Origin of the sequence: Nocardia sp. CA-129566, assembly GCF_050956075.1 — a bacterium.
GTDB lineage: Bacteria > Actinomycetota > Actinomycetes > Mycobacteriales > Mycobacteriaceae > Nocardia.
This window is the reverse complement of record NZ_CP192085.1, coordinates 6,486,622-6,600,892: the sequence shown is the minus strand read 5'-3', so window position 1 is coordinate 6,600,892 and position 114,271 is coordinate 6,486,622. Positions and strand designations below refer to the sequence as shown.

106 protein-coding genes, 1 tRNA gene, 3 rRNA genes and 1 pseudogene (2 of these 111 running past the window's edge) are annotated in these 114,271 nt (G+C 65.5%); 71 read left to right on the top strand and 40 right to left on the bottom strand.

Annotation, left to right across the window (positions count from 1 at the left end; translation table 11 throughout):
• Positions 1–197: the 3' portion of a putative quinol monooxygenase gene (locus ACQP0C_RS29005; RefSeq protein ID WP_433724998.1), read on the top strand. It extends 91 nt beyond the left edge of the window; the window shows 197 of its 288 coding nt (coding positions 92–288); its start codon lies off the left edge, out of view; it ends in the stop codon at positions 195–197.
• 74 nt (positions 198–271) lie between these two features.
• Here the strand turns inward: ACQP0C_RS29005 and ACQP0C_RS29000 are convergent, their stop codons facing one another.
• On the bottom strand, positions 272–925 hold the full coding sequence (locus tag ACQP0C_RS29000; protein ID WP_433724996.1) for a Uma2 family endonuclease: 654 nt from the start codon (positions 923–925) through the stop codon (positions 272–274).
• A 186-nt stretch (positions 926–1,111) separates the two neighbouring features.
• Here ACQP0C_RS29000 and hisD point away from each other — a divergent pair, with 186 nt between their 5' ends.
• The 8 genes from hisD to ACQP0C_RS28960 all read left to right on the top strand — a co-directional run bounded on the left by hisD (position 1,112) and on the right by ACQP0C_RS28960 (position 11,199).
• Positions 1,112–2,449: a histidinol dehydrogenase gene (hisD, locus tag ACQP0C_RS28995; RefSeq protein WP_433724994.1), complete on the top strand. Its 1,338-nt coding sequence runs from the start codon at positions 1,112–1,114 to the stop codon at positions 2,447–2,449.
• Entirely contained in the window at positions 2,446–3,579 is a 1,134-nt protein-coding gene (locus tag ACQP0C_RS28990) for a histidinol-phosphate transaminase (RefSeq protein ID WP_433724992.1), read from the top strand. Before hisD ends, ACQP0C_RS28990 begins: the two co-directional genes overlap by 4 nt.
• A gap of 23 nt (positions 3,580–3,602) precedes the next feature.
• Positions 3,603–4,217 (top strand): imidazoleglycerol-phosphate dehydratase HisB, encoded by a 615-nt coding sequence (gene hisB / locus ACQP0C_RS28985; RefSeq protein WP_433724990.1) that lies wholly within the window; start codon positions 3,603–3,605, stop codon positions 4,215–4,217.
• On the top strand, positions 4,214–4,849 hold the full coding sequence (gene hisH / locus ACQP0C_RS28980) for an imidazole glycerol phosphate synthase subunit HisH (protein ID WP_433679431.1): 636 nt from the start codon (positions 4,214–4,216) through the stop codon (positions 4,847–4,849). Before hisB ends, hisH begins: the two co-directional genes overlap by 4 nt.
• Before the next feature lie 438 nt (positions 4,850–5,287).
• Positions 5,288–6,804: ribosomal RNA gene (locus tag ACQP0C_RS28975) — 16S ribosomal RNA — on the top strand.
• 324 nt (positions 6,805–7,128) lie between these two features.
• Positions 7,129–10,259: ribosomal RNA gene (locus ACQP0C_RS28970) — 23S ribosomal RNA — on the top strand.
• A 131-nt stretch (positions 10,260–10,390) separates the two neighbouring features.
• A 5S ribosomal RNA gene (gene rrf / locus ACQP0C_RS28965) occupies positions 10,391–10,507 on the top strand.
• Together the 16S, 23S and 5S rRNA genes form the textbook arrangement of a ribosomal RNA operon.
• Before the next feature lie 164 nt (positions 10,508–10,671).
• Positions 10,672–11,199 (top strand): hypothetical protein, encoded by a 528-nt coding sequence (locus tag ACQP0C_RS28960; protein WP_433724988.1) that lies wholly within the window; start codon positions 10,672–10,674, stop codon positions 11,197–11,199.
• Here the strand turns inward: ACQP0C_RS28960 and ACQP0C_RS28955 are convergent.
• Positions 11,196–11,726 (bottom strand): nuclear transport factor 2 family protein, encoded by a 531-nt coding sequence (locus ACQP0C_RS28955; protein ID WP_433724986.1) that lies wholly within the window; start codon positions 11,724–11,726, stop codon positions 11,196–11,198. The two genes, ACQP0C_RS28960 and ACQP0C_RS28955, sit on opposite strands and share 4 nt — an antisense overlap.
• Positions 11,727–11,825: 99 nt before the next feature.
• Here ACQP0C_RS28955 and ACQP0C_RS28950 point away from each other — a divergent pair, with 99 nt between their 5' ends.
• From ACQP0C_RS28950 to hisI, 6 genes are all read left to right on the top strand, one after another.
• Positions 11,826–12,278 carry a MarR family winged helix-turn-helix transcriptional regulator gene (locus tag ACQP0C_RS28950; protein ID WP_433724984.1) on the top strand — a complete coding sequence of 151 codons (453 nt, stop codon included), beginning with the start codon at positions 11,826–11,828 and terminating at the stop codon, positions 12,276–12,278.
• Positions 12,279–12,340: 62 nt separating this feature from the next.
• Complete coding sequence (gene priA, locus ACQP0C_RS28945) at positions 12,341–13,072, top strand: bifunctional 1-(5-phosphoribosyl)-5-((5-phosphoribosylamino)methylideneamino)imidazole-4-carboxamide isomerase/phosphoribosylanthranilate isomerase PriA (protein WP_433724982.1); 732 nt, start codon at positions 12,341–12,343, stop codon at positions 13,070–13,072.
• 8 nt (positions 13,073–13,080) lie between these two features.
• Positions 13,081–13,896, top strand: coding sequence for an inositol monophosphatase family protein (locus ACQP0C_RS28940; RefSeq protein ID WP_433724980.1), 816 nt, complete (start codon positions 13,081–13,083; stop codon positions 13,894–13,896).
• A 44-nt stretch (positions 13,897–13,940) separates the two neighbouring features.
• Positions 13,941–14,714 carry an imidazole glycerol phosphate synthase subunit HisF gene (hisF, locus tag ACQP0C_RS28935; RefSeq protein WP_433679425.1) on the top strand — a complete coding sequence of 258 codons (774 nt, stop codon included), beginning with the start codon at positions 13,941–13,943 and terminating at the stop codon, positions 14,712–14,714.
• A 104-nt stretch (positions 14,715–14,818) separates the two neighbouring features.
• Positions 14,819–14,980 carry a hypothetical protein gene (locus tag ACQP0C_RS28930; protein ID WP_433724978.1) on the top strand — a complete coding sequence of 54 codons (162 nt, stop codon included), beginning with the start codon at positions 14,819–14,821 and terminating at the stop codon, positions 14,978–14,980.
• 798 nt (positions 14,981–15,778) lie between these two features.
• Complete coding sequence (hisI, locus tag ACQP0C_RS28925; protein WP_433724976.1) at positions 15,779–16,141, top strand: phosphoribosyl-AMP cyclohydrolase; 363 nt, start codon at positions 15,779–15,781, stop codon at positions 16,139–16,141.
• Between the two features lie 144 nt (positions 16,142–16,285).
• On the opposite strand, the gene ACQP0C_RS28920 is transcribed toward hisI, so the two are convergent.
• The 3 genes from ACQP0C_RS28920 to ACQP0C_RS28910 form a co-directional block, all read right to left on the bottom strand.
• Positions 16,286–16,735 carry a MarR family winged helix-turn-helix transcriptional regulator gene (locus tag ACQP0C_RS28920; protein WP_433724974.1) on the bottom strand — a complete coding sequence of 150 codons (450 nt, stop codon included), beginning with the start codon at positions 16,733–16,735 and terminating at the stop codon, positions 16,286–16,288.
• A 226-nt stretch (positions 16,736–16,961) separates the two neighbouring features.
• A complete protein-coding gene (locus ACQP0C_RS28915) occupies positions 16,962–17,552 on the bottom strand; it encodes a permease (protein WP_433724972.1) in 591 nt (196 codons plus the stop codon).
• 87 nt (positions 17,553–17,639) lie between these two features.
• Positions 17,640–18,104 (bottom strand): peroxiredoxin, encoded by a 465-nt coding sequence (locus ACQP0C_RS28910; protein WP_433724970.1) that lies wholly within the window; start codon positions 18,102–18,104, stop codon positions 17,640–17,642.
• Positions 18,105–18,400: 296 nt separating this feature from the next.
• Here ACQP0C_RS28910 and ACQP0C_RS28905 point away from each other — a divergent pair, with 296 nt between their 5' ends.
• From ACQP0C_RS28905 to ACQP0C_RS28855, 11 genes are all read left to right on the top strand, one after another.
• Positions 18,401–19,957 carry an anthranilate synthase component I gene (locus ACQP0C_RS28905; protein ID WP_433724968.1) on the top strand — a complete coding sequence of 519 codons (1,557 nt, stop codon included), beginning with the start codon at positions 18,401–18,403 and terminating at the stop codon, positions 19,955–19,957.
• Entirely contained in the window at positions 19,954–20,706 is a 753-nt protein-coding gene (locus tag ACQP0C_RS28900) for a TIGR02234 family membrane protein (RefSeq protein WP_433724966.1), read from the top strand. The genes ACQP0C_RS28905 and ACQP0C_RS28900 overlap by 4 nt, the downstream gene beginning before the upstream one ends.
• A gap of 129 nt (positions 20,707–20,835) precedes the next feature.
• The gene (gene trpC, locus ACQP0C_RS28895; RefSeq protein WP_433679419.1) at positions 20,836–21,654 is read left to right on the top strand and encodes an indole-3-glycerol phosphate synthase TrpC; all 819 of its coding nucleotides are present in this window, start codon (positions 20,836–20,838) and stop codon (positions 21,652–21,654) included.
• Entirely contained in the window at positions 21,651–22,925 is a 1,275-nt protein-coding gene (trpB, locus tag ACQP0C_RS28890) for a tryptophan synthase subunit beta (RefSeq protein ID WP_433724964.1), read from the top strand. The genes trpC and trpB overlap by 4 nt, the downstream gene beginning before the upstream one ends.
• Entirely contained in the window at positions 22,922–23,722 is an 801-nt protein-coding gene (gene trpA / locus ACQP0C_RS28885; protein WP_433724963.1) for a tryptophan synthase subunit alpha, read from the top strand. The genes trpB and trpA overlap by 4 nt, the downstream gene beginning before the upstream one ends.
• Positions 23,723–23,826: 104 nt before the next feature.
• Positions 23,827–25,077, top strand: a complete 1,251-nt coding sequence (lgt, locus tag ACQP0C_RS28880) for a prolipoprotein diacylglyceryl transferase (protein ID WP_433734684.1) — start codon at positions 23,827–23,829, stop codon at positions 25,075–25,077.
• Positions 25,078–25,222: 145 nt separating this feature from the next.
• Positions 25,223–25,741 (top strand): TM2 domain-containing protein, encoded by a 519-nt coding sequence (locus ACQP0C_RS28875; RefSeq protein WP_433724961.1) that lies wholly within the window; start codon positions 25,223–25,225, stop codon positions 25,739–25,741.
• 202 nt (positions 25,742–25,943) lie between these two features.
• A complete protein-coding gene (locus ACQP0C_RS28870) occupies positions 25,944–26,699 on the top strand; it encodes an amino acid ABC transporter substrate-binding protein (protein WP_433724959.1) in 756 nt (251 codons plus the stop codon).
• A 6-nt stretch (positions 26,700–26,705) separates the two neighbouring features.
• A complete protein-coding gene (locus ACQP0C_RS28865) occupies positions 26,706–27,374 on the top strand; it encodes an amino acid ABC transporter permease (RefSeq protein WP_433724957.1) in 669 nt (222 codons plus the stop codon).
• Between the two features lie 105 nt (positions 27,375–27,479).
• Positions 27,480–28,898, top strand: coding sequence for a pyruvate kinase (gene pyk, locus ACQP0C_RS28860; RefSeq protein WP_433724955.1), 1,419 nt, complete (start codon positions 27,480–27,482; stop codon positions 28,896–28,898).
• A gap of 2 nt (positions 28,899–28,900) precedes the next feature.
• Positions 28,901–29,809: an acyl-CoA thioesterase gene (locus tag ACQP0C_RS28855; protein WP_433724954.1), complete on the top strand. Its 909-nt coding sequence runs from the start codon at positions 28,901–28,903 to the stop codon at positions 29,807–29,809.
• 445 nt (positions 29,810–30,254) lie between these two features.
• Here the strand turns inward: ACQP0C_RS28855 and glpX are convergent, their stop codons facing one another.
• The 4 genes from glpX to zwf form a co-directional block, all read right to left on the bottom strand.
• Positions 30,255–31,232, bottom strand: coding sequence for a class II fructose-bisphosphatase (gene glpX / locus ACQP0C_RS28850; protein ID WP_433724952.1), 978 nt, complete (start codon positions 31,230–31,232; stop codon positions 30,255–30,257).
• Between the two features lie 213 nt (positions 31,233–31,445).
• Complete coding sequence (gene eda / locus ACQP0C_RS28845; protein ID WP_433724950.1) at positions 31,446–32,084, bottom strand: bifunctional 4-hydroxy-2-oxoglutarate aldolase/2-dehydro-3-deoxy-phosphogluconate aldolase; 639 nt, start codon at positions 32,082–32,084, stop codon at positions 31,446–31,448.
• A gap of 212 nt (positions 32,085–32,296) precedes the next feature.
• Positions 32,297–34,114: a phosphogluconate dehydratase gene (gene edd / locus ACQP0C_RS28840; RefSeq protein WP_433724948.1), complete on the bottom strand. Its 1,818-nt coding sequence runs from the start codon at positions 34,112–34,114 to the stop codon at positions 32,297–32,299.
• On the bottom strand, positions 34,111–35,601 hold the full coding sequence (zwf, locus tag ACQP0C_RS28835; protein ID WP_433724946.1) for a glucose-6-phosphate dehydrogenase: 1,491 nt from the start codon (positions 35,599–35,601) through the stop codon (positions 34,111–34,113). The genes edd and zwf overlap by 4 nt, the downstream gene beginning before the upstream one ends.
• A 193-nt stretch (positions 35,602–35,794) precedes the next feature.
• Between zwf and ACQP0C_RS28830 the strand changes: the two genes are divergently transcribed.
• The 5 genes from ACQP0C_RS28830 (at position 35,795) to ACQP0C_RS28810 (ending at position 41,454) form a co-directional block, all read left to right on the top strand.
• Positions 35,795–36,958 carry an ROK family protein gene (locus tag ACQP0C_RS28830; RefSeq protein WP_433724945.1) on the top strand — a complete coding sequence of 388 codons (1,164 nt, stop codon included), beginning with the start codon at positions 35,795–35,797 and terminating at the stop codon, positions 36,956–36,958.
• A gap of 93 nt (positions 36,959–37,051) precedes the next feature.
• The gene (locus tag ACQP0C_RS28825) at positions 37,052–37,633 is read left to right on the top strand and encodes a GNAT family N-acetyltransferase (RefSeq protein ID WP_433724943.1); all 582 of its coding nucleotides are present in this window, start codon (positions 37,052–37,054) and stop codon (positions 37,631–37,633) included.
• Positions 37,634–37,869: 236 nt separating this feature from the next.
• Positions 37,870–39,048: a cytochrome P450 gene (locus ACQP0C_RS28820; protein ID WP_433724941.1), complete on the top strand. Its 1,179-nt coding sequence runs from the start codon at positions 37,870–37,872 to the stop codon at positions 39,046–39,048.
• A gap of 1,043 nt (positions 39,049–40,091) precedes the next feature.
• Positions 40,092–40,694: a hypothetical protein gene (locus ACQP0C_RS28815; RefSeq protein ID WP_433724939.1), complete on the top strand. Its 603-nt coding sequence runs from the start codon at positions 40,092–40,094 to the stop codon at positions 40,692–40,694.
• 151 nt (positions 40,695–40,845) lie between these two features.
• Positions 40,846–41,454 carry a hypothetical protein gene (locus ACQP0C_RS28810; protein WP_433724937.1) on the top strand — a complete coding sequence of 203 codons (609 nt, stop codon included), beginning with the start codon at positions 40,846–40,848 and terminating at the stop codon, positions 41,452–41,454.
• 34 nt (positions 41,455–41,488) lie between these two features.
• Here the strand turns inward: ACQP0C_RS28810 and ACQP0C_RS28805 are convergent, their stop codons facing one another.
• The 4 genes from ACQP0C_RS28805 to ACQP0C_RS28790 form a co-directional block, all read right to left on the bottom strand.
• Positions 41,489–41,914 (bottom strand): hypothetical protein, encoded by a 426-nt coding sequence (locus ACQP0C_RS28805; protein WP_433724935.1) that lies wholly within the window; start codon positions 41,912–41,914, stop codon positions 41,489–41,491.
• 118 nt (positions 41,915–42,032) lie between these two features.
• Positions 42,033–42,653 carry a low molecular weight phosphatase family protein gene (locus tag ACQP0C_RS28800; RefSeq protein ID WP_433724933.1) on the bottom strand — a complete coding sequence of 207 codons (621 nt, stop codon included), beginning with the start codon at positions 42,651–42,653 and terminating at the stop codon, positions 42,033–42,035.
• Positions 42,654–42,907: 254 nt separating this feature from the next.
• Positions 42,908–43,420 (bottom strand): monooxygenase family protein, encoded by a 513-nt coding sequence (locus ACQP0C_RS28795; protein ID WP_433724931.1) that lies wholly within the window; start codon positions 43,418–43,420, stop codon positions 42,908–42,910.
• Between the two features lie 153 nt (positions 43,421–43,573).
• Positions 43,574–43,660: transfer RNA gene (locus ACQP0C_RS28790), tRNA-Leu, on the bottom strand.
• Between the two features lie 220 nt (positions 43,661–43,880).
• Here ACQP0C_RS28790 and ACQP0C_RS28785 point away from each other — a divergent pair.
• From ACQP0C_RS28785 to ACQP0C_RS28750, 8 genes and pseudogenes are all read left to right on the top strand, one after another.
• On the top strand, positions 43,881–44,498 hold the full coding sequence (locus ACQP0C_RS28785; protein WP_354957663.1) for an ANTAR domain-containing response regulator: 618 nt from the start codon (positions 43,881–43,883) through the stop codon (positions 44,496–44,498).
• A 231-nt stretch (positions 44,499–44,729) separates the two neighbouring features.
• Positions 44,730–45,944, top strand: a complete 1,215-nt coding sequence (locus ACQP0C_RS28780) for a branched-chain amino acid ABC transporter substrate-binding protein (RefSeq protein ID WP_433724929.1) — start codon at positions 44,730–44,732, stop codon at positions 45,942–45,944.
• Positions 45,945–46,036: 92 nt separating this feature from the next.
• Positions 46,037–47,074 (top strand): branched-chain amino acid ABC transporter permease, encoded by a 1,038-nt coding sequence (locus ACQP0C_RS28775; RefSeq protein ID WP_433679406.1) that lies wholly within the window; start codon positions 46,037–46,039, stop codon positions 47,072–47,074.
• Entirely contained in the window at positions 47,071–48,510 is a 1,440-nt protein-coding gene (locus tag ACQP0C_RS28770) for a branched-chain amino acid ABC transporter permease (protein ID WP_433724927.1), read from the top strand. The genes ACQP0C_RS28775 and ACQP0C_RS28770 overlap by 4 nt, the downstream gene beginning before the upstream one ends.
• A pseudogene (locus ACQP0C_RS28765) lies at positions 48,507–49,463 on the top strand (ABC transporter ATP-binding protein); the annotation flags it as partial. The gene ACQP0C_RS28770 and the pseudogene ACQP0C_RS28765, both read left to right, overlap by 4 nt.
• A 129-nt stretch (positions 49,464–49,592) precedes the next feature.
• Positions 49,593–50,288 carry an ABC transporter ATP-binding protein gene (locus tag ACQP0C_RS28760; protein WP_364391948.1) on the top strand — a complete coding sequence of 232 codons (696 nt, stop codon included), beginning with the start codon at positions 49,593–49,595 and terminating at the stop codon, positions 50,286–50,288.
• A gap of 54 nt (positions 50,289–50,342) precedes the next feature.
• Positions 50,343–52,019 (top strand): DUF885 domain-containing protein, encoded by a 1,677-nt coding sequence (locus ACQP0C_RS28755; protein WP_433724925.1) that lies wholly within the window; start codon positions 50,343–50,345, stop codon positions 52,017–52,019.
• Positions 52,020–52,102: 83 nt separating this feature from the next.
• Positions 52,103–53,116 carry a neutral zinc metallopeptidase gene (locus tag ACQP0C_RS28750; RefSeq protein ID WP_433724923.1) on the top strand — a complete coding sequence of 338 codons (1,014 nt, stop codon included), beginning with the start codon at positions 52,103–52,105 and terminating at the stop codon, positions 53,114–53,116.
• Between the two features lie 24 nt (positions 53,117–53,140).
• On the opposite strand, the gene ACQP0C_RS28745 is transcribed toward ACQP0C_RS28750, so the two are convergent.
• The gene (locus ACQP0C_RS28745) at positions 53,141–53,566 is read right to left on the bottom strand and encodes a nuclear transport factor 2 family protein (RefSeq protein WP_433724921.1); all 426 of its coding nucleotides are present in this window, start codon (positions 53,564–53,566) and stop codon (positions 53,141–53,143) included.
• 121 nt (positions 53,567–53,687) lie between these two features.
• Between ACQP0C_RS28745 and polA the strand changes: the two genes are divergently transcribed.
• Positions 53,688–56,435, top strand: a complete 2,748-nt coding sequence (gene polA, locus ACQP0C_RS28740) for a DNA polymerase I (protein ID WP_433724919.1) — start codon at positions 53,688–53,690, stop codon at positions 56,433–56,435.
• A 60-nt stretch (positions 56,436–56,495) separates the two neighbouring features.
• On the opposite strand, the gene ACQP0C_RS28735 is transcribed toward polA, so the two are convergent.
• On the bottom strand, positions 56,496–56,807 hold the full coding sequence (locus ACQP0C_RS28735; RefSeq protein WP_433724917.1) for a DUF6191 domain-containing protein: 312 nt from the start codon (positions 56,805–56,807) through the stop codon (positions 56,496–56,498).
• 371 nt (positions 56,808–57,178) lie between these two features.
• On the opposite strand from ACQP0C_RS28735, the gene ACQP0C_RS28730 reads away from it, so the two are divergent.
• Positions 57,179–57,613: a 2-keto-3-deoxygluconate kinase gene (locus tag ACQP0C_RS28730; protein ID WP_433724916.1), complete on the top strand. Its 435-nt coding sequence runs from the start codon at positions 57,179–57,181 to the stop codon at positions 57,611–57,613.
• Positions 57,614–57,701: 88 nt separating this feature from the next.
• On the opposite strand, the gene trxA is transcribed toward ACQP0C_RS28730, so the two are convergent.
• A complete protein-coding gene (gene trxA / locus ACQP0C_RS28725; RefSeq protein WP_433724914.1) occupies positions 57,702–58,070 on the bottom strand; it encodes a thioredoxin in 369 nt (122 codons plus the stop codon).
• A gap of 49 nt (positions 58,071–58,119) precedes the next feature.
• Positions 58,120–58,641: a 2'-5' RNA ligase family protein gene (locus tag ACQP0C_RS28720; RefSeq protein ID WP_433724912.1), complete on the bottom strand. Its 522-nt coding sequence runs from the start codon at positions 58,639–58,641 to the stop codon at positions 58,120–58,122.
• Between the two features lie 103 nt (positions 58,642–58,744).
• Here ACQP0C_RS28720 and ACQP0C_RS28715 point away from each other — a divergent pair, with 103 nt between their 5' ends.
• From ACQP0C_RS28715 to ACQP0C_RS28700, 4 genes are all read left to right on the top strand, one after another.
• Positions 58,745–59,836: an isocitrate/isopropylmalate dehydrogenase family protein gene (locus ACQP0C_RS28715; RefSeq protein WP_433724910.1), complete on the top strand. Its 1,092-nt coding sequence runs from the start codon at positions 58,745–58,747 to the stop codon at positions 59,834–59,836.
• A 698-nt stretch (positions 59,837–60,534) separates the two neighbouring features.
• Positions 60,535–61,398 (top strand): ABC transporter substrate-binding protein, encoded by an 864-nt coding sequence (locus tag ACQP0C_RS28710; protein WP_433734683.1) that lies wholly within the window; start codon positions 60,535–60,537, stop codon positions 61,396–61,398.
• A gap of 3 nt (positions 61,399–61,401) precedes the next feature.
• Positions 61,402–62,364 (top strand): amino acid ABC transporter permease, encoded by a 963-nt coding sequence (locus tag ACQP0C_RS28705; protein WP_433724908.1) that lies wholly within the window; start codon positions 61,402–61,404, stop codon positions 62,362–62,364.
• Between the two features lie 32 nt (positions 62,365–62,396).
• A complete protein-coding gene (locus ACQP0C_RS28700; RefSeq protein WP_433734682.1) occupies positions 62,397–63,149 on the top strand; it encodes an amino acid ABC transporter ATP-binding protein in 753 nt (250 codons plus the stop codon).
• Between the two features lies 1 nt (position 63,150).
• On the opposite strand, the gene ACQP0C_RS28695 is transcribed toward ACQP0C_RS28700, so the two are convergent.
• The gene (locus ACQP0C_RS28695) at positions 63,151–64,056 is read right to left on the bottom strand and encodes a LysR family transcriptional regulator (RefSeq protein WP_433724906.1); all 906 of its coding nucleotides are present in this window, start codon (positions 64,054–64,056) and stop codon (positions 63,151–63,153) included.
• Between the two features lie 71 nt (positions 64,057–64,127).
• On the opposite strand from ACQP0C_RS28695, the gene ACQP0C_RS28690 reads away from it, so the two are divergent.
• The 3 genes from ACQP0C_RS28690 (at position 64,128) to ACQP0C_RS28680 (ending at position 66,720) form a co-directional block, all read left to right on the top strand.
• A complete protein-coding gene (locus ACQP0C_RS28690; RefSeq protein ID WP_433724904.1) occupies positions 64,128–65,501 on the top strand; it encodes an FAD-binding oxidoreductase in 1,374 nt (457 codons plus the stop codon).
• 156 nt (positions 65,502–65,657) lie between these two features.
• Complete coding sequence (locus tag ACQP0C_RS28685) at positions 65,658–66,542, top strand: SPFH domain-containing protein (protein WP_433724902.1); 885 nt, start codon at positions 65,658–65,660, stop codon at positions 66,540–66,542.
• Positions 66,543–66,549: 7 nt separating this feature from the next.
• Positions 66,550–66,720 (top strand): toxin-antitoxin system HicB family antitoxin, encoded by a 171-nt coding sequence (locus ACQP0C_RS28680; protein WP_433193287.1) that lies wholly within the window; start codon positions 66,550–66,552, stop codon positions 66,718–66,720.
• An 85-nt stretch (positions 66,721–66,805) separates the two neighbouring features.
• On the opposite strand, the gene ACQP0C_RS28675 is transcribed toward ACQP0C_RS28680, so the two are convergent.
• Positions 66,806–67,702 carry an SDR family NAD(P)-dependent oxidoreductase gene (locus ACQP0C_RS28675; RefSeq protein WP_433724900.1) on the bottom strand — a complete coding sequence of 299 codons (897 nt, stop codon included), beginning with the start codon at positions 67,700–67,702 and terminating at the stop codon, positions 66,806–66,808.
• A 43-nt stretch (positions 67,703–67,745) separates the two neighbouring features.
• Between ACQP0C_RS28675 and ACQP0C_RS28670 the strand changes: the two genes are divergently transcribed.
• A complete protein-coding gene (locus tag ACQP0C_RS28670; RefSeq protein WP_433724898.1) occupies positions 67,746–68,333 on the top strand; it encodes a TetR/AcrR family transcriptional regulator in 588 nt (195 codons plus the stop codon).
• Positions 68,334–68,579: 246 nt separating this feature from the next.
• Here the strand turns inward: ACQP0C_RS28670 and ACQP0C_RS28665 are convergent, their stop codons facing one another.
• Positions 68,580–69,329, bottom strand: coding sequence for a class I SAM-dependent methyltransferase (locus tag ACQP0C_RS28665; RefSeq protein WP_433724896.1), 750 nt, complete (start codon positions 69,327–69,329; stop codon positions 68,580–68,582).
• Between the two features lie 291 nt (positions 69,330–69,620).
• Between ACQP0C_RS28665 and ACQP0C_RS28660 the strand changes: the two genes are divergently transcribed.
• Complete coding sequence (locus tag ACQP0C_RS28660) at positions 69,621–70,208, top strand: hypothetical protein (RefSeq protein WP_433724894.1); 588 nt, start codon at positions 69,621–69,623, stop codon at positions 70,206–70,208.
• Between the two features lie 3 nt (positions 70,209–70,211).
• Here the strand turns inward: ACQP0C_RS28660 and ACQP0C_RS28655 are convergent, their stop codons facing one another.
• Complete coding sequence (locus tag ACQP0C_RS28655) at positions 70,212–71,066, bottom strand: class I SAM-dependent methyltransferase (RefSeq protein WP_433724892.1); 855 nt, start codon at positions 71,064–71,066, stop codon at positions 70,212–70,214.
• Between the two features lie 289 nt (positions 71,067–71,355).
• On the opposite strand from ACQP0C_RS28655, the gene rpsA reads away from it, so the two are divergent.
• From rpsA to ACQP0C_RS28635, 4 genes are all read left to right on the top strand, one after another.
• Positions 71,356–72,825: a 30S ribosomal protein S1 gene (gene rpsA, locus ACQP0C_RS28650; RefSeq protein ID WP_354957690.1), complete on the top strand. Its 1,470-nt coding sequence runs from the start codon at positions 71,356–71,358 to the stop codon at positions 72,823–72,825.
• A gap of 180 nt (positions 72,826–73,005) precedes the next feature.
• A complete protein-coding gene (locus ACQP0C_RS28645; RefSeq protein WP_433724890.1) occupies positions 73,006–74,454 on the top strand; it encodes an SPFH domain-containing protein in 1,449 nt (482 codons plus the stop codon).
• Between the two features lie 254 nt (positions 74,455–74,708).
• Positions 74,709–76,253, top strand: coding sequence for a phospholipase C (locus ACQP0C_RS28640; RefSeq protein WP_433724888.1), 1,545 nt, complete (start codon positions 74,709–74,711; stop codon positions 76,251–76,253).
• 21 nt (positions 76,254–76,274) lie between these two features.
• The gene (locus tag ACQP0C_RS28635; RefSeq protein WP_433724886.1) at positions 76,275–76,907 is read left to right on the top strand and encodes a TetR/AcrR family transcriptional regulator; all 633 of its coding nucleotides are present in this window, start codon (positions 76,275–76,277) and stop codon (positions 76,905–76,907) included.
• Here ACQP0C_RS28635 and ACQP0C_RS28630 read toward each other — a convergent pair.
• Together ACQP0C_RS28630 and ACQP0C_RS28625 are read right to left on the bottom strand one after the other, a co-directional pair.
• A complete protein-coding gene (locus tag ACQP0C_RS28630) occupies positions 76,904–79,144 on the bottom strand; it encodes an MMPL family transporter (RefSeq protein WP_433724884.1) in 2,241 nt (746 codons plus the stop codon). The genes ACQP0C_RS28635 and ACQP0C_RS28630 overlap by 4 nt on opposite strands.
• A gap of 181 nt (positions 79,145–79,325) precedes the next feature.
• Entirely contained in the window at positions 79,326–79,484 is a 159-nt protein-coding gene (locus ACQP0C_RS28625) for a hypothetical protein (protein ID WP_420771441.1), read from the bottom strand.
• A 351-nt stretch (positions 79,485–79,835) separates the two neighbouring features.
• On the opposite strand from ACQP0C_RS28625, the gene coaE reads away from it, so the two are divergent.
• Positions 79,836–81,047, top strand: coding sequence for a dephospho-CoA kinase (gene coaE, locus ACQP0C_RS28620; RefSeq protein WP_433724881.1), 1,212 nt, complete (start codon positions 79,836–79,838; stop codon positions 81,045–81,047).
• Between the two features lie 24 nt (positions 81,048–81,071).
• Here the strand turns inward: coaE and ACQP0C_RS28615 are convergent, their stop codons facing one another.
• From ACQP0C_RS28615 to ACQP0C_RS28595, 5 genes are all read right to left on the bottom strand, one after another.
• Positions 81,072–81,536, bottom strand: coding sequence for an SRPBCC family protein (locus ACQP0C_RS28615; RefSeq protein WP_433724879.1), 465 nt, complete (start codon positions 81,534–81,536; stop codon positions 81,072–81,074).
• Entirely contained in the window at positions 81,533–82,081 is a 549-nt protein-coding gene (locus ACQP0C_RS28610; protein WP_433724878.1) for a pyridoxamine 5'-phosphate oxidase family protein, read from the bottom strand. The genes ACQP0C_RS28615 and ACQP0C_RS28610 overlap by 4 nt, the downstream gene beginning before the upstream one ends.
• Complete coding sequence (locus ACQP0C_RS28605; RefSeq protein WP_433724876.1) at positions 82,078–82,443, bottom strand: ArsR/SmtB family transcription factor; 366 nt, start codon at positions 82,441–82,443, stop codon at positions 82,078–82,080. Before ACQP0C_RS28605 ends, ACQP0C_RS28610 begins: the two co-directional genes overlap by 4 nt.
• Before the next feature lie 113 nt (positions 82,444–82,556).
• The gene (locus ACQP0C_RS28600; RefSeq protein ID WP_433724875.1) at positions 82,557–83,081 is read right to left on the bottom strand and encodes a DUF402 domain-containing protein; all 525 of its coding nucleotides are present in this window, start codon (positions 83,079–83,081) and stop codon (positions 82,557–82,559) included.
• A gap of 67 nt (positions 83,082–83,148) precedes the next feature.
• Positions 83,149–83,787, bottom strand: coding sequence for a hypothetical protein (locus tag ACQP0C_RS28595; RefSeq protein ID WP_433724874.1), 639 nt, complete (start codon positions 83,785–83,787; stop codon positions 83,149–83,151).
• 345 nt (positions 83,788–84,132) lie between these two features.
• On the opposite strand from ACQP0C_RS28595, the gene uvrB reads away from it, so the two are divergent.
• On the top strand, positions 84,133–86,316 hold the full coding sequence (gene uvrB, locus ACQP0C_RS28590; RefSeq protein ID WP_433724872.1) for an excinuclease ABC subunit UvrB: 2,184 nt from the start codon (positions 84,133–84,135) through the stop codon (positions 86,314–86,316).
• Between the two features lie 38 nt (positions 86,317–86,354).
• Here the strand turns inward: uvrB and ACQP0C_RS28585 are convergent, their stop codons facing one another.
• Positions 86,355–86,840, bottom strand: a complete 486-nt coding sequence (locus ACQP0C_RS28585; protein WP_433724870.1) for a VOC family protein — start codon at positions 86,838–86,840, stop codon at positions 86,355–86,357.
• Positions 86,841–86,893: 53 nt separating this feature from the next.
• Here ACQP0C_RS28585 and ACQP0C_RS28580 point away from each other — a divergent pair, with 53 nt between their 5' ends.
• The 3 genes from ACQP0C_RS28580 (at position 86,894) to ACQP0C_RS28570 (ending at position 89,193) form a co-directional block, all read left to right on the top strand.
• Complete coding sequence (locus tag ACQP0C_RS28580) at positions 86,894–87,775, top strand: AraC family transcriptional regulator (RefSeq protein WP_433724868.1); 882 nt, start codon at positions 86,894–86,896, stop codon at positions 87,773–87,775.
• A 78-nt stretch (positions 87,776–87,853) separates the two neighbouring features.
• Positions 87,854–88,270 (top strand): DoxX family protein, encoded by a 417-nt coding sequence (locus ACQP0C_RS28575; protein WP_433724866.1) that lies wholly within the window; start codon positions 87,854–87,856, stop codon positions 88,268–88,270.
• Positions 88,271–88,740: 470 nt separating this feature from the next.
• A complete protein-coding gene (locus tag ACQP0C_RS28570; RefSeq protein ID WP_433724865.1) occupies positions 88,741–89,193 on the top strand; it encodes a universal stress protein in 453 nt (150 codons plus the stop codon).
• A 74-nt stretch (positions 89,194–89,267) separates the two neighbouring features.
• Here ACQP0C_RS28570 and ACQP0C_RS28565 read toward each other — a convergent pair whose 3' ends face one another.
• The 3 genes from ACQP0C_RS28565 to ACQP0C_RS28555 all read right to left on the bottom strand — a co-directional run bounded on the left by ACQP0C_RS28565 (position 89,268) and on the right by ACQP0C_RS28555 (position 93,356).
• A complete protein-coding gene (locus tag ACQP0C_RS28565; protein WP_433724863.1) occupies positions 89,268–91,571 on the bottom strand; it encodes a HelD family protein in 2,304 nt (767 codons plus the stop codon).
• Between the two features lie 84 nt (positions 91,572–91,655).
• Positions 91,656–92,003, bottom strand: a complete 348-nt coding sequence (locus tag ACQP0C_RS28560; protein WP_433724861.1) for an antibiotic biosynthesis monooxygenase family protein — start codon at positions 92,001–92,003, stop codon at positions 91,656–91,658.
• A gap of 9 nt (positions 92,004–92,012) precedes the next feature.
• The gene (locus ACQP0C_RS28555; RefSeq protein WP_433724860.1) at positions 92,013–93,356 is read right to left on the bottom strand and encodes a diguanylate cyclase domain-containing protein; all 1,344 of its coding nucleotides are present in this window, start codon (positions 93,354–93,356) and stop codon (positions 92,013–92,015) included.
• 259 nt (positions 93,357–93,615) lie between these two features.
• Between ACQP0C_RS28555 and ACQP0C_RS28550 the strand changes: the two genes are divergently transcribed.
• Complete coding sequence (locus ACQP0C_RS28550) at positions 93,616–94,023, top strand: hypothetical protein (protein ID WP_433724858.1); 408 nt, start codon at positions 93,616–93,618, stop codon at positions 94,021–94,023.
• 14 nt (positions 94,024–94,037) lie between these two features.
• On the opposite strand, the gene ACQP0C_RS28545 is transcribed toward ACQP0C_RS28550, so the two are convergent.
• Entirely contained in the window at positions 94,038–95,777 is a 1,740-nt protein-coding gene (locus tag ACQP0C_RS28545; protein WP_433724857.1) for a GAF domain-containing sensor histidine kinase, read from the bottom strand.
• 136 nt (positions 95,778–95,913) lie between these two features.
• On the opposite strand from ACQP0C_RS28545, the gene ACQP0C_RS28540 reads away from it, so the two are divergent.
• Positions 95,914–96,696: a sigma 54 modulation/S30EA ribosomal C-terminal domain-containing protein gene (locus ACQP0C_RS28540; RefSeq protein WP_433724855.1), complete on the top strand. Its 783-nt coding sequence runs from the start codon at positions 95,914–95,916 to the stop codon at positions 96,694–96,696.
• Here the strand turns inward: ACQP0C_RS28540 and ACQP0C_RS28535 are convergent.
• Positions 96,693–97,325, bottom strand: a complete 633-nt coding sequence (locus ACQP0C_RS28535) for a response regulator (protein WP_433724854.1) — start codon at positions 97,323–97,325, stop codon at positions 96,693–96,695. The genes ACQP0C_RS28540 and ACQP0C_RS28535 overlap by 4 nt on opposite strands.
• A 619-nt stretch (positions 97,326–97,944) precedes the next feature.
• Between ACQP0C_RS28535 and ACQP0C_RS28530 the strand changes: the two genes are divergently transcribed.
• The 4 genes from ACQP0C_RS28530 (at position 97,945) to ACQP0C_RS28515 (ending at position 104,388) form a co-directional block, all read left to right on the top strand.
• Positions 97,945–98,127, top strand: a complete 183-nt coding sequence (locus ACQP0C_RS28530; RefSeq protein ID WP_433724852.1) for a hypothetical protein — start codon at positions 97,945–97,947, stop codon at positions 98,125–98,127.
• Positions 98,124–100,220 carry an amylo-alpha-1,6-glucosidase gene (locus ACQP0C_RS28525; RefSeq protein ID WP_433724851.1) on the top strand — a complete coding sequence of 699 codons (2,097 nt, stop codon included), beginning with the start codon at positions 98,124–98,126 and terminating at the stop codon, positions 100,218–100,220. Before ACQP0C_RS28530 ends, ACQP0C_RS28525 begins: the two co-directional genes overlap by 4 nt.
• A gap of 116 nt (positions 100,221–100,336) precedes the next feature.
• Positions 100,337–103,372, top strand: coding sequence for an excinuclease ABC subunit UvrA (gene uvrA, locus ACQP0C_RS28520; protein WP_433724849.1), 3,036 nt, complete (start codon positions 100,337–100,339; stop codon positions 103,370–103,372).
• Between the two features lie 416 nt (positions 103,373–103,788).
• Positions 103,789–104,388 carry a dihydrofolate reductase family protein gene (locus ACQP0C_RS28515; RefSeq protein ID WP_433724847.1) on the top strand — a complete coding sequence of 200 codons (600 nt, stop codon included), beginning with the start codon at positions 103,789–103,791 and terminating at the stop codon, positions 104,386–104,388.
• Positions 104,389–104,404: 16 nt separating this feature from the next.
• Here ACQP0C_RS28515 and ACQP0C_RS28510 read toward each other — a convergent pair whose 3' ends face one another.
• The 4 genes from ACQP0C_RS28510 to ACQP0C_RS28495 form a co-directional block, all read right to left on the bottom strand.
• Complete coding sequence (locus tag ACQP0C_RS28510; protein WP_433724846.1) at positions 104,405–105,112, bottom strand: alpha/beta fold hydrolase; 708 nt, start codon at positions 105,110–105,112, stop codon at positions 104,405–104,407.
• A gap of 148 nt (positions 105,113–105,260) precedes the next feature.
• A complete protein-coding gene (locus tag ACQP0C_RS28505) occupies positions 105,261–106,808 on the bottom strand; it encodes an FAD-dependent monooxygenase (protein ID WP_433724844.1) in 1,548 nt (515 codons plus the stop codon).
• A 46-nt stretch (positions 106,809–106,854) separates the two neighbouring features.
• Positions 106,855–107,475: a TetR/AcrR family transcriptional regulator gene (locus ACQP0C_RS28500; protein ID WP_433724842.1), complete on the bottom strand. Its 621-nt coding sequence runs from the start codon at positions 107,473–107,475 to the stop codon at positions 106,855–106,857.
• 67 nt (positions 107,476–107,542) lie between these two features.
• Positions 107,543–107,896, bottom strand: coding sequence for a DUF1844 domain-containing protein (locus ACQP0C_RS28495; RefSeq protein WP_433724840.1), 354 nt, complete (start codon positions 107,894–107,896; stop codon positions 107,543–107,545).
• A 341-nt stretch (positions 107,897–108,237) separates the two neighbouring features.
• Here ACQP0C_RS28495 and infC point away from each other — a divergent pair, with 341 nt between their 5' ends.
• The 4 genes from infC to ACQP0C_RS28475 all read left to right on the top strand — a co-directional run bounded on the left by infC (position 108,238) and on the right by ACQP0C_RS28475 (position 110,524).
• A complete protein-coding gene (gene infC, locus ACQP0C_RS28490) occupies positions 108,238–108,924 on the top strand; it encodes a translation initiation factor IF-3 (RefSeq protein ID WP_433734681.1) in 687 nt (228 codons plus the stop codon).
• Between the two features lie 59 nt (positions 108,925–108,983).
• On the top strand, positions 108,984–109,178 hold the full coding sequence (gene rpmI, locus ACQP0C_RS28485) for a 50S ribosomal protein L35 (RefSeq protein WP_328411703.1): 195 nt from the start codon (positions 108,984–108,986) through the stop codon (positions 109,176–109,178).
• 129 nt (positions 109,179–109,307) lie between these two features.
• Entirely contained in the window at positions 109,308–109,688 is a 381-nt protein-coding gene (rplT, locus tag ACQP0C_RS28480) for a 50S ribosomal protein L20 (protein WP_354960377.1), read from the top strand.
• Positions 109,689–109,726: 38 nt separating this feature from the next.
• Positions 109,727–110,524, top strand: coding sequence for a TrmH family RNA methyltransferase (locus ACQP0C_RS28475; protein ID WP_433724838.1), 798 nt, complete (start codon positions 109,727–109,729; stop codon positions 110,522–110,524).
• Between the two features lie 65 nt (positions 110,525–110,589).
• Here ACQP0C_RS28475 and ACQP0C_RS28470 read toward each other — a convergent pair whose 3' ends face one another.
• Positions 110,590–110,835, bottom strand: a complete 246-nt coding sequence (locus ACQP0C_RS28470; protein WP_433724836.1) for a hypothetical protein — start codon at positions 110,833–110,835, stop codon at positions 110,590–110,592.
• An 82-nt stretch (positions 110,836–110,917) separates the two neighbouring features.
• A complete protein-coding gene (locus ACQP0C_RS28465) occupies positions 110,918–111,499 on the bottom strand; it encodes a TetR/AcrR family transcriptional regulator (protein WP_433724834.1) in 582 nt (193 codons plus the stop codon).
• Positions 111,500–111,604: 105 nt separating this feature from the next.
• On the opposite strand from ACQP0C_RS28465, the gene ACQP0C_RS28460 reads away from it, so the two are divergent.
• Both ACQP0C_RS28460 and ACQP0C_RS28455 read left to right on the top strand, forming a co-directional pair.
• The gene (locus ACQP0C_RS28460; protein ID WP_433724833.1) at positions 111,605–113,029 is read left to right on the top strand and encodes an MFS transporter; all 1,425 of its coding nucleotides are present in this window, start codon (positions 111,605–111,607) and stop codon (positions 113,027–113,029) included.
• Positions 113,030–113,867: 838 nt separating this feature from the next.
• Positions 113,868–114,271, top strand: the 5' portion of a protein-coding gene (locus ACQP0C_RS28455) for a hypothetical protein (protein ID WP_433724831.1). 1 nt of this gene lie beyond the right edge of the window; the window shows 404 of its 405 coding nt (coding positions 1–404); its start codon is at positions 113,868–113,870; only part of the stop codon is in view: it crosses the right edge, with 2 bases visible at positions 114,270–114,271.

Here is a 114,271-nt window from a genome sequence, read left to right as displayed (position 1 = left end):
TCGCCGAACCCGGGTGTCTCGCCTACCAGCCCTACACCGACCCCAACGATCCGTCGCGCATGGTCCTGGTCGAGGAGTGGACCGGCCCGGAGGCTCTCGACGAACACTTCGCGACCCCACACTTCTTCCACGTCCGCGACGTGCTCGCCCAAATCCTCGCCGAGCCCATGGTGATCAAACGCCTCGTCGCCGCCTGACCGGCCCGCCTGCCCCGAACACTCGGGGCAGGCAACGGTCTACCCGAACTCCGCAGCCGCACCTGACACGGTGATCAATATTCGAGTTCGCTCCAGGGGATCTGAATCGGGAAGGGGAAGTCGATCTCGATGTCGTCGGTGTTGTCAGGGGTCCATTCACCTGCAAGCAGGTAGTTGGCCGAACGTAGCGGGTGAACTCCGTCCGGCAGCTCGCCAGGCCTGGTCTCGAGGGCGTAGGCGCGCACGATGGCAATCGCACTTGCTTCGCGAGCCAGGTGCACTTCCCAGTACCAGGGAATTCCGGCGCTCGCGTAGCGCCCCTTCTTTGCCTCGATATCGGTCTGGGTGTTGGACGGGGACAGGACTTCGCCGACGAGCAGCACATCGCCGCTGCGGACATCCTGATACGGCGATTCGAGGCAGCGGTGCACGAGGAAGTCGGGAGTCAAGAAGTCGGATTTTCCAGTGCGGCCCAGAAAGACATTGGTTTCCAAACCGACGCGCCAGCAGCGCTCTGAGTGACTGGACATGTCTTTACGCCCGCAGCGCTCGAGTGCGGCGAACAGGCGTGCCGTGAACACCTGGTGTTCGGAAGGCCCACGCCGAACCCACACCACCCGTCCATCCCATAGCTCGATCTGCTCGGCGATCTCCTCGGGAAGTCGCTCCAACTCCTCCCAGGTCATGTATTCGGGGAGGTCGGGCCGCTGAACGTGCGGAATGGACATGCCGCCATAGTAGTCAGGCTCGCCGTACGGCAGCGAGGATTCCGAAACCGGCGTCGTGACGACCGCAGCGGATAACCGGTGGCATGCGACCGATAGGCTGGTAGCTGGAGCGGAGCGGAGGAAACCGACCGCTCGGCGTCGGGGGACCGGCGTCCAAGGATCAGGACAGACAGGATCGCAGACCTCATGACATCCCGCATCGAGCTCGCCCGCGTTGATCTACGCGGCCGTACTCCCTCCGCTGCCGAGCTGCGCACCGCGCTGCCGCGCGGGGGAGTCGACGTGGACTCGGTGCTGCATCAGGTGCGCCCGGTGGTGGAGGCGATCCGGGATCGTGGGGTCGCGGCGGCGCTCGAGTTCGGTGAGAAGTTCGACGGGGTGATTCCGCCGAGCGTGCGGGTGCCCGCGGCCGAGCTGGACGCCGCGTTGGAGAACTTGGATCCGGCCGTGCGCACCGCGCTGGAGGTCGCGATCGAGCGGACCCGCAAGGTGCACGCCGATCAGCGGCGTACCGACACCACCACCGAGGTGGTGCCCGGCGGTACCGTCACCGAGCGCTGGGTGCCGGTCGAGCGGGTCGGTCTCTATGTGCCGGGCGGCAATGCCGTCTACCCGTCGAGCGTCGTGATGAATGTGGTGCCCGCGCAGGCGGCGGGCGTCGACTCGCTGGTGGTGGCCTCGCCGCCGCAGGCGCAGTTCGGCGGGCTACCGCATCCGACAATCCTGGCGGCCGCGAAGCTGCTCGGCGTCGAGGAGGTGTGGGCCGTCGGCGGTGCGCAGGCGGTCGCGCTGCTCTCCTACGGCGGCACCGATACCGATGGCACCCAGCTCGAGCCGGTCGACCTGATCACCGGTCCCGGCAATATCTATGTGACCGCCGCCAAGCGCCTGTGCCGCGGCCTGGTCGGTATCGACGCCGAGGCGGGCCCCACCGAAATCGCCATCCTGGCCGATGCCGCCGCCGATCCGGTGCACGTTGCCGCCGATCTGATCAGCCAGGCCGAACACGATGTGCTCGCGGCCAGCGTGCTGGTCACCGACAGCGTCGACCTGGCCGATGCGGTCGATGCCGCGCTCACCACCCAGATGACCGTGGTCAAACACGCACACCGGGTACGAGAGGCATTGTCCGGCAAACAGTCCGGCATCGTCCTCGTCGACGATATCGACCAGGGCCTGCGCGTCGTCAACGCCTACGCCGCCGAACACCTGGAGATCCAGACCGCCGACGCCCCGGCCGTCGCGGCCCGAGTGCGCAGTGCCGGAGCGATTTTCGTCGGCGCGTACGCCCCGGTCAGCCTGGGCGACTACTGCGCGGGCTCCAATCACGTACTGCCGACCGCGGGTTGCGCGCGGCACTCGTCGGGGCTGAGCGTGCAGACCTTCCTGCGCGGCATCCACGTCGTCGAGTACACCGAGGCCGCACTGAAAGATGTCGCCGGACACGTGGTCGCCCTGGCCAATGCCGAGGACCTGCCCGCACACGGTCAGGCCGTGCAGGCGCGATTCGAGGCACTGGCATGACCCCCGAGATCACCGTGCCCGGTGCCGACGTCAGCCTGGACCAGTTACCGCTGCGCGACAACCTGCGCGGCAAAAAGCCTTATGGCGCACCACAATTGACGGTTCCGGTGCAGCTGAACACCAATGAGAACCCGCACCCGCCCAGCAAGGCCCTCATCGACGACGTCGCCGAATCCATCCGCGCCGCCGCCACCGATCTGCACCGCTACCCGGACCGCGACGCCGTCGCCCTGCGCACCGATCTGGCCGAATATCTGACCCGCCAGACCGGCGTCGCGGTGAGCACGGCCAATGTGTGGGCGGCCAATGGCTCCAACGAGATCCTGCAGCAACTGCTGCAGGCCTTCGGCGGACCCGGCCGCAGCGCCTTGGGTTTCGTCCCGTCCTACTCGATGCATCCGATCATCTCCGAGGGCATCGATACCGAATGGGTCGAGGCCGAGCGCAATGCCGACTTCTCCCTCGATATCGACTACGCGCTCACCGCCATCGCCGAGCGCCGTCCCGACGTGGTCTTCGTGACCAGCCCCAACAACCCGACCGGACACAGCATTCCGCAGGCCGATCTGGCCCGGATCCTGGCCGCCGCGCCGGGCATCGTGGTGGTCGACGAGGCCTACGGCGAGTTCTCCGCCGAGCCGAGCGCGATCGCCCTGATCGATCGGCATCCGACGAAACTCGTGGTCACCCGGACCATGAGCAAGGCATTCGCCTTCGCGGGCGGGCGCCTCGGCTACCTGGTCGCCGCCCCGGCGGTGATCGACGCCATGCTGCTGGTGCGGCTGCCGTACCACCTGTCGGTGGTCACCCAGGCCGCCGCCCGCGCGGCCCTGCGGCACGCCGACGAAACCCTGGCCAGCGTCGCGGAATTGGCATCGCAGCGCGACCGCGTCGCGGAAGCGTTGCGCGCCATGGGTTTCGACGTGATCCCCAGCGATGCGAACTTCCTGCTCTTCGGCCGCTTCGCCGACGCACCCCGCGCCTGGCAGCACTATCTGGACCGCGGCGTGCTGATCCGCGATGTCGGCCTTCCCGGATATCTGCGCGCCACCATCGGCCTTGCCGCCGAGAACGACGAATTCCTGCGCGTCAGCGGCACACTCGCCGATACCGACCTCACCATTCGATGAATCCGCCTGTGGAGGAACCAGCAATGAATCGCACCGCGCGGGTGGAGCGCGTCACCAAGGAATCCAATATCGTCGTCGAACTGGACCTGGACGGCACCGGAAAGACCGATATCGCCACCGGCGTGCCGTTCTACGACCACATGCTGACCGCGCTCGGCGCGCACGCCAGCTTCGATCTGACGGTGCGCGCCGAGGGTGATATCGAGATCGAGGCGCACCACACCGTCGAGGACACCGCCATTGTGTTCGGCCAGGCGCTGGGCCAGGCGCTGGGCGATAAGTCCGGCATTCGCCGCTTTGGTGACGCGTTCATTCCGATGGACGAGACCATGGCGCACGCCGCCGTGGACGTCTCCGGCCGCCCGTACTGCGTGCACACCGGCGAACCCGACCACCTGCTGCACACGGTGATTCCGGGTTCCGGACCGGGTGCGCCGTATTCCACCGTCCTCAACCGCCACGTCTTCGAATCGATCGCACTCAACGCCCGCATCGCCCTGCACGTGCGTGTTCTCTACGGCCGTGACCAGCACCACATCACCGAGGCCGAATTCAAGGCGGTGGCACGGGCTTTGCGCGCCGCCGTCGAACTGGACCCGCGGGTGAGCGGTGTGCCTTCGACGAAGGGGACGCTGTGAGCACCAAATCTGTCGCGCTGCTCGACTACGGTTCGGGCAACCTGCACTCGGCGCAGCGCGCGCTGATCCGTGCGGGTGCGAGTGTCGAGGTGACCGCCGATGCCGGTATCGCGCTCGCCGCCGATGGACTGGTCGTCCCCGGCGTCGGCGCATTCGCCGCGTGCATGGCGGGACTGCGTGCGGTAAAGGGTGATCGCATCATCGGCCAGCGGCTGGCCGGAGCTCGGCCGGTGCTCGGTATCTGCGTCGGTATGCAGATCCTGTTCGAGCGCGGCGTCGAGTTCGGTGTCGAAACCGATGGGTGCGCGGAATGGCCCGGTGTGGTGGAGCGTCTTTCTGCTCCGGTGCTGCCGCACATGGGATGGAACACGGTGTCGGCCCCGTCGGACAGTGTCTTGTTCGCGGGGATGGACAGGGATACGCGTTTCTATTTCGTGCACTCCTATGCCGCGCAGACTTGGGACCTGCCGCCGAGCGAGCACTTCGCCGCGCCGAAGCTCACTTGGGCAGAACACGGTGTCCCATTCCTGGCGGCCGTCGAGAACGGACCGCTGTCGGCGACGCAGTTTCATCCCGAAAAGTCCGGTGATGCGGGCGCACAGCTGCTCCGCAATTGGATCAACTCGCTGTAAACACCCGCTGGCCAGGCGATTTGACATCGTGCACGCCGGTAAGTAACTTTATTCGAGTCAGAGCGACACGGACACCGACCCGGAGCCGAAAGGCCTGGGAAACGAGGTAGGACGAGGAGCGCCTGACGATCACACTGGTTCGGACGAACCCTGATTTTGTGTCGGGGATAGACTGGGCTAAGCTTTAGCAAGTTGCCTTACAGAAGCACCGGATTTACTCCGGAGTGAAAGTATGTGCGTGTGTTCTTTGAGAACTCAATAGTGTGTCGATGAATGTCAGTGCCAAATATTATTTTGGTTCCGGCTCCTCATACCCCCGTGTGGTGGGGCTGGACATTTAAGTCAGCAAATACTTTTGCTGGCGTTTGATTTTGCCATGGTTTTCGGACTCTGGTTAATTCTTCTGATTCGCCCCTTTCGGGGTTGTTTCAAGAGTCTTCAACGGAGAGTTTGATCCTGGCTCAGGACGAACGCTGGCGGCGTGCTTAACACATGCAAGTCGAGCGGTAAGGCCCTTCGGGGTACACGAGCGGCGAACGGGTGAGTAACACGTGGGTGATCTGCCCTGTACTTCGGGATAAGCCTGGGAAACTGGGTCTAATACCGGATATGACCATGGGATGCATGTCTTGTGGTGGAAAGATTTATCGGTGCAGGATGGGCCCGCGGCCTATCAGCTTGTTGGTGGGGTAATGGCCTACCAAGGCGACGACGGGTAGCCGACCTGAGAGGGTGACCGGCCACACTGGGACTGAGACACGGCCCAGACTCCTACGGGAGGCAGCAGTGGGGAATATTGCACAATGGGCGGAAGCCTGATGCAGCGACGCCGCGTGAGGGATGACGGCCTTCGGGTTGTAAACCTCTTTCGACAGGGACGAAGCGTGAGTGACGGTACCTGTAGAAGAAGCACCGGCCAACTACGTGCCAGCAGCCGCGGTAATACGTAGGGTGCGAGCGTTGTCCGGAATTACTGGGCGTAAAGAGCTTGTAGGCGGTTCGTCGCGTCGATCGTGAAAACCTACCGCTCAACGGTGGGCTTGCGGTCGATACGGGCGGACTAGAGTACTTCAGGGGAGACTGGAATTCCTGGTGTAGCGGTGAAATGCGCAGATATCAGGAGGAACACCGGTGGCGAAGGCGGGTCTCTGGGAAGTAACTGACGCTGAGAAGCGAAAGCGTGGGTAGCGAACAGGATTAGATACCCTGGTAGTCCACGCCGTAAACGGTGGGTACTAGGTGTGGGTTTCCTTCCACGGGATCCGTGCCGTAGCTAACGCATTAAGTACCCCGCCTGGGGAGTACGGCCGCAAGGCTAAAACTCAAAGGAATTGACGGGGGCCCGCACAAGCGGCGGAGCATGTGGATTAATTCGATGCAACGCGAAGAACCTTACCTGGGTTTGACATACACCGGAAACCTGCAGAGATGTAGGCCCCCTTGTGGTCGGTGTACAGGTGGTGCATGGCTGTCGTCAGCTCGTGTCGTGAGATGTTGGGTTAAGTCCCGCAACGAGCGCAACCCTTATCTTATGTTGCCAGCGCGTTATGGCGGGGACTCGTGAGAGACTGCCGGGGTCAACTCGGAGGAAGGTGGGGACGACGTCAAGTCATCATGCCCCTTATGTCCAGGGCTTCACACATGCTACAATGGCCGGTACAGAGGGCTGCGATACCGTGAGGTGGAGCGAATCCCTTAAAGCCGGTCTCAGTTCGGATCGGGGTCTGCAACTCGACCCCGTGAAGTTGGAGTCGCTAGTAATCGCAGATCAGCAACGCTGCGGTGAATACGTTCCCGGGCCTTGTACACACCGCCCGTCACGTCATGAAAGTCGGTAACACCCGAAGCCGGTGGCCTAACCCTTGTGGAGGGAGCCGTCGAAGGTGGGATTGGCGATTGGGACGAAGTCGTAACAAGGTAGCCGTACCGGAAGGTGCGGCTGGATCACCTCCTTTCTAAGGAGCACTTCTACATGGTCGGCTCGAAGAGTCGAGAACGACTGTGTCAGAGACCGTTTCGGGCTCGTCTGTAGTCCGGCGGAAGCTCATGGGTGGAACGCTGACAAGCTTCATCGCATCGAGTTTTCGGCTGTGTCCGGAAGCTGTGGTGGATATATCGACACACTGTTGGGTCCTGAAAGAACAGGCGTTCTTTCCAGGCAAGATAACGATCCGCTCGGATCTCTTTGATACCTCGGGGTTTTCACTCTGGTGGTCGGGAATTCGGTTCGATGTGGGTGTGTTGTTTGAGAACTGCACAGTGGACGCGAGCATCTTTGTTAGTAAGTGTTTAAGAGCGTACGGTGGATGCCTTGGCACCAGGAGCCGATGAAGGACGTAGGAGGCTGCGATAAGCCTCGGGGAGCTGTCAACCGAGCTGAGATCCGAGGATTTCCGAATGGGGAAACCCAGCACGAGTGATGTCGTGTTACCCGCATCTGAATATATAGGGTGTGTGGAGGGAACGTGGGGAAGTGAAACATCTCAGTACCCACAGGAAGAGAAAACAATTGTGATTCCGTGAGTAGTGGCGAGCGAAAGCGGATGAGGCTAAACCAGTTAGATGTGATAGACGGCAGTCGTTGTCTGGCTGGGGTAGTGGGGCTCACTTTCTTGATTCTGCCGAGTCGAGCAACAGTCAGAAAAGTTCGTGTTAGTCGAAGTGGTCTGGAACGGCCCGCCGTAGACGGTGATAGCCCGGTAGGTGAAAACATGTGCTCTGTTGTAGTGGGTGCCCGAGTAGCAGCGGGCCCGTGAAATCTGCTGTGAATCTGCCGGGACCACCCGGTAAGCCTGAATACTCCCTGGTGACCGATAGCGGACTAGTACCGTGAGGGAAAGGTGAAAAGTACCCCGGGAGGGGAGTGAAATAGTACCTGAAACCGTGCGCTTACAATCCGTCAGGGCCTACGCACAACTTGTTGTGGTGGGTGATGGCGTGCCTTTTGAAGAATGAGCCTGCGAGTTAGTGGCATGTGGCGAGGTTAACCCGTGTGGGGTAGCCGTAGCGAAAGCGAGTCCGAATAGGGCGTTGTAGTCGCGTGTTCTAGACCCGAAGCGGAGTGATCTACCCATGGCCAGGGTGAAGCGACGGTAAGACGTCGTGGAGGCCCGAACCCACTTAGGTTGAAAACTGAGGGGATGAGCTGTGGGTAGGGGTGAAAGGCCAATCAAACTCCGTGATAGCTGGTTCTCCCCGAAATGCATTTAGGTGCAGCGTCACGTGTTTCACGCCGGAGGTAGAGCTACTGGATGGTCTAGGGGGCCTACAAGCTTACCGAAATCAGCCAAACTCCGAATGCCGGTGTGTGAGAGCGTGGCAGTGAGACTGCGGGGGATAAGCTTCGTAGTCGAGAGGGAAACAGCCCAGATCGCCGGCTAAGGCCCCTAAGCGTGTACTAAGTGGAAAAGGATGTGGAGTCGCGAAGACAACCAGGAGGTTGGCTTAGAAGCAGCCATCCTTGAAAGAGTGCGTAATAGCTCACTGGTCAAGTGATTCTGCGCCGACAATGTAGCGGGGCTCAAGTACACCGCCGAAGCCGCGGCATTCACACAATACATCCGCCGTTTCCTACGGGTTTCGGTGCAGTGGTGTGGATGGGTAGGGGAGCGTCCTACAGCCTTGGAAGCAGCGGCGTGAGCCAGTTGTGGAGGCTGTGGGAGTGAGAATGCAGGCATGAGTAGCGAAAGACGAGTGAGAAACTCGTCCGCCGAATGACCAAGGGTTCCTGGGCCAGGTTAATCCGCCCAGGGTGAGTCGGGACCTAAGGCGAGGCCGACAGGCGTAGTCGATGGACAACGGGTTGATATTCCCGTACCCGTGTATCCGCGCCCAATGGCGAATCATCTGTGCTAACCATCCAAAACCCAAAAGACTTCCTTCGGGAAGCTGGAGGGGGCTGCATGGGATCCTGGGTGTAGTAGTCAAGCGATGGGGTGACGCAGGAAGGTAGCTGGGCCAGTCAGTGGTTGTACTGGTGTAAGCCTGTAGGGCGTTGTGTAGGCAAATCCGCACAGCATGTGCCTGAGAGGTGATGCGTAGCCGATTGAGGTGAATTCAGTGATCCTATGCTGCCGAGAAAAGCCTCTAGTGAGTTGGTACACGGCCCGTACCCCAAACCGACACAGGTGGTCAGGTAGAGAATACTGAGGCGATCGAGAGAACTGTGGTTAAGGAACTCGGCAAAATGCCCCCGTAACTTCGGGAGAAGGGGGACCCGGTCTGGTGATGAGATTTACTCTCGGAGCTGGGTTGGGTCGCAGAGACCAGAGAGAAGCGACTGTTTACTAAAAACACAGGTCCGTGCGAAGTCGTAAGACGATGTATACGGACTGACGCCTGCCCGGTGCCGGAAGGTTAAGAGGACCGGTTAGCGTTTCGGCGCGAAGCTGAGAATTTAAGCCCCGGTAAACGGCGGTGGTAACTATAACCATCCTAAGGTAGCGAAATTCCTTGTCGGGTAAGTTCCGACCTGCACGAATGGCGTAACGACTTCTCTGCTGTCTCAACCACAGACTCGGCGAAATTGCATTACGAGTAAAGATGCTCGTTACGCGCGGCAGGACGAAAAGACCCCGGGACCTTCACTATAGCTTGGTATTGGTGTTCGGTACGGTTTGTGTAGGATAGGTGGGAGACTGTGAAGCATGCACGCCAGTGTGTGTGGAGTCGTCGTTGAAATACCACTCTGGTCGTATTGGACTTCTAACCTCGGACCATGATCTGGTTCAGGGACAGTGCCTGGTGGGTAGTTTAACTGGGGCGGTTGCCTCCTAAAATGTAACGGAGGCGCCCAAAGGTTCCCTCAGCCTGGTTGGCAATCAGGTGTCGAGTGCAAGTGCACAAGGGAGCTTGACTGTGAGAGTGACAGCTCGAGCAGGGACGAAAGTCGGGACTAGTGATCCGGCACCGGCAAGTGGAAGCGGTGTCGCTCAACGGATAAAAGGTACCCCGGGGATAACAGGCTGATCTTCCCCAAGAGTCCATATCGACGGGATGGTTTGGCACCTCGATGTCGGCTCGTCGCATCCTGGGGCTGGAGTAGGTCCCAAGGGTTGGGCTGTTCGCCCATTAAAGCGGCACGCGAGCTGGGTTTAGAACGTCGTGAGACAGTTCGGTCTCTATCCGCCGCGCGCGTCAGAAACTTGAGGAAGGCTGTCCCTAGTACGAGAGGACCGGGACGGACGAACCTCTGGTGTGCCAGTTGTCCTGCCAAGGGCACTGCTGGTTAGCTACGTTCGGAAGGGATAACCGCTGAAAGCATCTAAGCGGGAAGCCTGTTCCAAGATGAGGTTTCTCACCACCTTTGAGTGGTTAAGGCCCCCCACAGACCATGGGGTTGATAGGCCAGAACTGGAAGCCCGGTAACGGGTGTAGGTGACTGGTACTAATCGGCCGAGGACTTACCAACAAAGAAGCTACGCGTCCACTGTGCGGTATCTGAAACAACACACAGATACAGGTAGACAGGAAACACTACCGACCCCCCGACAGGGGGGTTGTGGGGGTTTTCTGGGCTGTCTGTGGATAGTTTCATAGAGTTACGGCGGCTATAGCGGTGGGGAAACGCCCGGTCCCATTCCGAACCCGGAAGCTAAGGCCACCAGCGCCGATGGTACTGCACTCGACAGGGTGTGGGAGAGTAGGACACCGCCGGAACATCCTTGCGAAAGGCCCCCAACACAGTTGGGGGCCTTTCTGCGTTGTCGCGCAGGTAGTGGTGATTCTCCGGGTGGACCCCGACTTCGGATTCCTGGATATGGGGGTTGCTTCCGGATCCGCAGCGCCGAGGCCCGGGCCTACGGTCGTGGGAGGAGGTCACCATGAGGTCCGTCACGGTTACGCTGACCGTCATCGGGGTCTACGCCGCGGTCGCGAGTTTCGCCTTCGCGGCCTCTCTCACCGAGACGATCATGCTGTACCCCAATATCTTTCGCGATGTGCCCGATTCGCTGGCACAGACCCAGCAGTTCATGAGCGAGGTCGCGGTCGGCGATGTCATGCGCCCGCTCGGCGGCGTGCTGACGGTGTGCGCGCTGATCGCGTGTGTGGTGGCGCTCCGGTACCGCCTCGCGCGGGGATGGGTCGTCGCATCGATGATTTCGCTCATCAGCGGGCAGTTCCTGCTGTCGATCCTCTATCTGTGGCCGCGCGCGACGATCCTGTTCGACGAGCGTTCCCGGCACAGTCTCGCCGAAATCGAGAGCGCGGCAACCGAATTCCAGGTGGGCGAGTGGGTCAGGATAGCAGTGGCCCTGGCGACCGCGGTATTCGCGGTCGCCGCCACGCTGAGTTGTTATCGCACACGGATTCTCGCCAAGGCCGACGAGCGGTTCGAAGAACCGGCCTAGGGTTGGATGCCTGTGGACCACACCGGCGTCGTCTCCACTCGGGACAGTCGCCAGCCATCGGCGGTACGGACGGCATCGAAGCGGTAGACCTCGCCGAGGGTGAATTGCGGCTCCGGCGCGATCCGCGGTTCGGCGGTCGCGGCGGGGCTGAAGGTGGCGATGAGATTCGCCCGCACCTCGGCGGTGCCGCTACCCAGATTGACGATCACATTGCTGATGAAGTGCTGAACGCGCTTGTCATCGGAGTGATTCCGGCTGGCCTGCGCGATCAGCGCGTCGACGCCATCGGCCCGGCCGCCGGGGGTTTTGGCGGTCGCGTCGGCGGTGTAGATCGCACGGAAGTCGTCGAACCGTCCTTCGTCCAAGACGCGGCCCAAGCGGTCGACCAATGCGGTGATCTCAGTGCGGTCCACCAGCTCTCGGAGTTGGCGCTGGGTCGTGTCGTCCTTGGCGGTGGCGCTCGCGCAGGCGGCGACGAGGGCCAGCGGCAGGGCGGCGAGGGGGAGGAGACGGCGGATCTTGTTCATCGGTCGAACCTTTCGCATTAAATATTGGTCACTCCAACGTTGGTGGAGCCAACGTAACAGATTGTGGGTGTCACCAACAAGTGTTGCTACATTTGACGCATGGAGATCGCGCACGAGGACACCCCCGGCAGGCTGCGCGCGCTGCCCACCCGACTGGTGAACCAGGTGGCCATCCTGGCCAACCGGGCGACCGAGCGCGCCTTCGACGCGACCGGATCACGCCGCTATCACTACGCCCTGCTCACCACGCTCGACGAATTCGGCCCCGCCAGCCAGGCAGATCTGGGCCGACGCACCCGCATCGATCGCAGCGATATCGTCGCGGCGCTGAATGATCTGGCCGAGCGAGGTCTCATCGAACGCAGTCCGGACCCGGGCGACCGCCGCCGCAATATCGTCACCATTACCAAGGCCGGCACCCGCCACCTGGCCGAACTGGACCACCGCATAGAAGGCGCCCAAGACGAGTTGCTGGCCGCCCTCTCGGCAGCCGAGCGCCGCGAACTCGTCCGGCTGCTCACCCGCATCCTCGATGATCACGCCCGCGACTGACCGCACCGGTATTTCCGCAGGCCGGGGGTAGGGCACGCGGAGCGAGCAACTAAACTGCATCCGTGAGTCTTGTGCTGCTACCTGCTGTCGATGTCGCCAATGGAGAGGCCGTGCGCCTGGTTCAGGGGGAGGCGGGCAGCGAAACCAACTACGGCTCCCCGCGCGACGCGGCGCTCGCCTGGCAGGAGGCCGGTGCGGAGTGGGTGCATCTGGTCGATCTCGACGCGGCATTCGGGCGCGGCTCCAACCGGGAACTGCTGGCCGATGTCGTCGGTGAACTCGACGTGCGGGTGGAGCTGTCCGGTGGCATTCGCGATGACGAATCCCTGGAGGCCGCGCTGGCCACCGGCTGTTCCCGGGTCAACCTCGGCACCGCCGCGCTGGAGGATCCGCAGTGGTGCGCCCGCGCCATCGCCAAGCACGGCGAGCGCATCGCCGTCGGCCTCGACGTGCGGATCATCGACGGTGAACACCGGCTGCGCGGTCGCGGCTGGGTCAGCGACGGCGGCGATCTGTGGGAGGTGCTCGAGCGCCTCGAACGCGACGGCTGCTCGCGCTATGTGGTCACCGATGTGACCAAGGACGGCACCCTCACCGGCCCCAACCTGGACCTGCTGCGCGAAGTGTGCGCCGCGACCGATGCGCCGGTCATCGCCTCCGGCGGCGTCTCCACCATCGAGGATCTGATCGCCATCGCCGAACTGGTTCCCGAGGGTGTCGAGGGTTCGATCGTCGGCAAGGCGCTGTACGCGGGTCGCTTCACGCTGCCCGAGGCGCTGGCCGCGGTGCGCTGATCGCTTCGATGACCGCCAACCGCCTCGACACCGAACTACCGGCGCTGCTCGACGTCGCGAGCGATATTCTCGACGCGGCCAGCCCTCGTTTCGTCGAGGGGGTCGGCGCGCCGAGTGCGGTGGCCAAGGGCCGCAACGACTTCGCGACCGAACTCGATCTCGAGCTGGAACGCACCATCTCCGCCCAACTCGAACAGCGCACCGGAATCGAGGTGCACGGTGAGGAATTCGGCGGACCGCAGCTCACCTCCGGCACCGCGTGGGTGCTCGACCCGATCGACGGCACCTTCAATTACTCATCGGGACATCCCCTCTCGGGCATGCTGCTCGCGCTGGTGCACGACGGGGAGCCGCTGCTCGGGCTGACCTGGCTGCCCTTGCTCGGCCAGCGTTATGCGGCGGCCGCCACCGGTCCGGTACTGCTCAACGGCGAACCGCTGCCGCGGCTGCCGCACAGCAAGCTGGGCGAGGCGATGATCGGGTTCGGCGCGTTCAATGTGGATTCCGCGGGGCGCATTCCCGGCCGATTCCGTTTCGACCTGCTCGGTCCGCTGAGCCGGTTGTCCTCGCGGGTGCGCATGCACGGTTCCACCGGTATCGACCTCGCGTTCACCGCATCCGGTGTGCTCGGCGGCGCGATCGTCTTCGGGCACCATCCGTGGGACAACGCGGCGGGTGTGGCGCTGGTGCGCGCGGCGGGTGGTGTGGTGACCGATCTGGCGGGTGCGCCGTGGACCATTACCTCGGGGTCGGTGCTGGCCGCCGCGCCCGGGGTGCACGAGGAATTGCTGGAAATGATTTGCACGGTCGCCGACGATGCGTGAGGCTGCGCGACGGGACACGGCAAGCTTCGAGGAAGGATGAGCCGATGACATTGGCGGTGCGCGTAATTCCGTGCCTGGATGTCGATGCGGGCCGGGTGGTCAAGGGCGTCAACTTCGAAAACCTGCGCGATGCGGGCGATCCCGTCGAACTCGCCGCCGCCTACGACTTGCAGGGCGCCGACGAGCTGACCTTTCTCGACGTCACCGCCTCCACCGGTGACCGCGGCACCATGATCGATGTCGTGACCCGAACGGCCGAGCAGATTTTCATCCCGCTCACCGTCGGCGGCGGTGTGCGCACGGTAGACGATGTGGACCGGCTGCTGCGTGCGGGTGCGGACAAGGTGTCGGTGAACACCGCGGCCATCGCACGTCCCGAGGTATTGCGTGAAATGTCCGAGCGCTTCGGTTCCCAGTGCATCGTGCTGTCGGTGGACGCGCGCACCGTTCCCGAGGGCCAGCCCGACACTCCCTCCGGCTGGGAGGTCACCACGCACGGCGGCAAGCGCGGCACCGGCATCGACGCCGTCGAATGGGCGGTGCGCGGAGCCGAACTCGGCGTCGGCGAGATCCTGCTCAACTCGATGGATGCGGATGGCACGAAGGCCGGTTTCGATCTGCCGATGATCAAGGCCGTGCGCGAGGCGGTATCGGTACCGGTGATCGCCAGCGGTGGAGCGGGTGCGATCGAACACTTCGCGCCCGCCGTGCACGCCGGAGCGGATGCGGTCCTGGCCGCCAGCGTCTTCCACTTCGGCGACCTGACCATCCCCCAGGTCAAGGCCGCCATGCGCGCTGAACATATCGTGGTGCGTTAACATTTCGGCCGCCACGCCGGGGCGGTGATTGCTATCTGCTCGATACTTCCCCAGGCTTGGCGACCATGTCCGCCATGTGTCCCTCATGCTCTTGGCCCTCGCCGATGCTGGTGTCGACGCATGGCTCGGTTCGCTATCTGCGCTGTGTCTGCGGCAAGTGGCTGGTCGCCCACCGTGGCGGGGTGAACCTGGTGACCGGTCGGACCACCTGCACCAAAAAGGCTGCGGCCGAACATCTCGAATTGATTCCGCTGCCCGAGGAATGATCGCTGGAGCCAGCTGTGATCTTCGTGCATCTTCAGCGGTTGAGTCAGCTGCGACAGGACGAGCTGGTCGAGCCGGTGCGGAACCTGCTTCGGCGCAACCTCATTCGTACTTTTCTCGGTCAGGCGGCGACTGGCCTCGGCCCTTAGGCAGGCCGTCGTGCATCGAATCCAGTTTGCACAGTGCATCTTTGGCGGATTCGGCGCTGATCGTGGTAGGCATCGTGCCCACCAAGCGGGTGCACGCCTCGATTTCGTCGGCCTTGCGGTCTCGGCGCGGTGGTCCAGGTCCGGTGGGCAGCGGGGCTGTCTGTTGGGAGTGGTCACGGTCGTGAAGAACAGTTCGCGAAGGGCCGCATCAGTAGCCTGCATGTTCGTGACCGGGCCCGGCGTGCGCCGGAGCTTGGGCCAGGGGCGGCAACCCGGTTGGCCGGAACGACGGCAGGGCCAACCAGGTGCCGTGTGGGGTGTCCCAGCGATGCGCTGACGATAGCGGGCGAAGTGCGGGCAGCCAATAGGTTTGCTCGCTCCTGCGGGGGGCAGATTGCGGCGCCCCCAGAACCTACGAGCGGTAGGCATCCCGACAGCAACGCCGCGGTAGTGTCCGAGGGGCACCTGCAATGGGTACGAATCTGCGACGACATAGGTAACTTCTGAAATGTCGGGTTGCCACCTACTGCCGTAAGAATTGAATTCGGCGTAATTCGCCTACGTCGGTACGAACAATTGCTTCGAGCGCGACAAATTGCCGATTCGCTGGGCGCGTGCGGAACAGCGGCCGCGGCCCTGTATAACGGTGACATGACTCTCGACCCCACCATCGCCGCCCGGCTCGAGCGCAATGACGCCGGACTCGTCGCCGTGGTCGCGCAGGAGCGCGGGACCGGCGATGTGCTGATGGTTGCCTGGATGGACGACGAGGCGCTGGCCCGCACGCTGGAAACCCGTAAGGCGACCTACTATTCGCGATCTCGCCAGCAGTACTGGGTCAAGGGCGAGACCTCCGGCCACACCCAGTACGTGCACGAGGTCCGCCTCGACTGCGACGGCGACACCATTCTGTTGGTCGTCGACCAGGAGGGCGCGGCCTGCCACACCGGCACCCACACCTGCTTCGATTCCGATCTGCTGCTCGCCGACAACCTGCTGGTCGCCGACGACTGAGCTCGAGTTTCCGAGCCCCAGCAGACCGAGCGGGGACGCGCCAGTGATGAACTCGCGCACCGCGATTCGGTCGGCACCACCACGTTCATCGCGGTCGTATTTTCGTGCCCGGGGCGCGCATAGTGCCCGAATCTGGTGTGGCTCCTAGGGATTCGGTTGATCGGGCTCCTCGACCGTCGTCGACCGTCCGCCGGACTCGTTCAGGGTGTCGATGAGCTGGGTGGCGAGTAGCTCGCTCAGATCGGCGAGTTGCGCTGTTTGTCCGGCCTCGAGACCGTCGAATACCAACTGGCGCACCGCATCCAGATAACCGGGTGCCGCTTCGACGACCTTCGAGTAGCCGTCGTCGGTGAGTACCGCGTGCACACCGCGGCGTCCGGTGGTTGCTGACCGTTGCGCCCAGCCCATTCGCTCCAGCTTCGACACCACATGGGACAGTCGCGATAGCGATGCATTTGCCTTGTGGGCAAGCTCACTCATCTGCAGTCGGTGGCCCGGCTCTTCCGATAACAGTGTGAGCACCCAGTATTCGAAATGCGTGACCCCGGATTCGCGCTGCAGCTGGGTATCCAAAGCGCCTGGTAGACGTGTCATCAGCGCAACGATCGCGCGCCAAGCTCGTTGTTCGTCCGGGTCGAGCCACTTCGTCACTGGGTGCCTTCTTTCGAGCCAAGTGACGTGTTCTTGTTAGTGAGCCTAGCGATTAATGAAAAGCATATTCACAGCCACTCGCTTAAATGAGTTTGCCACGACTTCGCTCGACCGTCATGAACTTGGTGTGCGACGTGAGGTCACTCACAAAGACCGATTGGCGGGTCGGCTAAGTGTCCTGAGTAACTGTCGGCGTTTGCGGGGCCGCGGCGGGCGGCGATGGTTCGGGCGGCACCGACTGCTTGCCGGGGTGCTTGCGCCGCCACCGACGCCCGTAGATCAGGGATACCGAGGCGAGGAAAATGACCGCCGCCGCGATCGCGCCGACCAGCGACGCGCCGCGGAAGGCGGGGGCGTCGACATCGAGGATCCGCTGACCGGCGTGAGCGGCGTTGTTGTTGCCGAGCACGATCGATAGGGTCATCAGATTCGGAATCGCGAGGATCACCGCGAGCAATGCGGCGGCGCCCGCGATGAACTTCCCGGCCCGGCGCTTCCAGATCATCGCGGCGAACAGCATCAGGAACAATGGGAGCGCGGTGCAGAGCAAGCCGTAGACCAGGCCCCAGCCGATGCCCTTGCTGAAACTGCCGTTCACCAGCTCGGCGATGCGCTGCGCCCACCAGCGCGGAATGAACGCCGCCAGAATGAAGTAGGCGACGACCACAACGGCGATGACCACCACTGCGGCGATGATCCGAGTGCGCCACGTGGCCAGCGTGGATTTCTGACCGTCCGGCCGAACCTCGCTCGAAGTCATGAATTCAGCGTATGCCCGGCAACCAGGAGATCGATGGCGATGGACCTGGTGTTTTTCGCGGCGGCAGCCGCGAACAGTGCTTACCGGCTACTGCAGCGCGCGCTCACGCAGGAACTTCAGTGCCTCGTCCGCGTGCACATTGGCGCGTAGTTCGCCGGTGATCACCGTGGCGATCTTGCGATCCCGGTCGATCACGAACGTCTGCCGCTTGACCGGAGCGAGTTTGCCCAGCAATCCGCGCTTCACGCCGAAGGCCGCGGCGACCTTGCCGTCGGCGTCGGAGAGCAGGGGATATCCGAGGTTCTGCTTGGCGGCGAATCCGGCCTGGGTGTCGACACCGTCGGTGCTGATGCCGACACACGACGCGCCGAGGGCGGCGAATTCGGCGGACAGATCACGGAAGTGGCAGGCCTCCGCCGTGCAGACCGGCGTATTCGCGGCGGGGTAGAAGAACAGCACGAGCGGGCCGTTCGCGAGCAGGGCGTCGAGCGAACGCGAGGTGCCGGATTGATCGGGAAGCTCGAACTCGGGGGCGAGCTGACCTGTCTTCATACTGGGGACAGTACCGGGCGTGAGGTCGGTTTGCCGCCCCAGCGTCAGGTCCCCGTCAAGCCGGTGGCCGGGATGACGGGGACGTTTTCCACTAGCCGCCGATCAGCGCGGCGACCTCCGGATTCTTGCGAGGGGTACATCGTGTCTCCTCTCGGAATGGAAACCGTGTGAGATCGAACGCGGCGAGTGTGGTGACGCCGGTCACCAGCCCCTACAGCGCGTGTGAACCGGACAGTCGGTAAGGAGGGGTGGGACGCGCCGACAAGAGTGTCGGACCCGCCTGGGATGATGGACCCATGCCTGGCGCGTCCACTCCCACCACCACGACCCGCGAACAGTTCCACCTCCTGGCCGCGGAGCACCGAGTGGTTCCGGTGACCCGAAAGGTGCTGGCGGACTCGGAAACTCCGCTGTCGGCCTACCGAAAGCTGGCCGCAGACCGGGCCGGCACCTTCCTGTTCGAGTCCGCGGAGACCGGGCGGTCCTGGTCGCGCTGGTCGTTCATCGGCGCCGGCAGCCCGTCCGCGCTCACCGTCGTGGACGGCGAAGCGGCCTGGCTCGGCAACACCCCGGTGGACGCACCCTCCGGTGGCGATCCGCTGGTCGCGCTGCGCGAAACCCTGCAGTTGCTGCGGACCGAGCGGCTGCCCGGCCTGCCCCCGCTGACCGGCGGCATGGTCGGCTACCTCGGCTACGACGCGGTGCGCCGAATGGAGCGGCTGCCCGCCCTCGCCGTCGACGATCTGCGGCTGCCGGAGATGGTGCTGCTGCTGGCCACCGATCTCGCGGCCTTCGACCATCACGAGGGCGCGATCACGCTCATCGCCAACGCGGTCAACTGGAATGGCACCGCCGAACGCGTCGACCAGGCCTATGACGACGCGGTGGCCCGGCTGGACCGGATGACCGCGGCGCTGGCCGCCCCCTCGGAGTCCACCGTATCGGTCTTCGATCAGCCCGACCCGGAGTACATCCGCCGCCGCACCACCGATGAGTTCGGTGCCGGGGTGCGCCGCCTGGTCAAGGAGATCGAGGCGGGCGAGGCATTTCAGGTGGTGCTCTCCCAGCGCTTCGAAATGGACTACGACGGCGCACCCGTTGACCTCTACCGGATGCTGCGCGCGTCCAACCCGAGTCCGTACATGTACCTGATCCACATCCCGGACAGCGACGGCGGCACCGCCTTCTCCATCGTCGGCTCCAGCCCGGAATCGCTGGTTACCGTGAAAGAGGGGGTGGCAACGACACATCCGATCGCGGGAACCAGGTGGCGCGGTGCCACCGAGGAGGACGATCTGCTGCTGGAGAAGGGGCTGCTGGCCGACGAGAAGGAGAACGCCGAGCATTTGATGCTCGTCGATCTCGGCCGCAACGATCTGGGGCGGGTCTGCCAGCCGGGCACGGTGCGGGTCACCGAATACCGGCATATCGAGCGCTACAGCCATGTCATGCATCTGGTCTCGACGGTCTCGGGCCGCCTCGCGCCGGGCAAGATCGCGCTGGACGCGGTGCGTGCCTGCTTCCCCGCGGGCACACTGTCGGGCGCGCCGAAGGTGCGCGCGATGGAGCTCATCGAGGAACTCGAGCCCACCCGCCGCGGCGTCTACGGCGGCGTCGTCGGCTACCTCGACTTCGCGGGTGACGCGGATACCGCGATCGCCATTCGCACCGCACTGCTGAAGGACGGCACGGCCTTCGTCCAGGCGGGTGCGGGCATCGTCGCGGATTCGGATCCGGACTATGAGGATGTCGAATCCCGCAATAAGGCGATGGCAGTGCTGCGCGCGGTGGCGGCCGCGAAAACCGTGCGGGCCTACGGCGCGCCGACCTCCGCGGACGGCGGCGCGCAATGACCGGCTCGGAATCCGGCGATATCGATTCGGCGGCACCGGCGGGTGTCGAACCCCCGAAGCGCAAGTATCCGGTCGGTGCGATCGTCCTGCTCGCCATCGCGGCGGCGGCGCTGTGGGGCTCGTCCCGGATGACCTGGGTAACCGTCTCGTCCACCGATGGCCTCACCGAACCGCGCACCGACAAACTCAACGGCGGGGTCTGGTTCGGCGCGCTCACGCCACTGGCCCTGGTGCTGCTCGCCGCCATCGCTGCGGTGCTGGCCACCCGCGGCTGGCTGCGGCGCATGGTCGGCGTACTCATCGGTTTGGCGGCGGCGGTGACCGCCGTGCCCGCCTTCGCCCTCTTGACCAGATCCGGTGCGACCGCGGCGCGTGCGGCCACCCTGGCGGAGCTACCGGGCCGCGCGACCGTCACCGAGGTGGTCACCCACCAGTTCCCGGCCGTGCTTTCGCTGGTGGGAGCGCTGGCCGCCTTTACGGCCGGAGTCCTGCTGGCCCGCATGCCGCAGGACACCGCCCGCTTATCGGGCAAGTACGACAATCCGGTGTTCCGCCGCGCCGCGGCCACCGAGCAGGTGACGCGCCAGCGCACCGATGACGCGGACGCGACACCCGGCCAGCTCTCCGAGCGAGTGCTCTGGGACGCATTGGACGCGGGCACCGACCCGACCGAGGAAGCGCCCGGGCCCACCGCGGCCGTCGACACGCCCGATCATGATCAGGGCAAATCCGGGAGTGGGGGTGCCTGAGCAGATGACTACAAGCCCCGGCGCAGTTGCGCCACAAGCAGCCAATTATTCTTTGTCAGCATCGGTGAGACAGCGCCTGGGGGGATTCTCAGGCAGCAAGTCCGTCTCCCCAGAAAGGATTCGAGCCAGATGACGGTACTCGACTCGATTCTCGACGGGGTCCGCGCGGATGTGGCCGCTCGGGAAGCCCTCTTGGACTTCCAGGCGATCAAGGCGGCCGCGTCCGCAGCGCCCGCGCCGCTGGACGCCCGCGCCGCGCTCCTCGAAGACGGCATCGGCGTTATCGCCGAAGTCAAGCGGGCCAGCCCGTCCAAGGGGGAACTCGCGGACATCCCGGACCCGGCGAGTCTGGCCAAGGCTTATGAGGACGGTGGCGCGCGCATCATCAGCGTGCTGACCGAGGGCCGTCGCTTCCATGGATCGCTCGACGACCTGGACGCAGTCCGCGCCTGCGTGAGCATCCCGATCCTGCGCAAGGATTTCGTCGTCGGTCCCTACCAGATCCACGAGGCCCGCGCGCACGGCGCCGACGTCATCCTGCTCATCGTGGCCGCCCTGGAACAGGACGTGCTCAGCTCGCTGATCGATCGCACCGAATCGCTCGGTATGACCGCCCTGGTCGAGGTGCACACCGAGGAAGAGGCGGATCGCGCGCTCGAGGCGGGTGCCTCCGTGATCGGCGTGAACGCGCGCAATCTCAAGACCCTCGAGGTCGACCGCGACGTGTTCGCGCGCATCGCGCCCGGCCTGCCCACCGAGGTCATCCGCATCGCCGAATCCGGCATTCGCGGCACCGCTGATCTGCTGGCCTACGCCGGTGCGGGCGCCGATGCCGTACTCGTCGGCGAGGGCCTGGTCACCAGTGGTGACCCACGCGCCGCGGTCTCCGAACTGGTGACCGCGGGCACCCACCCGTCCTGCCCGAAGCCCGCGCGGCGGGGCCGGTGACGGAAGTGACGGCACTCCCCAAGGCCTCGGACGGTGTCCACGAGCGCAGCGGCCATGAGCCGGACGCGGGCGGCCACTTCGGCGTCTACGGCGGCAGGCATGTTCCCGAGGCGCTGATGGCGGTGATCGAGGAGGTCACCGCAGAATACGAGAAGTGCCGCCTCGATCCTGCCTTCCTCGATGAGCTGGACCGGCTGCAGCGCGACTACACCGGCCGCCCGTCGCCGATCTTCGAATGCCGACGCCTCGCCGAGCACGCCGGTGGCGCGCGCATCATCCTCAAGCGCGAGGACCTGAACCACACCGGTTCGCACAAGATCAACAACGTGCTCGGTCAGGCACTGCTGGCCAAACGCATGGGCAAGACCCGGGTGATCGCGGAGACCGGCGCCGGTCAGCATGGCGTCGCCACCGCGACCGCGTGCGCACTGCTCGGTCTCGACTGTGTGATCTACATGGGCGCGGTCGACACCGCCCGCCAGGCTTTGAACGTGGCCCGTATGCGGCTGCTCGGCGCCGAGGTGATCTCGGTGACCACCGGTTCGCAGACCCTCAAGGACGCGATCAACGAGGCGTTGCGCGACTGGGTCACCAATGCCGAGGTCACCTACTACTGCTTCGGCACCGCGGCCGGTCCGCACCCGTTCCCGCTGATGGTGCGCGACCTTCAGCGCGTCGTCGGCCTGGAGGCCCGCGCCCAGGTGCAGGCACTCACCGGTCGGCTGCCCGACGCGGTCACCGCCTGCGTCGGCGGCGGCTCCAATGCCATCGGCATCTTCCACCCCTTCCTCGATGATGCGAGCGTGCGGCTGATCGGCTACGAGGCGGCCGGTGACGGCGTCGAAACCGGAAGGCACGCGGCCACTTTCACCGGTGGCACGCCCGGTGCGTTCCAGGGCGCCTACTCGTACCTGCTGCAGGACGAGGACGGCCAGACCATCGAATCGCATTCGATCTCGGCCGGTCTGGACTATCCGGGCGTCGGGCCCGAACACGCCTACCTCAAGGACATCGGCCGCGCCGAATACCACCCGATCACCGATACCGAGGCGATGGACGCGCTGCTGCTGCTGAGCCGCGCCGAGGGCATCATCCCCGCGATCGAATCCGCGCACGCGGTGGCCGGTGCAATGAAGCTCGGCAGGGAATTGGGCAAGGGCGCGATCATCCTGGTGAACCTGTCCGGGCGCGGCGATAAGGATATGGACACGGCGGCACGATGGTTCGGGCTGTTCGATGACCACGCCGCCGATAAGGAGACCCAGCAGTGAGTCCGCAGTCCCGCCTCGCCGATACCTTCGCCGCCGCTCGCGCGGAGGGCCGGGCCGCGCTGATCGGCTACCTGCCCGCGGGCTATCCGGATCTGGCCGGTTCGATCGAGGTGTGCCGCGCCATGGTCGAATCCGGTTGCGACATTATCGAAGTCGGCGTCGCCTACTCCGATCCGGTCATGGACGGGCCGACCATTCAGGCGGCCGCCGAGCAGGCGCTGCGCGGGGGCGTCCGGGTGCGCGATGTGTTCTCGGTGGTCGAGGCGATCACCGGAGCGGGCGGCCAGGCCGTCGTGATGAGCTACTGGAACCCGGTGCTGCAATACGGAATCGACCGTTTCGCGCGGGATCTGTCCGCCGCGGGCGGGTCGGGCATCATCACCCCGAACCTGATTCCGGAGGAGGCCGACGACTGGTTCGTCGCCTCGGCCGCACACGATCTGGACCGCATATTCCTGGTCGCACCGTCCTCCACCGAGGAGCGTCTGGTCAAGACCATCGAGGCCAGCCGCGGCTTCGTCTACGCGGCCTCGACCATGGGCGTCACCGGCGCCCGCGATGTGGTTTCCTCCGCGGCCCCCGCACTGTGCGCGCGCATTCGCGCCCACTCCGATATTCCGATCGGCGTCGGGCTCGGCGTGCGCTCGGGTGCGCAGGCGGCCGAAATCGCTTCCTACGCAGACGGTGTCATCGTGGGCTCGGCACTGGTGACCGCCGCGGCGCATGGACTCGACGCGGTCCGCACGCTGACGGCCGAACTGGCCGAGGGCGTCCGCTCCGCGACTGTCGCCTCGTAGCCGGATCCGCCCGCCGAGCGGGCGAACCGACCGCGAATCTCGCTGGGCGGCTGTGCTCCGCTACGGTTGGGGCCGTGACCTTACGAGTCCTCGCAGACAGCGTCCTGAGCAACGGTGCCGTCACCGCTGATGTGTTGGCCTACATCCCCAGCCCGTCCCAGGGCGTCTGGCATATCGGCGCATTCCCGCTACGCGCCTATGCCCTGTGCATCATCATCGGCATCATCGTCGCCATCTGGTGGGGTGAGCGGCGCTGGCAGCAGCGCGGCGGACAGCAGGGCGCGATCCTGGATGTGGCGATGTTCGCGGTGCCGTTCGGCCTGGTCGGCGGGCGGCTCTATCACGTGGCCACCGACTGGCAGAAGTACTTCGGCGCCGACGGCCATCCGATCGACGCGCTGAAGATCTATCAGGGCGGCCTCGGCATCTGGGGCGCGGTCTTCCTCGGCGGTGTCGGTGCCTGGATCGGCTGCCGGGTCTACCGAATCCCGTTGCCCGCGTTGGGCGATGCGATCGCGCCGCCGATTCTGCTGGCCCAGGCCATCGGCCGCCTCGGCAATTACTTCAACCAGGAGCTCTACGGCCGCAAGACCGATCTGCCCTGGGGCCTGGAGATCTACCTGCGCTTCGATGATCAGGGCAAGCTCGACATGATGAACGGCGTCTCCACCGGCGTCGTCGATAAGGTCGTGCAGCCGACATTCCTGTACGAGATGATCTGGAACCTGCTGATCGTGGTGCTGCTGGTGCAGATCGATAAGCGCTACCGCATCGGCCACGGCCGCCTGTTCGCGCTCTACGTCGCCGGGTACTGCCTCGGCCGCTTCGTCGTGGAGCTGCTGCGCGACGACGAGGCGACCAAGATCGCGGGGATCCGGATCAACTCGTTCACCTCCGCGATCGTATTCCTCGCCGCTGTCGCCTATTTCGTCTTCGCGACGAAGGGCAGGGAGACCGCGGATCAGTTGCAACCGTCGACGGTCTCGCGCCCGTGGCCATGGCAGATCGGCGCGCTGCGCGCGGCGGGCGCGGAATCCGAGGCCGCGTCGAAGGCCGCCGCGGCGGCGGATGCCGTGGCGCCGAAGCACGCTGCGGCGACGAAGGACGAGTTATCGGGCGCGACAGCCGAATCGGAGCCGAGTGCGGCCGAGTCCGAGAAGGACGAGTCCGAAAAGGGTGCCGACGGATCCGGGAAATCCGAGGTGGCCGAAGCGAATACCGCGGCCGACGAACCGGATCTGACAAAATCCGTGAACTCCGGCAACGAACCGGATACCACCGACGATGACTCAAAGGAGTCCGAGACCTCGGACACCGAGCAGGGCAAGGTCGCAACCTCGAAAAAGGACGACTGACCCCATAACCATTTGGGTAACTCGTTGGGGGAGTAGACATGCGACCGCGTGTCCGCAACGATACCCCCGGGTGCCCAATTGCCCGGTTAGAACGCGGGGAGGCGGGTGAGCACCCGCCGAAATGCACGAATGATGGAGGACATTAGTGACCGACCCCTACCAGAACCAGCCAGGCTTCGGCGGCCCGCAGTACGGTCCGCCCGGGACGGGGCCGGACCTGAACAAGCAGCCCGAGGCGCCGGGCCAGCCGCAGTACCCGTCGGATCCGTACAACCAGCAGCCGCAGTACGGCCAGCAGCCGCCCCAGTACGGCCAGCAGCCGCAGTACGGTCAGCCCGACCCCTACGGCCAGCAGCCGGGCGGCTACCCGCCCGCGCCCTACCCGGGCGGCTACAACCCGAACGATCCGGAAGCGCCCTACGGTCGCGACCCGTTCGGTGTCCCGTTCTCGGATAAGCAGAAGCTGACCGCGGGCCTGCTGCAGATCTTCCTCGGCGGCTTCGGTATCGGCCGTTTCTACACCGGCCACACCGGCATCGCCATCGCGCAGATCGCGGTCACCTGGCTGACCTGTGGCTTCGGCGGTATCTGGCCGCTGATCGACGGCATCATGATGCTGACCGGCAAGGTGCCGGACAGCCTCGGACGGCCACTGCGCGACTGATCGCCGCGGACAGCTGACCGACGGGCCCCGTCGCATCGGATCACGATGCGACGGGGCCCGTCGAATTTCGGGACGCGGTAGCCGGATTCGGCGCACGATGATCGCAATACTGTCGATCGGCAGCCACCTGGCGTAGCCTGAGCCGGGTTTTGTGTCGTGTGTGGATGCGGTATCGGTCCGCACACCGAAGAGAGGGACTTCTGTGCGCCGCAAGCTGTTCGCCGCCGCTGTGCTAGCCATCATCGCCGCCACCGGGCTCACCGCCTGCGGCAGCAGCAGCGATCCGAACGTGCTGAAGGTCGGTACCGAAGGCACCTACTCGCCGTTCAGCTACCAGGGCTCGGACGGCAAGCTCACCGGCTACGACATCGAGGTGATCCAGGCGGTCGGCGACAAGATCGGCAAGAAGATCGAGTTCGTGCAGACGCCGTGGGACGCGATCTTCGCCGGCCTCGAGTCCAAGCGCTTCGATCTGGTCGCCAACCAGGTCTCGATCACCGACGAGCGCAAGGCCAAGTACGCCCTTTCGCAGTCCTACACCACCTCCGAGGGCGTGATCCTCACCCGTGCGGACAGCACCGGCATCAACGCGCTCACCGACCTCAGCGGCAAGACCACCGCCCAGTCGGCGACCAGCAACTGGGCCAAGGTCGCCCAGGGCGCGGGCGCCAAGGTCGAGGCGGTGGAAGGGTTCGTGCAGGCCGTGCAGTTGCTGAAGACCGGCCGAGTGGACGCTACCGTCAACGACAGCCTCGTCGCTCTCGACTACATCAAGAAGAACGGCGACACCAGCGTCAAGATCGCCGCAAAGGCCGGTGAGGTGAGCCATCAGGCCTTCGCCGCCCGCAAGGACGACGCGCTGATCGGCCAGGTGAATACCGCGCTGGATCAATTGCGCGCCGACGGCACCCTGACCAAGATCGCCGAGAAGTACTTCGGCACCGACGTCAGCAAATAGCCGTCCGTGGATCCCGCGACCAGGGAACTGATCTGGCACAACCTGTGGCCGATGCTGCAGGCCACGATCAATAAGACCATTCCGCTGACCGCGATCAGCTTCGTCATCGGTCTGGTCATCGCATTGTTCGTGGCCTTGGCACGGATGTCACCGCTGTGGTTCGTCTCGGCGCCAGCACGGTTCTACATCTCGATCATTCGCGGCACGCCGCTGCTGGTGCAGTTGTTCATCGTGTTCTATGCGCTGCCGCAGTTCGATATCGTCATCGATCCGTTTCCGGCGGCGGTGATCGCGTTCAGTCTGAATGTCGGTGGCTACGCGGCCGAGGTCGTGCGCGCCGCCATTCTCAGCGTCGCGCAGGGCCAGTGGGAAGCTGCCAAGGCACTCGGTATGTCGTATGCGCAGGAGTTGCGGCTGATCATCCTGCCGCAGGCCGCGCGGATCGCGGTGCCGCCGCTTTCAAATACGCTCATTTCACTAGTGAAGGACACCTCGCTGGCCTCGACCATCCTGGTGACCGAACTGCTGCGTACCGCACAGCTGGCGGCGGCCCCGACCTTCGACTTCTTCGCCCTGTACGGCATCGCGGCGCTCTACTACTGGGTGATCTGCCTCGTGCTCGGCTTCGGGCAGACCCGCCTGGAAACCCGGCTTTCCCGCCATGTCGCACGCTGACCGGACCCGTTTGTAGTTTCCGCTAATGCTTCGTACATATTTTTCACCTACCTTTCACCGAGGCCACAGCAGGCTCCGGGTACCGCACGGGACTAGGCTCTACCCGTGATGCGACGGACGAAGATTGTGTGCACTCTCGGCCCAGCGACCGCTACCGAGGAACGTATTCGGGAACTCGTCGAGAGCGGCATGGATGTGGCGCGGCTGAATTTCAGCCATGGCGAACACTCCGACCATGCCGAGAACTACAAGAAGGTGCGGCAGGCCTCGGACCATATCGGCCGGGCGGTCGGCATTCTCGCCGACCTGCAGGGACCGAAGATCCGGCTGGGTCGCTTCATCGAGGGCAAGACCGTATGGGCCAACGGTGAAGAGGTCCGCATAACTGTCGACGAGATCGATGGCACCCACGATCGCGTCTCCACTACCTACAAGGAGCTGGCCAAGGACGCCAAGCCGGGCGACCGCCTGCTCATCGACGACGGCAAGGTCGGTGTCACGGTCATCCGCGTCGAGGGCAACGACGTCGTCTGCCGGGTTACCGAGGGCGGTCCGGTCAGCAACAACAAGGGCGTCTCGCTGCCCGGCATGGACGTCTCCGTGCCCGCGCTGTCCGAGAAGGACATCGAGGACCTCGAATTCGCGCTCAAGCTCGGCGTCGACTTCATCGCGCTGTCCTTCGTGCGCTCGCCCTCCGATGTCGAGCTGGTGCACGACGTGATGGACCGCGTCGGGCGCCGCGTCCCGGTGATCGGCAAGTTGGAGAAGCCCGAGGCCATCGACAACCTCGAGGCCATCGTGCTCGCCTTCGACGCGGTCATGGTTGCCCGCGGTGACCTCGGTGTCGAGCTGCCGCTCGAGCAGGTGCCGCTCGTGCAGAAGCGCGCCATCCAAATGGCTCGCGAGAACGCCAAGCCGGTCATCGTCGCCACCCAGATGCTGGAGTCGATGATCGAGAACTCCCGCCCGACCCGCGCCGAGGCCTCCGATGTGGCGAATGCGGTGCTCGACGGTGCGGATGCGGTGATGCTCTCCGGTGAGACTTCGGTCGGCGCGTACCCGATCGAGACGGTGCGCACCATGGCCCGGATCGTGCACGCCGTGGAAACCGAATCCACCCGGGTACCACCGCTGACCCATGTGCCGCGCACCAAGCGCGGTGTCATCTCCTACGCCGCCCGCGATATCGGTGAGCGGCTCAATGCCAAGGCGCTGGTCGCCTTCACCCAGTCCGGCGATACGGTTCGCCGCCTGGCCCGATTGCACACCCCGCTGCCATTGCTGGCGTTTACCCCCCTTCCCGAGGTACGCAGCCAGCTGTCGCTCACCTGGGGCACCGAAACCTTCATCGTCCCGACGGTGGACAGCACCGATGCGATGATCCACCAGGTGGATGTAGCACTGCTGTCCATGGAGCGATACCAAAAAGGTGATCTGGTGGTAATCGTGGCGGGCTCCCCGCCCGGTACTGTCGGGTCCACCAATCTGATCCATGTGCACCGTATCGGTGAGGAGGACCATTAGCCGTGACCACTTCGCTAGGCGGCGCTGTCGGCCTCGGGGCCGCAGCGGAGGTTTCCGACCTCGACGTGCTGCTCGGACTGCTCGATCTGGAACAGGTCGACGAAGATGTCTTCGTCGGCCAGCATCCGGAGAAGGTCTGGAGCCGCACGTTCGGCGGTCAGCTGGTTTCGCAGGCGATCATGGCGGCGGGGCGGACGGTCGACGGCGACCGTCCGCTGCATGCCGTCAACGCACATTTCGTGCGTGGTGGCGATGTGAAGAAGCCGATCGAATACCGGGTCGATCGCCACCGCGATGGGCGCTCTCTGGCCAACCGCACGGTCACCGCAACCCAGGACGATCAGGAACTGTTCGTCATGCTGGCTGCGTTCCAGGATTGGGGCAAGGGGCTCGAGCACGCCCACGCCCAGCCGGAGGTGCCGGATCCGGAGACGCTGCCGCGCGTCGAGGAGAGCTTCGAAGGCTTGGAGGACAAGCTGGAGATGTTCGTCAAGGCGCCGCATCCGATCGATATGCGCTACACCAACGACCCGGCCTGGATCCTGAAGGGCACGGGGGAGCGGCTCAACCACAACCGCGTATGGATGCGCACCGACGGCAGGCTGCCCGATGATCCGCTGATTCACGTTGCGGCGCTCGGCTATTCGTCCGACACCACGGTGCTGGATTCGATTATCACCACCCACGGCCTGTCCTGGGGCCTGGACCGCATCGTGGCCGCGACGATCAACCATTCGATCTGGTTCCACCGCCCGTTCCGCTTCGACGACTGGGCGCTCTACGCCACCGAATCCCCGGTGGCCGCCGGTTCACGTGGCCTGGCGACCGGCCGATTCTTCTCGCGCAGCGGCGAATTGCTCGCCACCACCGTGCAGGAAGGCATCATCCGCCACTTCCCGTCCCGCGGATGAGCCTGGTGCCCATGTGTATCGCGGGGATTGACAACTGATTTCGCGGACACATGGGTAACCCCATGTATCGCCCATCGAACCAGCTTGCGATTGGTGTCGTTGTCAAGAACGAACGGAGCCGAGAGTTGTCGGCCCCATTGGTTCTCTGAACTGCGGATACGTCGAATGCCTTCCCAATTCGACATATGCGACTGACCAACAGCGTTGGTGTACGTGAGTGTCGTCGGCTGACGTCGATCATTAGATGGCGGGATTGATGACAACCAACGACGGTCAGCCAGCAAGCGCAGGGGCACGGGACAACCGTGCCCGGCCACCCGGTCGCTACACGCACGGCCCCGTCCACCTCGCGCGTTCGGGGTGGATGCGCCGCTGGTCGTTCCGGAATCACGGGAACCGGAACGGAAGCCGAATCGGGTGCTGGCGTCGCGCACGTTGATCCAGGTCAGTGGAGTTGGTATCGGGAGTCGATGATGCGGACAGTTCCGGATTTCGAGCGCATGACAATGGACTCGGTGGCGGCGGTGCCGTGGGTGTAGCGCACTCCGCGGAGGAGGTCGCCGTCGGTGACGCCCGTAGCCGCGAAGAACACGTTATCGCCTGCGACCAGGTCCTCTGTGGTGAGGATGCGGTCGAGGTCGTGTCCGGCGTCGAGGGCTTTGCGGCGTTCGGTGTCGCTGGTCGGGGCCAGGCGTGCTTGGATGGTGCCGCCCATGCAGCGGATCGCGGCTGCGGTGATGATGCCCTCGGGTGTGCCGCCGGTGCCGATCATCATGTCGGTGCCGGATCCCGGTCGACAAGCGGCAATCGCACCGGCGACGTCGCCGTCGGTGATGAGGCGAATCCTGGCGCCGGCTGCACGCACCTGGGAGATGAGGGTCTGGTGGCGTGGCCGGTCGAGAATGCAGATCGTCAGATCCGAGACCTTCGCGCCGCGCACCGCGGCCAACCGTCGAATGTTCTCGGCGACCGGTGCGGTGATGTCGACGACGTCTGCGGCGTCGGGCCCGACCACGAGCTTGTCCATGTAGAAGACGGCGGAGGGGTCGAACATGGCTTCGCGTTCGGCGACGGCGAGAACCGAGAGGGCATTGGGCATTCCTTTTGCCATCAGGGTGGTGCCCTCGACAGGGTCGACCGCGACATCGCACGCGGGGCCCGTCCCATCTCCGACGAACTCGCCGTTGAACAGCATTGGGGCCTTGTCTTTCTCACCTTCCCCGATCACGACGACGCCTCGCATCGAGACGGTGGAGACGAGTTGGCGCATCGCGTCGACCGCGGCTCCGTCGCCGCGTTCTTTGTCTCCGTGTCCGACCCAGCGGGCAGCGGCGAGGGCGCCAGCCTCGGTTACTCGGACCAATTCCATGGCGAGATTTCGGTCTGGGAGTAGTCCGGCGACAGCGGAGTCGGCGAGGGTCATGCTGGTTCCTTCGTGAGGGCGGGTACGAATATGCGCGATGGGTGGGGTGCCGTTTTTCGCCCGGCGTGGCAAACCGAAGTCGGGGAGGTTCGCCGGTTCCTCAGGATCGGGTGATCTGCGTTTTGATTCCTTCGCTGCGGCGAACCAGGTCGCGGGCCTTGTCGATGTCGGTGAGGGGTACGCGGGCTGTGACCAGCGCCTTGTATACACACCTCAGTGGTGTGTGCCGGTGTCGGTGCCGTTTTGCAGAGTGGCTGCGCGGGCGGCCAGGTTTCGGATTTCATGCCAATTGCCGGAGGCCAGTGCGGAGGGGGGTGTGAGCCAGGATCCGCCGACGCAGGCCACGTTCGGCAGCGCGAGATAGTCGGGTGCGGTGTCGGGGGTGATGCCGCCGGTGGGACAGAAACGGATGCCGGGGAGTGGGCCGTGTATGGAGCGTAGGGCGGATGGGCCGCCTGCGGATGTGGCGGGGAAGAATTTCATGTGGGTGAAGCCTCTGTCGAGGACAGCCATCGCCTCGGACACGGTGGCGACCCCGGGGAGACAGGCCAGCCCGCTGTCGGCCATAGCGTCCAAGAGACCGGGAGTGGTGCCGGGGCTGACCAGGAAGCGGGCACCGGCTGCCGTTGCGGTTTCGATCTGGTGTGGCGTGAGTATCGTCCCGGCGCCGACGGTCATATCGGGAACTTCCGCGGCGATGCGTTCGATCGCGGGAAGCGCCGCCGGAGAACGTAGTGTGACTTCGATGATGCCGATCCCGCCGGCCACCAGCGCGCGGGCCACCGGAACGGCGATGTCGGGGTCGTCGAGTACGACGACGGGAACAACGGGTGCGATCTCGAGCGGATTCATCGAACCTCCTGGTCTGGATTATGGCGAGCCGGGCTGCGGCGGCGGTCAGCGCGGGAGCGTCGGCGATGGTGAGGTCGGTCGCACCGTCATCGAGGTACCCGCGCACCGCTCGGATGGCGACGAAGCGGCGGCGGAAGACGGAGCCGTCATTTGCGGTGCTGCGGAATGGCTGTGCTCCCTGGTCCGGGGCAGGCAGGGGCGGGTTGTGGTCATCATGCTGCTCCGAAGACGGTGGCTCCCCGGTCGGCGGGGCCGACCGCGCTGCGGAAGACAGCGAACAGCTCGCGACCGGCACCGTGGGATTCGGCCGATGCGGCAGCCGTCGGCCGGGCAGCGAATTCGGCCGGGTCGGCGAGGACGTCCAGTCGGCCGTTGTCGGCGTCGAGGTCGATGATGTCGCCGTCGGCGATGCGGGCGAGGGGTCCTCCTGCTGCTGCCTCGGGGGTGAGATGCATTGCGGTGGGAACCTTTCCGGAGGCGCCGGACATGCGCCCGTCGGTGACGAGTGCGACGGCGAAGCCGCGGTCTTGCAGCACGCCCAGTGCCGGGGTCAGCTTGTGCAGTTCGGGCATGCCGTTCGCCCGAGGTCCCTGGAATCGCATGACTGCTACCAGGTCGCGGTGGAGTTCGCCGGCTCGGAAGGCCGCGAGGAATGCCTCTTGATCGTCGAAAACTCGTGCGGGAGCGCGTACTACACGGTGTTCGGGGCGGACCGAGGACACCTTTATCACGGCGTGGCCGAGCGATCCGGTGAGCATCCGCAGGCCGCCGTCGGGGGCGAACGGGTCGGTCGCCGACCGCAGCACGGTCCTGTCGCTGCTCTCGGACGGCCCTGTGCGCCAGGCGAGTTCGCCGTCACCGAGCATCGGCACGTCGCGGTAGTGCTCACCCAGGCCTGGACCGGCCACGGTGTCGACGTCGTCGTGGAGCAACCCGGCGTCCAGTAGTTCGCCGATCAGGTAGGACGTGCCGCCCGCGGCGTGGAAGGCGTTGATGTCCGCGGCGCCGTTGGGATAGATCCTGGTCAGCGTGGGCACCACTGCCGACAGATCGGCGAAATCGTCCCAGCGCAAGTCGATTCCGGCTGCGGCCGCGATCGCCACCAGGTGCATGGTGTGGTTGGTGGAGCCGCCGGTGGCAAGCAGCGCCACCACAGCGTTGACGATCGCACGCTCGGAGACGATTGCGCCGATCGGCGTCGCTCCGCCGCGCAGTGTGGTGAGTTCGACGATGCGCTGGCCGGCTGCGGCGGTCAGCGCCTGGCGCAGCGGTGTGCCCGGTGCGACGAAGCTGGCGCCGGGTAGGTGCAGACCCATCACCTCCATCAATAATTGATTGGAGTTGGCGGTGCCATAGAAGGTGCAGGTTCCCGGGCTGTGGTAGCTGGCAGCTTCCGCGGCCAGCAGCTCGGTCTGGCCCGCCCTGCCCTCGGCGTGCAGCTGCCGGACCCGGCTCTTGTCGGTGTTCGGCAGGCCGGAGGGCATTGGCCCGGCCGGCACCAGGATCACCGGCAGGTGGCCGAAGGCCAGCGCGCCGATCACCAGGCCGGGCACGATCTTGTCGCATACCCCGAGCAGCAGGGCGCCGTCGAACATGTCGTGTGCCAGCGCCACAGCGGTCGACATTGCGATCACGTCCCGGCTGAACAATGACAGCTCCATCCCGGCCCGGCCCTGTGTGATCCCGTCGCACATCGCTGGGACACCCCCGGCGAATTGAGCCACGCCCCCGGCGCCAGCGACCGCGGTGCGCAGTAGGTCGGGGTAGTCGTGGAAGGGCTGGTGCGCGGAGAGCAGATCGTTGTAGGACGACACGATCGCGATATCGGGGTGGGCTGAGCCGCGCAGCGCCAGTTTGTCCGCCGGGTTGCAGGCGGCGAAGCCGTGCGCGAAATTGCTGCACGCCAACGACATCCGGGTCGGGCCGGCGGAGGCTGCGCGCCGGATGCGATCGAGGTAGGCGCGGCGGGTGGCCGCGCTGCGGGCGGTGATGCGGGCGGTAACTTCGCGGACGACGGGGTGCGGGGTCACTGCTGGTTCTCCTCGTGCCAGGTGCGGCCGTCGCGTTCGATGAGCGCGGTCGCCGCGGCCGGTCCGCCGGTGCCGGCGGCGTAGCGGCGCGGCGGCTGGTCGGACTCGGCCCAGGCCGCCAGGATCGGTTCGACCCAGGTCCACGCCGCTTCGATCTCGTCACGGCGCATGAACAGGGTGGGGTTGCCGCGCATCACATCGCCCAGCAACCGTTCGTAGGCATCGGGCAACCGGTCGGCGAAGGCTTGGGCGAAGCTGAGGCTCAGCGGTACCTCCCGCAGCCGCAGCCCGCCCGGACCGGGCACCTTGGTGACCAGTCGCAGATGTACTCCCTCGTCGGGCTGCAGCCGCAGCACCAAACGGTTGGCGACGAGTTCGACATCATCGACCTCGGGGAACACCGAATGTGGCACGCCGCGCAACTGCACCACGATCTCGGCGGCGTGCCGGTCCAGCCGCTTGCCGGTGCGCAGGTAGAACGGCACCCCGGCCCAGCGCCAGTTCTGCACCTCGACCTTCAGCGCTGCGAAGGTCTCGGTGTCGCTGTGGCGTCCGTCGAGCTCATCGGTGTACCCGGGCACCGGGCAGTTGCCAACCAACCCGGCGGTGTACTGGCCGCGGACGGTGGCGCACGCCACCTCCGGGCCGCGCAGCGGCCGAAGCGCCTGCAGCACTTTGAGTTTTTCATCGCGCACCGCCTCCGGCTGTACCTGGGCGGGCGGTTCCATCGCGACCAGGCACAGCAGTTGCAGCAGGTGGTTCTGCACCATGTCCCGCAGCGCGCCGGCCCCGTCGTAGTAGCCGATCCGCCCGCCGACACCGAGGCTCTCGCTGACGGTGATCTGCACATGGTCGATCGAGCCGGAATGCCACAGCGGCTCGAACAGGGCATTGGCGAACCGGAGCACCAGCAGGTTCTGCACCGTCTCTTTGCCCAGATAGTGGTCGATGCGGAAGATCTGCTCCTCGGCGAACACCGTGCCCACCTCGTCGTTGATCCGCCGGGCAGAGGCCAGGTCGTGGCCGATCGGCTTCTCCAGCACCACTCGGGACCGCGCGGTGACCAGCCCGCTGCGGTGCAGACCGGAACTGATCGGCCCGAACAGGCTCGGTGCACACGCCAGATAGAACACCCGGGTTCGGCCCGGATCCGGCAACGCGACAGCCAGGTCGCGCCAGGCGTCGGCTTCCTCCACGTCGAGACCGACGTCGAGGGTGACGTGATGAAGGCGGCGCACGAACGACTCGACGGCACCGGCCGTGCGGGTACCGGCGGGCAGGAACTGGCCCAGGTCACCGGAGATCTTCACGCGGTATCCCACATCGTCCAGCCCGGCCCGGGAGACCGCGATGATGCGGGTGTCCTCGGTCAGCTGACCGTCGAGGTCGCGGAGGTAGAGCGCGGGCAGCAGCTTGCGCACGGCCAGGTCGCCGGTGCCGCCGAACACGACGATGTCACACGGTGGGATGCGAGCAGGGACCGTCAACACGAACTCCTTGGGTCGAGCGTTGTGAGCCAACGAACAGCACGCTAGAGACCCTTAGGGCTTATTGCAAGCAAACTTTAGTCTTTAAAAGACCTAACTTGCCCATAAGTCAACCTGAACAGGACGGATACTGTGCTTGTCGGAATACGATTGGTGCCGACCGGGGCGAGGAGGAACGCTGGTGGGTCGACCGATGGCAACGCCCGGGACCACGGCCGGGGACGTGCTCGGCCTCATCCGCGGTCACAAAGCGGTGACGCGAGCCGATATCCGCCGCGTGACCGGACTGTCCCGCACCGCAGTCACGCTGCGCGTGGAGCAGCTACTCGAACACGGACTGGTCGCGGAACGAGCAGAGGGCGGATCGACCGGTGGTCGCCCCCCGACCCGCCTGGCGTTCAACCCTGAATCGGGCACGGTGCTGGCCGCCTCCATCGGCGCCAGCCGAGCCCAGGTCGCGGCCTGCGATCTGGTCGGAACAGTGCTGACCGAATCGGAGTTCGCGGTGCCGTCGACCGGCGACGCCCAGGCAGTGTTCGGTATGGCGGCCGAGCACCTGCGACGGCTGATGGCAAAGCTGCCGCCGGAGCAATCCGTATACGGGTTGGGTGTGAGTGTGCCGAGCGCAGTCGATATCGCCACCGGGCACAGCCTGGCCGCCGGAACTGGGGTCGGCGAGGTCGCAGTCGCGGAGTTCTTTGTGGAGCAGTTCGCGGTCCCGGTGCGAGTCGACAGCGACGTCAACGTGCTGGCACTGGCCGAGCACAGGCGCCACCCCGAGGTCGACGACCTGCTGGTGCTCAAGACGTCCACCGGTATCGGAGCGGGCATCATCGCCGGTGGACGGCTGCAGCGGGGCGCCTGGGGCGCGGCAGGCGATATCGGGCACATCAAGCTCGGCGGCGGCGACGATCGGCCCTGCCGCTGCGGCGACCGCGGCTGCTTGGAGACCGAGGCGGCCGGGTGGGCGCTGCTGGGCCGGTTCACCGATCTCGGCCGACCGCTGTCCGGCCTGCCAGAACTGGCGGAGCTGGCACGGGGCGGTGACCCGGACGCGGTGCGGCTGGTGCGCGAGGCCGGTCGGCGCATCGGTGAGGTGCTGGCCGCCGCGGTCAACCTGCTCAACCCCGCCGTCGTCGTCGTGCGCGGCGATCTCTCGCACGCTTTCGAACCGATGGTGGCCGGCCTGCGGGAACGCATCTACCAGTACTCCTCGGCGCTGTCCACCAGCAACCTGCGCATCGAGCCCGGCGCCGACGACGCCCCCACCGGCATCCAGGCCTGCGCCGCCATGATCCTCGACCGCATCCTGGCCACGGACGCGATCAACGCACTGCTCGACGATGTGCGTCACTGACCGGCATCGGCACCCGTCGACCCGGGCCAGCGGATGGGAGTGGTAATGGCGACACCGGGCCGATATCCTGTGCATATTGTGGGGAGGCCGACCATGGATGCTCTGCAAGTACCGCATCTGAGAGCCACCGCAGACTTGGAACTCCGCCCGTGGTCGTTGTCTGCGGCAGACCTCGAGCTTGTCAGGGAAGCCTCTGCCGACGACCTGATTCCTATAACCACGATGCCGGCGACCTTCGCGCGCGAGGCCGCAACGCGGTTTGTCGAACGCCAGTGGCAACGAGCGACCGATCGAACCGGATACCCGATGGTGATCGCCCGGCAACGGGACAACAAACCACTGGGAAGTATCGACCTGTGGTTGAAGGACATCGACGAAGGCCGCGCATCGCTCGGCTACTGGGTGGTCCGCTCTGCCCGCGGCCATGGCGTCGCCGCGCATGCTCTGGCGGCAATGGCTACCTGGGCGCTGGAAGAGCTGCATATCCCACGGCTCCAGCTCTATGTGGAACCTTGGAACCGCGCTTCGATCCGCACTGCGGAAAGAGCCGGTTTCGAATGCGAAGGGCTCCTCAGATCGTGGCAGAAGGTCGGCAATCGACGCCGCGACATGTTCATGTACGCGCGCCTGGCAACGGGAACCCTCGCCGAGGCGGATCAGGTTTGCACCGGTTAGACCTCAATGACCGGTTGCCGGCGGTCGCGGGTGACCGTGAACCGATATCACTGCTGGCACAGTGTTCGATAGGCCCCGGCGGTGCCGGGGTTGGTCGACCCTCACGGCCTCGCTTGTAAAATTAGTTAAAATCAGTCGAGACTATGCTTGATCTGCGTTTGTACGCACAGCCAGTGGATAAATCCGCTCGAAAACATCTGATGAATCGCTCACCCTCTCTATGAGAGGACCGTCCGATGGGTTTTGCAGAGATGCGCCGATTCCGGCGTGATCCGTTGGGTTTCCTCGAGAATCTGCGCCGGACCAGCCCGGTAGAGGTGTTCGGGCTGCCGTGGGGCGGGTGGTGTGTCGGCGATACGGGTCTGGCGCTGACGGTGTTGAGTGACCGCGCTTTCAATGCGGGGAAGTCCGGGTTCTTCGGTTCTATGCTGCCTTCGCGGTCTGCTCAGGTCGATTTCGGCCGCGCGGTGCGCGCGATTCTGCGGACGTATACCCCCGAGTATCGCGAGTCCCTGGCGGCGGCGGTCATCGAAATGCCCTCCGTCACCCGCTGGCCCGCAGCGGGGGTCGAGCTGGTGTATCGGTGCACCGCGGACGTGTTGCTGCACCCCGATGGTTCTCCCGAGTTGCGGCAGTTACTGGAGCGAAATGCACGCGTGGGCGCGCTTCGCCCGGCCCGAATGGCGCAGCGGGCGCGGGCGCAGCTGTTGCGCGCCAAGCTGTCCACCGTGCTGAACGCGCAGATCCGGGACCGGCGCAGCGCCACCGGCCGCACTGCCGAAGCCGAACCACGGGATCTGCTCGATGCTGTGATCGGTGCCTGTCCCGACGGCGTCGCCGATACAACGGTGGCGCAGTTGTATGTGCTGATGTTCCGGTCCATTGTGGGACCGCTGGGCTACTCGCTCGCGTGGTCGGTGCTGCTGGGCAGTCTCCACTCTCCCGGCTCACCATGGCCTTGGCCCGTCGACTGGGTGGTCCGTGAGGCCCTGCGGCACCGGCCGGTCTCCTGGATGGTCAGCCGTCCCGTCCCCTATCCCGCCGAGTTCGGGGGGATCGCCTTCCAGACCGGCGACCTGCTGTCCGTCAGCCCCTATCTGCTCCATCACGACAACGAACACTGGACCAGGCCAGAGGCATTCCAACCCGACCGCTGGATTCGACCGAGCGAACACGGCCCATTTGTGCCCTTCAGTTCCGGCCCCTTCACCTGCGCCGGCGCCGCGGTCGCCCACGATCTGGTCACCGATGCAGCCACCACCCTCATCGAGAACACCTCTCTGCGCGTCATCGGCGGCGGTGATACCCGCCCGATCGTGACCAATGCCGCGACCCCCAGGCCGTTCACCCTGCGGCGCACCCCCACAAGCCCTGTCCGCGCCCGACCGAGCCCCAGGAAGGAGGTGACATCATGATCAAGGCATTGCGGTTCATCATCACCAACAAGCCGACCCGTACCTGGGACCCCGCTCAATACGGATGATTCTGCTACCGGCTGGATGGCTCGACCAACGCCAACCAGCCCTCGGTCATCGGGTGGCGCCCCCGATGACATCGCGTTTCCACCGGGGTCTTTGGAGTGGATGAAGCGTCCCGAGATCCCCAACCTGTACGGCGGGGATTCGGGGAACACCATCGTGGTGGGACAAGATCGTCGACTACGTCGAGGGCGAGGTGTGGCCCAACGCCAAAACCGACATCGCGTATCGAGCGGTTTTCAGCTGCTCGCAGCCGTGAAGGCTGAGCTGGGTACCTGGTCGCCGATGGCCTCGGCGCGGGCGCCATGCCGAGCACCTCCCCGCACGGCCCGAGGAATTCGGTCAGCCCACGATCGGCACGCAGGTCGTCCAAGTCGAGGATCCGCTCGGCCTCGGTGACAGCGAGCCGCAGGCAGGCCAGCGCGTCGGCACCGCGTGCCGTCGGAGTCACGGCAATGGCCAGGCAATATTTCGTCGCGTAATCGATCACCGCGCAGATCCGCCAGATGCCGCCACCGCTGGTTTCGAATTCGCTGAAATCGGTTTGCCGGACTCGATCGCGTTGTGTCGGTGGATCGTGGAACACCTTGCGCCGCAGCATCGCCCACGACTTAACGGTCCGCCCGATAGCCCTGCGGCAGCAACAGTCCCCGCCGCCGCAGAGCTCCTTGCACCGTCGAAGTCGAGACCTCGTGACCGTCGGCGCGCATCAACGCCGCGATCTTGCGATGCACCCACGCAGGCCATTCCTCGGCGTATTTCGCCGCGATCGGTTCGAACCGGTCGACCTTCGGCGCGGGCCATGGACCGCAGTTTTGCCATCGCGTGGGCGTCGACCCCTTGCGGTTGGCCTTGTCGTAGGTTCGTGCCCTGGGCAGGAATGGACGACTGGGCCCTTCAAGTCGAAATGCTTGAAACACCCCATGTGGTTCGCGCGATGAGACGATTATGTTGCCGGGGCGGCTGTGGAAGAAGCTGACATGATCGACGGAATGGGCGTTGCCACTTACGTGGCCGCTGCGTTGGGGGCGACAGGCGGACGGGCCGTGGACCGATCGCTGGATCAAGGGTTGACCGCTCTCACCGGCACGGTCACACGCAGGCTAGGACGGCGCGCACTCGACGACCTCGACCGGAATCCGCACAGCATGGCCGCACGCCGCCAGCTCGCCGATCAGATCGAACGCACGGCATCCGCCGACGCGGAATTCGCCCGCGAACTCGCGGCCTTGCAAGCCACGCTCGACAGACTGAACGGCGCAACCGTGATCAACACCGCGACTCACGGTAGCCGAATCGTCACCGGCAGCAAAGGCATCACGGCCGGGGGCAGCATTCACAACACCACATACGACGTAGCATCGGATGAAGATCTGTCCCGAGCTCCGATCTGGACCAAGACACTGTTGTGGATCGGCTTGGTGTTCGTCGGTATCGGCTTCGCCGGCGGTCTGATCGGCGTGTCCCAAGGCGGGTCGGTGTCAGAGCAGTTCAACTTGCTGCCGTTCTTCCTCATCGGCGGTGTCCTCATGACCTTCGCCGAGCTCGGCGCGAGAACGTCGACACCTAGACGCCGCCGGTAGGCCGGAAGCGTCCGGAGTCTGCCTGCGCCGCTGCGGGCCGAGCAGAGCATCGCGCGACGAGTGAGATCCGCAGTGGGAAAGTTCGAAACGCCGCATGCGGTTCGTTCGATGAGATGATTGTGTTGCTGGGGCGGCTTGGGAGGAGGCTGACATGATCGACGGAATGGTCGTTGCGGCATATGTGGCTGCGGCGCTGGGGGCAGCCGGTGGACGGCTCGTGGACCGGTCACTGGATCAAGGACTGACCGCCCTCACCGGCGCAGTCACACGCAGACTGGGACGACGCGCGCTCGACGACCTCGACCGAAATCCGAACAGCATGGCAGCACGCCGTCAACTTGCCGACGCTATCGAACGCGCGGCATCCACCGACGCGGAATTCGCCCGCGAAATCGCCCAACTCCGAGACAGACTCGACCGGAATAACGGCCCGACCATCATCAACACCGCCACCCACGGCAGCCGAATCGTCACCGGCGGAGATGGCCTGACTGCTGGTGACGACGTCTATAACACCACCTACGATTCCCCGGCTCCGGGCGATCTGTCACGGGCACCTCTCTGGAGCAGAGTCCTGATCTGGATCGGCACGACAATCGGAGTGATCGGCTGGGCGATCGCCGCGATCGCGATTGCCCAGCACACGCCAGGGCACATGAACGATGCCACAAACGGATTCGTGGTCTTCATGATCGGAATCGGCATCGCGCTGGTGGGGCAATACGGCGCCAGCACGTCGAGGCCTCGACGGCGGCGGTGACGCTGAGGGTTCGAGCGGACGGTGCTGCGTGCCGTTAAGGCCCGGGTAGGCGGAAACGTTCGCGCTCGGTTTCGAAGTCGAAGCTGTCGCGGCGCTGCACCCGGATGGTGCGCGGGATCTCCAGATCCGTTGGGCAGCTTGCGGTTTCCAGCATCAGTCGCTTTTCCAGCGCGGCCAGGCTCGGTGCGGTCAGATCGCGCGGGGCACCGACCAGGCTCAATGCGATCTCATAGGTGCGCCTGGCACCGGGCTCCTGGCCGGGATGGTCTACCCGCCACTGGGTTTCGAGCAGGATGTGCTCGGGCGCGTCGGGCTCGACGGGGAGGGTGAAGCGCCATGCGAAGACATCGCGGTCCTGGAGGTGGTCGTCCACCACCTCGCGTACCGAGTCGACGACGCGATCGAGGGTTTCCGGTGTGACATAAACATGGAGCGAGGCATCCGAAATCCGTTTCGGCATGTCTGATTCCTGTCGTGTGTCGAACCATCAACGGCGGAAACTATCCGTGAAAGCGGGCGCGTGCGCGCAGGGGGAGTCTAATCCCTCTGGGTATCAGTTGGACACTGCGCCCTGCGTGTCACCTGATCCGCTGGGCGGCAAGGAAGGCTGCCAGCGGTGCGGGCGCCGACCCGGGTTGCACGACGAGGCCGCCGCGCTCGTCTTCGACCGGCCTGGCCTGTTCGTGCGGCGCCAACGCCAGCAGCAGCGGCACCAGCGCCTCGGCGATCTGGTCACCCACTTGGCAGAACGCGGCTTCGGACAGGCCGACCGGATCGGCGATGTTCTCCCGGCCGACCAGCGCGAGATCGTGGCGGGCCTGGTGCATATCCGCGATCGTCTGCGCCCCGGTCACCTTGGCGATGCGATGGGCCTCCAGCAGCGTGAAGGTCCGTGACCCCGCGCCGAAGCCCATCCCCGCCGCCTGATCCCGGATCTGTTCGGTCATGGCGAGTACCAGGTCCGCGCGGTCGATCAGCTCCGGCTTGAGCTTGCGCGCCCGGAAATTGTCGGCGTTGGCCCCCAGTCCCTCGATGGCGCGCGCTGCGAGCGGTTCCACCGGAAATCCCACCAGCGCACGGGTTCCCGCGCTCTCGGCGGTGAGCCCGGGCAGATCGTATTCGACCGCTACGGCGCGGGTGAGCCGCTCGGCGATCACCGAACGACAGACATTGCCGTTGCAGACGAACAGGACGTGCATGCCGATACGGTAAGCCGCTCCAGCGCCGACCAGAAGGCCGTCGACATCGAATCACACCCCGACGAGCACATATTCATCTGCTGGTCAATTGCCGTACACGAATTACGCCCCGGTATTCAGAGAGACGCTCGATACGCGTTGCCGGTAGTCGGCCGATCGGTAATCGAGGTCTGGGCGTCCTGCTGAAGTTACCCCGGCACAACCGATTTCAACCATCACGGTATCGCCACGTTTGGGAACCGATTCGACCCGACTCAGTCGGACTCCTCGGAGTAGTAAGTGGATTCGGCGACCACCGGCGCCACCTTGGCGTCTTCATTGTTCACCCGCCCCCGGGTCGAGAACATCCGGCCGCGCGAGGCCACGACGGGCGCGAATCGCGGCAGTCCCGAGGTCACCGTCATATCGTCGTACATCGCGTCGATGCCGCCGCGCATGAAGTAGGCCTCGTGCCAGAACCCGGTCCCGCCCGAGTCGCGCAGGAACTTCTGCCACCAATCCCGGTGCGGCGCAGAACGCGTCCAGCGTTCCAGCGAATCCAGGTCGCGCCAATACTGCCGCGCCCCCCAATGCGGCGGGAACAGCGACCAGATCACGTCCTCGTGCGATAACAGCCCGTCCGGGCGATCCTCGTGGGACCGATAGAGTTTCGGGCCGAGGCCGAGCAATCGCAGCATCCCGCGCGGCTTGCGCACCCTCATCCCGAGATAGATGACGACCAGATCCGGATACCCGGACAGGTCGACGGTGGTCCTGTTCACCCGCATGTCGCAACCTCCGCAACCAGGGTGCCTACCGGCAACCCTCTGCAGGAACAACGACCGAGGCGAACGTTCAGTTCGACGACCACCGGGTAGCGACCCTGACCGCCGCCAAACAGAACGGTCCATGCTCATAAGAAGCATGGACCGTTCGCGGGTTGGTGCCGATTGTGGGACTCGAACCCACACGTCCTTTCGGACAACGGTTTTTGAGACCGTCGCGTCTGCCAGTTCCGCCAAATCGGCGCACGATGGGAAGCATAGCGGGTGACTGTCGAAAATCACGAATGGGCTGGCTCGAGAGTGATCGTCGCCCCGTTTGCGCAGGGTATATGGGTTGTATGCGGAACTGAAAGGTAGTCTTTACAGCACTCGATAGCGACGGTGGGTCGATGGACCGGTACATGGACCACGGCCACCTTTTCGCGTGTCGGGGACACGGCATCGGAACCAGAGGGGTCTACCTATGAGCAACACAGCAGGGGGCGCCGGCACGAAGCGGGACGCCGGGGCGAAGCGGGTCGTCGTCGCGGAGGACGAGGCGCTCATCCGTATGGATCTGGTGGAGATGCTGACCGAAGAGGGCTATCAGGTTGTCGGTGAGGCGGGCGACGGCCAGCAGGCGGTCGATCTGGCGGTGGAGCACCGGCCGGATCTGGTCATCATGGATGTGAAGATGCCGCGCCGCGACGGTATCGACGCGGCGGCCGAGATCGCGTCGAAACGTGTTGCGCCGGTGGTGATTCTGACCGCGTTCAGTCAGCGCGACCTGGTCGAGCGGGCGCGCGACGCCGGTGCGATGGCCTATCTGGTGAAACCGTTCACGAAGTCGGATCTGGTGCCCGCCATCGAACTGGCGGCCAGTCGCTTCCACGAGATCACCGCGCTGGAGAGCGAGGTCGCCAATCTGGCCGAACGCCTCGAGACGCGCAAGCTGGTCGAGCGGGCCAAGGGCGTGCTCATGCAGACCCAGGGATTGTCAGAGCCGCAGGCGTTCAAGTGGATTCAGCGCACGGCGATGGATCGCCGCACTACCATGAAGGCGGTAGCCGAGGTGGTGCTGGAAAATCTGGCACCGAAGTAGGCCGGTCCGTGCGCCCCGGCCGATGAAGGCCGGAAATTTTACTTTCCGGAAACCGGATCGCGATGAAAAATTCGAAACGATGTCAATCGGATGACCCGAATGTGATGCGCAGCTAACGTACCAACGCTATGTTCTGACCGGGCTGACGTGGTCGGCCTCCTCGGAGAGAGCCCGGGGGAGCACAGGACGTAGAGGTGAAACGTGCTTAGTTCGACATGGCGCAGTCGTTCGATGCGGGGTGCATTGGCCATCGGAGCCGCCGCCGCGCTCGTGCTGACGGGGTGCAGCGATAAATCGACCGACAGCGGCTCGGGCGGCACCTCCGGTGCTGGCGGCGCCGGTGGTTTGAAGATCCAGCCGGTCATGCAGATCGACGCCAACGGCAAGCAGGTGCCCAAGTCGGACAGCGCCGCTGCCACCGACCCGGCCGGTGATGGCAAGGCCACCTGCCCGGCGGGCACTTCGATCGCCATGGCGGGCGCGCTGACCGGCCCGGACGCGGCCCTCGGCATCAACATTGTCGATGGCGTCAAGCTCGCGCTGGACAAGCACAACAAGGCCAACCCGGGCTGCAAGATCGAACTCAAGCAGTTCGACACCGAGGGCGACCCGCAGAAGGCCACTCAGGTCATCCCGCAGATCGTCAGCGACAAGTCGGTCATCGGTCTGGTCGGTCCGGCGTTCTCTGGTGAGACCAAGGCGACCGGCAAGATCCTCAGCGACGCGGGCCTGGTCTCCACGACCGCCTCGGCCACCAACGAGACGCTGACCCAGAACGGCTGGACCAGCTTCTTCCGCGGTCTGGCCAATGACGGTGTACAGGGTCCGTCGGTTGGTAAGTACCTGGTCAACACCGCGGGCTACAAGAAGGTCTGCGTCATCCAGGACAACACCGACTACGGCACCGGTCTGGCCAAGTCGATCATCGAGGGCCTCGGCTCCGCGAACGACGCGTCCTGCAACGCCAGCATCAAGAAGGGCGATAAGGACTTCTCCGCCACGGTCACCAAGATCGCGAGCGCGGCGCCCGACGCCGTCTTCTACTCCGGCTACTACTCCGAGGGCGCGCCCCTGGCCCAGCAGCTGAAGTCCGGTGGCGTCAAAGCGGTCTTCGTCTCCGCCGACGGCACCAATGACCCGCAGTTCGTCGCGCAGGCCGGCAGCTCGTCCAAGGGCGCGGTGCTGTCGTGCCCGTGCGGTCCGGCGCCGGACAAGTTCGCCGCGGACTACAAGGCCCTCAATGGTGCGGAGCCGGGTGTGTACTCGGTCGAGGGATACGACCTGACCACGATCCTGGCCAAGGGCATCGACGGCGGTAAGCTCACCCGTCCCGACCTGCTGGAATACGTGCGGTCCTACGACGGCAACGGTCTGGCGCGTCAGTACAAGTGGAATCCGACCGGCGAATTGTCCAACGCGCTGATCTGGATCTACGAGGTCAAGTAGCCCCACAACCTGGACAGCGGCACGTGCGGGGGTCGTGATCCCCGCACGTGCCGCTGTCCGGTGGGCGAATGAAGTGTGAGGGCACAAGACGAATGAAATCAACGGCATTGGCTGGCGCTGTACAACTCGCCAGCGGATCGATCGACTTCAACTACCACGGGGTGATCGATAACTTCTGGCGGCTGACCGTCGACGGGGTGACCTACGGCTCTATCTATGCCTTGGTCGCCGTGGGCTATACCCTGGTCTACGGTGTATTGCGGCTGATCAATTTCGCCCATTCGGAAATATTCATGCTCGGCATGTTCGGTCAATTGATCGGGCTCATGCTCTTCGGTTTCGTGGCGAATCCCGACGTGTACACCCAGGGCATCGTCCTGACCGTCACCTATCTCGCGCTCGCGATGATCATCGGCATGCTGGTATCCGGTGGTGCCGCAGTCGGATTGGAGCGCGTGGCCTATCGGCCGTTGCGCAAACGCGGGGCCAAACCGCTCAGCTTCCTGATCACCGCGATCGGCATGTCGTTCGTGATCCAGGAATTCGTGCACTTCATCCTGCCGAAGATCAATCCCAAACTCGGCGGCACCAATGCACAGCAGCCGATCAAACTGGTCGAGCCGAGCGTGCAGTTCAGCTTCTTCGGCGCCGACATCGACAACATCAAGGTGCTCATCGTGCTGGCCGCGATCGCGCTGGCGATCGTGACCGAGGTGTTGATCAACCGGACCAAATTCGGGCGCGGTATTCGCGCCGTCGCGCAGGACCCCGATACCGCGACGCTGATGGGCGTTTCGCGGGAGCGGGTCATCATGCTGACATTCTTCATCGGCGGCGTGCTCGCGGGTGCGGCCGCACTGCTGTACGCGATCAAGATTCCGCAGGGCATCATCTACTCCGGCGGATTCATCCTCGGCATCAAGGCATTCAGCGCCGCGGTGCTCGGCGGCATCGGCAATCTGCGCGGTGCGCTGCTCGGCGGCATCCTGCTCGGTGTGGTGGAACAGTACGGCCAATCGCTGCTCGGCTCGGAATGGCGCGATGTCGTCGCCTTCGTCGTGCTGGTGCTGGTGCTGATGGTGCGCCCGACCGGCATCCTCGGTGAGAGCCTCGGGAGGGCCCGCGCATGACCGACCTGACCAAGACACCCGATGCGCCGTCGCCCGAGACGCCGCAGGCAGCAGCTCCGAGACGTGGTGTCGGCGATGCGATTCGGACCTGGTGGGACGGCCTGAGCCGCCCCGCGCAATGGGGCGTCGGCGTGCCGATCCTCATTCTGCTCGCACTGCTTCCGCTGTTCCCGCCGCCGCTGCTGGATACGCCCGGCTATAACTTCGGCCTGGTCATGGCGCAGGTCGCGATGTACGCGCTGATCGCCATCGGCCTGAATGTCGTTGTCGGACAGGCGGGTCTGCTCGACCTCGGCTACGTCGGCTTCTACGCCATCGGCGCCTATACCGTCGGCCTGCTCACCAGTCCCAACAGTCCGTGGAATCAGACCGATGGCGGCTGGCTGAATCCGACCTGGGCCTGGATGGCCTGTCTGCCGATCGCGGTCGCGGTGACGGCCATCTCCGGCATCATCCTCGGCACCCCGACGCTGCGGCTGCGCGGTGACTATCTGGCGATCGTCACCCTCGGCTTCGGTGAGATCGTCCGGTTGCTCGCCGACAATCTCTCCGACATCACCAACGGCAGCCTGGGTCTGTCCGGTGTCGCCTTCCCACACGTCGGCGAATCCGACAGCAAGCCGGAGGGTGTTTTCTCCGGCGGTAACAGCGGCAATGCCGATAGCGCGAATCTGCTGGACCGGGCCAGCTATGGCACCTGGTGGTACTGGTTCGCCATGGTGTTGGTGATCATCGTGCTGCTCATCGTCGGAAATCTGGAACGCAGCCGGGTCGGCCGCGCCTGGGTGGCCATCCGCGAGGACGAGGACGCCGCGGAGATCATGGGCGTGCCGACCTTCAAGTTCAAGCTGTGGGCCTTTTTGATCGGCGCCGCCGTCGGCGGCATGTCCGGTGCGATCTACGCCGGTCAGGTCCAGTTCATCAATCCGACCGGGTTCAACATCATCAACTCGATGCTGTTCCTGTGCGCCGTCGTCATCGGTGGTCAGGGCAATAAGCTCGGCGTCATCTTCGGCGCGTTCATCATTGCCTATCTGCCCGCGCGGCTGCAGTCGGTGAAGTTGGTGAGCAATGAGTCCACCGGGTACATCCTGTTGGCGATCGATGTGCTGGTCTTCGTCGGGTTGGTCGTCGTCTGGAAGTACAAGAGCGACGATATGAGCCCATGGCCGCGGCGCGGCTGTATCACGGGCATGGTGGTCACCGGCGTCATGGGCGCGCTGTTGCTCGGCAGCGTATTGCTGTTCCGGGTCGGCGGCGCCCAGTCCCTCGGCGACCTCAAATACATGTACTTCGGAATTACCTTGGTGGTCATGATGATTCTGCGGCCACAGGGTCTGTTCCCGGTGCGGCAGAAGCTGCTCACCTTCGGTAGGCAGGTGTATCAGGCCGTGCGCAAACCGGCCGAGCGTGAATTGATCGGAGCGCGACAATGACCGGGCCCGGAGCGGGTGACGCCCTGTTCGACAATGAGGATATGGCGGCCGGCTATGCGGCTCCGCCGGAGGTCGAGAGCGCGGGCGAGGTCGATGTCACCGCCGTGATCCCGGTGCTCGCCGATGCCGAGGTCGTCGCGGATGTGGTTGCGCCACACCGCGAAATCGAAACCGCGGTGGGTGCGCCGCTGCTGCGCACCGATGAGCTCACGGTGAAGTTCGGCGGTCTGACCGCCTTGGACAAGGTCAGCTTCGAGATCCGCCGCGGCGAAATTCTCGGACTGATCGGACCCAATGGCGCGGGCAAGACGACCTGCTTCAACGCCATTACCGGTGTCTACAAACCGGCCTCGGGTCTGGTGTATTTCGACGGCAAACCGCTGACGAAGACCAAGCGCAACGAGATCACCCGGCTCGGTATCGCCCGCACCTTCCAGAATGTGCGGCTCTTCGGTGAGATGACCGCGCTGGAGAATGTGGTGGTCGGCACCGACGCCAGGCACAAGACCTCGGTGCCCGGTGCCATCTTCCGCACTCCGCGCCATCGCAGCGAGGAGAAGGACGCGATCGAGCGCGGCATGGCCCTGCTCGAATTCGTCGGCATCGCACCGCGCGCGGTGGAGAAGGCGCGCAATCTGTCCTATGGCGATCAGCGCCGACTGGAGATCGCCCGCGCGCTGGCCACCGAGCCGAAACTGCTCTGCCTGGACGAACCCGCGGCCGGGTTCAATCCGAGCGAGAAGTCGGCACTGATGGATCTGATCCGCAAGATCCGTGACGACGGGTTCACTGTGCTGCTGATCGAGCACGATATGCGCCTGGTCATGGGTGTCACGGATCGAATCGTGGTGCTGGAGTTCGGTCGAAAGATCGCCGATGGGCTGCCCGCGCAGATCCGCGACAACCCGGATGTGATCGCGGCGTATCTCGGTGTTCCCGACACCGAGGCCGCGGCGGCCGAGAAGGTCACCGCCACAACCGAAGTGGTCGAACCGGAACCGCCCGCCGCCGAACCGGCCGCGCCCGTCGCGCCCGCGGCCCGTGACTTCAGCCAGGCACCGCCGCTGCTCGAGGTCGACGATATGGTGGTCAACTACGGCAGAATCCAAGCGCTGCACGGGGTTTCGCTGCGGGTGGCGGAGGGTGAGCTGGTCACGCTGCTCGGTGCGAACGGTGCGGGCAAGACCACCACCATGCGTGCGCTGTCGGGCCTGCTGCCGCTCACCCGCGGCAAGATCAAGTTCGAGGGCCGCGATATCACCCAGATGAAGGCGCACGAGCGGGTCACCCACGGGTTGATCCAGGCACCGGAGGGCCGGGGTGTCTTCCCCGGTATGACGGTCCAGGAGAACCTCGATATGGGTTGCTACGGAAGGGCTTTCAAGCAGAAGGCGGAGTACGGTCAAACGCTGGAGTGGGTCTTCGAACTGTTCCCGCGGCTGTCGGAGCGGCGCAAGCAGGTCGGCGGCACGCTCTCCGGCGGTGAGCAGCAGATGCTGGCCATCGGCCGCTCGCTCATGGCCCGCCCGCGCCTGCTGCTGCTCGATGAACCGTCGATGGGCCTGGCGCCCATGGTGATTCAGCAGATCTTCCGGATCATCAGCGAGATCAACCAGCAGGGCACCACCGTACTGCTGGTGGAGCAGAACGCCCAGCAGGCGCTGACCCGTAGCGATCGCGCCTACATTCTGGAGACCGGTGAGGTCACCAAGAGCGGTATCGGCGGGGATCTGCTCACCGATCCCGCGGTGAAGTCGGCCTATCTGGGCGTGGGATAAGAGTCGGCGACAAGTCGGGCCCGTCCATGGGCGCCTCGAGGCATGATGGCGAGCATGGACGGGCACGACGAACTCACGAATCTGGCCGACCGATACTGGGACAGCGTGCTGGCGGCCGCGCCGAGCACGGCTACCCTGCTCGGCGACCACCGCTTCGATGATCGCATCGAGGACCTGTCGCCCGAGGCTCAGCAGCAGCTGCTGGCGACCTTGGGCGAACTGCGCGATCAGGTCGTCGGCCTCGATGCCGACGCGCTGAGCGGCGACGACCGGGTCACCCGTAGTCTGTTGCGCACCGAATTGGATACGGCCATCGACAATTTGGCGTGGCGGCCGACCGAACTGGCCTCGGATCAGATGGACGGCGTGCACGCCGGAATGCTCATGATGGCCACCCAGACCAAGGCGCCGCAGCCGGAAAACGCACTCGCCCTGGTGCAGCGGCATCGTCAATTCGGCGCGCTGTTCGACCAGGCGGTCCAGCAGTTCCGCAACGGCCTGGCCGCGGGTCGCGCACCCGCGCGCATCACCATCGAGCGCGCACTCAACCAGCTCGACGGCTACCTCGGCTCCGATCTCGCCACCGATCCGTTCACCACCTTCGCCGGACCGTCGGATTGGGACTGGGAGGCGGCCTGGCGCGCCGAACTCACCGAGGTCGCCCGCGATGTGATTCGCCCTGCCTTCCAACGCTATCGGGACGTACTGGCCGACGAACTGCGTCCGGCCGCGCGTCCCGACGACAAATGCGGCCTGTGCTGGCTCGGCGCCGACGGCGAGGATATCTACCGGCGGCAGTTGCGCCGCCACACCACCCTGCCCGACCTCGGTGCGCAGGAGATCCACGAACTCGGCATATCCGAATTGGCGGCGCTGCGTGAGGAATACGCCGCCGTGGGCACCCGGCTGTTCGCCACCGCCGATACCACCGAGATCTTCACCCGGCTGCGCCAGGATCCGGAACTGCGTTACGGCAGCGGCGAAGAGATCATGGCCGATGCGCGACGCGCCCTCGGTGCGGCGGTCGCGGAGATGGGCAACTGGTTCGGTCGCCTGCCCAAGGAAACCTGCGATATCGTCGCGGTGCCGGACTTCCTGGCCGCGGATGCGCCCGCGGCGTACTATTTTCCGCCCGCGGCGGACGGCTCCCGGCCCGGCACCTACTTCGTCAACCAGCACGAACCCACCGGCCGCAGCCGCTACGAGACGGCCGCGGTGGCCTACCACGAGGCGATTCCGGGACATCATCTGCAGCTCACCATCGCCAATGAGCTCGATCACCTGCCGCGCTTCCAACGCCAGTCGTTCGCCAATACCGCTTTCGTCGAAGGCTGGGCGCTCTACACCGAACGCCTGGCCGACGAAATGGGCTTGTACGCCGACGATTTGGATCGCGTCGGAATGCTCGCGGCGGACTCGTGGCGCTCGTGCCGACTCGTCGTCGACACCGGCATCCACGCCAAGGGCTGGAGCCGTCAGCAGGCCATCGACTTCATGGTCGCCAACGCGCCGGTCGGGCTGGCCGAGATCGAGGTCGAGGTCGACCGCTACATCGCGATTCCGGGGCAGGCCGTTGCGTACAAGGTCGGCCAGCTCGAGATTCGCGCTCAGCGCCGCCGGGCCGCCGAGCGGCTCGGCGCTGCCTTCGATATCAAGGCATTCCACGATGTGGTGCTCGGCGCCGGGTCGGTCAGCCTGCCGGTGCTGCGTGAACTTGTGGCCACACTGTGACCCGCTGACCCCGTCTCCGAGTTGCGGGTGGGGTCGGGCGGGGTTCCAATGAATGTGCGGTGATCGAGCTCCACAGGGGGATCATGAACAGCACGTTCAGCTCTCGGCTCGGTCCGTTGCGCGGTCGGCGGCTGGTGCTCGCCGGGGTGGCATTCGGCGTGGTCGGCGCGCTGGCGGCGGTGACGCTGTTCGTGGTGAACGGACAGTCCGCTGATGCCCGTGAAATGCGTACGGCGCGGGTGATCTCTGAGAATTCGATGATGCCGGGATTCGCCGGTGCGCTACCCGAATCGGCGAATCCGGTCGGAAACGCCGCGCCGCCGGTCGCCGCCGCGCCCTTGGCCGGGGCGGCACCGGCCGGGTTGCCGGTGGCATCGAGTCGCCCGGTGCAGGCGCTGGCCGACCATCCGCTCTTCGCCCAGCATGCGGGCCTCGGCAGGGTCGATTGCAAATTGCCTGCCTGGCGCGACGATCCGGAGGCGGCGCGGGCGTTCTATCGGGCCGCGATCGCCTGCCTCGACGCATCCTGGGAACCGACACTGCGCGGGGCCGGACTGCCGTTCCATCCGCCGCGGCTACTCGCCCCCGCGGAGTCCCGTGAGGTCACCAGCCAGTGTGTGCAGCGGCTGCGCAATGGCCCGACGACCTTCTACTGCGCCCTCGACGAAACGCTGGTCCTGCCGTACGACGGGATGCGCCCGCTGGCCAGTGGCTCCCGCCGCGGTGCCCAATTGGCCGTACTGACCACCGAATACGGACACCACGTGCAGAACCTGATCGGCGTCATGCAGGCCTACACCGAAAAACGTTCGACCCTCGGCAAGGACAGCACCGCGGGCCAGGAGCAGAGCCGTCGCATGGAACTGCAGGCCCGCTGCTTCTCCGGCATGTTCCTCGGCACCAACTACGGCCGCGCCGATATCGACGAACAAACCTGGAACGAGGCATCCCATACCGTCCGCAGCACCGGCGAGGCCGGCAATCCGCGCATGCAGGGCACCGAGGAAAACGTGTGGGGCTGGTGGAAATGGGGCTCCGACAAGGGCGACACCTGGGAGTGCAACACCTGGTACAGCTCCCCGGCCCACGTCGAATAGCCGCGCAGCCGAGCGGCGCAGAAGCTACTGCGCTACGGGTCGATTCTCGGTCAGTACCTCGAGCACGGCCGCGGTATCCAGATAGAACGGCCGGATCTCGGTGATCAGGCCGTCTCGGAAGGTCATCAGCTGCATAACCGAGGTCGCCAGCGTCCGGCCGGTCGCGCGGGCCAGCAGTCGGCCGCGGTTGTAGATGACCACCGTCTCGCCGTCGACCACGAACCGCTGCTCGATGAATTCCAACGAGCCCCAGGTCCGGCTCATGGCCGCCATGAATTTCTCGATGCCATCGGGGCCGTGCCATTCGCCGCCGTAGGGCAGGTGCTCGGCCTGGTACATGACGACATCGGGAGCCAGGCAGGCGGCCATGGCATCGAAGTTCGCGCCCTCGGTGATGTAGGCGGCTTCGGCGGCGAAGAACTGCTGCAGTGCTGCAAGGGTTGTGGTCACCGGCAAATCATTGCCGTCGGGCGCGAGCTCTTCTGGCGGGAATCGGACGGCTCGGTGGACTCGCATATCTTGGGGGTGCCGCGGCTGTGGATTGTCGGTGGGGCTCCCTAGACTCTTGCACGTGACCCCAGCGACTACTGATCAGCGTTCCAGTGCCCCAAAGGCGACGGGTACAGCCGTGCCAGCCGGTGAGCAGCCGACGTTGTTGCTGTTGGACGGGCATTCGATTGCCTATCGCGCATTCTTCGCATTGCCCGCGGAGAACTTCAAGACGGTCACCGGGCAGACCACCAATGCGGTGTACGGATTCACCGCCATGCTGATCAACCTGTTGCGGGACGAGAAGCCGACGCATATCGCGGCGGCCTTCGATGTCAGTCGCAAGACTTTTCGCACCGAGGCGTATCCGGAGTACAAGGCCGGGCGCAATGCCACGCCCGATGAGTTCCGCGGTCAGGTCGAACTCACCAAGGATGTGCTCGGCGCCATGGGGATCCCGGTCATGGCGATCGACGGCTTCGAGGCCGACGATCTGATCGCGACCATCGCGACCCAGGCCGTGACCGAGGGGTTCCGTGTCTTGATCGTCTCCGGTGACCGCGATGCCATCCAGCTGGTCAGCGATGAGGTCACGCTGCTCTACCCGCGCAAGGGCGTCTCCGATCTGACCCGGTTCACTCCGGATGAGGTGATGGCCAAATATCAGCTCACTCCGGCTCAGTACCCGGACTACGCGGCGCTGCGCGGCGACCCCAGCGATAACCTGCCGGGCATTCCGGGCGTCGGGGAGAAGACCGCCGCCAAGTGGATTCGCGAATACGGCGATCTCACCACCCTTGTCGACAAGGTGGACGAGGTGAAGGGCAAGGTCGGCGACGCGCTGCGCGCCAATCTCAGCAGTGTGGTGCTCAACCGCCAGCTCACCGAGATGGTCCGCGACGTCCCGCTGCCCTATACCCCCGAACAACTGGCCCAGCAGCCGTGGGATCGCAACAAGATCCACCAGCTCTTCGACGATCTGGAGTTCCGGGTACTGCGCGATCGGCTCTTCGAAACCCTGGCCCCGCCGGAGCCCGAGGCCGAATCCGGCTTCGAGATCAGCGGCGGTGCGCTCGAAGTCGGCGCGGTCGCCGCCTGGCTCGTCGAGCATGCGAAAGCCGGTGTCCGCCATGGCATTTCGGTCGTCGGCAGCAGCATGCCGGGCAACGGTGACGTGCGCGCGCTCGCCATCGCCGCCGCGGACGGTGAAAGCGGTTATATCGATGTCGCCGTGCTGACCCCGGAAGACGAAGCCGCTCTCGGCAGTTGGCTCGCCGATGCCGCCGTGCCGAAGGCGCTGCACGAGGCCAAGGCCGCGATGCACGCGCTGCGCGGACGCGGCTGGACCCTGGCCGGCCTCACCAGCGATACCGCCCTGGCCGCCTACCTGGTCCGCCCTGGCCAGCGCAGCTTCAATCTCGACGATCTGTCACTGCGCTACCTGCACCGTGAGCTGCGCGCCGAGACCGATGAAACCCCGCAGCTGTCCCTGCTCGACGATGCGGACACCGTCGACGCCGAGGCGGCGCAGACCGAAATGCTGCGCGCCAGGGCGGTGCTCGACCTCGCCGAGGCGCTCGACGGCGAACTGCGCCAGATCGAATCCAGCGCGCTGCTCGACGATATGGAACTGCCCCTGCTCGGTGTCCTCGCCGAACTCGAGAATGCGGGTATCGCGGTCGATATCGACCAGCTCGAGACCCTGCAGCGGCAATTCGCCGATAAGGTCAGCGATGCGGCCAACGCCGCCTATGGGGTGATCGGCAAGCAGATCAACCTCGGCTCGCCCAAGCAGCTGCAGGTGGTGCTCTTCGACGAGCTCGATATGCCGAAGACCAAGCGCACCAAGACCGGCTACACCACCGACGCCGACGCGCTGGAATCGCTGTTCGAGAAGACCGAGCATCCATTCCTGCGGCATCTGCTCGAACACCGCGATGCCACCCGGCTCAAGGTCACCGTCGACGGTCTGCTCAAATCCGTCGCCGACGACGGTCGCATCCACACCACCTTCAACCAGACCATCGCCGCGACGGGACGACTGTCCTCGACCGAGCCGAATCTGCAGAACATCCCGATCCGCACCGACACCGGCCGTCAGATCCGCGACACCTTCGTCGTCGGCTCCGGCTACCAGTCGCTGATGACCGCGGACTACAGCCAGATCGAAATGCGCATCATGGCCCACCTCTCCGGCGACGAGGGCCTGATCGAGGCGTTCAATTCCGGTGAGGATCTGCACACCTTCGTCGCGTCCAAGGCGTTCGACATTCCGCTGTCCGAGGTCAATCCCGAGATGCGCCGCCGGATCAAGGCGATGTCCTACGGCCTGGCCTACGGTCTGAGCTCCTACGGCCTGTCCACCCAGCTGAAGATCAGCACGCAGGAGGCCAAGGAGCAGATGGACGTCTACTTCGACCGCTTCGGCGGCATCCGCGACTACCTCTACGAGGTCGTCGAACAGGCCCGCAAGGTCGGCTACACCGAAACCCTCTTCGGCCGCCGCCGCTACCTGCCCGATCTGGACTCCAGCAACCGCCAGCGCCGTGAGGCCGCCGAACGCATGGCCCTCAACGCGCCCATCCAGGGCACCGCCGCCGACATCATCAAGGTGGCGATGATCAACGTGCACAAGGCGATTCGGGAGGCCGGCCTGCGCTCGCGGATGCTGCTGCAGATCCACGACGAGTTGGTCTTCGAGGTCGCCGGCGGGGAGAAGGACACCCTGGAGGCACTGGCCCGCGAACAGATGTCCTCGGCGATCACCCTGTCGGTCCCATTGGACGTGTCCGTCGGTACCGGCCGCAGCTGGGACGCCGCCGCCCACTGAGTGCGGTTGTGTGGCACACCGGACATGCGGTGTGCCACACCCGTTTTCACCATCGAACGGTCACCGCTCGCGCCGCACCAGCTTCGCCGAGCCCGCACCGCGGTCGATCCGGTCGCGCGGCGGCGCACCATCGGACTCGTCCTCTCTGTGCATCAATGTCGTCTGCCGCTGCTCGAACTCGTAATGCTTGGAGCCCTGGAAGACCGCGGTCACTTGCTCGAATCCGGTCGTGGCGACCGGCGTGTGCTTGCGGTGACGGAACCATGGCAGGATCCGGCTTCCGGTGAGCCGATTCCACAGCACCTCGACGAACGCGAGGCCGCTCAGCACGATTGCCAACCCCGGGATGGTCATGGCGACAAGGGCACCCATGTGACCGAAGGTACCTTCTCGGCGGCGGCCTGCCATTCTTCTGTCGGACGATGCCTCTGAGCTGCGCGAATGATACTCGCGAGTAGGCACAACGGGGGTGCCAAATGTGGTTGCTATTGCGTCAATATGGACATATTCTGGTCCGCGTGCCGAATCCCGCCGACCGCCACAGCGCAGCGCTGAATGTCGCAGACCGCGACAGCGTCGTGCTAATTCCGCTTACCGCGATGGTGGCAGCCCGGCGACTTCTCGTAGTAACCCGCCGTAGCGGGGTCTGATTCGGACCGGCCCCCTCGCTGCGGGCTACTGATTACTTACTGCTGGTCCCCTCTGTCAATTGAGAAGACAATCCTCGGGAAGACCTACGCGCAATGACCATGCTGACTCTCGACACCAAGACGTTCATCGCCGCCGCGCCCAAGGCGCTGCGCGCCGAATGCGCCGATCTGACGCCGGCGCAGTTCCACGATCGCTATGGCGAGCTCACCGGCCCGATCCGGGTCGGCGACTGGTCGCCCGCGGGCAAGCGGAGCGCCGAGTTCACCGCGACCCTCGAATTCGCCGACCACCTGCGCACGGTGATCGCCACCGGTAGTCCGGTCGCGGCGATGACCTCGGCCCTCTACGACGAGGGTTATCCGGTCGAAATCCTGCAATTCCACCAGCGCCGCACCGAGGCGGGCACCGCGACCTTCGTGCAGTGCGAATGCAACGGCAGGCGGGGCTGGGGCGCGGCCCTGGCCGACGACGGCGCCGAATCCACCGTCCGCGCCATGATTGCGGGCGTGAACCAGCTGGGCGCCTGAGAGCGAACACGGAGCCCAAAACGCAACGGGCCGTTCACATTCCACAAGAATGTGAACGGCCCGTCGGCTCGGTTGTCCGAGTCGGGAGTTACTTCTCGGCCTGCTGCTCCGCGAGCTGCTTGCGCACCTCGTCCATATCCAGCGCCTTCACCTGGGTGACGAGATCCTCCAACGCGGCGGGTGGCAATGCGCCGGGCTGCGCGAAGACCAGCACGCCCTCACGGAACGCCATGATGGTCGGGATGGATTGGATATTGGCGGCGGCGGCCAGGCTCTGCTCCGCCTCGGTGTCGACCTTGCCGTGCACGACATCCGGATGCTTGTCCGAGGAGGCCTCGAACGTCGGCGCGAAGCTCTTGCACGGACCGCACCAGTCGGCCCAGAAATCGACCAGTACCACGTCGTTTCCGGTGACAATCTCATCGAAATTCTGCTGGTTCAGCGTCTGGGTGGCCATGACGTCCTCTCGTATCGTATGTCGCCAGCTGTAACGCCCGGCGCTGTGCTTATCTTCCCCGGGCGACCGGCCACTCACGCCGCTGATCGCCATCCCAACGCCGGATACCCACCACGGTCGCCGGGAAATCACGGTCCCTGGCGACCGCGTGGATCGCCTCGCCGAGATGGTGCGTCGGCACCCGCCTGGCCAGTGTGACATGGGGCGTCCACTCGTCGGGCTGCAGATTCGCCGGAACCCCGGGACACGGCGATACCGCGTTGAAAATGCGCCGTTGCAGTGCGAGCAGCGGCTCCGAGGGCACCACCAGCCGCACCAGGATCGGATGGCGCGCGCCGAAGACGAGCAGCCCGCCCAGCCGCACCGGAATCGGCCGGAAGGCCAGCTGCTCGAGCGCGTTATCGATGCGCGGCCAGATCTGCCTGGCCACCGCGACGGTGATATGCGGCCGGTTGGTCTCGGTTTGCTTCCCGGCCAAACTAGGGATGCCGGCATCCGCGAGCAACTGCCACTGCCGTCGGATCTCCGCATCGGCCGCGTCGTCCAATAGCAATTCGACCGACTGCACCATGTTCACGAGAGGTTAGCCGTCCTCGCGGCGCTGTGCGCGGCGAAACGCGCCAGCCTCGGCCCCAGATGTCGGTGTATGGACCAGATCGCGGGAAGATGACCCGGTGAACGCTGCGAGGGAATATGACACGTCGCCCGTGCGACTGGGCCTCATCGAAGGCGATGGCATCGGCCCCGAGGTGGTCGAGGCCACCCGCGTCGTGGTCGACGAAGCGCTCACCGCGGCCGGCGCGGCCGCCGTCGAATGGGTTCCCCTGCTGATGGGACACCGTGCCATCGAGGAATTCGGTGCTCCGCTGCCCGAGCAAACTCTCGCGGCTCTCGACGAACTCGATGCCTGGGTCCTCGGCCCGCACGACAACGCCTCCTACCCGCCCGAGCACCGGATCGCTCCCGGCGGCGTCATCCGCAAACGCTTCGGTCTCTACGCCAATATCCGCCCCGCCCGCGCCTTCGCCGGAATCAAGGCGAGCGCCCCTGATATCGACCTGGTGATCGTCCGCGAGAACAGCGAGGGCTTCTACGCCGATCGCAATATGTTCGCCGGATCCGGTGAGTTCCGGCCGACCCCCGATATCGCGATGGCGGTCGGCGTGATCACCCGGCAGGCCTGCGAGCGGATCGCGCATGAGGCCTTCCGGCTCGCGGCGGGGCGTCGCAAGCGGGTGACCATCGTGCACAAGGCCAACGTGCTGCCCATGACGATGGGTCTGTTCCGCGACGTCTGCTATGACGTCGCACGCGCCTATCCCGCCGTCGAGGTCGACGACGAGCATGTCGACGCGACCGCAGCGCATCTGGTCCGCGCCGCCCGCGACTACGACGTGCTGGTGACCGAGAACCTCTTCGGCGATATCCTTTCCGATCTCGCGGGGGAGTTGAGCGGATCGCTCGGCACGGCCGCATCGCTGAACTGCTCGGCGACCAAGGCGATGGCCCAGGCGGTACACGGCGCCGCACCGACCCTGGCCGGACACAACCGCGCAAATCCGGCGGCGCTCCAGCTCTCGGCCGCAATGCTGTTGCACTGGCTGGGAATTCGCGATAGCAACCGCGCACTGGTGAGCGCTGGCGAACGCATCGAACGCGCCGTCGCGGCCACCTTCGCCGCCGGAATCGCCACCGCCGACCTGGGCGGTCTCGCCTCGACCAGCGAATTCACCGAGCAGGTCCGCGCCCGCGTACATCGCCGCTGACACCGGTCCCGCGCGCCCCACCGACTGGAACGGCAAGCTGTCGGCGCTGGTCCTGGGTGAAACGGCCCCTCGCGCTGTGCACGGTGATGACGGTCATTGATAGCTCCCTTATAACGACTGTTATAAGGGGACGATACGTCATTCCATAACAACTGTCATAGGGTGTGGCCGGTGCGCTCGGCGATGCCGTGGCGGCGGATCGTATTCGGTTCGGTCGCAAGACGATCGGCATCTGCGACCGCGTAGGCGGGTAGCAACCCAGCGATTCCGACACGGCGGCATCACTGACGCATCTCGTGACACCGGCGGCGCCGATCTCATGCAGGGGCGTGTTCGCCGGAGGTTCGCCTTCCCGGGTCGATCGCCGTGCTGCGGCAGGTGCTAGTTCACGCGGAGAACCTGTCTGGAATGCTCGGCGGCATCAGCACTGCGCGCTGTGTTGGAAGACACCGCTGTCACCACCCGGGCCGAGCAATCGGCTAGCGAACGAGAGGGTAGGGTATTCCGGCGGCGAACCGGCACCTGGGCGGCAGTGAGTTCGCAACGACTTCGTGTCGCACTTTCACTACTGTCCAGCACGAAACGGCTCGATCGCTTAGATTGCCAAACGGGTGGTGACACCCGGGTTTCTCGAATCCGAAATGTGGAGGGCTGCTGTGTCTGTTCGATCGGTTCTTGGCAGGCGCGCCCTGCAAGCAATGTGTGTGCTCGCCGGTGGTGCCCTGGTACTGACGGGCTGTAGTAACTCCGAGGACAACTCGCCCGCGGTCGCGAAGGTTTCCGGTATCGAGAAGGTCGATACGGCCGCCGCGCTGCTCCCGGACAAGATCAAGCAGTCGGGCAAGCTCGTCGTCGGAGTCAATATCCCCTATCAGCCCAATGAGTACAAGGACCCGAGCGGCAAAATCGTCGGCTTCGATGTCGATCTGATGGACGCCGTGGCCGCCACCCTCGGCCTCAAGGCCGAATACCTCGAATCCTCCTTCGAGAAGATCATTCCCTCGATCCAGGCGGGCACCTACGACGTCGGCATGTCCTCCATCACCGACTCCAAGGAACGCGAACAGAGCGTCGACTTCACCACCTACTTCAACGCGGGCAGCCAGTGGGCGCAGCAGTCGGGTAAGCCGGTCGACCCGGACAACGCCTGCGGTAAGCGGGTCGCGGTACAGGCCACCACGGTTCAGGACACCGATGAGATCCCGGCCCGCAGCAAGAAGTGCGAGGCGCAGGGCAAGCCCGCCATCGATAAGAAGCCGTTCGACGAGCAGAGCGCGGCGACCAATGCCCTGGTGCTCGGCCAGGTCGACGCGATGTCGGCGGATTCGCCGGTGACCGCGTACGCCATCAAGAAGAGCGACGGCAAGATCGAGGCGGCCGGTAAGGTCTTCGACTCCGCGCCCTACGGCTGGGCCATCCCCAAGGGTTCGGCGCTCGGCAAGGCGCTGCAGGCCGCCGTTCAGCACCTGATCGACAACGGTAAGTACCTGGAGATCACCAAGAACTGGGGTGTGCAGGAAGGCGCGATCACCAAGTCGGTCATCAACGGCGCCGAGAGCTGATCGATGTCCACACCCGAGACCACGTCGGCGCCCGGCGACAACACCGGGCCCGGCGGGCCGATCGACTCGGCAGAACCGGAGCCGATCAAGGCCGTTCCACTGCGCAGGCCGGGCCGATGGATCGCCGCGGCGATCATCCTCGCCCTGCTCGGGCTCTTCATCTACGGCGCGGCCACCAACCCCGCGTACGGATGGGGGACCTATCGAAAGTACTTGTTCGACAGCCGGATCGCCTCCGGCGCGGTGGTCACCCTGGAGCTGACCGTGCTGGCGATGGCGATCGCCGTCGTGCTGGGGACACTGCTCGCGGTGATGCGCCTGTCCCCGAATCCGGTGCTCCGCTCGGTGGCCTGGGTATATCTCTGGATCTTCCGTGGCACACCGGTTTTCGTGCAGTTGGTGTTCTGGGGGCTGTTCCCGTCGCTCTACAAGTCGATCCAGCTCGGTGTGCCGTTCGGGCCCGAGTTCGTGCGGATCGATGTGCAGGGGTTGCAGGCCGCGTTCGCCTTCGCGGTGATCGGCCTCGGTCTGAACGAGGCCGCATACATGGCCGAAATCGTCCGTGCCGGAATTAATTCCGTCGGTGAGGGGCAGCGCGAGGCCTCGACGGCGCTGGGCATGTCATGGTCGCAGACCATGCGCAGGACCGTCTTGCCGCAGTCGATGCGGGTGATCATCCCGCCGACCGGCAATGAGCTCATCGGCATGTTGAAGACCACCTCGCTGGTGACCGCGATTCCATTGAGCACCGACCTGTACGGCCGCGCCCGCGATATCTACGGCGTGAACTTCCAGCCGATTCCGCTGCTCTTGGTCACCGCCACTTGGTATCTCGCGGTCACCAGTGTGCTGATGGTCGGGCAGTACTACCTGGAGCGCTATTACTCGCGGGGCGCATCTCGGCAGCTGACCGCCAAGCAGCTGCAGGAACTTGCCGATGCGCAGACGATTGTGAAGGCGAAATGAGCGCGAGTCCGAATAAGAACGATGCGACTCCGATGATCGTCGCGGATCGGGTGTGCAAGAACTTCGGCGCGCTGCAAGTGCTCAAGGGCATTTCGCTCGAGGTGGGGCGCGGCGAAGTGCTGTGCCTGATCGGACCGTCGGGGTCGGGTAAATCGACCTTCCTGCGCTGCATCAACCACCTCGAGCAGGTGAACGCGGGGCGGCTCTACGTCGACGGCGACCTCATCGGGTATCGCGAAAAGGGTGGCAAGCTCTACGAACTGCACCCGCGCGACGCGGCCAAGCAGCGTCGCGATATCGGCATGGTGTTCCAGCACTTCAATCTGTTCCCGCACCGGACGGCGCTGGAGAACATCATCGAGGCGCCCATGCAGGTGAAGGGCCTTCGCAAGGCCGACGCCGTGGCCCGCGCGGATGAACTGCTGGACCGAGTCGGCATGGGGGACAAGGCGAATGCCTATCCGGCCCAGCTGTCGGGTGGTCAGCAGCAACGCGTCGCCATCGCCCGCGCGCTGGCCATGGATCCGAAGCTGATGCTCTTCGACGAGCCGACCTCGGCGCTGGATCCGGAGCTGGTCGGTGAGGTGCTCGGGGTCATGCGCGAACTCGCCGCCGACGGTATGACGATGGTGGTCGTCACCCATGAAATGGGTTTCGCCCGTGAGGTCGCCGACCAGTTGGTGTTCATGGACGGCGGTGTCGTCGTGGAGGCGGGCAATCCGCGTGCGGTCCTCGCCGAGCCGAAACATGAACGCACCAAGGCGTTTCTGTCGCGGCTGCTCTGATTCAGCGGCTGCCCAAACCGATACGGAGTTGTCCGAGTAGGACTTTCGCGGCCGGGCTGCCGGGGCGATCGCGCCGCCAGGCCAGTGCGAGCTGTCCGTGCAGCTCCGGCTCGGTGATCGGCCGTACCCGCACCCCGAATGCCGCGGCCTCCGCTGCCGTCAGCGCGGGCACCACCGCGATGCCGAGGCCGCGGGCGGCCAGCCGCAGCAGCAGCGGGGGAGCGGCGGCCTCGAAGGCGATATCGGGCTCGAATCCCGCTGCGGCACAGGCGCGATCGAATACACCCCGGATTCCGGTACCGCGCGGCAGACAGATCAGCGGGTGATCGCGGAGTTCGGTGAGCGCGATCGCGGCGCGGCCCTTCCGGTCCGCCGCGCTACTCGGCCCGTCCGCCGCGACCACTGGTGTAGCGAGCACCACGTCGAATCCGATATCGGCACCGAGCTCCGCCCCGGTCAACCCGATCAAGGCGATATCCAGCTCGCCACTGCGCACCGCGGCCAGCATGCGTTCGGAGGTGTCCTCGGTCAGGCTGATGCCGACCTGCGGGTGGTCGTCGTGAAAATCCGCCAGCACCGCGGCGATATCGAAATCCTCACTCGCGGTGCCGGAGATGCAGCCGACGCGGACGTGCCCGCGCAGTAGTCCGGTGAATTCGTCGACCGTCGCGGTGATCCGTTCGGTCGCCGCGAGCGCGGCCCTGGCATGTGCCAACACCGCCGCACCCACCTCGGTCGGCGTCACCGCACGGCTGCCGCGATCCAGAAGCTGTTGTCCCAGTTCACGTTCCAGTTGACGGATCTGTGCGCTGAGCCCGGGCTGGGCCAGGTGCAGCCGGGCCGCGGCGCGGGTGAAGTTGGCCTCCTCGACCACGGTGACAAAGTAGCGGAGCTGGCGCAGTTCCATAACTACTGATTATAGGTGTGAGCAGAACTATCTGTTGTACTTCTGACTCGAAGAAGGGCATCGTCTAGGGCATGGGAAACACCGCAGATCAGATCATCGACATCGACACCTTCACCGGCCCGGTCTTCCGTCCCGGTGACACCGGATACGACGCGGAGATCGCTGGCTTCCAGGCCGCCTACAGTCATCGCCCCGCGCTGGTGGTCGGCGCGGTGCACGCCGAGGATGTGCGCAGCGCGGTGGAATACGCGGCGCGCAACGGACTTCCGGTGGCGGTCCAGGCCACCGGGCACGGACTCTCGGTCGCGGCCGACGGCGGCGTACTGATCAGCACCCGCAGAATGACCGATATTCGGATCGACGCGCAGACCCGGACCGCCCGGATCGGCGCGGGAGTGCGTGCCGGTGCGCTGGTCGAGGCGGCCGCGCAGTACGGGCTCGCACCACTGAACGGGTCCTCGCCATCGGTCGGCGTGGTCGGCTACAGCCTGGGCGGCGGATTGGGCCTGCTGGCAAGGCAATTCGGTTACGCCGCCGACCATGTGCGCGTCATCGAACTCGTCACCGCGGACGGTCGGGTGCGCACGCTGACACCCGGCGACGAACTCTTCGGCGCGGTGCTCGGCAGCGGCGGCAACTTCGGTGTGGTGACCTCGCTGGAACTGGAGCTCGTGCCGGTCGGCACCGTGTACGGCGGCCAGTTGGTCTTCGACACTGCGTTGGTCGAGCACGCCCTGGAAGTGTGGAAGGACTGGACCGCAACGCTTCCCGACGAGCTGACCTCGACGGTCACCGTCATGACCTTTCCGCCCATCCCGCAGATTCCGGAACCGCTGCGCGGGCGCTACGTCGCCTCGATCCGAATCGCCTACAACGGATCCGTCGAGGAGGGGGAGCGGCTGGTGGCTCCGCTGCGTGCGGTCGGGGAGCGGCTGAAGGACGACCTGCGGGGCATGCCGTACACCGAATCGCACACCATCCACAGCGATCCCGATCATCCGCATGCCTACGCCGCCACCAACGCGCTGCTGGGTGAGTTGACCGGAGAAACGTTGTCGGCCTTGCTCGCGGCCACCGGACCCGAATCGCCGATCCAGGCGGTTGTCGATATCCGGCACCTCGGCGGAGCGCTGCGCCGTGGCGGCCCAACGGGCATCGCCGTGGACAATCGCGACGCCGAGTACATCGTCCGCGTCATCACCATGCCCGGACTGGATGCGGGCGATGCCGCGCCCGAGGATCACGCGGTGGTTCGCGCGGCGCTCGCGCCGTGGACGGTCGGCCACAGTCTGAACTTCCTCTACGGCGCGGGTGCCGCCGCCGACGAAGCGCAGACTCGGGGTGGCTATGCGCCGGATACCTATGCGCAACTGTCCGCGCTGAAGGCGAAGTACGACCCGCGCAACATGTTCCGCTTCAACCGCAACATCGTGCCGGCGAATTGACGCGTGAGCCGTTGCGGCGGCTGTGCCAACCGAAGCCCCGCACGGGCCGAATCCGTGCGGGGCTTCGTCATTGCCGTGCACGCACGAAAGGCGGGAGTGCGCGGCACCCGCTTCGGTGCTATCTTCGTGATATCACTTTGATACTCGGAGGATGTCATGAAGCTTCGGTCGGCATTCCATGTCAACGGCTTTCTCGTGCTGGTGTCCTGGTTTGTGCTCACGCTGTTGATCGGTGGCGGAGCCATCGCTGGCTATGCTGCGGCCGCGAACCACGACAATGTGCCCGCCCTGGTCGGCGCGATCGTCGCGACCGTCATCGTGGTGGTGCTCCTGCTGCTGGCGACCGGGCTCACCGTGGTGAATCCCAACGAGGCCAAGGTCGTTCAGTTCTTCGGCCGCTATATCGGCTCGCTCAGCGAACCCGGCTTCTTCTCCGTAGTGCCGCTGACGGACCGCCGCAGCATCTCGCTGAAGGTGCGCAACTTCGAGACGCAGAAGCTCAAGGTCAACGATGCCGACGGCAACCCGGTGGAGATCGCCGCCGTCGTGGTCTACCGGGTAGTCGACAGCTTCAAGGCCGCGTTCTCGGTCGATGACTACACCGAGTATGTGGAGACCCAGTCCGAGGCGGCGGTGCGGCATCTGGCGACCACCCACCCGTACGACGCGCACGACAAGGGCATCACCAGCCTGCGTGACGGCACCGAAGTGGCCGAGGAATTGACCATCGAACTGCGCGAGCGCACCGATTTGGCGGGCATCGAGGTCATCGAGGCCAGGATCACCCACCTCGCCTACGCGCCGGAGATCGCCCAGGCCATGCTCGTGCGTCAACAGGCGGCGCAGGTGGTCGCCGCGCGCACCCGCATTGTCGAGGGTGCGGTCGGCATGGTCGGTCTGGCGCTGGACCGGCTCGCCGAACAGGGTGTGGTCGAACTCGATGAGGAACGCAAGGCCGCCATGGTCTCCAACCTGCTGGTCGTCCTCTGCGGTGACCGAGCCACCCAGCCCGTCGTCAATACCGGCTCGCTCTACGCCTGAGTCGCGCATGGCCGAGCGCAAGAAGATCCTGCTACGCCTCGACCCGTCGATTCACGAGGCCATCGCCCAGTGGGCCGCCGACGATCTGCGCAGTATCAACGCCCAAATCGAATACGCATTGCGCCTGGCCTTGAAACAGGCGGGTCGCGGCCCGAAGGCGAAGCCGGTCGAGGACTAGCCGGGGGCGCGAAATAGGCTCTGCCGCAACGATGCCGAACACCGACGGGTGTTCGGCATCGTCGGTATTCGCTTCCGGTGATGCGTCAGTGTGTGAGCTCGCCGAGCAGTTCCAGGCTGTCGGCGTACAGCGCGTGTTGCGCGGCGCGGTCATAGGACGCCTTCGATGATGGCGTCGCGGTGCGGCCGACGAAGTGCTGACCGGTCACCTCGGCGAGTGCCGGATCGGTGACGAGTCGGGCCAGATCGGCACCCGAACGGCGCGGCGTATTCACACCGGGCAGTAGCACCAGACCCCGGGCGACCGTGCGCCACAACAGTTTTGCGGCTGCCCCGGCATCCCTGGCGAGTCCGGTGCCCGGCATCAGGCCTGGATCGAACGCATTCACCGTGATACCGCGCCCCGCGAGCTGCCGGGCCAATTCGTAGGTGGTCTGCAGGTTGGCCAATTTCGAGGTGCTGTAGCGGCGGCGGCCGTCGCGCTGCGCGGATTCGGTCGGTTCGGGCGGATAGGCGAGTCGGCGAACGTTGGTATCCAGTGGATGCGGCATACCGGTGAAGTGGTCCGGATCATGCGTGCCCGAGGTGACGAAAACGATCCGGGCGGGGGCGAGCAGGTCGTCCAACAGTGCTTGAACCAGTGCGAGGTGTCCGAGATGGTTGACGCCGAAGGTCGCTTCGACGCCGTCCGTGGTGTAGCTGCGCCGGGTGAACTGGAGTCCGGCATTGCACACCAGAGCCCGCAACGGCGGCAGTCCGTTCGTGCGCAATTCGTCGGCGAAATGCGCCACGGAGGCGAGTGCGCCGAGGTCGAGCGCCATTCCGCGCGCGCCGATGGTGGCGGCTTCGGCGCGCCCCCGGTCGGCGTCGCGCCCGGTGGCGACGACTGTCCACCGCGAGTCGGCGGCGAGCGCCCTGGCGCATTCGCGGCCGAGCCCGCCTGTGCCACCGGTGATCACAACAGTTCTGTCACTTGTTGTCATATGGCAGAGTCTGCCATATGGCAGGCTGTGCGACAATACTTGAATGTCACTGCGGGATCGGAAGAAGGAGCGGACCAGGCGGGCGATCGCCGATGCCGCGCTGCGGTTGTTCGTCGAACACGGCTACGACGCCGTGACCGTGGCGGATATCGCCGCCGAGGCCGACGTCGGGACGCGCACCCTGCACCGCTACTACCCGAGCAAGGACGAACTGCTCTTCGCCGAGGACGATGAGCATCGCGCCGAGCTGGCGCGGCTGCTGGCCGACCGCCCCGCCGATGAATCCCCGGAGGAGACCATGGCCGCGGTCATCGGTCCGCTGGTCGAACGCTTCATCGACCGCCTCGCCGACGCGCGGGCGCGCGATGCGCTGATCGCGGCCACCCCCGCCCTGCAGGCACGCGAACTCGCGAAGCGAAACGCCGTGGAATCCCTGCTCGCCGAACACCTCGCGCGCCGGATGGGCGTCGAGGAAGGCGCCGATGTGCGGCCGCTGCTGTGGGCCAAGGTCGGCATGGCCTGTTTCTTCGCGGGTTACGAAATCTGGCTGCACACCGGTGGTGATCTGGGATCGCACATCGGCGACGCCCGTGCCACACTGCTCACCGAATTCCGTTCTGCCACCATCTGATCCGGGCGCGAAGGCTGGCTCGGCGAAGCCGAGGGCCGGTAGGTCAGCTACCGCGGCGCCGAATCGCCCAGATCGACGCCACTTTCCGGCGAACGACGTCAGCAACCGGACTCGGCATCCCTGGATTCGATGCTATCTCCGGAAGGGCTTCTGCCCCATGAGAATCAAGTTCAGAGAACACGCGCTGACTCTGCAACCGTGAGGACCGATCCGGGGTGGCGATACATTCGGGGAAGCGGCAGGGCCTCAGCGCTGAACGGCCTCCAGAACGAAGAACAGGAAGCTCAGGAACGCACCGGAGGAGGACTTCGCCAGGGCGTCGGGAAAGAGTTCGCGGGCGCCCGGCGCTGGGGGCGGTTCGCTGATGACGGCTGTGCGGAAGCCGGCTGCGGTGAAGGCGTCGGTCATCGCGTGCAGCGGCCGATGCCAGTAGGTGAGCACGGCCTTCTGACCGCTGAAGGTGTATTCCTCGGAGTGCTTGACGGTCGCGAAGTAGTCGGCGTCGCGATTGAACCACTTGAAGACGAAAGGATGGTTGACGGACATGATCAGTCGGCCGCCGGGCTCGAGCACACGCCGCAACTCGGCCAGCGGCGCGGTCCAGTCCTCCAGGTAGTGCAGCACCAGGGACGCGACGACATCGTCGAACGCACCGTCGGGAAACGGCAGCGGACCGCCGATATCGGCGACCTGCAGGGCCGCGTCGGTGCCGAGCCGCCGCCGGGCCAGCTCCACCATCTCGGCGCTGGAGTCGAAGCCGGTCACGATGGCACCGCGGTCGCGCAGGGCCGCGAATATCGGGCCGGAGCCACAGCCGGCGTCGAGGATCCGCCTGCCAGCCACCTCCCCGGCCAGGTCCACGATCGCGGGCCGCGCGTAATAGCCGTTGATGAGGTTGGTTTCGGTTTCGGCTGTATACCCCTCGGCGAACCTGTCGTAGTCGTTTTCCGCGGCCATGTCGGCGGCCCCGGCAGAACTCTCGGGAATGGCAGGCATGCGACCCATCCTGCCGACTGACCAACCAGGACGCCAGGAGATCATCTCGCCCACCAGTTGCCCGCTCGGGCAGCAGGTTCCGTCAGCGCAGGTCAATGGTCAGCAGGAACCCTTGCTACGGCAAATCCGCCACCGGTGTTCAAAGCAGCCTGCCTGCGCTGCCCTTCCGGCAGTCACACGACTACGAGCGACGACAGTGTCTGCCGTGTCGGCGCACCGCATGTGGCCAGGATCGCCTTTACGTGATCGTTGCCGCAGCTGTCGGTATGCGGACCCGGGTAGCGTGATCGGGTGCCAATATCGTTCGACACCAGCGGATTACAGCAGCTCGATACCAGCGCCTGGCGCGATCCCTCGACCGGGGACATCGTCCAGCTGTCTTACTTCGATCTGGTGCCCGACTTGCCCGCACCGCTGACGGATCTGGCGACGTTGCGCCACAGACTTGCCGAGATTCACGCCGAAAGCGGTTGTCTCATAGAGGCTTTCATCGTTGGAGTCGATTCGCAGCCGGCGCTGCTGCGGCTGCAGAAGATGCGGCTGCCCGATCAGCCGACGGGGCTGGTCTTCGCCGCATCGCTCACCGTGCCGAAGGCGAACTGCAGTGCAGTCCTGCAGATCATGTGCCCGGAGACCGGCACCACCGGAATCCGCGAGGCGGTGCTCGCGCTGGAGATCGGCTTCGACAATATGTATCCGCCGCATCCGTACGCACCCGGTCTCCATGGTGCGCTGCCCTATAACGCGGCCGATGACCACCGCTGGGACGACCGGTTCCCGGAGCACCCGCTCTCGCGCGCCCGCCGCTGGGTCGCGCGGACCTGCCCTGCCGCCCGGATCGATCCGAACTTCGCCGCCCCGCCCGCGCTCCAGGGGTGAGTCTCAGTCGTGAGCCGGCTTATGGGTGACGAAGATGGCGGTTCCGGGGAACAGTTCGCCGCGTAGCGGACTCCACTGCCCCCATTCGCGCTCGAGCCATTCCGGCCAGTCCGGTTCCACGATGTCATCGAGCACCAGCCCGGCGGCCACGATCTCGCGCACCCGGTCACCGATCGTGCGGTGGTGTTCGACATAGGTCGGCGTGCCGTCGTCGTCGACCTCCACATAGGGGGTGCGGTCGAAATACGGAATCGAGGCGGTCAGCCCCGCGGGCCCGGGATCGTCCGGAAAAATCCATCGCATCGGATGGTTCACCGAGAACACCCACCGGCCACCGGGCCGCAACACCCGTGCGACCTCACGCATCACCCGTTCGGAATCCGCGACGAACGGCACCGCGCCGAATGCCGAACAGGCGATATCAAATGATGCGTCGGCAAAGGGCAATGCCTCCGCCCCCGCCTGCACCAGCGGCACCTGCGGTCCGCCGCGCGCCATCGCCGCCAGCCCGCGCTCGAGCATCCCCCTCGATAGGTCCAGCCCGATCGCCTGCGCCCCCTGCCCGGTCAACCAGCGCGAACACGGGGCGGATCCGCACCCGATCTCCAGGATCCGCTTGCCCGCGATCTCGCCGAGGAAGTGGTGATCACCCTCGTGCAGTCCCTCCGGACACCAGATGAATTCGCCGCCGGGAGAGTCCACGCCGAGGAAATCGGCGTGCGTTTCGTGATAATCGGTGGCATCGGCGTCCCACCAGCGGCGGCTGGCCTGCTGACTGGCTGCCGAGCCGATCCGGGTCCGCGCGGTTCCGGTGGTCCCGAGCAGTGCGTTTGCTTGTGCATGGCGATCTTCCGACACGCCGATAGCCTAGTGCGGCGTGGCGTGTGGACCGGTTTGCCCGGCTGGACCAAGGTCGCGTACGCTGAACCAGCGAGTGTCCAGGGTACTGCCGTACCGGTGTCATTGCAGTAACAGTCTGCGACGGCAACTGTACTGAAGTAACAGAGCGCTCGTGCTGAGTTTCACAAGCGTTTGCGTGCGGTACGTTCAGTATGTCCGTCACGTCGCGTCATCGCGGTGAGTTCGCAGCGTACCGAAAGTTCCAATGTCCGCAACCGACCACAATCCGTCCGGAGCAAACCGACATATGCCCACCACCGTCACCTCGCCGCAGGTAGCCGTCAACGACATCGGCTCCGCCGAGGACTTCCTCGCCGCCATCGACGCCACGATCAAGTACTTCAACGACGGCGACATCGTCGAAGGAACCATCGTCAAGGTCGATCGTGACGAGGTCCTGCTCGACATCGGTTACAAGACCGAAGGCGTCATCCCCTCTCGTGAACTCTCCATCAAGCACGATGTCGACCCCAACGAGGTCGTTTCCGTGGGCGATGAGGTCGAGGCTCTTGTTCTCACCAAGGAGGACAAGGAAGGCCGCCTGATCCTGTCGAAGAAGCGGGCGCAGTACGAGCGTGCGTGGGGCACCATCGAGGAGCTCAAGGAGAAGGACGAGGCCGTCAAGGGCACCGTCATCGAGGTCGTCAAGGGCGGCCTGATCCTCGACATCGGTCTCCGTGGCTTCCTGCCCGCCTCGCTGGTCGAGATGCGTCGCGTCCGCGACCTCCAGCCGTACGTCGGCAAGGAGATCGAGGCCAAGATCATCGAGCTGGACAAGAACCGCAACAATGTGGTCCTTTCCCGCCGCGCCTGGCTCGAGCAGACCCAGTCCGAGGTCCGCAGCGAGTTCCTGCACCAGCTGCAGAAGGGCCAGGTCCGCAAGGGTGTGGTCTCCTCGATCGTCAACTTCGGTGCCTTCGTGGACCTGGGCGGGGTCGACGGTCTGGTGCACGTCTCCGAGCTGTCCTGGAAGCACATCGACCACCCGTCCGAGGTTGTCGAGGTCGGCAACGAGGTCACCGTCGAGGTGCTCGACGTCGATCTGGACCGCGAGCGGGTTTCGCTGTCGCTCAAGGCGACCCAGGAAGACCCGTGGCGTCAGTTCGCCCGCACCCACGCGATCGGCCAGATCGTGCCGGGCAAGGTCACCAAGCTGGTTCCGTTCGGTGCGTTCGTGCGCGTCGAAGAGGGCATCGAGGGCCTGGTGCACATCTCCGAGCTGGCCGAGCGCCACGTGGAGGTCCCGGACCAGGTTGTCGCGGTCGGCGACGACGCGATGGTCAAGGTCATCGACATCGACCTGGAGCGTCGCCGGATCTCGCTGTCGCTGAAGCAGGCGAACGAGGACTACCACGCCGAGTTCGACCCGTCGAAGTACGGCATGGCCGACAGCTACGACGACCAGGGCAACTACATCTTCCCCGAGGGCTTCGACCCCGACACCAACGAGTGGCTCGAGGGCTTCGACAAGCAGCGCGAAGAGTGGGAAGGCCGCTACGCCGAGGCGGAGCGTCGCCACAAGATGCACACCGCGCAGATGGAGAAGATGGCGGCCGACGCCGCGGCCGAGGCCGCGAACGGTGGCGGCGCGTCGAACTACTCCTCCGAGAGCGGTGCGCAGTCCTCCTCGTCGAGCCAGGCCGAGCCCGCTGGCGGTTCGCTGGCCAGCGACGCCCAGCTCGCGGCCCTGCGGGAGAAGCTCTCCGGCAACGCCTGATTCGGGTAGAGCACTAGCAAAGGCCCCGGTCCGATCGGACCGGGGCCTTTGCTATTCAGCGCGCGGCGGCTTTCAGCGATGGGCTGGTTGGGGTGTGGTCGCTGCTGGTCCTGCGCGTTGGTTGTGCGTCAACTGAATTCGCCAGGTAGTTCACCGGATTCGCCGGTAATGTGCCCGGTCATGGGGAGCAATCCGGGCAAGAATGACTATCTCGACCAAGTGGTGGCCCAGCAGGCGGCGCTGGAGGGGGATCTGCGTACCCGCAAGCCCGCGGCCGCACCGGCGCCGCTGGCCGCCCCGGGGGCACCGGCCGCGCCGGGTGGTCCGGTGCGACGCGGTGCGATGGCGAAGCGGGCCGATCGGGTCGGGCCAACGCCGCAGGGCATGCAAGGCAGCGGCCCCGGGCCGGTGGAGGTCCGGGTCACCGGATTCTGGCGCTGGCAAACGGTTTTGGTGCCGCCCAATGCCTTTGTCGTGCATACCCGGCGCGGTCGCGCCGAACCGCTGCACATCGGTCTCGGGGTATCGTTCCGCTTCAACCCAGCGACCGACTCGTATCTCGTTGTGCCGGGCGCGATGCAGACGATTCTCATCAATGCCTACTGCATCTGCAGCGAACTGCAGGGCGTGCTCGTGCAGGGGTATGTGCAGTGGATCATCGAGGATTTCGCCACGGCCTACCGCAAGCTCGACTTCTCCGATGACGAAGATCCCATGCGGCTGGTCAATATTCAGCTGCGCGAGCAGGCCGAGGCGGCGATCAAGGACAAGGTCTCCACGATGGGCGTGCGCGATGTGCTCAGCGATAAGCAGCCCATCATCGAGGAGTTGACCGCACGCCTGCGCGCGGTCGCGGAGGGCAGCCCCGATCGAAATGCCGAGGCGGACAGCGATCGTGGACTCGGCTTGCGCATTGTCACGGTGCAGATCAAGGAGGCGGTGGTCAGCTCGTCGACGCTGTGGGAGAACCTACAGAAGCCCTACCGCAGTGCGCAGAACCAGATCGCTCGACTCGCGGAACTCGCTGCGCAGGAGGTACTTTCGGCTCGCGAAGCCGAAGCGAATCGGGTTGCCGAAGAGCGCAGGATCGAGAACGAACGCGAACTGGCCGAACTGCGGGCACGCAACGAGGCTGCGCGATTCGACCGGGAGACCGCGGAACGGTTGCGGCGCACCACCCGTGAGCACGACGACGAACGCGCGGTCGCCGATCTCGCACAGGAGACCGCGCTGCACGCATTGCGGTTGGAGCGCGAACAACATGCCGAGCGGGCCGAAAACCTGCGCAGGACGCTGGAATTGCGACAGCTCGAGCTCGACGGTGAGATCGCCGTCGCGGCCAGGCGTTCGCGGGCGGCCCATGATGACGCGCTGCTGGATTTGGAACGCGATCGGATTCGGATCGAGAACACCAATCGGCGCTCCGCCTCGGCCACCCAAGCGCAGCTGGTCGATTCGCTGCCGCAGATCGTCGCGCAGTTGCCGACGCCCGCCGAGCTGAAGACCTATCAGCTGGGCGGAGACCTGTCCGGGCTGTCCGCGCTCATCGGCCAGTTGACGCGCGTGCTCGAAGCGTGGTCGTCGGGACGGGCCGCCCACGAGTCCGGTACGCCCCAGCTCGACGAGTAGGGCGGCGCCGCATGTCGTCTCGAATGCCCGCGCGGTCCGGCCGTCGGCGTGCGCCACGCCGACGGCAATCGCTGTGTGCTACATCGGCTCGCGCAGGCTTCGGTGCACGTAAAACGGTGTTATAGCGATAAGTCGGACAATTGACCAACTTCACCGGGAAGCGCGATCTACTTCGCGGTAGGGTGCAGGCGGATATTCGGCGCCCGGCTCGATCGAGCACGTCGGACCTGGTCACGAGGGAAGGAACAGCACGCATGTGCGCAGCGAGTCCGTTCAGCGGTCTCAACCGGAGGCAGTTCCTGGCGAAGGCCGCCGCGGCCGGAGCGGTCGGTGCATTGGCGTCCTGGGCCAATCCCATCATCGAGCGGGCCTATGCCGCCGATCCGGCGGGCACCGGCGGGCTCGGCGATATCGAGCACTTCGTCCTGCTCATGCAGGAAAACCGTTCCTTCGACCACTATTTCGGCACCATGTCCGGTGTCCGCGGCTTCGGCGAGGCGTCGAAGGCCTGGCAGCAGTACGGCTGGACGCCCGATGTCGGCCCCAGCGCGGACGGTTTCGTCAACCCGTTCCGCCTCGACACCACGCGTGGCGCGACCCTCGACGGCGAATGCATCAATGATCCCGACCACACCTGGGCCGGTATGCACCGGGCCTGGAACGGCGGCGCCAATGACCAGTGGATGCCGATGTCCATCGCCAGCGTCGGCCCGGCCAATGCCCCCGCGGCCATGGGCTACTACCTGCCCGAGGACATTCCGATTCATCACGAACTCGCGGACGCGTTCACCCTCTGCGACAACTACCACTGTTCGGTCCTCGGCCCCACCGACCCGAATCGCCTGTACTGGATCAGCGCCACCATCGACCCGGACGGGGTGGCGGGCGGACCGTTGCTGGAAACGCCCCCACTGATCCCGCAGCACGTGTACAGCTGGCGGACCTATCCGGAGAACCTGTCCGAGGCGGGTGTCAGCTGGAAGATCTACAACAACCGCGATGTCGGCCCGCTGTCCACGGTGATCCTGGACGGCATGCTCGGCTGCTTCACCCAATCGTCGGATCCGAATTCCGAACTGGCCCGGCGTGGTCTGGCACCGGTGTACCCCAACGACTTCCAGGCCGACGTCGCCAACGACACCCTGCCCGCCGTCTCCTGGGTCATCCCGTCGCTGATCAACTGCGAACATCCCGCCCTGCCCGCGGCCTTCGGCGCATACGGCATCGTGCAGTTGCTCGATATCCTCACCTCCAACCCGAAGGTGTGGGAGAAGACCGCGCTGATCATCAGCTACGACGAGAACGGCGGCTTCTTCGACCACGTCACCCCGCCGACCGCTCCGGCGGGTACGCCGGGCGAATTCGTCACCGTGCCATTGGACCGGGTGAAGGCGTCCCATGGCATCGCGGGTCCGATCGGTTTGGGCTATCGCGTTCCCGGCCTGGTGATTTCGCCCTACAGCCGGGGAGGGCTCGTTGCCTCGGAGACCTTCGACCACACCTCCCAGCTGCGGCTGCTGGAAACCCGATTCGGCGTCGAAGTGCCGAACCTGACACCGTGGCGGCGCCGTGTCACCGGCGATATGACCTCGACCTTCGACTTCGGCTCGACGCCCAATGCCGCCAAACCGGTGCTGAGCGATCCGAAGCCGAAGATGGATGCCGCGCTCGCCCAATGCGGGCCGAATGTGGCGCTGGGCACCGCGACCGCGGGTGTCCCGTATCCGGTGCCGCCCAACCAGATGCCGACCCAGCGACCCGGTACGCGACGCAAGCCGAGCGGCATCGTGCGGGGGTAAGCCGCGGGTATTCTTACCCTGATGTCGGAATCCACCGTGGGGTTTCCCTCGACCGCCTGGGAGCGCAGGAAGATCGAGGCGATGAGTCGCATCCAGCAGGTGGCGCTGGATCTGTTCGACGAGCACGGGTACCGCAATGTGACGGTGGAGCGGGTCGCGGCGGCGGCCGGTGTGTCGCCCAGTTCGGTCTACCGGTACTTCGGCACCAAGGAAATGCTGGTCCTCTACGACGAGGCCGATCCGCGGGTGCTGGACGTGATGCGGACCGCTGGCGGTGGCGAAATCGTCGAGCCCGCCGAGTTGGTGCGCGTCGCACGGCTGATCGTGCCGGTGCTGATCGAGTCATTGCTGACCACGGACTCCGAACGTCGGATCCGCAGGCGCCTGCAGTATGTGGTCTCGATTCCGGAGATCAGAGACGGCCAAACCCGCCGGATGCGGGAGATGGCCGACCAATTCCGACTGCTGTTCGCCGAGCGGACCGGCCGCAGTCCGGACGATCTGGCCATCGGCATCGCGGCGGCGGCCGGGGTGTGGGGCTGCGTTGCGGCCCTGGACCATTGGGCCGCAACGGGTTTCACCGAACGTCTCAAGGATGTCTATACCAAGGCGATCGGATCGATCGTCGATTCGATCGAGGTCATATTCCGCTAGTCGCTCGTCGCCATCGCGTGGGGGACCGAACGCTTGCCGAAACGCGGCAGCCACCAGTTCCACCGGCCGAACAGCTGCATGAACGCGGGCACCAACACCAGCCGGACCAGCACCGCATCGATCGTAATGGCCACGGCCAGCGCGAACCCGATCTGCTTCAGCTCCAGCACATTCGCGGTCAGGAAGCTGGCGAAGACCGCGACCATGATGGCGGCGGCCGCGGTGATCGGCCGCGCGGTGCGCTGCAGCCCATCGGCGACCGCGGCGGTATTGACGCCGGATGCGTCCCAGTGTTCCTTCATCCGCCGGATCAGGAATACCTCGTAATCCATGGACAGGCCGAACAGCACCGCGAAGACCAGCATCGGCAGATACACCTGGAGGAATCCGGTGCTGTGGAATCCGAGCGCGGATTCGCCGATGCCGTGCTGGAATACCGCGACGGTGAGGCCGAGCGCGGCGCCGGTGGCGAGCAGGTTCAGCAGTATCGCCTTGAGCGCCAAGACGATACTGCGGAACGCGACGATCAGGAATGCCAGCGACACCGTCAGCACGAGTGCGATCACCCACGGGAAGCGGGCGGTGATCCGGTGCGACACATCGGCGAACGACGCGGAAGTACCGCCGACCCGGACCTCGACCCCATCGAGAGCCGTTGCACGAGAACGGATATCGGCGACCACATCGGTGGCCGCGGTCGAATCGAATGCGGCCTTGGGGATCACGACGGCGAGCGCTCTGCCATCGGCCTGCTGCGGCAGTACCGTGGCGATGCGCGGATCACGGGTCAGCTCGGCGACGAATCGGTTGGCGTCGGAACGGGTTTCATCGCTGAGCGGTCCGCCGTCCTGGCCGGTGAAAATCACCTCGATCGGCGCGAGGAGACCGGGTCCGAAGTTCTGCTGGACGAGTTCGGTGGCCTGCCCGGTCGGTCGATCCGCCAGCGAGTTGAGCCCCATATCGACGCCATAGCGGATGCCGGTGATCGGGGCGGCGGCGGCCAGCAGCAGACCGACACCGATCGCGCCGAAGAGTACGGGGCGTCCCATGACGGTATGCGCCCACCGGGCCCACGCACTCGATGCCGCCTCGGATCGGACCTCGGCCGGTCGCAGTCGGACCGGCAGGGCGCCGCGATTCACCGCCGGACCCAGTGTCGCCAGTAGTGCGGGCAGCAGGGTGAAGGCCGCGATCAGGGTGGCGACGACCGCGACCACCACGCCGATCGCGATGCCGTTCAGCATCGGCAGCCCGACCACCGACAGTGCGCATAGCGAGATCATCACAATGAGCCCCGACGCCAGAATCGTGCGGCCGGTCGTGTCGATGGCGGTGCCGACCGCTGCGGCGATGGCCTCGGCGGATCTTCGGTCGCGCCCGCCGCGACGGGTCAGTTCCTCGTTGAATCGGCTGACGATGAACATCGCGTAGTCGATCGCGGTGCCGGTGGCGATCATGGTGGCCACCGAGAGCACCAGCGAATCGAAGGTGAGGAAGGCGGTCAGGCCGAATAGCGCGCCGACGGCGACGGCGATACCCGCCGCGGTGATCGTAATGGGCAGGGTGGCCGCGACCGCCGCGCCGAGGGCGAGCACCAGCACCGCGGTCGCCACCGGCAGGCCGATGGCTTCGGCGCGCTGCATATCGGCGGTTTCGATCCGGATGAGATCGGCCTGTGCTGGCGCGAATCCGGTGATCATGACCTCGACGCCGGAACCCGATGCGGCCGCCAGTTCGGTTTGCAGCTCTTTGGCGATCTCGACGCGTTCGGTTTTCTCGCCGTTCACACCGACAATGCCGAGGGCGGTGTGCCGGTCGGCCGAGATCTGGGCCGCCGCATTGCCTTCGAACGGGCCGATCGCCCCCGCCACCCCCGCGGTGGCACGGGTCGTGCCGAGTGCCCGGTCCATCACCGCACGGAATTCCGGGGTGTCCACCGTGCGCTGGGCGGAATGGAAGACGATGAGGTCCTGTTCGGTGCCGAAGCGCGCGAAGTGTTCGGCCACAAGGTGATCGACGGCAACCGATTCGGAGCCGGGGACCGAGTAGTCGGGCGTGCTGAGGCGGTCGTGCAGGGCCGGATAGGCCGATCCGCAGGCGATGGCGAACAACAGCCACGCGCCGAGCACGATGTGGCGATGGCGGGCCATCAGGATGCCCCACCGGCCGACTACACCCGGTTTCCCCGGGCTATCGGACTGCGCTGAGCCTGGCCTGGTTGCGGTCAGCTGAGCCATCGCCCCTCCAAAAGAAAGCAACCTGAGAGTCACTCTCAGATATTTTCAGCCATCCTAAGGAGGGGGGCGGCGAAAGTGCAAGTGACTATCAGGATGGTGCGGCTGCTGACGGCAGCACAAAGCGACCCAGCTCCGATTGGGCTGGGTCACGGAAAGTCTTAGGCCGGAGGGGCGGCTGGGCTCAGCTGGCGGTCGCGGGTGCCCAGTACGCCGTTGCCGCAGCGGAGCGTTTTCGCATGGCGGCGAAGCTGTGCCGCGCGGGGCTGATCAGCGCGGTGAACCATGAACGGCGGTGCTCAGCGAGCGCAGCCGCGACGGCGGGGTGCTTGATGCAGTGCATGCCCCCCGCTCTTCCCAGACGGTGGCGACCCGCCTGGTTGATTTTGATGCCCAATGGTGTTCCTTTGCTTTGCTGGTTCTGGCCTGGATCGCCACGGCGAAGATTAGCCGAACGAAAGTGCTGGGCAGAGTATTTTGCGCAAGTAATTGCCTTGGCGTGTCGGAAAGTTGTCGCTCGCGTCCCCGATTCGATCGGAAATGTTGCGAGACGGTCTCGACGGAGTCACGGATCGGGCAAATGGTGTTTCAGATGGTGGAATGTGCGATGCGGGTGGGTATTCAGGCCGATCGGGTGCGGTTCGCGCGCCAGGTCGTCCGTTCGGTGGGTGATCGCGGATGCGAGACTGGTCGAATGTTGCGGATCGGCCTCACCGGAGGCATGGGAGCGGGCAAGTCGACGGTGGCGCGGATTCTCGCCGAGCTCGGCGCGGTGATCGTCGACTCCGACGTGATCGCCAGGGAGGTCGTCGAACCGGGTACCGAGGGCCTTGCGGCGTTGGTCGAGGCGTTCGGGCCCGATATCCTCGCCGCCGACGGCACCCTGGACCGCCCCGCGCTGGCGGCCCGGGCATTCGGGAACGACGAGGCGCGTGCGACGCTGAATTCCATTGTCCATCCGTTGGTCGGTAAACGAACCGCGGAATTAATTGCCGCCGCCCCGTCGGATGCGATTCTTGTTCAAGATATTCCGCTGTTGGTCGAGAACGGCCTCGCGCCGCTGATGAATCTCGTATTGATCGTCGACGTGCCCGCGGAAATTCGGATACAGCGCCTGGTGGAATTCCGCGGCGTTTCCGAATCGGATGCGCGGGCGCGTATTTCGGCGCAGGCCACGGATGAACAGCGACGCGCCGCCGCGGATGTGCTGTTGGACAATAGCGGCGCGCCGGGGGAAATCGAGCCGGTGGTCCGGCAATTGTGGGTGGAACGGCTGGTGCCGTTCGAGGCCGATCTGCGCACCGGGACACCGGCGCGGCGGAAAGAGGTGCGGGTGGTGCCCGCGAATCCGGAGTGGGCGGCACAGGCGCAGCGGCTGATCGCCCGGTTGTGGGTGGCCTGTGGTCCGGTGGCGTCGCGGATCGATCACATCGGTTCGACCGCGGTGCCCGAATTGCCCGCAAAGGATGTGATCGATCTGCAGATCACCGTCGCGGATCTGGCGGCCGCCGACGGACTGCGGGATGCGCTGGGTGCGGCAGGTTTTCCGGTTCGTCCGGATATCACCGGCGACAATCCGAAACCGACGGCGACAGATCTGGCTGGTACCGATACGGCATTGTGGGCCAAGCGCTTTCACCAGAATGCCGATCCGGGGCGGCTGGCCAATGTGCATATTCGAGTCGCGGGCTCACCCGGTCAGGAGTTCGCATTGCTTTTTCGGGACTGGCTGCGCGCCGACGCGGCGGTGCGCGCGGAATATCTGGAGATCAAGCGCGAGGGCGAGGCCAAGGCCGCCGGATTGACGAGGGAGGCGGCCACGCTGGCCTACCTGGACGTCAAGGAGCCATGGTTCGACGCTGCCTACACCCGGGCCGCAGCCTGGCGGGACAGCGTCGAACACTGAGCTGCGCGAAGGCTTTTCGGCCGTTCAGAATAGCGCGGCCAAGCGGTCCAGGCTCTGCCCCCAGCCCCGCTTCGCATCGTCCTCGGGACTCAGCGGTCCGGGGGCCAGCAGGTGGAAGGTCATGGTGGTCTTGGCGTCAGCGGTTTCGTCGAAGGTCACCGTGATCACCGATTCGCGCTCGGCGCTGCCGTCGCCGGTCGGATCGCCCCAGGTGAAGACCAGGCGCTCGGGTTCGGTGATCTCCCGGAACACGCCCGCGCTCGGAAAGCTGGCGCCATCGGCGTCGGCGACCATGACCGACTCGTAGCGGCCGCCGACCCACGGTTGCGCCACGATGGTCTCCCGTGGTGTCGAAAAGCCTTCCGGCCCAGCCCATTCGACCAACTGATCGGGATCGAGCCAGGCCCGGAAGACGAGCTCGCGCGGGGCGTCGAAGACCCGGACGATGGTGAACTCGCGCTCGGCTGTGTTGATGGATCGCTCGCTCATGACAGTGTCGTCTCCTCGTGTTCGGGGTGGGGTGCGCGGTTGTCGGCACCGGTCATCCAATCGGGGGCGCCCTCGGGGAATCTGGTGCGGAAGTCCATCAGGCCGACCCAGTTGGGCCGCACCACGATTCGCTCCATCCGCGGCGCCAGTTCGGTCAGGAAGCCGAGGTAGTCGGCGACCGCATCCGCACCGCCCTTGCGCATTGCGGCCGCGTATTCCGGTGCGAGCCCGTCCATTTCGGATACCTCGGCGCGTCCCCTGATCAGTAATGTCTCGGGCGGTGCGGAATTGGTGTCGATGGTGATGGCGACATCAGGTCTGGCCCGCAGCATCTTCGCCTTCTTCGACGGTGCGAAACCGGCCATGACCACCTCGGTGCCGTTCCACCAGAAATTGATCGGCAGCACTCGCGGTGTGCCGTCGGCCGCGGTGAAGGCCAGCCGTGCCGGAATATTCGCCGCGAGCAGCCGCTGGGCCACTTCGGTGTCGAGCAGGCCGACATCGCCCTGGGGCAGCGTTGCGAGATCGGGTGGCTTGGAGGTCATGGGGTGTCCTTTTGCTGTATTCGTCGCAGATGTTGGTCGAGCCGATCGAAACGGTCGTCCCAGAATTTCCGGTACCGGTCCAGCCAATCGGTGGCCGCGCCGAGCGGCGCTGCCTCCAGTCGGCACGGGCGCCATTGCGCGTGCTGGCCGCGGGTGATGAGTCCGGCGCGTTCGAGCACCTTCAGGTGTTTCGAGATCGCGGGCAGGCTCATGGCGAACGGTTCCGCGAGTTCGGTGACGCTCGCTTCGCCCTCGGCGAGCCGGGCGAGGATGGCCCGCCTGGTCGGGTCCGCGAGTGCGGCGAAGGTCCGGCTGAGATCGTCGGTCGTGGAGCTGTCCGTCATGGTCCGGTCGTCCGTCATTAGTGTATTAAACCAGTTGGCTAATTAACTGATCGGTTAAATGGTGCGCCAACCGGCACTGGCCTGTCAAGGGGCTGGCGAAGAATCCGGCTAGCGGCGGGGCGGTGGTGCAGTTACAGCCAGGTCAGGGTGATATCGAGCGTGTCGAGCCAGCGCTCGAGTGAGTAGCCATTGGCGGCGATGCCATCGATGGCGATCGATGCGTGGTCGATCGCGGCCGTGGCCTCGGCGAGGGTGATCATGCCCGCGGCATGCGCGGCCAGCAATTCGTCGATATCGAGCAGTTCGGTCTCGCGCTCGGAGCGCACCACGATATCGAGGTAGTGGTCCACCGCCTTCCACTTCTTCGGCTCGACCCGGGTGAATTGGCCGATATCGACGTAGTAGTCCTGATCGCGGCGGTGTGCCGGGTGATAGTGGAAGACCGTTACCCGGAGGGAAAGTCCGGGCAGCAGCCACGATTCGATGTAGTGGAACTGTGGATGGTCCGAGGTGCGCGCCATGTACAGGCCCCATGGCTCGGCGCGGTAGCGCTCGACCGGCCGGACGAAGCCCTTCGGGTCCGTGTTGGTCAGTTCCGCGAGGTTGAAGTACTCGACCTTGGGCCTGTGCACGTCCACTGATGGTGCCTGTGTCATGCAAACAGAATCTACCGCCGTTGCGGCCACGTCGAGTGGTACGGCGGCGGCCTGCTCGGCTGCTGGGCTACATCCAGGTCAGGATGATCTCCTGAGTGGCGAGCCAGGGCTCCACCTCGTGGCCGTGCGCGGCCACGCCCGCCACTGCCTTGGCCGCCCGGTCGAGGGCGTGGTGCGCGTGGGTCGTATCGATCAGACCGGCGGCATGTGCGGTCAGCAATTCGTCGACGCCACGCAGTTGGGCCGCGCGGCCGTGCCGCACCGCGATCTCGAGATACTGGTCCATGGACTTCCAGCGCTTCGGCTCGATCCGGGTGTACTCGCCGATATGCAGGCAGTAGTCCAGGTCGCGGTGATGCCCCGGCTGGTAGTGCGCGATCGTCACGCGCAACCAGAGTTCGGGCAGCAGCCAGGTCTCCAGGTACTGGATCCGGGGACTGTTGACGGTGCGTGCCACATATAGACCCCACGGCTCGACGTGCACCCGGTCTATCGGCCGCACATAGCCCTTGGGGTCGGTCATGGTCAGTTCGGCGATATTGAAGTGTTCTATCTGCGGTCTCAGTTGGGTTGTCATCGGGGATCCCGGTGCGGCGGTGGAAGTTGTGTGGTTCGCGGGAGCTAGCCCGCGGAGATCTCGCGCGACATAACCGGCGATTCCGGTCATAGCGGGCGCGGCGGCAAGCAATGGAATCAGAGCGCTCATGGCCTCATCCTCAGTTCCGACAACCAAACTAGGCTACACCCGGAACCAGCGGTGCGCGCTCAACGAATTTCGTTGCGGCAACGGACATTCAGGACAGGTAACGGCTTACGCATCGGCGCTGGTCCGGGGCGGTGCGATAGATCGCGAAACGGCTGTTCGATCGTGATCCGGAGGTGGCTGGGCAACCTCGGCCAGCCCCGGATGGGAATGGCGTCGGTGGGGTGTGGCCACCGGTTTTCGGGGCGTTGCAATCGACTGAGCGGGACCGGAGCCGATTCCGCACAGTTCGGCTGGCGGATCCGCCGGGCCGCGAATCTGTCGGTGCCTGGGCCTAGGCTGGGGACCATGGCATTCGCAACCGAAATCCCGGCGGAAGGCTACGAGGACCGGGGCACTCCGCTGGCACATTCGGAGTTCCGGCCGGTCGGGGAGATCGAGCGGGCCGATGGGCAGTTCCAGGTCGTCAGCGAGCATCGGCCCGCGGGCGATCAGCCCACGGCCATCGTTGAACTCGAGCGCCGCATCAAGGCGGGCGAGCGCGATGTGGTGCTGCTCGGCGCGACCGGTACCGGTAAGTCGGCGACCACCGCATGGCTCATCGAGCGGTTGCAGCGGCCGACGCTGGTGATGGCGCCGAACAAGACCCTCGCCGCGCAGCTGGCCAATGAGTTGCGAGAGATGTTGCCCAACAATGCCGTCGAGTACTTCGTCTCGTACTACGACTACTACCAACCCGAGGCCTACATCGCGCAGACCGATACCTATATCGAGAAGGACAGCTCGATCAACGACGATGTCGAGCGGCTGCGGCATTCGGCCACCTCGAGTCTGCTCTCGCGTCGCGACGTCGTCGTGGTCGCGTCGGTGTCGTGCATCTACGGCCTCGGCACGCCGCAGTCGTATCTGGACCGGTCGGTGCAATTGGAGGTCGGCACCGAGATCGATCGGGACGCGTTCCTGCGGCTGCTCGTCGACGTGCAGTACACCCGCAATGACATGTCCTTCACCCGCGGTTCGTTCCGGGTGCGCGGCGATACCGTCGAGATCATCCCGTCCTATGAGGAACTCGCGGTCCGCATCGAATTCTTCGGTGACGAGATCGAGGCGCTGTACTACCTGCATCCGCTCACCGGCGATGTGGTGCGGCAGGTCGATACCGTGCGGATCTTCCCGGCGACGCACTATGTGGCGGGTCCGGACCGAATGGAACGCGCCGTGCGCGACATCGAGACCGAACTCGAGCAGCGGCTGGCGGAGCTGGAGCGCCAGGGCAAGCTGTTGGAGGCGCAGCGATTGCGGATGCGCACGCAGTACGACCTGGAGATGATCCGGCAGGTCGGGTTCTGCTCGGGCATCGAGAACTACTCGCGTCATATCGACGGGCGTCCGGCGGGTTCCGCGCCGGCGACATTGCTGGACTATTTCCCGGAGGACTTCCTGCTCGTCATCGACGAGTCGCATGTCACCGTCCCGCAGATCGGCGGCATGTACGAGGGCGATATGTCGCGTAAGCGCAATCTGGTCGAGTACGGGTTCCGGCTGCCATCGGCCATCGACAATCGGCCGCTCACCTGGGAGGAGTTCGCGGAGCGGATCGGGCAGGCGGTCTATCTGTCGGCCACACCGGGTCCGTACGAGCTCGGCCAGGCCGGTGGTGAGGTCGTCGAGCAGGTGATCCGGCCGACGGGTCTGGTCGATCCGCAGGTGGTGGTCAAGCCGACCAAGGGGCAGATCGATGATCTGGTGCACGAGATCCGGCTGCGGACCGAACGTGACGAGCGGGTGCTCGTCACCACGCTGACCAAGAAGATGGCCGAGGACCTCACCGATTATCTACTCGGCCTCGGCGTCCGGGTGCGGTATCTGCACTCGGAGATCGATACGCTGCGCCGGGTCGAGCTGCTGCGGCAGTTGCGGCTCGGTGAGTACGACGTGCTCGTCGGCATCAACCTGCTCCGTGAGGGCCTCGACCTGCCCGAGGTGTCATTGGTCGCGATCCTGGACGCGGATAAGGAGGGCTTCCTGCGCAGCAGTACCAGCCTCATCCAGACCATCGGCCGCGCGGCGCGCAATGTCTCCGGTGAAGTGCACATGTACGCGGACAAGGTCACCGACTCGATGCGTCACGCCATCGACGAGACCGAACGCCGTCGGGCCAAGCAGGTCGCCTACAACGAGTCCATGGGCATCGACCCGCAGCCGCTGCGCAAGAAGATCGCCGACATTCTGGATCAGGTGTATCAGGAGGCCGACGACAGCGAGGTGGCCGTCGGCGGATCGGGCCGCAATGTCAGCCGCGGCCGCCGCGCCCAAGGCGAGCCGGGCCGGGCGGTGAGCGCGGGGGTGTTCGAGGGGCGCGATGTCAAGTCGATGCCGCGGGCCGAATTGGCCGATCTGGTCAAGGAACTCACGGCGCAGATGATGAATGCGGCGCGGGAACTGCAGTTCGAGTTGGCCGGGCGGCTGCGCGATGAGATCGCGGATCTGAAGAAGGAGCTGCGCGGAATGGATGCCGCGGGGTTGAGTTGAGCGGCGGCGTCTTTCGACGCCGCCTGGCTCGGGGTTGCTCAGCTCTGGGTGGCCAACCACTCGTTGACGCGGCGCTCGGCCTCTGCACGAGAGACGTTCTCGACCTTGGTCAGCACCGCCCAGCGGTGACCGAAGGGGTCGATCACCACGCCGAAGCGGTCGCCGGTGACGAAGGTCTGCGGCTCCTCCGCACTGCGGGCGCCGTTGTCGATGGCGCGCTTGATGACCGCGTCGACATCGGGGCAGTAGTGCACGATCGAGGTGTGCACCCATTCGCCATTGGGGGCCAGGACATTGTTGTCCGGAATAGGCATACCCAGTTGCAGGGTCGAGTCGCCGATCTTCAGTTCGGCGTGCGCGGGCTGACCGTCGGGAAGATCGTTGCGGCTGATCACCTCGGCCTCGAAGACGTTGGAGTAGAACTCGATTGCCTTGTTTCCGTCGGGAACCGCCAGGAAGCAGGTGATGGAGTGATAGCCATCGGCAATGGGATTCACGGTCTCGGTATTCACGGTTTCGCTCATGCCGATAAGCCTGGTCTATCGCGACCGCATGGTCTTGTAAGAAAGCGACAGCCGTGACCGGGACCTATGACGAGCCGGTTCCGGTGCCCGCGCCCGACAGTGTGAAGGGCATTCTGCATCCGGACGAACAAGCCAGGCATCGATCGCTGGCGCGCCTGTCCGCCGGGCCCGAGGTCGGCCGATTCGTCGAGTGGTATTGGTCGGTGCGCTGGGATCTGACCGGCAGGCCGCCGTATTACGCCGAGGTGCTGCCGTTTCCGTGCGTGAACGTCACCTTCGAACGCACCGAAACTCGAACCGGCGGTTTCGTCAACGGCGTCTGCACGACGAAGTACGTCCGCGAGCTCAGCGGTGTGGGGGAGACCTTCGGCGCACGGTTCCGCGCGGGTGGTTTCGGCGCGTTCACCGGCCTGGATGTCGGTGCCTTCCGGGACACCGCGGTGCCGCTCACCGAGGTGCTGCCCGATGCCGAGGACCTGGCCGACCGCGTGCTCGCCGAACCTTCGGATACCCAGCGCCGCACCATCATCGAGGATTTTCTGATCGGCCGACAGGCCGCGGCGGATCCCAACTATCGGCTGGTGCTGCGCATCGTCGCGGCGATGGAACACGATCTAGAACTGACCCGGGTCGATCAGGTCACCGACCGGTTCGATATCCCGATCCGCACATTGCAGCGAATGTTCCGGCGGTATATCGGGGCCGGACCGAAATGGGTGTTGCGCCGATATCGGCTGCAGGACGGCGCCGATCTGCTGGCGCGCGGTCGCACTCGAGATCTGGCCGCGCTGGCCACCGAGTTGGGCTATTTCGATCAGGCACATTTCTCGCGGGAGTTCACCGCCGAGGTCGGAATGGCTCCGCTGGAATATGCCAAGAATTCGCTACGCTCCCGTAATGAGGTGACTTCGAAGGTCATTCCGACCAGAATGTAGTGGCGAGACCGATCGCGTTCGACCAGTCGAATGCGGAGTCGGGAATCGGCCTTCGCATCAGCGAATGAGGAGTTGGCCATGGATGTCTTGGTCTTGATCGGGCGGGTGCTCTTCTCGGTGTTGTTCCTGAGTTCGGCGGCAGGGCATTTCACACAGACGGAGGCGATGACGGACTACGCCAAGAACCGGGGTCTGCCGCTGCCGCGGATCTCGGTACTGGCCGCGGGCGTGGTGTTCGCGCTCGGTGGCCTCAGTGTGCTGCTCGGCGTATGGGCCGACCTGGGGTCGCTGCTGCTGGCGGTCACGCTGCTTTCGACGACATTGCTGATGCACCAGTTCTGGAAGGAGTCCGATCCGCAGGCGAAACAGGGCGAGATGATCCATTTCAATAAGGATCTCGCCCTCACCGGCGCTTCGCTGATGCTGTTCGCATTCTTCGCACATGTCGACGAACTCGGATTGACCATCACCGGCCCGCTTTTCACCTGTCTGTAGATTCGGCGCGGCCGGATTGGTGTCGAGCACGCCGATATTGTGCGCTCGATCGGCTCGATCGCATTTATCGTGCGAACCGAGCCCAGCGCGGTAACTGTGCAACCGGATGGACGGTGTGTGGCCGGATGAGTGCGTTCCGCACTGTCCCGGTCGGGCCCATGTTCCCGCCGGATAGCGGCCATGTCCGGGATATGTGATGAATATCCCAGGGGCACAAGAACGTTCGCTGCGCGTTGTGATGGATCACAGCTCGCGGACCCAGAAATTAGATCCGCCCAGGTCGCAAAGGCCCCCCGGCATTCGCTGGGAGAACCTGTGTCGGTAAACCCGGAACATCCCGGAGTGTGATGTGTTGCGATTTCTGCTATATCCGGCCGATTTGCCGCTATGGTCGACCCCAGTCGCCGCGCTGGTGCCACGACTCCAGAGTGGCACCGTGGCAGGCACCCGACACCACAGTTGGAGGAAAGATGACCGCCTACCGGACCATTGTCGTCGGTACCGATGGCTCGGACTCGTCGTACGTCGCCGTCGATAAGGCCGCAGCGCTGGCCGGGGCCGCGGGTGCGACCCTGGTCGTGGCCTGCGCCTACTACCCGACCGATGATCGCGACGTCGCCGCGGCCGCCGATGTGCTCAAGGATGAGGCCTACCAGGTGCGCGGCTCCGCGCCCACCAACGAGATCCTGCGCACCGCCCGGGACCGGGCGGTCTCGGCGGGGGCCGAGGAGATCGTCGAGCGAGCGATCGTCGGAGAGCCCGTCGAGTCGCTGCTCGGGCTCGTCAAGGAGGTCGAGGCCGATCTGCTGGTCGTCGGTAACCGGGGCCTGAACACCCTGGCCGGACGGCTGCTGGGCTCGGTGCCCTCGGATGTGGCCCGCAAGTCGCGTTCGGATGTGCTGATCGTGCACACCGTCAGGTAAGTCAGACCTGCTACGACAGCCGCACATCCCCGAGTGGTCGGGAATGTGCGGCTGTTGTTTTCGCGGTCGGGAACTCAGTCCAGTGCGCCGAGCACCGGCGGCAGCTCCGCGGTGTGCACCACGGTGAGTCGCTGCGTCGCTCGAGTCAGTGCCACGTAGAGGTCGTTGAGCCCGCGCGGTGATTCGTCGAGAATGCCGTGGGGTTCGACCAGATAGACCGCGTCGAATTCCAAACCCTTGACCTCGTGCACCGTCAGCACCCGGACGGATTCGGCGGCCAGCTCGGTGAAATCCGCGACCAGCGCGTGCGGTGTGATGACCGCGGTGGTGCCGGGTCCGGTCTCGGCCGCGACCAAATCCGCTACCGTGCTTCGCAATTCGCTCGGTTCGACGCCGTGTGCGCGCGGTTTCACACCTGTCTCGCGCACCGACCGCGGCACCGCCGCGATCGGATCGATCGCGGCGAGCACATCGGCGGCGACCGCCATGATCTCCGCGGGGGTGCGGTAGTTCACGGTCAACTCGGTGCGCTTCCACCGCTGTGCCACATAGGGTTCCAGCATTGCCTGCCAGGACGACGCGCCCGCCGGATCGCCGGTCTGGGCGACATCGCCGACCACAGTGACCCACCGGTTCGGAATCCGGCGCATCACCATCCGCCATGCCATCTCCGAAAGCTCTTGCGCCTCATCGACGATCACGTGACCGTAGGTCCAATTGCGATCGCCCGCAGCGCGTTCCGCGGTGGTCTGCCGGCTGCGCACATCCTGACGTTCGGCCAGCTGGCTGGCATCGATCAGGTCGTAGGCCATCAAGATCTCCGGATCGAGTTCGTCCTCGAGATCCTGTGGGGCCGAACCGGTCAGGATGTCGAGCGCATCCTGGGCCTCGGCCAGCCGCGCCCGCCAGCGGCGGCGGGCGCGTTCGCGTTCCTCGGTGTCGTCGATGCCGAGCAGTTCGGCGAGCTCGTCGAGCAGCGGTGCGTCGGGTGCGCTGAATTCACCGTTGTCCGAGCGCTCCAGCTCGGCCCGGTCCGTCGGATCCAGACTGCTCGCGGCGCGGTCGAGTCGCTTCGGATCGGCCAGCAGATCGGCGAGCACGTCCTGCGGTGACAGGATCGGCCACAGTTTGCCGATGGTCGTCTGGATCTCCGGGTCGGCACGCATTTCGTCCCGGATCTCGGCGAGATCGGTTCGGCTGAGCAGACTTTGGCCCCCGGATAGATCCGCGCCCATGGTCTGGGCCAGCTGTTCGGTGAGCGCGTCGATGACCGAGGAGGCGAAGATCGGGCGGGCCAGATTGTGCGGGCGCCGCGATGAGCGCGCCCGGCCGCGGGCCTTGGTGACGATCTTGCGGTCGAGGGTCACCGGATAGCCGTCGAAGCTCAGCCGGATCGGGTCGGCGGGCACCTCCTGACGGTCGCGCACCGCCTGTTTGAGCACCTCCAGCATGGCCAGCGAGCCCTTGATCTCCCCGGCGCGCAGCGAATCCTCGCGGGTCGCCTTAACTCCCGGATACAGATCGCCGATGGTGGACAGCAACACACCGGTCTCACCGAGAGAGGGCAGCACCTGGCCGATGTAGTCGAGGAAGGTGGCGTTCGGACCGATGATGAGCACGCCGCTCTTGGCCAGTTGCTGGCGGTAGGTGTAGAGCAGGTAGGCCGCGCGGTGCAGCGCGACGGCGGTCTTGCCGGTGCCGGGACCGCCCTGAACCACCAGCACGCTCTTGTGCTCGGAGCGAATGATCGCGTCCTGCTCGCTCTGGATGGTCTCGACAATGTCGTTCATATGGCCGGTGCGGGCGGCATTGAGCGCCGAGAGCAGCGCGCTCTCGCTGCCGACCCCGCCCTCGCCATCGGCCACTCCCGCAGTGCGGGCGGCCTCGAGGTCCAGGTATTCGTCGTTGATGGCCGTGACCCGCCGATTGCGGGATCGGATATGCCGACGCCGGATCACCCCGTCCGGGGCGGCGGTCGTCGCAAGATAGAACGGACGGGCAAGGGGCGCACGCCAATCCAGCAGCAGCGTCTCGTAATCGTCCTTCTCGTCGAGGATGCCGAGGCGGCCGATATAGCGGTACTCGGCATCGGAGTCGCCGTCGAGGTCGATGCGGCCGAAACACAGGCCGTGTTCGGCGGCATCGTATTTGGCCAGATCCTCGGAGTAGAGCTGGCTGAACGATTCGCGTTCGGTGCGAGCCTGCGGGGTGCCACCGGTTTCCAGCAGGACGGTGCGCAGCCGATTCGTGGCGTATTCGCGCATACCGTCGAGTCGTTCATAGAGCACCGACAGGTATGTCTGCTCCTGGTCGATCTCGCGGTTCCGCTCGGGTGCGCCGTCGGGTACGGCACGGTCCTGAGTGAGACGGTCGGGCAAACTGAACTCCTTGTCACCGCGATGAGCCGGGTGCACACGCAGACTACGTTGCCCGCGAACGCTCGGAAAACAGAGTTGTCGAGTCTACTGCTGGTTCGGCGTGCTCGCTGTAACCGCAGGTAGAGGGTCCGTGAGTGGGTTGTCGTGGACCGGGGTGAAGTGTTGGACGACGGGAAACGGATCGTAGAAGTGGTGCAGCAACTGCTTCCAGCGCTGGTATCCAGCGGACCCGCGGAAGCCATCGACATGATCGGCCAGTCGCTCCCATCCCACCAGCAGTAGATAGGTGTCGGGCGCCTCGACGCACCGCGACAGCGATAGCGACCGGAAGCCCGGCATACTCGCGATGATCGGCCTGGCCTCGGCGAATGCCGCCTCGAAGGCCGCCGACTGTTCAGGGCGCACGGGGAGCAGGGCGTGTTCGATGATCATGCAAAACCTTCAGGAAGCGTGGGTGTTATTGGGTCTGCGGCCCAGTGGATCGGTGCCTTCCCGGCGTCCGGTCGGCTTGGCCCGGTACATCGCCAGATCGGCGTCGTGCAGAACCGCCTCGGGTGTGCGGTTATCGCCCTCTTCGAGTTCGGTGACGCCGATCGAGGCGTTCACCTCGATCCGGTGCCCGCGGGCGATGATCGGTTCGGCCATGGTCGAGCGCAGGCGACGCACCAGGGAATCGATATCGACGCGCCGGGTCCGTCCGGCGAGCAGCACCAGGAACTCATCGCCGCCGAGCCGTCCGACCAGATCGGTGCCGCGCAACGCCCGCTGCAGCCGCTGCGCCACGATCTGCAATACGGTGTCGCCGATGGCGTGGCCGAGGGTGTCGTTGATCGCCTTGAAACCGTCCAGGTCGATGAAGAGCACCGTCGATACCGGCAGATCCTCGCTGGTGGCCAGCGCATTGGCGAGCTGGGACAGGATCAGCGAGCGGTTGGCCAGTCCGGTCAGCGAGTCGTGGGTGGCCTGGTACTCCAGTTGCCTTCGGCTGGCCCGGAATTCGGTGATATCGGCGAATGACGACACCGCCGGCGAATCCGGGTCGCCCGGATTGAGCAGGCGTGAGCTGCCCGAGAGCCAGCGGCGCTGCCCGTCGTGGCGGTCGACGCCGAAGATATAGCCGGTGATCGTCTCGCCGGTCGCCAGGGTCCGCGCGACGGGATGCCTGCTCGGCGGCAGTGGCTGGGCATTGGCGTCCAGCAGCACCATCGGCAGCTCGTCGATGGTGGCGCCGACGAGTTCGCGGCGGTCGTCGGTGCCGAAGATGCGCACGGCTGCGGGATTGGCCGATTCGATGCGGCCGTTGCGATCGATCACCACCACCCCCTCCTCCAACTGCGAGACGACGGTGGTGAAGTGCTGTTCGGCCCGGCGCTGGGCGGCCTCGGCGGCGCGCTGCGCGGTGAGATCGTGGATGACCACCTGATAGGCCAGATGGTCGTGCCATGCGGTGAGTACCGACACCGACTCGACCGGGACGGTCTCGCCGTCGATACGGACCAGCTCCATTTCGGTGGGCTCGGTCGCGGCGCCAGCGGTGGTCAGGCCGCTGGTGCGGTCCAGCATGCCGGGCACCGAATCGGGATGGACGAAACGGGTCAGCGGCTGGCCGATCACCTGGTCGGCGCTCTCGGCCGCCAGCATGCGCACGGTGGCTTGGTTGGCGTAGACGACGGTGCCGCGCTCGTGCACCACGATCCCGTCCGGGGTGTGTTCGACCAGGGATCGGTAGCGCTGCGCGAGCTGCTCGGCCTCGATACCGACGTCGGCCGCCTTGTCCTGATCCACTCGAACCCCCGATCGTCGACCCGGTTATGGCCATTGGAACATGGGATTATTCTGGTCTCGACGTCGCCAAGATCACATCGTCCACGCTATTGCTTCGATCACAGTTCGGGCACTTCATCGGGCGCTGTCCGATGATCATTACAAAGCCCGGATCTACGCACATTCCCGAGCCGAACGTCGGTCGGGTCGGGGAGGTCCGTGAGGGAACGATGCCAGGCCGGGTACCAACTCGACGCGCGAAGAGCACCATCACGATCATATGACGATCGTCGGAATCGGTGCCGTTACCGGGTACGGCCGGGGTCGGGAGACGCTGTGGCACGGGTTGCGCAGCGGTAAGTCGGCGGTCACGCTCCAGCCCGGCTACGGCACGGGCCGTGATGAGCATGCCTGGGTAGCGCTGATCCCCGATGGCGGCGATCCCCTGGTGAGCAGCAGCATCTACGGAGGCGCGCTGCAGGAGGCGGGTCGCGAGGCGATCGCCGACGCAAGTCCGCGCGCGGGTGGCGGCCGGGCGGCACCGTCGGCGTGCTGCACGCGACGGTGCTCGGCGACGTGGCCAACTCTGCTGGACGGTCCCACGCTATTCGGGGGCGGGATCACGGTGAAGCTGTCGCTCGGCGTGGGCGGGAACAATTCGATGGCGGTGCTCGGCTCCGTCGACTGAGCCGCGCCGATTGCTCACGGCAGGGGGACCGACCAGCACAACCTCGTCCCGGGCATGCCGTCCGGTTCGTGCATACCCGCCACCGCCGGGCCGATGGTGAAATGACCGTCCGATTTCTCGGCCCGCTGCTCCAAATTCCGCAATCCGCTGCGGATCACGTGATTCGGGATGCCCCAGCCGTCATCGGTGACGACGATGGTCAGGTCATCGGCCACGCTGATCTCCACCGTGACGGTCGCCGCACCGGAATGCCGCACCGCATTGCTCACCGCCTCGCGCACCACCGCCTCCGCGTGATCGGCCAGTTCGGCCTCTAGCACCGACAGCGGACCGGTCACCTGCACGGTGGCCCGCAGCGGCGCGTCGGCGGACTGCTGGCGCACCGCGTCCTCGATCCGCTGCTGTAGCCGGATGCTGCTGCCATTGCCGCCGTGCAGATCGAAGATGGAGGTGCGGATCTCCTGGACCACCTCCTGCAGATCACTGACGACCGTCGAAAGGTGTTGGCGCACTTCGGGAACCTCGGCTCGCGGCACCACGCCCTGCAATGTCAGTCCGATGGCGAACAGCCGCTGGATCACATGGTCGTGCAGGTCGCGGGCGATGCGGTCGCGGTCGGCGATGATATCGAGTTCGCGCATCCGGCGCTGGGTTTCGGCCAGCTGCATGGCGAGTGCGGCCTGATCGGTGAAGGCGTTGGTCAGCTCGACCAGTTCATCGGTGTAGGGCGGCGAGCCGATCGGACGCACGGTGACCAGGGTGCCGAGGGTGGCGTCGGGGGTGCACAGCGGCAGGATCAGCGCGGGCCCGACATCGTCGAGCGGCACGCCGAGATCGATCAGCGCGGCATCGTCGAAGCGCAGCGGTGTGCGGCGGGTGAATGCCTCGCCGAGTGCGGTGCCCTCGGCGTCCACGGTCAGCCCGTCGAATCCGCTGCCCGGACCGGACCACTGGGTAATGACCAGTTCGGATACCGCGGCGAGCTGCTCTTGTGGAGCCGCCGTGCTGGCGAGGAACGATTGGTGCGATCCGGTGAGGGTGCGCGCGTGATCGACCACATGCGCGAGCACCAGATCGGGTTCGCTGCCCGCGAGGAATTCGGTGGCGATATCGCGAGTGGCCTCGATCCAGGCCTGTCTGGTGCGCGCCGATTCATAGAGCCTGGCGTTGTCGACCGCGATACCGGCGGCGGCCGCAAGCGCCTGTACGAGTACATCGTCGTCCTCGGTGAAGGGCTGGCCATTGGCCTTCTCGGTCAGATAGAGGCTGCCGAACACCTCGTCGCGGATGCACACGGGTACCCCGAGGAAGGTGTGCATCGGCGGATGGTGCGCCGGAAAGCCGACCGATGCCGGATGTTTCGACAGTTCGTCCAGGCGTAGCGGTTTGGGTTGGGAGAACACCTCGCCGAGTACGCCGTGTCCGGCGGGCAGTCGGCCGATGGCCGCCCTGGTCTTATCGTCCATGCCCTCATCGAGGAACTGCGTGACCTGCTGTTCGTGGCCGCGCACGGCCAGCGCGCCGTAGCGGGCGTCGACCAGGCTGGTCGCGGTGTGCACGATGGCGCGCAGGGTTTCGTCGAGATCCAGGCCCGAGGTGACGGTCAGCATCGCCTCGACCAGGCCGTCCATCCGGTCGCGTGAATCGATGATCAGCTCGACGCGTTCCTTGACCTCGGACAGGAGCTCCCGGAGCCGCAGTTGCGAGAGCGTGTCGCGTACCGAATAGGGGCCGCTAACCAACTCGTCGGTCATATCGGCATCCTGTTCTGGTGTGCGCGAAACAGCGCGTAGGCCAGTCTAGTTGGCCGATCGGGGACTTTCGGCCCTGTTCGCGACGTCGTAGCGGTGATGGCATGGTCGGACCGGGAATAGAAAGTAGGTCTGTCCTATGAATTCGCCGTTGCGTTCGTCGGAGCTGTGGGCAACCGCCGCCGATCCCGAACTGGCCGTGACCACCCGGGGCGCGGTGCCGCCGGCGGATGTGACCAGGGCCGTGCGGGGGATCGGTCGGGTGCTGCGCCGGCATCACCTCGACGCGGCGGCGCGGGTGCGGGTGACCGCACCGGTGGATGCGGACGAACCGACGTTGGTACAGGCCAACATTCGCATTCACGACACCCCGACCCGGGTGCAGGTCACCGGGCCACGCGGCTTCGCGGTGACCTTCGCCGTGGAACGGCTGGACCGCCAGATCGCCCGGCTGGCGACCAAACAGTCACGCGAGTGGCCCGATCCGGCGCGCCCGCCCCTGGCCAGGGTCACCGAGCCGCGCCCGATCGCGCGGAGGAAGCACTGTGCGTTGCTGACAGGTACGCCCGCCGAGGCGACCGCGGTGCTGAATGCGATGGATTACGACGCCTACCTGTTCGTCGATGCCGAGACCGGCGAGGACGCTGTGGTGTCCTGGGCGGATTCACTGGGCATCCGGATGGCCAGGCAGCGCACCACCACCGCGCCGGAGGCCGCGGTGGACAGGCCGCTGACGACGAATTCGCTGTCGGTGCTCATGGATACGCAGCCCGCGCCGACGCTGATCGAGGAGGTGGCGGTGACCAGGCTATGCCGCAAGGGCCTGCCGTTCCTGTTCTTCACCGACGCCGATACCGGTCGCGGCAGGTTGCTGTATCGCCGCTACGACGGGGATCTCACGATCGTCGTTCCCGTCGGCTAACTCTCGCGCAGTTTGGAGGCCAGCACCGCGGCCTGGGTGCGTCGTTCCATACCGAGTTTGGCGAGCAAGCGGGATACGTAGTTTTTGACGGTCTTCTCCGCCAAGAACATTCGCGCCGCGATCTGCCGATTGGTCAATCCCTCGCCGAGCAATGCGAGCAGTCGGCGTTCTTGTTCGGTGAGTCCGGCGAGTGGTCCGTCATTTTCGGTGCTGCTGCGCAGCCGCGCTTTGAGCGCGCTTGCCGCGCGGTTATCCAAGAGCGAACGACCGGTGCCGACCTCCTTGATGGCCGCCGCCAATTCCATGCCCTTGATGTTCTTCACGACATAGCCGCTCGCGCCCGCCAGGATCGCGTCCAACATGGCGTGCTCATCGGTGTAGGACGTCAGAATGAGGCAATGCAAACCGTCGATTTCGGCGAGCAGATCGCGGCACAGTTCGATGCCGTTGCCGTCGGGTAATCGGACGTCCAGTACGGCGACATCGGGTTGCAGGGCGTGAATGCCCGTCATGGCGGTGGCGACGTCGCCCGCCTGGCCGATCACGGTGAGTTCCGGATCGCTCTCCAACAGGTCGACGAGGCCGCGTCGGACGATCTCGTGGTCGTCGACGAGGAACACTGTGATCACGCGACCTCCCATGCGCGGCAGGGGATCTCGCGCCCCTGTTCGTCTCACTCCGACAAGGTATCTCGTCGCGGCGCATACCGGTATGTCGGAGCCGATAATTTCGAGTAAATGACGACTCTAATTTACCGGCGCGCGTTACGAAACTACGGCGGAAACCGACCATCCGAAAGGCTTTTGTATGAATCGGGGTTCCGGGTATGCTATGGCCGAAAGTCATTCAAAGAGGGCTTTGGCAGCGTGGCCTGGAGGGCCCCATGCACAGTTATCTCGAACAATGACATATTCAGCGCCGCTCGATTTCGGCACTATTTTCGGTCCGCCGCAGAGCTGTCCCGATTGCGGTTCAGACGCCATCGGCATCTTGGACGACCTTCGGGATACCCTGTTCCGCTGCCGCACTTGCGGTGTGCAATGGCGGCTCGCGCACGGTCGCACCATTCTGGAGGTCTCGGCCTTCGATGCGCAGCCCGTGCCCGAAGAATGGACGTGCCCATGAGAATCGGGCTGATCGTGCCACCGTGAGTGCCGGTACCGCCGCCCGCCTCGGTCGGCAGCGAAGCGGTGGTCGGCAATCTCGCGTCGGGGCTGGCCATGGGTCGGATGAACGCGGAGTAAGGGCGTGCACCGTCCGGTCGAGGTGACCTGGCTCCCGCGCCGAAAACTGGTGATGATCACCGAGATCCGCGAATCCGAGCGGTGGCGCTATTACACTGAGCGGGTGCGTCCACTGATGGGCCCCAACGATCCGGAACCGCGCGGTGAGCGGACGAGCCGGGCCATGCCGTCCATGCCGGTCGCTTGACGAGCCCGTGGGGTGACGGTGTCGACCCGGGCGCGCCGCGGGCGGTCGCCGGGGTGACGCTGGTCGAGGGATCGACGTTCTGCATCAGCGAGGACGGCGGTGTCATCAGCCCGAATCGTCCCGAGGGACTGTTCGTTCGCGATACCCGGGTGCTATCGCGATGGCGGCTGACCGTCGACGGATTGCCCCCACAGCCGCTCACCGTCCAGCACGCTGAGCCCTATAGCGCGACGCTGCTGGCCAGAACCCCGCCGCGGCCGGGGCGCGCCGACAGCACCGCGCTGGTGAGTGTCGCGCGGCATGTCGGCGACGGTATGCGTGAGGACCTGACGGTGCGCAATCTGTCCGGTGCCGCGATCAGCTGTGCGGTGGCGCTGGAGCTCGACGCCGATTTCGCGGATCTGTTCGAGGTGAAGGAGGGGCGGGTCGGCGACACCATCGTGGTCACCAAGAGCAAGGCGATGGCGGGCGCGCTCGAGATCAGCCGGACCGATCTGGCCCTGGCGGTGACGGTGACCGCCGCGGGGGCGACCGTGACCGATCGCGAATTGCGGTGGGAGGTGGAGCTGCCGGGGCGCGGTGATTGGACGGCGTGCATTCAGTACCAGCCGACACTGGGATCGGTCGTGACGCCCCGGCACGTGTGCGGAAAGTCGGTATCGCACAGCGCGCCAGCGCGGCGGATGCGGGAATGGTACGAGAACTCGCCGCTGGTCCGGACCGGGGACGAGACGCTGGCCGCGGTATTGCGCCGCGCTGTCGTCGATCTCGGCGCGCTGCGCATCTTCGATCCGGGGCATCCGGAGCGGGCGGTGGTCGCGGCCGGTGCGCCGTGGTTCATGGCGCTGTTCGGGCGGGACTCGTTGCTCACCTCCTGGATGGTGTTGCCGCTCGATCGGCGGCTGGCCGTCGGCACGCTGCAGAGCCTGGCCGGCTTGCAGGGCAGTGAGATTCGCGAGGTGACCGAGGAACAGCCGGGCCGGATTCCGCACGAGGTGCGATTCGGTCGGGCGGCGACGCTGCTGCTCGGCGGTGACACCGTGTACTACGGAACCGCCGACGCCACCCCGCTGTTCGTGATGCTGCTCGGTGAGCTGCACCGATGGGGACTGGATGCCGAAACCCGGGATGAGCTGCTGCCGCATGCGGATCGGGCACTGGAATGGATCGAGCGCTTCGGTGATGTGGACGGCGACGGATTCGTCGAGTACGAGCGCGCGGCCGAGCACGGGTTGGCGAACCAGGGCTGGAAGGACTCCTGGGACGGGGTGAATTTCGCCGACGGCCGATTGCCCGAGGCGCCGATCGCGCTGGCCGAGGTCCAGGGGTATGTGTACGCGGCGTATCTGGCGCGGGCGGCGCTGGCGGTCGATATGGGCGATCACGCGATCGCGGACCGGTTCCGTACCAAGGCGGCCGCCTTGAAGGCCGCGTTCAATGCCACGTTCTGGCTGCCCGAGCGTGGTTGGTTCGCCATCGGTCTGGATCGGGACAAGCGGCCGATCGACGCGCTGACTTCGAATATCGGGCACTGCCTGTGGACCGGGATCATCGATGAGGACAAGGCGGGCCGGGTCGCGGACCATCTGCTGTCGCCGCAGATGTTCAGCGGGTTCGGTATCCGCACACTGGCCACCGACATGGGCGCTTACAACCCGGTCAGCTATCACAACGGCTCGGTGTGGCCGCACGACAACGCCATCTGCGCCGCCGGGCTGATGCGCTACGGCTACACCGAACACGCCAACCGCGTGATCGACGGCGTGCTCGACGCGTCGACCCGATTCGGCTATCGGCTGCCCGAGCTGTTCAGCGGTTTCGATCGCGCGGAATTCGACGCGCCGGTGCCGTATCCGACCTCGTGCTCGCCGCAGGCGTGGGCGTCCGCGGCGCCGCTGCTGTTCATGCGGAGCATGTTGCGGCTCGAACCCGGCGGCGGATCGGCCTCGGTCGCGCCCGCGGTGCCGGACCGGTATCTGCCGCTGCGGGTGAGCGGGGTGCGGGTGGGGGCGGATGTGCTCACGGTCACCGTGGACAATGAGGGGTGGCAACTGAGTGGGTTGTCCGGAAAGTTGCGTCGATCGGATACTTGACCTGGGCGGATGCCCGGTGTGCGCGGCACGCGGGGAAACTTGTCGGTGGGTCGGCCTAGCATGGCGCTGGGGGTATCACGTCTGTTGGACCGACACGATCGAGAAGGGACCACCTGGTGGCGGAACGCCTCACTGTGCGCGGAGCTCGGGAGCACAACCTCAAGGGGATCGACATCGATCTGCCCCGCGACAGTCTCATCGTGTTCACCGGCCTATCCGGTTCGGGCAAGTCCAGCCTCGCCTTCGATACGATCTTCGCCGAGGGACAGCGCCGCTATGTCGAATCGCTATCGGCCTACGCCCGCCAGTTCCTCGGGCAGATGGACAAGCCGGATGTCGACTTCATCGAGGGTCTCTCGCCCGCGGTCTCGATCGATCAGAAGTCGACCAATCGCAACCCCCGCTCCACCGTCGGCACCATCACCGAGGTCTACGACTACCTGCGTCTGCTCTACGCCCGCGCCGGCACCCCGCACTGCCCGGTCTGCGGTGAGCTCATCGCCAAGCAGACCCCGCAGCAGATCGTCGACCAGGTGCTCGCCATGGAGGAGGGCATCAAATTCCAGGTGCTCGCGCCGGTGGTGCGCACGCGCAAGGGTGAATTCGTCGATCTCTTCGATCAGCTGAACACCCAGGGTTATTCGCGAGTCCGGGTCGACGGCGTGGTGTATCCGCTGACCGATCCGCCGAAGCTGAAGAAGCAGGAGAAGCACGACGTCGAGGTCGTGGTGGACCGGCTCCAGGTGAAGCCGAGTTCCAAACAGCGCCTGACCGATTCGATCGAGACCGCGCTGCGGTTGGCCGACGGCATCGTGGTGCTGGACTTCGTCGACCGCGACGAGCACGCGCACGATCGTGAGCGCCGCTTCTCCGAACGGCTGGCCTGCCCCAATGGGCACCCACTCGATATCGAGGATCTCGAACCGCGCTCGTTCTCGTTCAACTCGCCCTATGGTGCGTGCCCGGACTGTACGGGTCTCGGTATCCGCAAAGAGGTCGACCCCGATCTGGTGGTGCCCGATCCCGAGCTGAGCCTGGCCGATGGCGCGATCGCGCCGTGGTCGCGCGGGCAGACCGCCGAATATTTCACCAGGCTGCTGTCGGGTCTGGCCGAATCCATTGGCTTCTCCATGGATACGCCGTGGCAGGACCTGCCGCTGAAGGCGCGCAAGGCGGTGTTGGAGGGCAGCTCCGATCAGGTGCACGTCTCCTATACCAATCGATACGGCCGGAAGCGTTCGTACTACGCCGATTTCGAGGGTGTGATGCCGTTTTTGCAGCGGCGCATGGAGAACACCGAATCCGAGCAGATGAAAGAGCATTACGACGGGTATATGCGCGATGTGCCGTGCCCGGTCTGCAACGGTGCTCGGCTGCGGCCGGAGATTCTGGCCGTCACCATCGCCTCGGGTGGTGAGCAGAAGTCCATCGCCGATGTGAGCGAGTTGTCGATCGGTGAATGCTCGGCATTCCTGAACGCGCTGACCCTTGGGGAGCGGGAGACCGCCATTGCCGGACAGGTGCTCAAGGAAGTGCAGGCGCGGCTCGGCTTCCTGCTCGATGTCGGCCTGGAGTATTTGAGCCTGTCGCGGGCGGCGGCGACGCTGTCCGGCGGTGAGGCGCAGCGCATCCGGTTGGCGACCCAGATCGGGTCCGGACTGGTCGGGGTGCTGTATGTGCTGGACGAACCGTCGATCGGTCTGCATCAGCGCGACAACCGTCGGCTCATCGAAACCCTTACTCGGCTGCGCAATCTCGGCAATACGCTGATCGTGGTCGAACACGATGAGGACACCATCCGGGCCTCGGACTGGGTGGTCGATATCGGTCCGCTGGCCGGTGAGCACGGCGGTCAGGTGGTGCACAGCGGTCCGTATCAGGAACTGCTGACCGATGCGAATTCGCTCACCGGCGCCTATCTTTCGGGCCGCGAGCGGATCGAGGTGCCGATGGTGCGGCGGCCGGTCAGCAAGAAGCGGCAGCTCACCGTCGTCGGGGCGAACGAGCACAACCTACGTGGTATCGACGTGAGCTTCCCGCTCGGCGTGCTCACCGCGGTTACCGGTGTTTCGGGTTCGGGTAAGTCCACACTGGTCAACGACATCCTGGCGACGGTGCTGGCGAACAAGCTCAACGGTGCGCGGCAGGTGCCGGGTCGGCATATGCGGATCAATGGGCTCGATCATCTGGACAAGCTGGTGCAGGTGGATCAGTCCCCGATCGGACGCACGCCGCGCTCGAATCCGGCCACCTACACCGGTGTGTTCGACAAGATCCGGACCTTGTTCGCGGCGACCACCGAGGCCAAGGTGCGTGGCTATCAGCCCGGCCGGTTCTCCTTCAATGTCAAGGGCGGCCGCTGCGAAGCATGTTCGGGCGACGGCACTTTGAAGATCGAGATGAACTTCCTGCCCGATGTGTATGTGCCGTGCGAGGTGTGCCACGGCGCCCGGTACAACCGGGAAACCCTGGAGGTGCACTACAAGGGCAAGACCATCGCCGAGGTGCTGGATATGTCGATCGAGGAGGCGGCGGAATTCTTCGAGCCGGTCACCTCGATCCACCGGTACCTCAAGACGCTGGTCGACGTCGGTTTGGGCTATGTCCGCCTGGGCCAGAGCGCACCGACACTGTCCGGCGGTGAAGCGCAGCGTGTGAAATTGGCGGCCGAACTGCAGAAGCGCTCGACCGGCCGAACCGTCTACATCCTCGACGAGCCGACCACCGGCCTGCACTTCGAGGACATCCGGAAGCTGCTGCTGGTCATCAATGGACTGGTGGACAAGGGCAATACGGTCATCGTCATCGAGCACAACCTGGACGTCATCAAGACCTCGGACTGGGTGATCGATATGGGCCCCGAAGGCGGCTCCGGCGGTGGCACGGTCGTGGCCGAGGGGGCTCCGGAAGATGTTGCGGTGGTCGGCGGCAGCTACACCGGTCAGTTCCTGAAGGAGGTACTGGCACTCCCCGCCGCGACCGCGCCGAAGGCGCCCGCCAAAAAGGCCGCGAAGAAGGCTCCGGCTAGGAAGCCCGCTGCCAAAGCGGGGGCGGACAACTCCTCGACCGCGAAGGCGACGGCGAGCAAGATCCCAGTACCCAATGCGGCCGCCGCGAAGCGCGCCTCCCGAAAAGCCGCTGCTCTGCGCTGATCTCGGCTAGATACTCCTTGTCACACCGTCACGCCTCAACGGTGTGACAAGGAGTGTGTCGGTGCACCCACCGCTGAGCTGGGGCCGTGCGCTCGTGTGGCTCGCCCGTCGAGCCGCGTCGATTGGTGGCCGCCTCGACTGTGTTCCGATTCGCGACGATCACCGGGTGCAGGACCTCGCGTCAGGTCGGGTGGTTGTTTCGGAAGCTGCCGCACTGCGTCAGCCGGTGAAGGACTCGGGGCCGACGCGGCTCCACGCCACGAATACGGCCAGGGCGAGATAGGCCAGATTTACCGCTACCGGCAGGGGTTCGCCGTGGCGAAAACTCACTCTTGATCTGGTTGCAATCTGCTATCGGATGCTTTACCGTCGGAACTACCGATTGCAAAACGCAATCAGATTGCGGGAGGCTGCATATGGGCGACACCGAGTCGCAGGTAGCGGGTGGAAAAGTCTTGTGGCACTTCACGATGTCGCTGGACGGTTTCGTGGCGGGGCCGAACCGTGCGATGGACTGGATGGCCGGGATCTCATCGCGTCCGGGGCTTGTCGAGGAGTACATCGAGACCACGGGTGCCGTGCTCGGAGGTCGGGACGGTTGGAATGCGGCAGGCGACAGTCGCCCGTACGGCGGAGCCTGGCACGGACCGATCTTCGTGCTGACCCATCACCCCGAGGACGCGATGCCTGCCGACGGAGTCACCTTCCTGACCTGTGGCCCCGCCGAGGCGGTGCGGATCGGGCTGGCGGCGGCGGGCGGCAAGAACCTCGAGGTGTTGTCGCCCACCATCGGCAGTCAGCTCCTCGAACTGGGACTGATCGACGAGATCGACCTCCACATCGCACCGATCCTGCTCGGCGATGGCATCCGGCTGTACGACAACCCCGGCTGTGCGCCGGTCCGACTCCATCGAGTCGGCGAGGGCGATCCGGTCGCGGTCGTCAACGTCCGATACCGACCGACCGCACCGGCGAAGCGCTCGGCCGAGAGCTCGCCCGGCGCAGCCGCGGAGTAGTGGTTGCGGCCAACCCTCAGCGGTTCGCGACCGTATGGATCAGTTCGGCGAGTTCCTTATATCTGGACCACATCGGCCAGTGGCCGGTGGGGAGATCCAGGTATTCGGCGTCGATCTTCGCCAACTCGGCGAACATCGGTTCCTGGCCCGCGTCGCGGAGTTTCTTGACCAGGTCGGCGGTGATGCTGTTGCAGATGACCGTGGTCGGGATGGCATGGCGCGCAGGTGAATCGCTCAGTCGCAGGGGAGCGGCGGCGACCCCGGCGGGTTCGGAGACGGCGCGCTCGCGGAACCGGGCCAGGGACGCCTCGTCCAGTCCGGTGAGGCTATTGCCCTCGGCCTCCAACCGACCCCAATCCGGCAGTGCGAGTTCGCGAACCGACTCGTCCAGGGCGGAATTGAGGATGAATCCATTGGGGAGCGGAGCGGCGTCGACATAGATACCGCGGCTGAAGCGTTCCGGGGCGGTATCGGTCGCGAGATAGGCGGCCGCCGCGCCGCCCGAGTGCGCGACGACCACCACTGCTTCATCCGGGGCGATGGCGTCGAGAATGGCCTGTGACTGCATCTCCAGGGTGGCGTCGAGCCGGTCGTTGTCGTCCGGATCGAGTCCGGGCAGGGTCAGCGCCAGCACATCGTCACCCCGGCCGCGCAGATCATTCGCGACGTCGTCCCATGCCCACGCGCCGAGCCAGAATCCGGGAATCAGAAGTATGCGTGCCATCGCGTGAGCATCGCATGCCGAACCTCCGAAAACACAATTTCCCAGCAGTGTGTCCGATCATCGAGATATCCACGCGATGAATGCCTTTCATCGTTCATGATGTGAACTGAATCGGCCGGGCGAGATTGTTCCGTGATACGGATTCGGCTCAGGCGGTCAGAGGCGCGCCGAACCAGCGCGTCAGCGCGCTCACGAGCCGATCGGCATCGGGTTGTCCGGCCGTGCTGGCCGCCCACGCGATATACCCGTCCGGTCGAATGAGCAGGGCGTCGGCGGGGGCGTCGGGACTGGTCGCGACCACCGTGTCGACTCGATCGCGCCAGGGCTCGGCGATGTCGGCGAAGCCGGTGTCGTCAGCCAGTACGAGCAGCACCGGCCGTGCTTCGCGCAGCAGGTCGGTGACGCGCGTCTGTCGGCCTTCGGTTTCGATGGGCAGTTCGGGGACCATGCGTCCGGACAGCGGGTGTGGATCGCCGATGTCGTAGCGGATATCGGTCCCGGCGAGCAGATGTGCGATATGTGCGGCATTTTCCGGTGCTTTGAGCAGTTCGCCCATGAACTCGCGCAGCGCGGTGACCTCCGGGCCGGGCGCCATCAGTGCGAGCTGGGACAGCGAGTGCATCATCACGCGCTCGCCGACCGGGTATCGCTCGCAGTGATAGGTGTCCAGCAGTTCCGGGGGTGCCCAACCGTTCACCTGTGCGGCGAGCTTCCAGCCGAGATTGGCCGCGTCCTGCAGCCCAAGATTGAGGCCGGGGCCGCCCATCGCGGAGTGCACGTGGGCGGAATCGCCGAGCAGGAACACATTTCCGTCGCGATAGCGTTCGGCCAGTCGAGTGTTCTGGCCTTCGGTCCGGCGCAAGGCGTGCGGGCCGGATCCGGTCGGTGGCGCGATCGGCAGGTCGACGCCGAGTACCCGCTGCACACTCGCGCGCAGTTCGTCGAGGGTCATCGGAGTGTCCTCCGGTACCGGATCGCCGTCGAACTCCATGGTTGCGATCAACGGGCGACCGTGTTCGAGTTCTGCGAAGATGAACATGCCCCGTTCGAGTCGGTTGTGTCCGAAGGGAAGTCGCCCGAGGCCGGGAATCATGATGCCGCCGTCTCCGGTGCGCAGCTCCTCTGGCAGGCTCACGTGCGCCATCCGGACCAACTTGGATGCATTTGTGCTGCCGGGGAATTCGATTCCGGTGTGTTTGCGAACGAAGCTTTTACCGCCGTCGGCCGCGACCAAGTAAGTGGTGGTCAGGTCATATTGGCGATCGGGACCGGTCACTGTGACGGTCACGCTCCCGTCCTGCTGGACCAGATCGGTCAGCTCATGGCCCCAACGGATTTCGATACCGAGTTGGCGGGCCCGTTTCTCCAACAGGCGAACCAGTTTCGGCTGGGGAATGAGCAGCGCGTACATCGGATTGTTCGCGACTTCGGCGAATGACACCGGCATCCCACTGAACAGATAGCCGGGCATGGGTTGGGGAGCGCCCGGCGCGCCGCCGAATTCGTGGTACAGCCCGCGCATGTCGAGCAGCCGAATCACCTGGCCGACGAGGCCGTTCGCCTTCGGCTCGGCGCTGGGCTCGCTCAGTTTCTCCAGCACGATCGGACGCACGCCGGCCAATGCGAGTTCGCATGCGAGCATGAGCCCGTTCGGCCCGGCACCGGAAATGACTACGTCGAAAGAGTTTTCGGGCATGACGAATACACCTCTTGTTGCCTGTGATGAGTGGGTGTGTGGTGAGTCAGTCGTCGACGGAAGGCGCGGGCAGTCCCGCGACTACCTCGCCGATGGCTTGTCGTAGCAGTGTGGTGAGCAATATCGGTGGATCCGCGTAGACATAGGTCGCGGTGGCGGCCTGGTAGATCGCGCCGATCGCGCCGACCACGAGGCGTGGATACAGATCCCGGGTCGCGTCGGTTCCGGTGCGCGCCGCGATCGCCTCGATCCAGTCGTCGGATACCGCCTTGGACACCGCGGTCCGGGTCTCCGGAGCCTCGAGCAATTCGCGAATAACCGCCAGTTGCTGCGGCGTCGGCGGGTGGTCCCCGGCGCCGTCGGCTTCGAGGGGCTCGAGGATCGCCGCGGTGATCGCGGTCCAGAGCGGCTCGTCGGTGGGTCGATTCCGTAACGCGACGAGACTGCGCTGGATCCGCTCGGTCTGCCGATAGGCCAGCGCCTCGTGCTTACCGGTGAAGTAGTTGTTGAAGGTCCGGACCGACACGCCCGCGCGGGCCGCGATGTCCTCTCTGGTGATGTTGGTCAGTCCGCGTTCGAATGCCAGCTCGAGCGTCGCATCGCTGAGCGCCTTGCGGGTGTCGAGCTTCTTGCGCTCCCGAAGACCGAGGATTTGCTCATCTGGCATGACACCAGCGTACAGCGAAACTTGCCCAGCGGGCAATGTTTCCCGTTGGGCAAAATTTTTGCGCCTGCTAGGCGTGGACCGGACCGGTGTACTTCTCGCCCGGCCCCTTGCCCGGCTCATCCGGATGTGCCGAGGCCTCGCGGAAGGCGAGTTGCAGCGACTTCAGACCGTCACGGTAGGGACCGGCGTGCGGCCCGAAGTATTCGATGGACGAGGTGACCAGTCCGGCGAGTGCGGTGATCAGGCGACGCGCCTCGTCCAGATCGCGGCGTGGGCTGTTGTCCGGATCCTCGTCGGCGAGGCCGAGCTTCTCCGCCGCCGCGCTCATCAACATCATCGCGGCGCGGCTGATGATCTCGACCGCCGGGATATCGGCCAGCTCGCGGACGTCGGTCGCGTCGGATACTGCCTCGTCACTCATGTGCACGAGGATGGCATCGTGGTGGGCGGGCGCGCGCGGCGGGGCGGGGCGATTCGGCGATAGCGAGCGGGAATGTTAGACTTTCCGCTGACGACCGCCCCGGGCTTGCTCGGGGCCGATAAGTGGAGCCCGACTCCCACCGTTGCCGACGAGTGATCGTAGAGGTTAAACGGTCCGGTCATCCGCCCTTCCGAGGGCGGTTTTCTTGTGCGGAGGGTCCTCGTTCGAGGATCGTCACGGACAAGGTCGACGCGAGCACGCTCGTGGTCGAAGGCCGGTCGACTCGGGCCCCGAGGCGGAATACCGCACCGGGGCCTTTGTGTTGAAAAGGGGTTGCCGTTATTGCGTGCGGTCGTCGGACGACACCGCTTGACCTAGGAGGCCCCATCAGCACTGAGACCCGCATCAACGATCGCATCCGCGTTCCCGAGGTCCGACTCATCGGACCGGGTGGTGAACAGGTTGGGATCGTGCGTGTTGAAGATGCACTACGCGTCGCCCTCGAGGCGGACCTCGACCTGGTCGAGGTTGCGCCGGATGCCCGTCCACCGGTCTGCAAGATCATGGACTACGGCAAGTTCAAGTACGAGACGGCGCAGAAGGCGCGCGAGTCTCGCAAGAACCAGGTGCAGACCGTGATCAAGGAGCAGAAGCTCCGTCCCAAGATCGACGACCACGACTACGAGACCAAGAAGCGCAACGTCGTTCGCTTCCTCGAGGCGGGGTCCAAGGTCAAGGTGACGATCATGTTCCGCGGTCGTGAGCAGTCGCGCCCCGAACTGGGCTTCCGACTGCTGCAGCGTCTGGCCTCCGACGTCGCCGAGTTGGGTTTCGTCGAGACCTCCGCCAAGCAGGACGGTCGCAATATGACCATGGTCCTCGCGCCCCACAAGGGTGCGAAGACGCGGGTGAAGGCGCAGGAGGATTCGCGGGCACCGCGTCCCGCCGCCACCGAGGCGCCGGCCGCTCCCGCACCGGCTGCGGACGCGCCGGCAGCCGAGCAGGCCGCGCCGGCCGACCCGCAGTAATACCGATCAGAAACCGGTGGTCCGCGAGGGCCACCGGTACGAGACAGATAGAGGAATCCATGCCGAAGATGAAGAGCCACAGCGGCGCCTCGAAGCGATTCAAGGTTTCGGGCCGTGGCAAGCTGCTGCGTCAGCAGGCGAACCGTCGCCACCTGCTCGAGCACAAGTCCACTCGCCGGACTCGTCGTCTGGACGGCACGGAGTCCGTCGCGTCTGTTGACGTCCCTCGCGTCAAGCGCCTGCTCGGTCTCTGAGACCGCAAGCGACCGTCGATAGGTCGCTCGAAAGGTAAGCACCCGCGCGACCGGGACTCCGGACGCCGACCACCGACCAATTTTCGGGGCGCTACGCATGCGCTCCCTAGATCTCAAAAGGACTGACCCATGGCACGCGTCAAAAGGGCCGTCAACGCTCAGAAGAAGCGTCGTTCCGTTCTCGAGGCCTCCAAGGGCTACCGTGGCCAGCGCTCGCGGCTGTACCGCAAGGCCAAGGAACAGCAGCTGCACTCGCTCACCTACGCCTACCGGGACCGCCGGGCGCGCAAGGGTGACTTCCGCAAGCTGTGGATCGCCCGCATCAACGCCGCGGCGCGCATCAACGACATCACCTACAACCGCTTCATCCAGGGCCTGAAGGCCGCCGGTGTCGAGGTGGACCGCAAGATCCTCGCCGAGCTCGCCGTTTCCGACGCCGAGGCGTTCGCCGGTCTGGTCGCCGTCGCCAAGGCCGCCCTCCCGCAGGACGTCAACGCCCCGGCTGCCTGATTCGCCGCTGCGTGACAACACAGCATTCGGAACGACCCGTGGACGCGCTCTCCGAGCACAATCCGCGGGTCGTTTCCGCTGTCAAGCTCCAGCGCGCCGTTGCCCGCCGCAAGAGCGGACTGTTCCTCGCCGAGGGCGCGAATTCGGTTGCGGCTGCGCTGGATACGGGGCGGGTGCGGGAGCTGTTCTACTCGAACGGTGCCGCGGTGCGCGAGCACGAACTGGTTGCCTCGGCCGTCGGTCTGGGGGTGCGGACCACGCTGGTGAGTGACCGGGCGGCGCAGCATCTCGGTGAAACCGTCACCGCCCCTGGGCTTGTCGCGGTATGCGAGCTGATCGACGTGCCGCTCGACGAGGTGCTGGAGGCAGGGCCGCGAATGCTGGCCGTGCCGGTCGAGATCGCCGAACCGGGTAACGCGGGCACGCTGATTCGGGTGGTCGACGCGGTGGGCGCCGATGGTGTGGTACTGGCGGGGGAGACCGTCGACCCGCACAACGGAAAGTGTGTGCGAGCGAGCGCGGGCAGCCTGTTCCATGTGCCGATCGCGCGTAGCCGGGATGTCGGGGAAACCCTGGATGCCCTTGCGGCAATGGGGATCACGATCCTGGCCACCGCCGCTGATGGTGAGGTCGACCTTGACGATGCCGACGATTTGTTCACCGGCCCGGTCGCCTGGCTGTTCGGCAACGAGGCCCACGGGTTGGACCCGTCGGTCGCCGCCCGCGCCGACCACCGGGTCCGGATCCCCATTCGAGGCCGCGCAGAGAGCCTGAACCTGGCCACGGCGGCGTCGATCTGCCTCTACGCGAACTCCCGCGCCCGCTACGCGAACTAACCAGCCCGATCCGGTCGCGCACAGTTCGTTGTTGCCGCGCACAGGGCATAGCTTGTGCGAGGGTGTCACTGGTTATGCGCCAGCTTCCTGGCTGTGCGCCAGCTCACGCGGTAGGTGCCGCCGAAGCGTTCGCGGACGGCGGGGCCGATGGCCGGATCGGAGGAGGCGGCGAAGGACTGCGGCAGGACCAGGAGTAGTTCGCGTTCGGTGCGGAACGTTCGGTAGCCCTTGCCCAGCCGCGCATCTTCTCGTCCGCCGGTGTGTAGCCTTCGCTGACGACCGCGGTGAGCTGCTGAGCAACATCGTGACATCCTGGCTACGTGTGAGCTCCCTGGCTACGTGTGAGTTGCCGGCGGAGCGCGTCCGACGGGTGGGATGGGTTGTGGGGCAGTGTTAGTTGCCGTTGACGCGGAGGTCTTCGAGGACGTCTTCGGCCCAGCAGACTTGGACCGAATCGGGGCCGGTGACGCCCATGGCGGTCATCACGGTCAGCAGCATGCCGGTGCCGAGGAAGTGGCGCATCTCTTCGACCGATGCGTCGGTGAGCTCTTGGATCACGCGGTAGATGCCGCCGAAGCGTTCGCGGACGGCGGGGCCGATGGCCGGATCGGAGGAGGCGGCGAAGGACTGCAGCAGCACCAGGAGTAGTTCGCGTTCGGTGAGGAACGTGTTGTAGCCCTTGCCCAGTGCGCGCATCTTCTCGTTCGCCGTGGCGTCGGGTGTGATGCCCTCGGCGGCGGCCGCGCGGAAGACGTCCACGATGCGGTCGCAGACTCGGTGCGATGCGGCCAGGAACAGTTGCTGTTTGGTGCCGAACAGGCGGATGACATACGGCTGCGAGACGCCGGCGCGGCGCGCGATCTCATCGGTTTTCGTTGCGGCGTAACCGGATTCGGCAAAGGCGGCGATGGCCGCGCGCAGTACTTCCTCGCTGCGTTCGGTGGCGGTCATTCGGGTACGGGCTGCACTCGCCATCGGGCTCCACTTCGTCGGTCGGCCGCTTGCATTTGACATGTTATCAGTCGATGCATACTCTTCGGAGGTCGTTAGTTATCAGTCGATTACAACAAAGGCTGGAACATGTCCGAGACTCTCGAAACCTCCGCCCCACCGGTCCTTGCCGAACCGCGCCTGGGCGGACGCCGATTCGCGGCCGTACTCGCCGCCGTCGGCCTGCCGATGTTCATGGTCACGCTGGACAACCTGGTGGTGACCAATGCGCTGCCGGTGATCCGCACCGAACTCGGCGCGTCGCTGGCCGATCTGCAGTGGTTCGTCAACGCCTACACGCTGTCGTTCGCATCGCTATTGCTCACGGCCACATCCATCGGCGACCGGCTCGGCCGCCGCCGGGTCTTCCTCTCCGGTATCGCGCTGTTCACCCTGGCCTCGGCCGCCTGCGCGTTGGCCACCGAACCGTGGATGCTGATCGCCGCAAGGGCGGTGCAGGGATTCGGCGCGGCCGCGGTGATGCCGCTATCGCTGACCCTGCTGTCATCGGCCGTGCCCGAGCGGATGCGCAGCGCCGCCATCGGCATCTGGGGTGGCATCTCCGGACTCGGCGTCGCACTCGGCCCGCTGATCGGCGGCGCGGTGGTCGAGGGGCTGAGCTGGCAGTGGATCTTCTGGATCAATGTGCCGATCGGCCTGCTGGTGCTGCCGTTCGCGGCGCGGGTGCTCAGCGAATCGCACGGCCGGGCCAAGCGGCTGGATCCGCTCGGGCTGGTGCTGTCCGCGGGCGGTGTGCTGGCGGTGGTGTGGGGCGTGATCCACGGTGCCGATGACGGCTGGACCTCGACCGGCGTGCTGGCCACGCTGATCGGCGGAGCGGTGCTGCTCGGGTCGTTGATCGTCTGGGAGTTGCGTACGGCCGATCCGATGCTGCCGCTGCGGCTGTTCCGTTCCCGCGCCTTCCGGGTGAGCAATACGACCGGCTTCACCTTCTCGGTCGGCGTCTTCGGCTCGATCTTCCTGCTGGCGCAGTACTTCCAGGTCGTCCAGGGCTATGGGCCACTGCAGTCCGGTATCCGCACCATGCCGTGGACGATGGCGCCGATGGTGGTCGCTCCGCTCGCCGGTCTGATCGTGGACCGCGTCGGCGCGCGGACGCTGCTGGCGACCGGGCAGGCGCTGCTGGCGGTGGCGTTGGGCTGGATGGCTGCCATCACCTCGGTCGATGCGAGCTATGGCGCCTTCGTCGGGCCGTTCCTGCTCGGCGGCATCGGCATGGGCCTGACGTTCGCGCCCAGCTCCACGGTCGTGATGGCCAGCGCGAGTCCGGAGGATCGCGCCATGGCCTCGGGCACCAACAGCACCATCCGCGAAGTGGGCGTCGCCATGGGTGTCGCGGTACTGGCATCGGTCTTCGCCTCCCACGGCTCCTACACCAGCCCACAGAGCTTCGTCGACGGCCTGAGCCCGGCCCTATGGGTCGGTGCCGCGATCGTCGCGGCAGGCGCTGTGCTCTCCTGCCTCCTGCCCAGCCGCATCGAATCCGCACAGTAATCCGCTGATCGAGACCGTGCGCCCGCCCCGGGCCGTTCGCCCGGGGCGGGCGCACTTGCATGGTTGTCCCCTGTGGTGTGGACGTTTGTGTTGCCTTGCGAGGATCGGCGCGGGCTGACTGAGGTGCTGACTGCGGGCGGTCGCACTTCGGTGGCGGCTGGTTCTCCCGCCAAGCGATGTTCGATGCCGTGGGTTGATCAACTGCCGATCGAGCCCCTGCATCAGGCGTGGAGTTGTCGCCCGGGGCGGGCGCATTTTGCGCGTTGTGGTGCGCTCACACCTGGGTGGCTCGGCGCGGTAATTCGCGCGCACGGGTCGGCGTTGCGGGCCGCCTCAGGTCGCTGGCGGCGTACTTCCATATCGGCGCGCGGCGGGTTCAGCCGCCCGCTCTGATCGACGCCACGAGTTGATCATTCGCTGATCGAGACCATGTGTCCGCTCTGGGCTCATCGCTGGGGGCGGCCGCATTCGCGTGTGGTCGTCCCTCGTGGTGCGGGCGTGCCGCTGCTTGCGCGATCGTCCGCCGCGCCCCGATCGGCGGTGCCGTCCCCTCCCTGGTCTCGCGTGGCGTACTTCGATATCGCTGTCGTCTTGGGGCGGCCGCATTTGCGCGTGGCCGTCAGTGCGGTGCGCTCACACCTCGGTGGCCCGGCGCGGTAATTCGTGCGCACAGGTCGGCGTTGCGGGCCGCCTTAGGTGGACGCGCCGTCAGGGTTTGATCGTGTCCATCCAGCGCGAGCGCTCGGCCCCATCGAGCGTGGGTGGTGCGTATGAGGTCGGAGCTGTGGATATTCCGCGACCTGCGGTAATGCTCGAGTGCTATCGGTAGACTCGCGGTGTGGCGAGCCCAAAGGGTGAAGTGCTGCGGGGGCACGTTCCCGCTGTGGTGCGGGTGGCGGGCGGGCTGATCGCGGTGGAAGGGGCGGGGTTGGTGGCCATGGCGGCGACGGCGATCGGTCGCGATTCGGGTATCGCCATTCAGATCTACTGGTTGATGGCGCTCGGGATGGTGGTCTTTCTGGCGGGGGTGGCGGTGATCGTCGGCCGGAGATGGGGGCTGTTGCGCGTTATCGCGATCGTCATCCAATTGCCGTTGTTGCTCGCGGCGATCGGACTCTTGCTGGCCGGCGATCTGATCTACGGGATCGTGATCGGTGCGATTGTCTGTTTCGTCGTCGGTCTGCTGTACGCCCCGTCGGCCCGAGAGTGGCTCGGGCCGCCGCACGGGCGCTGGCCTGGGTG

Bases quoted from the DNA above. Each gene is read 5' to 3' on its own strand.
- ACQP0C_RS28805 (WP_433724935.1), bottom strand. From the start codon at position 41,914: ATGCCGAAACGGATTTCGGATGCCTCGCTCCATGTTTATGTCACACCG.
- ACQP0C_RS28460 (WP_433724833.1), top strand. From the start codon at position 111,605: ATGTCCGAGACTCTCGAAACCTCCGCCCCACCGGTCCTTGCCGAACCG.
- glpX (WP_433724952.1), bottom strand. From the start codon at position 31,232: ATGACCCTCGCCGACTCCGCTGTCGCCGGACTACTCCCAGACCGAAAT.
- ACQP0C_RS28810 (WP_433724937.1), top strand. From the start codon at position 40,846: ATGATCGACGGAATGGTCGTTGCGGCATATGTGGCTGCGGCGCTGGGG.
- ACQP0C_RS28795 (WP_433724931.1), bottom strand. From the start codon at position 43,420: ATGCGGGTGAACAGGACCACCGTCGACCTGTCCGGGTATCCGGATCTG.
- ACQP0C_RS28600 (WP_433724875.1), bottom strand. From the start codon at position 83,081: ATGACACAGGCACCATCAGTGGACGTGCACAGGCCCAAGGTCGAGTAC.
- ACQP0C_RS28780 (WP_433724929.1), top strand. From the start codon at position 44,730: ATGCGGGGTGCATTGGCCATCGGAGCCGCCGCCGCGCTCGTGCTGACG.
- ACQP0C_RS28510 (WP_433724846.1), bottom strand. From the start codon at position 105,112: ATGGCACGCATACTTCTGATTCCCGGATTCTGGCTCGGCGCGTGGGCA.
- ACQP0C_RS28915 (WP_433724972.1), bottom strand. From the start codon at position 17,552: ATGACTTCGAGCGAGGTTCGGCCGGACGGTCAGAAATCCACGCTGGCC.
- ACQP0C_RS28595 (WP_433724874.1), bottom strand. From the start codon at position 83,787: ATGAGCGCTCTGATTCCATTGCTTGCCGCCGCGCCCGCTATGACCGGA.
- ACQP0C_RS28700 (WP_433734682.1), top strand. From the start codon at position 62,397: ATGATCGTCGCGGATCGGGTGTGCAAGAACTTCGGCGCGCTGCAAGTG.
- ACQP0C_RS28465 (WP_433724834.1), bottom strand. From the start codon at position 111,499: ATGGCGAGTGCAGCCCGTACCCGAATGACCGCCACCGAACGCAGCGAG.
- ACQP0C_RS28905 (WP_433724968.1), top strand. From the start codon at position 18,401: ATGCCTGGCGCGTCCACTCCCACCACCACGACCCGCGAACAGTTCCAC.
- ACQP0C_RS28635 (WP_433724886.1), top strand. From the start codon at position 76,275: ATGTCGGAATCCACCGTGGGGTTTCCCTCGACCGCCTGGGAGCGCAGG.
- rpmI (WP_328411703.1), top strand. From the start codon at position 108,984: ATGCCGAAGATGAAGAGCCACAGCGGCGCCTCGAAGCGATTCAAGGTT.
- ACQP0C_RS28625 (WP_420771441.1), bottom strand. From the start codon at position 79,484: ATGCACTGCATCAAGCACCCCGCCGTCGCGGCTGCGCTCGCTGAGCAC.
- ACQP0C_RS28630 (WP_433724884.1), bottom strand. From the start codon at position 79,144: ATGGCTCAGCTGACCGCAACCAGGCCAGGCTCAGCGCAGTCCGATAGC.
- ACQP0C_RS28560 (WP_433724861.1), bottom strand. From the start codon at position 92,003: ATGATCATCGAACACGCCCTGCTCCCCGTGCGCCCTGAACAGTCGGCG.
- eda (WP_433724950.1), bottom strand. From the start codon at position 32,084: ATGAATCCGCTCGAGATCGCACCCGTTGTTCCCGTCGTCGTACTCGAC.
- trxA (WP_433724914.1), bottom strand. From the start codon at position 58,070: ATGGCCACCCAGACGCTGAACCAGCAGAATTTCGATGAGATTGTCACC.
- ACQP0C_RS28690 (WP_433724904.1), top strand. From the start codon at position 64,128: ATGGGAAACACCGCAGATCAGATCATCGACATCGACACCTTCACCGGC.
- ACQP0C_RS28955 (WP_433724986.1), bottom strand. From the start codon at position 11,726: ATGAACAAGATCCGCCGTCTCCTCCCCCTCGCCGCCCTGCCGCTGGCC.
- ACQP0C_RS28710 (WP_433734683.1), top strand. From the start codon at position 60,535: ATGTGTGTGCTCGCCGGTGGTGCCCTGGTACTGACGGGCTGTAGTAAC.
- ACQP0C_RS28930 (WP_433724978.1), top strand. From the start codon at position 14,819: ATGCTGGTGTCGACGCATGGCTCGGTTCGCTATCTGCGCTGTGTCTGC.
- ACQP0C_RS28830 (WP_433724945.1), top strand. From the start codon at position 35,795: ATGGCAACGCCCGGGACCACGGCCGGGGACGTGCTCGGCCTCATCCGC.
- trpC (WP_433679419.1), top strand. From the start codon at position 20,836: ATGACGGTACTCGACTCGATTCTCGACGGGGTCCGCGCGGATGTGGCC.
- hisB (WP_433724990.1), top strand. From the start codon at position 3,603: ATGAATCGCACCGCGCGGGTGGAGCGCGTCACCAAGGAATCCAATATC.
- ACQP0C_RS28610 (WP_433724878.1), bottom strand. From the start codon at position 82,081: ATGACCTCCAAGCCACCCGATCTCGCAACGCTGCCCCAGGGCGATGTC.
- hisI (WP_433724976.1), top strand. From the start codon at position 15,779: ATGACTCTCGACCCCACCATCGCCGCCCGGCTCGAGCGCAATGACGCC.
- ACQP0C_RS28920 (WP_433724974.1), bottom strand. From the start codon at position 16,735: ATGACACGTCTACCAGGCGCTTTGGATACCCAGCTGCAGCGCGAATCC.
- ACQP0C_RS28770 (WP_433724927.1), top strand. From the start codon at position 47,071: ATGACCGACCTGACCAAGACACCCGATGCGCCGTCGCCCGAGACGCCG.
- ACQP0C_RS28540 (WP_433724855.1), top strand. From the start codon at position 95,914: ATGAATTCGCCGTTGCGTTCGTCGGAGCTGTGGGCAACCGCCGCCGAT.
- hisD (WP_433724994.1), top strand. From the start codon at position 1,112: ATGACATCCCGCATCGAGCTCGCCCGCGTTGATCTACGCGGCCGTACT.
- ACQP0C_RS28950 (WP_433724984.1), top strand. From the start codon at position 11,826: ATGGAGATCGCGCACGAGGACACCCCCGGCAGGCTGCGCGCGCTGCCC.
- ACQP0C_RS28585 (WP_433724870.1), bottom strand. From the start codon at position 86,840: ATGAGCGAAACCGTGAATACCGAGACCGTGAATCCCATTGCCGATGGC.
- ACQP0C_RS28730 (WP_433724916.1), top strand. From the start codon at position 57,179: ATGACCATGCTGACTCTCGACACCAAGACGTTCATCGCCGCCGCGCCC.
- coaE (WP_433724881.1), top strand. From the start codon at position 79,836: ATGTTGCGGATCGGCCTCACCGGAGGCATGGGAGCGGGCAAGTCGACG.
- ACQP0C_RS28685 (WP_433724902.1), top strand. From the start codon at position 65,658: ATGAAGCTTCGGTCGGCATTCCATGTCAACGGCTTTCTCGTGCTGGTG.
- ACQP0C_RS28815 (WP_433724939.1), top strand. From the start codon at position 40,092: ATGATCGACGGAATGGGCGTTGCCACTTACGTGGCCGCTGCGTTGGGG.
- ACQP0C_RS28470 (WP_433724836.1), bottom strand. From the start codon at position 110,835: ATGTCACGATGTTGCTCAGCAGCTCACCGCGGTCGTCAGCGAAGGCTA.
- ACQP0C_RS28645 (WP_433724890.1), top strand. From the start codon at position 73,006: ATGGGGAGCAATCCGGGCAAGAATGACTATCTCGACCAAGTGGTGGCC.
- ACQP0C_RS28670 (WP_433724898.1), top strand. From the start codon at position 67,746: ATGTCACTGCGGGATCGGAAGAAGGAGCGGACCAGGCGGGCGATCGCC.
- ACQP0C_RS28940 (WP_433724980.1), top strand. From the start codon at position 13,081: ATGACCGCCAACCGCCTCGACACCGAACTACCGGCGCTGCTCGACGTC.
- ACQP0C_RS28750 (WP_433724923.1), top strand. From the start codon at position 52,103: ATGAACAGCACGTTCAGCTCTCGGCTCGGTCCGTTGCGCGGTCGGCGG.
- ACQP0C_RS28680 (WP_433193287.1), top strand. From the start codon at position 66,550: ATGGCCGAGCGCAAGAAGATCCTGCTACGCCTCGACCCGTCGATTCAC.
- ACQP0C_RS28705 (WP_433724908.1), top strand. From the start codon at position 61,402: ATGTCCACACCCGAGACCACGTCGGCGCCCGGCGACAACACCGGGCCC.
- ACQP0C_RS28820 (WP_433724941.1), top strand. From the start codon at position 37,870: ATGGGTTTTGCAGAGATGCGCCGATTCCGGCGTGATCCGTTGGGTTTC.
- ACQP0C_RS28785 (WP_354957663.1), top strand. From the start codon at position 43,881: ATGAGCAACACAGCAGGGGGCGCCGGCACGAAGCGGGACGCCGGGGCG.
- ACQP0C_RS28675 (WP_433724900.1), bottom strand. From the start codon at position 67,702: ATGACAACAAGTGACAGAACTGTTGTGATCACCGGTGGCACAGGCGGG.
- ACQP0C_RS28495 (WP_433724840.1), bottom strand. From the start codon at position 107,896: ATGAGTGACGAGGCAGTATCCGACGCGACCGACGTCCGCGAGCTGGCC.
- ACQP0C_RS28900 (WP_433724966.1), top strand. From the start codon at position 19,954: ATGACCGGCTCGGAATCCGGCGATATCGATTCGGCGGCACCGGCGGGT.
- ACQP0C_RS29000 (WP_433724996.1), bottom strand. From the start codon at position 925: ATGTCCATTCCGCACGTTCAGCGGCCCGACCTCCCCGAATACATGACC.
- ACQP0C_RS28775 (WP_433679406.1), top strand. From the start codon at position 46,037: ATGAAATCAACGGCATTGGCTGGCGCTGTACAACTCGCCAGCGGATCG.
- ACQP0C_RS28605 (WP_433724876.1), bottom strand. From the start codon at position 82,443: ATGACGGACGACCGGACCATGACGGACAGCTCCACGACCGACGATCTC.
- ACQP0C_RS28960 (WP_433724988.1), top strand. From the start codon at position 10,672: ATGAGGTCCGTCACGGTTACGCTGACCGTCATCGGGGTCTACGCCGCG.
- ACQP0C_RS28500 (WP_433724842.1), bottom strand. From the start codon at position 107,475: ATGCCAGATGAGCAAATCCTCGGTCTTCGGGAGCGCAAGAAGCTCGAC.
- ACQP0C_RS28720 (WP_433724912.1), bottom strand. From the start codon at position 58,641: ATGGTGCAGTCGGTCGAATTGCTATTGGACGACGCGGCCGATGCGGAG.
- rplT (WP_354960377.1), top strand. From the start codon at position 109,308: ATGGCACGCGTCAAAAGGGCCGTCAACGCTCAGAAGAAGCGTCGTTCC.
- ACQP0C_RS28990 (WP_433724992.1), top strand. From the start codon at position 2,446: ATGACCCCCGAGATCACCGTGCCCGGTGCCGACGTCAGCCTGGACCAG.
- hisF (WP_433679425.1), top strand. From the start codon at position 13,941: ATGACATTGGCGGTGCGCGTAATTCCGTGCCTGGATGTCGATGCGGGC.
- ACQP0C_RS28800 (WP_433724933.1), bottom strand. From the start codon at position 42,653: ATGCACGTCCTGTTCGTCTGCAACGGCAATGTCTGTCGTTCGGTGATC.
- ACQP0C_RS28825 (WP_433724943.1), top strand. From the start codon at position 37,052: ATGGATGCTCTGCAAGTACCGCATCTGAGAGCCACCGCAGACTTGGAA.
- ACQP0C_RS28760 (WP_364391948.1), top strand. From the start codon at position 49,593: ATGGTGGTCAACTACGGCAGAATCCAAGCGCTGCACGGGGTTTCGCTG.
- ACQP0C_RS28910 (WP_433724970.1), bottom strand. From the start codon at position 18,104: ATGAAGACAGGTCAGCTCGCCCCCGAGTTCGAGCTTCCCGATCAATCC.
- ACQP0C_RS28505 (WP_433724844.1), bottom strand. From the start codon at position 106,808: ATGCCCGAAAACTCTTTCGACGTAGTCATTTCCGGTGCCGGGCCGAAC.
- uvrB (WP_433724872.1), top strand. From the start codon at position 84,133: ATGGCATTCGCAACCGAAATCCCGGCGGAAGGCTACGAGGACCGGGGC.
- ACQP0C_RS28665 (WP_433724896.1), bottom strand. From the start codon at position 69,329: ATGCCTGCCATTCCCGAGAGTTCTGCCGGGGCCGCCGACATGGCCGCG.
- ACQP0C_RS28755 (WP_433724925.1), top strand. From the start codon at position 50,343: ATGGACGGGCACGACGAACTCACGAATCTGGCCGACCGATACTGGGAC.
- rpsA (WP_354957690.1), top strand. From the start codon at position 71,356: ATGCCCACCACCGTCACCTCGCCGCAGGTAGCCGTCAACGACATCGGC.
- ACQP0C_RS28570 (WP_433724865.1), top strand. From the start codon at position 88,741: ATGACCGCCTACCGGACCATTGTCGTCGGTACCGATGGCTCGGACTCG.
- ACQP0C_RS28545 (WP_433724857.1), bottom strand. From the start codon at position 95,777: ATGACCGACGAGTTGGTTAGCGGCCCCTATTCGGTACGCGACACGCTC.
- ACQP0C_RS28640 (WP_433724888.1), top strand. From the start codon at position 74,709: ATGTGCGCAGCGAGTCCGTTCAGCGGTCTCAACCGGAGGCAGTTCCTG.
- ACQP0C_RS28550 (WP_433724858.1), top strand. From the start codon at position 93,616: ATGACGATCGTCGGAATCGGTGCCGTTACCGGGTACGGCCGGGGTCGG.
- ACQP0C_RS28695 (WP_433724906.1), bottom strand. From the start codon at position 64,056: ATGGAACTGCGCCAGCTCCGCTACTTTGTCACCGTGGTCGAGGAGGCC.
- ACQP0C_RS28575 (WP_433724866.1), top strand. From the start codon at position 87,854: ATGGATGTCTTGGTCTTGATCGGGCGGGTGCTCTTCTCGGTGTTGTTC.
- ACQP0C_RS28735 (WP_433724917.1), bottom strand. From the start codon at position 56,807: ATGGGTGCCCTTGTCGCCATGACCATCCCGGGGTTGGCAATCGTGCTG.
- ACQP0C_RS28515 (WP_433724847.1), top strand. From the start codon at position 103,789: ATGGGCGACACCGAGTCGCAGGTAGCGGGTGGAAAAGTCTTGTGGCAC.
- ACQP0C_RS28615 (WP_433724879.1), bottom strand. From the start codon at position 81,536: ATGAGCGAGCGATCCATCAACACAGCCGAGCGCGAGTTCACCATCGTC.